Consider the following 106,705-nt stretch of genomic DNA (forward strand, 5'->3'; position numbering starts at 1 on the left):
TCGGTCGTGACCTCGGCGAGCGTCCCCGGCAGATCGTCCAGCCCATTCCATCGGCGCCGACCGGTCGGTATCGCGAATTGGTCGGCCAGACCTGCGAGCCAGAAGGGGCGCGCGCCGCCGGTCAGACGCACGGCCGCATTCTCATAGACCGGAATGCCATTGGCCTCGAGCGCCGCTCGCGCGATCGTCTCGTGGCGGCCGCGATGCTGCGCGGTCTCGTCGTCCCACATGTCGTGATTGCCGAGGATCGCATGGACGCCGAGCGGGGCCGACAGACGGGACAGAGCGCGCGCCCATTGCGGCGCCGGAATCGGCGTCGCGAAACGATGCAATCCGGCGACATAGTCGCCGAGCAGCACGATGACGTCTGGCCGCAGCGCATTCATGCAATCGACGATCGCGTCTATGCGCTCGAGCGACATCCACGGGTCGCAGGCATGTAGATCGGAGAGCGCCGCGATCTCGAGCGCGAAACCCTTCGGCCAGACGCGCGGCGCAATGTGATAGCGGGCGACGCGCGGCTCCATCAGCGGCTCATAGCCGAAGGCGTAGGCCGCTCCCGCGAAAGCGGAAGCCGCCCCCGCTATCGCGCCTCTGAGAAAGGCGCGCCGAGTCAGCATGAGCATGGCGTTTCCCTCACGAGCAGTTGCACGACATTCAAGCCGACGAATGCGTCGGTTTCGAGTCGCGCTGCTCTGGCGCCGATCGGTTCATCGCGTAGGGAAGGGGCCTTCGTCGAGAAAATAGCCATAGACGGGCGCCGAGCGCTGCGGAATAGGATCGACCGCGGTATAGGCGCCGGGCCGATAGGCGCGATCATAGGGATTGCCGGCGTGTGAATAATAGGCCTGCCCAACATAGGGAGCGGCAGCAGTTTCACTGCGATAGCGAATTGGCCGCCGCCATTGCGCCGCCTCTTCCGTGGCCACGCGATAGCGCTGCGGCGCAATTGCCGCGCCTGCGTAACCCTCATGCGGATAATAGGCCGGCTCGGCATAAGGGATGGAAGCTGCTTCGCTGGCGCGATGGCGAATGGGCTGCCGCCCTTGCGTCACATCTTCCGTTGGAACACGATAGCGCGGCGGCGCGACGGCCGCGCGGGCGTAATCCTCGTGCGAATAATCGGCCGGCTCCGCATAGGGGACGGGAGCTGTTTCGCTGGCGCGATAACGGATCGGCTGCCGCCATGACGTCGCTTCTTCCGCCGCGACGCGATAGCGACGGGGCGCGACGGCGGCGCGTGCGTAGCTCGGCTCCTCCTCGCGCCAGTGGCGCGCCGGACGAGCGGCGGGATGGAACGGCTGAAAATTCGCGGTCGCCCGCGGCGCGAAATCATTGGGGCCGAGCCCGCGAATGACGACCGGTCCGCGCGCGCCGGCGTAGGAGGACGCGGGAACGCCCGCGAGCGCGGCCAGCATGGCCGCAGACAGAATCGTCGCACTGATACGCATAATCGACGCCTTTCGTCTCGAAGCGGAGCGCGACAGGATGGAAATATGCGCCGACGTCTCAAATCGGCGCGGCTTCCCGTCGCGCGCCTCATCGGAGCAAGGCGCGTTCCCAATTCATTAACCTTGGCGTGTCAGCCGAGCTTGGCTTTCAGCGCATGGCTCGCGAGCGTCTTGCCGAGCGACCACACCGCCCCCGGAGCGTGATGCGCGTCGGCGATGACCTTGTCGAAGGAGCGCTCGATCCAATCGCAATCGAAATCATCGATGGTGAGCGGCGGCAGCAGCTTGATCGTGTGATTGCCATGGCCGGCGACCTGCGTCAGCACCTTGTGCTGCTCGAACAAAGGTATGCTGATGAGCTGGCAGAACAGGCCGGAGTTGACGGTCTCCAGCAGGTTCCATGCGGCTTTCAGCTTCAGCGAGCGCGGCTCGCCGAACTCGATTCCGATCATCAAGCCTTTGCCGCGCACATCGGCGACGAGCTCGTAGCGCTCGGCCATGACGCGGAAGGCTGCGAGCAGACGCTCGCCCTTGGCGGCGGAATTCTCGACGAGCTTCTCGCTCGCCATGACCTCGAGAGTCGCGAGGCCGGCGGCCATTGCGAGATCGTTCTTGCCGAAGGTGGAGCCATGCACGACCGCGCGATCCATGCGGTCGAACATTTTGTCGAAGATCCATTTGCGCGTCAGCACCGCGCCGACCGGCACATGGCCGCCCGACAGCGCCTTGGCGACGAGCAGGAGATCGGGCTCGACGCCATAATGCTCCACGGCGAAAAATTTTCCCGTGCGGCCGAGGCCGGTCTGAATCTCGTCGGCGACGAGCAAGGTTCCGTATTTGCGGCAGAGCGCCGCAGCCTGCGCGAGATAATCCTGCGCAGGCATGTTCACGCCCTTGCCCTGAATGGGCTCGACGAAGAAGGCCGCGACGTCGCGATGGCGCAGCGCCTCCTCGAGCGCGGCGAGATCGTCGAAGGGAATCTCACGCGTATCGGGGAGCAGCGGGCCGAAGCCCTTCTTGAAAATCTCGTCGCCATTGAGCGACAACGCGCCATAAGTGAGGCCGTGGAAGGAATGCGCGCAATGGAGAACCCCCGCACGGCCCGTCGCCGCGCGCGAAAACTTGATCGCCGCCTCGACCGCCTCCGTGCCGGAATTGGCGAAAAAAACTTTCTCCATATAAGGCGCGAAGCCGAGCAGCCGTTCGGCGAGCAGCGCGGCGGGGACCGACACGTCGAGCTGCACGAGATTGGGAAGCTCGGCGCCGAGCACGCTCATCAACGCCTCACGCAGCGCGGGATGATTGCGGCCGATCGCGAACACGCCCCAGCCGCTCAGCAGGTCGAGATAGCGCGCGCCCTTGCGGTCGTAGAGATATTGGCCGACGCCGCGCACGAATCCGACGTCATAGCCTATGGTCTTCAGCACGCGCACCCACATCTCGTTGAGATGCTGCGAGTGCAATGCGAAACGCTCGTTCTCCCGCTCGGCATAGAGAGAGGCGAGATCGAAATTCGGGGCGCCGTCACGTTGCGCCAATTCACGATCGTCTCGCGGTGTGATGAAGCTCATTCGTTCGAAGTCCGTGCTTTCAAGGGCTGCGTGCGATCTTCTCGCGGGAATTGCGGCTCGTCGGCTGCGCCACCATCGGGCGGCGACGCACTATGTCGCGGCTTCGCGACGGCCGCAACATATGGACGAGCATATTGTTTCGCGCCGCTCTGTCCAGCGCCGCGCGCGCCCTGAGGGGCCGAGCCGCTCGCAAATGCGACCGAAAGCCGCTCTGGCGCCCAATCACGCCGCTTTGATGGCGAAGATCGAAGCCGAAACATGCGCGCGAGGAGCCCCAAAGAGCCGTGATCGCGCATTGGCGACGCTCGTACGGTATTTCGCGTAACCTGCGCCGAGGTCGCGGAACGCCAAGCATTTTCGGGCTTTGTATCCACAGCGAAGGCGCACGAAACAAAAAAGTCGGTTGGAGGAAAGCGTGGCGATGATATCTTAACCACAGTGATTCACGGGCGAGCGTCGCGATTCGAGTCTTCGAAGGCGAGCGGAGCGCATTCGTTCCGAATCGGCAGGGGGAGTTGGTCTGTTGGGCGCAAAAATTTCATTCCAGAATGAGTTGAGCGCGTCGACCATCAATGTCGAAAATGGTGAAGCCGGACTCGATCTCGTCGAAGTGTCCGGAACCATCAAGTGGTTCGACGTTTCGAAGGGATACGGATTTGTCGTTCCCGATGATGGCGGCGCAGATATTCTCTTGCATGTGACCATCCTACGTCGTTCCGGATTCCAGTCCGCCTATGAGGGCGCGCGCGTCGTCTGCGAGGCGCAGAAGCGCGTGAAGGGCATGCAGGTGTTTCGCGTCGTCGGCATGGACGAGTCGACGGCCGTTCATCCTTCGCAGAACGGCGCCGTCCGCACCCATGTCCAAGTGACGCCGTCGAGCGGCTATGAGATCGCCATAGTCAAATGGTTCAACCGGGTGAAAGGCTTCGGCTTCCTGACCCGCGGCGAGGGCACCGACGATATCTTCCTGCACATGGAGACGGTGCGCCGCTATGGACTCGCCGAGCTGAAGCCCGGGGACAGTGTTCTGGTGCGCTATGGCGACGGCCCCAAGGGCCTCATGGCGACCGAAGTGCGGCCGCTCGAATCGGCGCTGCCGGCCTCTCATTAGAGGCCGAGCGACAGGCGCGTTTCCGGGCCGCTTTTTATTTCCCGACCGCAATGGCAGAATGACCGTCGAAGCGCTGGCGTTTCGACGGTGTCTCGATGCGCTGGGCGGCCTGGATGCGGCGAGGGTGAGCATGTCTGGTGTGGTGTCGCGGAGCGTTTTCGGCGTCATAGCCGCGTTTTTCGTCCTTCTCTTTTGCGCGGCCGTTCCCGGCCATGCGAAGGAGCCGGGATCCCCGCCGCCGCCCGCGGTCAAAATGGCCATAGAGCCGATAGAGATCGTCACCGCCTCCGGCGCGCATCGGCTGCGCGTCGAGGTGGCGCGCACGTCCGACCAGCGCGAGAAAGGCCTGATGTTCCGCGCCTCGCTCCCCGCGGACGGCGGCATGCTGTTCGATTTCCACGAGGAGCGGCCGGTCGCAATGTGGATGAAGAACACGCCGCTCTCGCTCGACATGGTCTTCGTCTCGCGCGCCGGAAAGGTCGTCTCCCTGGCGCTCGCCGCGGAGCCCTATTCGGAGCGCGTGATCTCCTCCGGCGGGCCGGCGCTCGCGGTCATCGAGCTGGCCGCCGGCGCGGCGCAGCGCCTGTCGATCGCGGTCGGCGACACGGTCAAACATCCGATTTTCGCGAGGTAGCACGGTCGGCGCGCTCGCTCGCGCTTGTGAGCGACGCGCCCTCGTGCTAGCGAGGCGTTCGGCGGAAATGGGCTCCGCGGCCTATACGCGAGACGGGGTATGGCGCAGCCTGGTAGCGCGGAAGTTTTGGGTACTTCAGGTCGCAGGTTCGAATCCTGCTGCCCCGACCATTGGCGCGGAGCCCCGCCACAGCGCCGATTTTTCGTTTCCGGCCGGCTCGCGAGCCGGCTCTTGCCGAGGCCGATATGACCGCACGCATTCACCGCCCGTCCCCCAGCGCGACGCAATCCGGTCCCGGACCGGCCAAGCCCTGGGTCCTCGAATATGAGAACGAGACCCCGCGCGAGCTCGATCCGCTGATGGGGTGGACCGGCACGTCGGACGCAAAGGCTCAGATCAGGCTGCGCTTCGGCACCAAGGAGGAGGCGATCGCCTATGCCGAGCGCAAGGCGCTCGTCTATCGCGTCGAGGAGCCCAAGCCCGGCGCTCCTTCGCGCCGCATCATATCCTACGCCGATAATTTCAAGACGCAGCGCGTCGGCCAGTGGACGCACTGACGGCCGCAGCCTCCGCCACGGCCCCGTAGCTCAGCCGGATAGAGCAACCGCCTTCTAAGCGGTAGGTCGCTGGTTCGAATCCAGCCGGGGTCGCCAAGGAAGCAGGTATTGTGGTCGACGGCCGCCGGATCATTGGCGGCGGGAAGGGCGCAACGACCACAGCGCCCGAGACGTCGCCGGCCGAACATGCTAATTTGCGAGCGCCGACTCCGTAGCTCAGCTGGATAGAGCAACTGCCTTCGAAGCAGTAGGTCGTAGGTTCGAATCCTACCGGGGTCGCCAGCCGCTTCGCCCACCGTCACTTCAGCGTGAACGGCACGATCACATCCATTGCGAACATGCCGGTCGAGCGTCGATAGCCGCTCGCGCCGAAGAAGGGCGCCGCGCCGGTCAGCGATGCGTCGTAGCGCAGCTCCGGCCGCAGGGACAGGCGGGTGATCGGCAGACCTTTGGGGATTTCCGGCGTGATCGTCAGCCCGGCGGTGATCCCGAAATAGCTGGTTCCGCGCCCCTCGGGCTGGAAGATCGCCGAGGGCGTGTAGAAGCCATGCTCTATGTTCGTGTAATCGAAATAGCCGGGATAGGCGCCGACGAAGAAATTGCTATGGTCGCGCCAAAATTCGACGCGGCCGTTGAGCTGCAGCACGTCGTCGATCTTGTAAGAGACATATTGCGCGACGCCATAGCCGTTGACGCCGCGTGGACGACGCGGAATGAGCGTGGCGTCGAAGCCGTAGATATCGGCGAGCCGGCGCAGCGCGCCTTCGGACAGTCCCGTCACCGAGAGCGCGTTCCATCCATCGTCGCGAATATAGTTTATGTCTGTGCTAAGAGTGAGCCGATCCGTCGCTTTCCAGGTGAGCGTCACATCATTGCTGTAGGACAGCGCCCGATTGGGATCGCAGGCGCATTCATACGGAATGTTCGGCCAACCGACGCCGAGCGGATCGAGCTGCATCGGATCTTCCGGCCCGATGTGAGTCGTCCCCAGAATGGTCAGCCTGTCGTCGAAGGCCTTTATGCGCAGGCCGGCCTGGAATGAGGCGGCGCTGTTGTTGTCGCCGGGCCAGCCGAGGCTGGCGCTATCGCCCGACATCACGCTCGCATGGACAAAAAGCCAGGAGGCGAGATCGGAGGAGATCATCACGCCGGTCTGCTTGAGCGGAATGCCGAAATTGAAAATATAGGAATGGCTGTAGAAAATGCTGTCGACCAGCTCGGCGCCCTCGAGCGTGACGAATTGGCCGATCTTCACATCGAATCCATTGTCCGTGATCCACGGCAGATGCACGGTCGCGAAAGCCTGCAGAATGTCGAGCTGCGTGCGGTCGCGCATCGCATAATCGAGCTCCCCCATAAAATGCGTGTAGCGCGCGTCGGAGCCGACCATCGTCTGAATCTTGAAACCGAGGTCGAAGTCCTTCCTCGCCTTTGGATCCGGCAAGCGCTGCATGGTGAGCACGCCGGCGTTGAATTGCGGCTGATTGGCGCGATCGGTGAACAGATGGCCCCAATTGAGCTTGTTGAACGGATTGTCGAAATTGAAGGTGGAGCCGGCCTCGACGAAGCCCGTCACCGTCAATGCGTCGAGCCAGGACGGCGGCGACTTGGCTTTGCTGTTGGATTTCTTGTCCGAGCCAGATGACGCAGGCGCGCGCGAGGCGGGCGATGCAGGCCATCCGAGCAGCGCGCTGGAATCGTCCTCTTGCGCCGATGCGGGGACGACGGCGAGCATCACCGCGACGCCGCCGGCCGTGAGAGCGGCCGCGAGCGCGCGCCGCAATGTCGCGACCAGGAGCAGGAAAGCCTCTTTTTCGAAAATATCGATTGAAACGAGACGACGAAAAGCACTTTCGACCGCGCCGAAAAAATCTGGCTGCGAATGCGAGGCCTATCCGATTCCGCCAGAACGCGGGAGTCGGTTATTCCACGGCGCCGGCATGCGGCGCGGCGAGATAATCGCGCGAGCGCATCTCGATCAGCCGCGACACTGTGCGCGCGAATTCCTGCGCCTCATGTCCCGTCGGCGCGTGATAGAGATCCAGCGCCTCGCTCTCGGCGGAGAGAATCAGCCGCGTTTTCTTCTCATAGAGAATGTCGATGAACGTGATGAATCGCTTGGCCTCGTTGCGGCGCTCGAAATTCATCTTGGGAACCGCGTCGATGAATATCGTGTCGAAGGCTTCCGCGAGCGCCATGTAATCGGCGGCGCCGGTCGGCCGCGCGCACAGCTCCTCGAAGGGAAAGCGCGCGACGCGCCCCGCCGCCTGCGGAACGGCGATGTCGCGGCGCGCGACGCGCAGCATCCTCGGCGCGCCAATGGCGACGCCGCTCAGCTGCAGAAACAGCGCATCCATCGCCGCGCGGGCGCGTGCGTCGGCGGGCGTGAAGAAGGTCTCGTCGAGCAGCGTCTTCTCGAGACGAAAATCGGCGCGCGCATCGAGGCGCAATTGATCGAGCCTGTCCTCGATCAGCGCGATGAAGGGCAGGAAGAGATCGCGATTGCGGCCGCCTTCGTAGAGGCGGCGCGGCTCGACATTGGAGGTCGCCACCATGATGACGCCGTCCTCGAGCAGCCGTGTGAACAGACGCGCGAGAATGGTCGCGTCGGCGATGTCGGTCACGGCGAATTCATCGAAGCAGAGCACGCGCGTCTCGCGCGCGATCTCCTGCGCCACATGCGCCAGCGGATCGGGCGCGGCGCTGCGGCGCGCGGCGAGCAGACGCGCGTGAACCTGCGCCATGAAATCGTGAAAATGCGCGCGGCGCTTGGCGGCGAGCGGAAGCTCGGCGAAGAAGAGATCCATCAGCGTCGTCTTGCCGCGCCCGACGAGGCCGTGAATGTAGAGTCCGCGCGGAGCGCCGCAGGCTGCGCGCCGTCCGAGCAGCCCGCGTAGCCGCGCGGCGAGGCCGTTGGGCGAAGGGGCGGCGGGGCGGCGCGTCAGCTCGCGCGCCAGCGTTTCCAGCCGCTGGAGCGCCGCGAGCTGCGCGGGATCGCGCTCCAGCGCGCCGCTGGCGACCAGCTTCTCATAACGGGCGAGGAGGGGGCGCGGCGCTGTCATGCGCGGCGCCTCGTCGGAGAGGTCACAGCCGCCGCATCCTGCCATTGGCCGCGTCGAAGGCGCCCTCGCGCAGCTCGCAATAGAGCAGGCGGCGGGCGTCCACCGGTCCCGGCATGACGATCTTGCCATGCGGCACGCGGGCGAAGCCGAGACGGGCGTAATAGTCGAGATCGCCGACCAGCAGCACCAGCCCGTGACCGGCGTCGCGGGCGGCGTCCAGCGATTTCTTGACCAGCGCTTCGCCGAGCCCCTGCGAGCGAAAGGCCGGCTCGACCGTCAGCGGTCCGAGCAGCAGGGCCGGGGCCTCGTCGATGAGGATGGACGTCATGCGATTGGCGCCGACCAGCAGCGTGCCGACATGGGCGACGAAGGAGAGGGAGAGATCGGCTCCGACGCCCTCACGCAGCCGATAGGCCGTGCGCGCATATCGCCCCGGACCGAAAGCCCGCTCCTCGAGCTTTTCGATTTGGGGCGCATCGGCCGGCGTCTGCGGCGAGAAGCGGATGACGAGATCGATCATGGCTGCGCATAACATGGGCCGCCCGGTCGGCAAAGACCGCGACCGGCCCGAGTCTTGCTGAAAACGCGCGCATGGATGCGATCGAGATCAGACCAGCGACGCCGGCGGACGCAGAGACGATCGCCGCCCTCCATGTCGCCTGCTGGGCGGAGACCTATACGCCTCTGGCGCCGGCGGAAATTCTCGCGGAATACACGCTGGAGACGCGCCTCGCGCAATGGGGTGAGACCTTGGGCGGCGGCGGGCCGCAACAGCCGCCGCCGAGCGTGTTTTTGGCGCTGAAGGATGGCGCCGCCATCGGCTTTGCGGCCAGCGGCGCGCAGCAGAGCGCTATTCTCGGCGAGCGCGGCTATGCCGGCGAATTCCAGGCGATCTATCTGCTGAAGGAGGCGCAGCGCCTCGGCGCCGGCCGCTGTCTCATGCGCGTCATGGCGCAGGCGCTGCGCGAGCGCGGGATCGAATGGGGGAGCCTCTGGGTGCTGCGGCATAATTTCACGGCGCGGAAATTCTACGAGAAGCTCGGCGGTCGCAAGATCGGCGTCGAAGGCGCTTGGCGCGGCGTGCCGGAGGTCGCCTATGGCTGGCGCGATCTCGGCCTGCTCATCGATCCGCTGCCGGCCAAGCCTTGGTGAGCAAGTCTTGGTGAGGGAGCCTTGGTGAGCGAATTCTCGTCACGCGCGGCGACGGAAGCGGATGCGCAAACGCTCGCCGCGCTCAATCTCGCCTGCTGGCGCGAGACCTATGTGGGCCTGCTGCCGGCGGAGACCTTCGCCGCCCTCTCGCTAGGGGAGCGCCTCGATCATTGGCGCGGGGTTTTTCAGATGAAGGGAGACCGCGTCACTCTGGCGATGGACGCCGCCGGAGAGACGGTGGGCTTCACCCATTGGCGCGCGCATGAGCTCGCGCTCGGCGGACGGCTCGGCCGCGGCGGCGAGATTTGCGCCATCTATCTGCGCCGCTCCGCGCAGAGACGCGGGCTCGGCGGCTGGCTGATGCGGCTGATGGCGGAGGAGATGCGCGCCAGCGGCCTCAAATGGGCGAGCCTCGTGGTGCTGCGCGAAAATCTCCCCGCCCGCCGCTTCTATGAGGCGATGGGCGCTCGACGCTTCGGCCACGAGCTCTCCTGGCGCAGCGTTCCGCAGGTCGCCTATGGTTGGCGGGATGTGGGGAGGCTGGCTGCTCACCAATAGGGCGAGACTGTCGCGCCGCCGAAGACCTCCGCTATGCGCGCCCGCGTCGCCGGAGTCGCGCCTTCGGGCAGGGCGTCGAGCGGGAAGAAGCCCGCCTCGGCGATCTCATGGTCGGGCGGGCGCGGCGCGGTCTGACGAAAGGCGCGCGCGACGAAAAACGCCACATGGTCGCGCTTGGAGATGCGGCGGTTGAGATAGACGCCGCGCAGTTCCGCCGGCGCCTCCAGCTCTATATTGCCTTCCTCGGCCAGCTCGCGGGCGAGCGCCTGCTCGAGCGTCTCGCCCGGCTCGACGCCGCCGCCGGGCAGATAATAGCCCGAGATATAGGTGTGCCGCACCAGCAGCACGCGCCGGTCCGCATCGACGACGAGGCCGCGGACGCCGAGCGTCATCGGCCGTATCACCGTCGCCGCGAGCACGACGAGCCGCGTCGTCAGCAGCGTCCGCCAGCCGGACTCGCTCATCGGCCCGGCGCCTGTGCGGCGGCCGTCGGTTCAAATTTCTGGCGTTCCATGTTTCGACACTCTAGAACCGCTCCAAATCGTCGCCGGCGCGACGCCGAGAGCTAACTAGCGCCGCCGTTCCGCCCTGCGCAAGGAGCGCCAGATTGAAATCCTTTTGCGACCTCACGGAACGTGAAATTCTCGCCGTCGCCATCGCCTCCGAGGAAGAGGACGGCCGCATCTACCAGAGCTTCGCCGAAGACCTCTCCGAGCGCTATCCCTCTTCGGCCAGTGTCTTCGAGGAAATGGCCGAGCAGGAGGCCGCCCATCGCCACGCGCTGCTCAACCTGTATCAAAAGCGTTTCGGCCCCAATCTGCCGCCCATTCGGCGCGAGGATGTGAAGGGCTTTCTGCGCCGCCGGCCGATCTGGCTGACCCGCAATCTCTCGCTCGAGACGATCCGCAAGGAAGCGGAGGTCATGGAATATGAGAGCGCGCTCTTCTATCAGCGCGCGGCGGAACGGGCGACCGACGTCGGCGTGCGCAAGCTGCTCGGCGATCTCGCCGCGGCGGAGCAGGGGCACGAGACTCTCGCCATGCGTCTCGGCTCGCAAATCCTCACGCCCGGCGCGAAAAAGGAGGAGGATCTCGCCTATCGGCGCTTCTTCATCCTGCAATATGTGCAGCCGGGCCTCGCCGGGCTCATGGACGGCTCGGTCTCGACTCTGGCGCCGCTGTTCGCCGCCGCCTTCGCCACCCATAATAATTGGGAGACCTTTCTCGTCGGCCTCGCCGCCTCCATCGGCGCCGGCATCAGCATGGGCTTCGCCGAGGCGCTCTCGGACGATGGCTCGCTGACCGGCCGTGGCTCGCCGATCCTGCGGGGAAGCGTCTGCGGGCTGATGACGACGCTCGGCGGCCTCGGCCATACGCTGCCTTATCTCGTGCCGGATGCGATCCCCGACAGTTTCGCCATAGCGACGACCATCGCCGGCGCGGTCGTCTTCTTCGAGCTGTGGGCGATCGCCTTCATCCGCGCGCGCTATATGGACACGCCTTTCCTGCAGGCGGTGTTTCAGATCGTGCTCGGCGGCGCGATCGTGCTCGCGGCCGGCATACTCATCGGCGGCGCGTGAGGCTAGCCAATGGCGTTTCTGCTCGCTCATCTCTCCGACGCCCATATCGGGCCGATCCCGCGGCCGAGCCTGCGCGAGCTCGCCGGCAAGCGGCTCACCGGCTACGCCAATTGGATCAATAAGCGGGCGGAGGCGCATGACATGGGCCTGCTCGGCCGGCTCGTCGCGGATATGGAAGCGCAAAAGCCCGACCATGTCGTGATGACCGGCGATATCGTCAATATCGGGCTCGACGCCGAGATAGAGGCGGCGCGGCTCTGGCTCTCGGGCCTCGGCAGCCCGGAGCATGTGAGCTTCACCCCCGGCAATCACGACGCCTATGTTCCCGCCGCCGTGCCCCGTATCGCCGAGACCTTCGCGCCTTGGACGACATCGGAGGAGGGCGCCGGCTTCCCCTATCTGCGGCGGCGCGGCGGGGTGGCGCTCATCGGTCTCGATTCGGCCGTGCCGACGGCGCCTTTCGTGGCCTCCGGTCGGCTCGGCGCCGAGCAGCGCGAGAAATTGGCGGCGCTGCTCGACAAGACCAAGGCCGAAGGGCTGGCGCGGATCGTGCTGCTGCATCATCCGCCGCATCGCGGCGGCGCCAAGCTTTTGCGCGGTCTCGATGACGCCGCCGAGCTGGAGGCGATCATCGCCCGTCACGGCGCCGAGCTGATCCTGCACGGCCATAATCACAAGATCAGCCTGCATCGCCTGCCCGGCGCGCATGGGGAGACGCCGGTCATCGGCGTGGCCTCCGCCTCGGCCAAGGCGGGCGCGCATTATCCTCGCGCCGCTTATAATCTCTATTCCATCGAGCGCGAGGCCGACAAAATCTCCATCGCCGCCCGCTCTCGCGGATTGGGCGCGGACGGCGAGACGATAGAGGAGTTGGACGCGCTCGCTCTTTGAAGCCTCAACGCGGCAAATAGGGGATGGCGTGAACGCCGAGCTGCCACAGCAGAAAGAAGAACGCCGCCGCGCCCGCGCCCTGCGCCAGGAACAAAACCGCACGATAGAGCTTTTCGCCGATTCCGCCCGGGCGGGGCAGGACGGGCAGGCTCGCCTTGGGGGCCGCCAGCTGCTTTTTCTTCGCCGCCTCCTCGGTGAAGGCGCGGGCGCCGCCTTGTCCGGCGAAATCGAAAGCCAGCGCTTTTTCCCGCTCTATCAGCCGATGCGCCATATATTCGGTGATCGCCTCCACCACCGTCGCGATATTTTCGCTTTCGCCTATGGTGACGCGGCCGTTGCGCGTGTCCTGCAGGAAACGATAGGTGCGGCGGTCGCGGCCCATCTCGACGAAGCCGACATGATCGATGAAGAGCCGCGGCCGATCGCCATGCGAGACGCCTATGTCGAAGAGATCGCAATCCTTCGGCGCCTGGGCGAGGACGGGCTCCAAATGGTCCCGCAAAATCTCGAGCCGGGCGATCTCGGCGTCGCGAAGATCGGCGAGAACGCCCGAGCGCTCGGCGTTGGCGAGCCGCGCCCGCCGCATCGCGCCGGTCAGATTGGCGACGCGGGTCTCCTTGGTCTCAACGGCCAGCGCGCGCTGGCCGGAGCCCCGCTCGCCGGGCCGCCTGTCCGTCACCAGCGCCGTCGGGGCGGGCGCATCGCCCGTCGTCGCCGGCTGGCCCTCCCTTTTGGATTCGTCCATCTCACTCATTCGCACGAAAGACCGCATGGCCATCTCATCCATTATACCTTCTCGCGACCGAGTTTCGACCGGAAAGAGCCGCTCACAGCGAAGCTTCGGCCGGGGCTTCGCTCTCATGTAACGAGCCATTATCGGAGGCGAGCGCGTCCTGGTTAGACCGCAAAGGCGGATAAAGCATGGCCGTCGTTACGAACGCGCCAATAGGATATCGGGAATAATACTGATAATTCGACACGAATATTAGACGGCGGCGCCTGTGTTCTGACGATGTTCCTTGCGAGGCGTCTCTCTGGCCGCGACAGTCGCAGCGGCCGCGTCGACGGCCGAGCTTGCGGAAGAGTCGACATTTGCGCCGCCATCCGGCAAATCTCCGGCCGACGAGAGCGGGCGCCCGCAGATTCGCGCGCAGGAGGAGGCCACAGCCCGCTGCTGGCCGCGCGCAAGCTGGAGACCCCTATGGCGCCTCATGAAGCCGGCCTGCCGACGGCAGGCGCGCGATTTGGGCGGGTCGCATTCGGCGCGATCTGCTCGCTCGTTTCGGCCATGGAGGCGGGCGGCGGCCGCGAGCATATGCTCGTCGCCGGCTTTTTCGCCGCGACGGCGCTGCTCCTTTTGCGGCCGGCGCAGGGGCGCATCCGCCAGGGCGTCGATTTCGCCATTGATTTTGCCGCCATAGGCGCGCTGGCCTTGCTCTGCGATCCAGCGGGCGTGCTCTGGCGCGCTCCAGAGACGCTTTCGAGCCTCTTCACGCTGACGCCGATCGGCGCGGGCTCCGCGGTCGGCCTCTATCTCCTCGGCGTCGCCATCCTGCCCGGCTCGCCTTTCGCGCTGCGCGGGGCGCTATTCCTCCTGCCCTTCCTGTTCTGCCTTCTGGTCGCGCTCGGCTCGCGGGTCATCGGCGAATTGGGCGGGCTGCTCTTCCTCGGCCTCGAAGTTCCGCAGACGGCGCGCGTCATCGCGGCGCGGACGATCATCGTTTTTCTCTTGAACGAGGCCGTCATCATCGGCGCGCCGCTGGCGCTCGGCCGCTATCTGCCGCAGCAATGGCGCCCGCATGGCGTGCTGATCCTCGCCGCTCTGATCGCCGCCGTCACGCCGGAGATCGCCAGCCTCGGCGCGCATCCCCATGTCGCCTTGCTGCCGGCGCCGGTCGCGATCGTGATCGCCGCGCTGCTCGCCGCAGCCGCCCAGGCCGGCCTTTGGGGGGAGACCTATCTCGTCACCCAGGCTATGGCGGGAATGCTGCGCGGGACGCCGTCTCTGCCCGTCATCGTGCTCAACGATTGGAAGACGGGCGCCGCCAAGGGCGCCGTCTATGGCTTCGTCTTCATGGCGCTGCTGCTGGTCGCCGGGCTCATCGTGAGCTTCCCGCCGGCGCTCGGACTCGTCGTCGCTGCCGGGCCGGTCGGCGGCGCGCTGATCGGCGCGGGAATTTTTCCGCTGCTGCGCGCCATCGTCGAAAGCACGGATTCGACGCCGCCCTTCTATGCCCGGCTGCGGCACGAATATAAGCGGACCGCCAATTTCCCGCGCGGCCTCGTCGCCGGCGCGGCGGTCGGTCTCGCGCTGCTCTTCGGCCTGCCGGGCGAGGACGGCGGCGCGCGCTTCCTCTTCGGCGCCGGGGCGGGTCTTCTCGCCTATGCGGGCGTCGACATGGGCTTCGACCTCTATGCTCTGCAGCAGAAACGCCGCCAGCATTTGCGCAGCTGGCGCGTCTATGCGCTGGGCGCGTTGCTGGGCGGGCTCGTCGGCGGCGCCGTCGCCTGGTATCTCGACGCCGGCCAGCTCGAGACGATCGCCAAGAAATTCTTCGCCTATATCTCGCTGAGCTACGCCGCCGACGGAAGGCCGGTCGCCGATTATGTGATCCGCCCGCTCTTCTCCAAATGGGGCGCGACAAATCTCGGCTTCGTCGATGGCGGCGTTCGCCTCTTCTTCGACGAGTCGCTGTCGGGCGTCATTCAATGGGTGTTCGCCGCGCCCTTGTTCTCGATCAATCTCTTCTTCCTGACGGCGCTGGTGCGCCGCAGCCTCGCGCCTTTGCGCCAGCTCGCGAGCTGGGAAGGTCTCGACATGCTGGTCGAGAACGCCGTGCGCGTGCTGCGCTGGGGCCTATGGATGGCGCCGGTCATCTATTCCTTCCTGAAGGCCTCGCCCGATCCCGCTTGGTACAATCAGGACGGCCTCATCCGCACCGGCGTCGCCATATGGATGAATCACGCGCTGCCGGACCAGGATTTCCGCGCCTGGAGCCTCGACATCTTCACGGCTCTGCTCGCCTATGACGCCATCCGCGTGCTTATCTGGTTCGACCATATGGGCCTGCGCGTCGCGACATTGGTGAATCTCTCCTTCGTGGGCGGCGATGTCGCCGATGAGAAAGCCGCGCGCTTCATCGGCAAGGCGCAAAAGAGCCGCGCCATACCGGAAGGCCTGCGCCGCTTCGCGACCTGGGCGCCGCTGCTGCTGCCCTTCTACATCCCACGCGGCGCGGAATGGGATCAGGCCTGGGGCGCGGCCGAGCGCATGGCGCATCTGAGGCCGCCGTCCTATTCCTATCTCATGGGCGGCTATATGGCCTATGCGGGCGTGCTCTCCATCGCGCTCGTGATCTTCCTGCTGATCCAACTCGCCAAGGCCGGAAAGCTGCCGCTGGACGGCATCACCGGCGCCGGCGGCGCGCCCGGCTCCAAGCCCTTCGAGCTGACCAATGGCCTCGTCACCAGCCAATGGTTCGAGGACGGGCAGGGCGCAATGCGCGTCGAGGGCGTCGCCCGCGGCGGCCCGCCGATCGATCTCACTCGCCGGCCGGACGACCACGCCCATCCGCGCGGACGCTTTCTGTTCTTCCGCGAGGAGGGTCGCGATCTCTGGTCGCTGGGCTCCGCGCCGACCTGCGCGCGCTGCGAGAAGGTGTCGCTGGAGAGCGAGGGCTGCACTTTCCTCTATTTCCTGATGGAGCAGGGCGGCTTCGCCATAGAGGCGAAGATCGCGCTCGCGCCCGACGAGGCGGTGGAGATCACGCGGCTGCGCCTCGTCGATCTCGAGCAGCGCCCGCGCAAGATCACGCTCGCGACGCTTCGCGAATGGGTGCTCAACGAGACCGGCGTCGAGCAGCGCGACGCCGCCTATAACGCCATTCACATCGGCACATGGTTCGTCGGCGGTCTCAACGCGATCATCGCGCAGAACCGCCTGCTGAAGGGCGGCGCGCGCCGCGACGTCGATCGGCGCCTGTCGCCCGAGGTCGGCTTCCATGCGATCGGCGCCAGCGAAGGAACGCGGCTTCGCCTCATCGGCTATGAGGATGTGAAGGCGCGCTTCTACGGCCTCGGCGCCGCCGGCGCGCCGGACAGTCTCCGAGACGGGGACAAGCCGCGCGATCCGTCCGACGAAGGCCTGCTGTTCGGCTTCGAGCCGATCGCGAGCCTGCGCGCTGAGCTGGATATTGCGGCCGGCGGTGCGGCGGAGATCATCATCGTCGACGGCTGGGCGCGCGATCTTTCGAGCGCGACACGGACGATCGCCAAGCATCTCTCCCGCGACTTCGATTTCGCGAGCGTGGAAACGGCGCTGGCGCGTAAGCGCGCGCTGCTGCACCCACCGGCGCCGGCCGAGCATCGCTACGCCTTCGCCGAGGACGGCCGCAGCCTGACGCTACGCCCCGACACGCCGCGGCTCTACGCTCATGTGATCGCCAATGCAGTGGGGCAGGGCGCCGTGCTCGGCAATCATGGCGATATTTATTCCTTCCACGGCAATTCGCGGCTCAATAGCCTGACGCCCTTCCGCATGGGCGAGGGCCGCATGACGCCGGCGGGCCAGGCCATCTATGTCTACGACCTCGCCCGGCAGGACGCGCATTCGGCGACTTTCGCCCCGCTGCGCCGGCGCGACGCCGAGCATTCCGTCGAATATGGCCTCGGCTATGCGATCTATCGCTCGAGCCGCGACGATCTCGATCTGGAGCTGACCGTCTTCGTCCCGCCGGACCAGCCGGTCGAAATCAAGCTGCTGCGCATCATCAACCGGCGCGATCACGAGCGCCTGCTGCAGATCACGCCAGCGATGGAGATCGTCCTCGCAGAGACGCCGAACGAAAGCCTCGGCCGTGTCGAGGCGGTCGCGGGCGAGAATGACCGCGCGCTCTACTTCCGCAATCCCGATAATAATTTCGTCCAGGGCTGGGCCTTCGTCTCCACCTCGGTTCCGGCGGAATTCGCCGAGACCTCGCGGCGGCGCTTCCTCGGCCATGAGAGCCGCGATCCGGCGCTTCCCTATATGGTCGAGCACGGCCATCCGGACGCCGGCGCGCCGGAGCATCAGCGCAAGGTCGCGAGCTTCTCCGGCGCGATCGACGTTCCCGCCAATGGCGAGTCGCTCGTCGTCGTCGCCATGGGGCAGACGCCGACGCTCGAAAGCTCCAAGATTCTCGCCGCCCTCGCCAGCGATCCGGCCTATGCCGCGCGCGCGCTGGAAGAGACCAAGCGCGAGTGGGAGCAGCGCCTCGGCGTGCTGCGGGTGAAGACCAATCGGCCGGAGTTCGACCGGCTGGTGAACGACTGGCTGCCCTATCAGCTGCTCGTCTCGCGGCTTTGGGGTCGTTCCGGCCCGGCGCAGCGCTCGGGAGCGACCGGCTATCGCGATCAGCTGCAGGATGTGCTGCCGCTCATTCATCTCGCGCCGGAGCTGGCCCGTGCGCAGATATTGAAGCACGCCGCGCATCAGTTCATCGAGGGCGACGCCGTCAAATGGTGGCATGACGCGCCGGACGGCGGCTGCGGCATCGCCGACCGCACCCACGCCTCCGACCCGCATCTGTGGCTGCCCTATCTGACGATCCGCTATGTGAAGGGAACGGGCGACGACGCCATTCTCGATGCGATCGAGCCTTTCCTCGAGGCCGAGCTGACGCCACCCGACCGGGAAGGAAACGCCAGCGTCCCGCTGACCTCGCGCGACAAGGACAGCCTGCTCGGCCATTGCGCGCGGGCGATCGACTATTCGCTGGATCGCTTCGGCGCCCATGGCCTGCCGCTGATGGGCACGGGCGATTGGGACGACGGCCTCAATCTGCTCGGCGCGCAAGGGCGCGGCGAGAGCGTCTGGGTCGGCTTCTTCCTGCACGGAATTCTCGCCGATATCGCGCCTTTGTTCGAGGCGCGCGGCGACGCAGCGCGCGCGGTCCGCTATCGCGAGCGCGCCGAGGCGCTGCGCGTCGCGCTCGATTCCTGCTGGCGGGGCGATCGGTTCCTGCGCGCCTACGCCGATGATGGAAGCGAGGTCGCGCCGATGAGCGCCATGACCGCCTCCTGGCCGATCCTCTCCGGTGCGGTGGATTTTTCGCGCGGCAAGGAAACGCTCGACAATGCGCTGGCGGCGCTCGCGCGGCCGGATCGCATATTGCTGGTGACGCCCTTCTTCGACGAGAATTCGCGTCCCTATCCCGGCCGCAGCGCCGAATATCCGCCGGGCGTGCGCGAGAATGGCGGCCAATATTCGCATGGCGTCTCCTGGCTCGTGGACGCGCTGACTCGCCTCGCGCTGCAGGCCGCCGAGCGCGGCGATCGCGCCGAGGCCGATGCGCTGTTCGCGCGCGCCTTCGAGGCTTGGTTCGCCATCTCGCCCTTGTCGCGTCTCACGACGCCGGAGCAGGCCGATATCTACGGCCTCGCGCCGCATCAGCAGCCGGCCGATGTCTATGAGGGCGATGGCTATGAAGGCCGCGGCGGCTGGAGCTGGTACACGGGCGCCGCCGCGCGCATGCTGTCCGCCGCCTATGGGCTGCTCGGCTTGGAGATGATCGACGGCGAGCTCAGCCTGCGTCCCGACGCCTTCGAGCCCAAGGGCGATTTGAAGCTCGAGAGCGTCACCTGGCGCGGAAAGAGCTTCTCGGCCTGAAGCGTATGTTTTCACCATGAATCGGCGTCCGCGGCGCGGACGCTTGTGGACAAATTGATTTCATTTTAGCGTTCCGCCGCTCGATCAGCAGCTTGCGTTCGGGTCTCGATGCGGCGTTTTCTTCATGAGTTCATGGGCGCGTATCTGCTCCTGTGTCGCGGCGCTGTCGTTTCTGCATTCGACGGCATGCCGCGCCGGCGCGTTTCTACAAAAGCCGGGCGAGGGGATCGTCATCCTCTCGACCAGCTTCGCCGACGCCCATAAGGCCTATGATTCGCGCGGCAAGCTCGTCGCCGCGCCCTCCTATGCAAAATTCGAGACGCAAGCCTATGTCGAATATGGCCTCATCGACGAGATCACCTTCGTCGCAGAGTCGAGCTACATGCGCTTCCGCGGCTCGGGCGAGCAGCGCCAGCTCGAGCAATTGCAATATCTGACGGCCGAAGCGATCGCAGGCGCGCCGCTCTATCTGCCGCCCGGCCTCGGCGGCGGCGCGCGCTACGAGGGGCTCGGCGCAGGTTGGATCGGCGCCCGCCTGCGGCTGCTCGAATGGGGGGCGACGATTCTCTCCGTGCAAGGGAGCCTGCGCGCCGCGACGCCCGCCGCGCAGACCTATCTCGACATGAAGCGGCGATTGCAGGAGGATGTGCGTCTGCAATTGGGCTGGCCAATCGAGATTTTCGGTCTTTCCGGCTTCAGCGACATGCAGCTCGGCTATCGCTCTCTCGGCCAGAGCGGCGATGAGATACGCGGCGAGATGACCTTCGGTCTGCGGCCGTTCGACGGCGTGCTGCTGCTGGCGCAGAGCTTTCTATCCGTTTCCCCTTGGAATGGCTCCGCGCCCTTCATGTCCTCGCAAAAGGCTCAAGTGAGCGCGGTTTACGACCTCACCCGCGAGGTCGCCGTGCAGCTCGGCGTTCGCGCCTCGCTGCGCGGCGTCAATGATTCCGCCGAGCGCGGCCTGCTCGGCGCCCTATGGTATAGGTTCTGAGGCGGGTTGCTGGGCGAGGGGAAGATGACACGCTGTTTCGGACTCATTCTGGCCGGCGGCCAGGCGCGGCGCATGGGCGGCGTCGCCAAACCGCTGATATCCGTCGGCGGCGCGCCCATCCTCGAGCATCTCCTCCGCCGGCTCGCGCCGCAATGCGCGCGACTCGCGCTCAACGCCAATGGCGATCCGGCGCGCTACGCCGCCTTCCATCTGCCGATCGTGCCGGACGAGGTGGAGGGGTTTGCCGGGCCGCTCGCCGGCGTGCTCGCCGGGCTCGATCATGTCGCCGCGCATTTACCGGATATTCCACTCATGCTGAGCGTTCCGGCGGATACGCCTTTCGTTCCGCTCGATCTCGCCCAGCGTCTCGCCAGCGGGCGCGCGGAGGCGAAGGCGGAGATCGCCGTCGCCACATCCGGCGATCGCGTGCATCACGCCGTCGCTCTATGGCCGGTCGCGCTGCGCGAGGAACTGCGCCATGCGCTGGTGAAAGAGGATTTGCGCAAAGTCTCGGGCTTCATCGAGCGTTACGCCAATACGCAGGTCGAGTGGAGCGATGCGCCCTATGATCCGTTCTTCAACGTCAACCGGCCGGAGGACGTCGAGATGGCGGAGCGCATATCGGCGAACCTCGAGGCTCAGCGGTCGTAAGCAGCGAGACCCCTCACACGAACCCCGGATCGATCGTCCCCGTCCGCTCGAGCCAAGCGGGCGTCGGCAGATTCTGCCCGCGCAAGAAGTCGAGATTGTAGAGCTTGGAGGCGTAGCGCGTGCCGAGATCGGCGAGGATGGTCACGATCGTATGGCCCGGCCCGAGTTCCTTGGCGAGGCGGATCGCGCCCGCGACATTGACGCCCGAGGAGCCGCCGAGCAGCAGGCCTTCATTCTCGGCGAGATCGAAGAGAATGGGCAGCGCCTCGGCGTCGGGAATCTGATAGGCGAGATCGATCGGCGCGCCCTCGAGATTGGCGGTGATGCGCCCTTGGCCGATGCCCTCGGTGATGGAGGAGCCCGAGGCCTTCAGCTCGCCGCTCGTGTAATAGGAATAGAGCGCCGCGCCGAGCGGATCGGCGATGGCGATTTTCACGGAAGGCTTGCGCTCCTTCAGCGCAATGCCGATGCCGGCGAGCGTGCCGCCCGTGCCCACCGCGCAGACGAAACCGTCGATCTCGCCCTCCGTCTCGGCGAAAATCTCCGGCCCGGTGCCGCGAATATGGGCGTCGCGATTGGCCACATTGTCGAATTGATTGGCCCAGATCGCCCCCTCTAGCGTCTCTTTGGCTAGCCGCTCGGCGAGGCGGCCGGAGAGCTTCACATAATTATTGGGATTGGCGTAGGGGACGGCCGGCACCTCGACCAGCTGTGCGCCTTGAAGGCGCAGCGTGTCCTTCTTCTCCTGGCTCTGTGTCTGCGGAATCACGATGACGGTGCGAAAGCCCAGCGCATTGGCGACCAGCGCGAGGCCGATGCCGGTATTGCCGGCCGTGCCCTCGACGATGGTTCCGCCCGGCTTCAACGAGCCTTCCGCAATAGCGGCCTGGACGATGGAGAGCGCGGCGCGATCCTTCACCGAGCCGCCCGGATTCATGAATTCCGCCTTGCCGAGAATGCGGCAGCCCGTGGCCTTGGACGCCGCCTTCAATTCGATGAGCGGAGTATTGCCGATCGCTTCGATGACATTGGCGGCGAATTTCATGTCGGACCCGTCCTTTACGCGCGAATAATCCGCGCTAGCCGATAGAGTGTGAGGAAGCAAGGATTATTCCTATTCGCTCGCCCGCCGTCTCTCCAAGCGGAATGTAGCGGCATGGGTCGCCCGCTCGCCCGGCGCGAGGATTCGCATGGACGGCTTCTCATAGAGATCGCCTGAAAAATCTTCGGGGTCGCCGTGGCCGGTCCAGGCCTCTATGCAGAGGAAAGGGGCCGGAGGTCGCGCCCATAGCGCGATATGAGGAAAATTCTCGAGCTCGACGCAAAGCGCGAGCCCGTCGCCATTGTCGTAAAGGAGACGCCGGCTCGCCGCGTGCAGAAAGCACAGCGCCTCCTGCTCCAGAAGCGCGGCGGAAAGCGGAAGCCGCCGCTCCTCCAGTGGGACGGCGCGGCGGCGGGCGGAGAATAGCCCGCCCGGCGCGATGACCGGGACCTCGCCGCTCTCTTCTGTCTCGAAATGGATCGCATGCGGCTCCGCCGAGCCGTCCAATGGCCAGCGGAACCCCGGATGCAACCCGCAGGCGTAGGGTAGGGGTCGGGCGTCCCGATTGGCGGCGGCGAGGGAGACGCGCAGCTCACCCGGCCGCAGCGCGAAATGCGCCTCGAGGCGGAAGGCGAAGGGAAAAAGCGCGCGGCTCTCCTCGTCCTCCTCGAGGCTCAAAGAAACCGCCGCCTCCGACCGCTCCACCAGAGTGAAGCGCTTGTGGCGCGCGAAACCATGCAGGCCGAGCGGAAAACGGGCGCCGTCGACGCGGATTCCGTCCCGCGTCCAGCCCACCACCGGAAACAGCAGCGGCGCCGTCTGCGGCCAGACATCCGGCTGCGGCTCCCAGACGAGATCGACGCCGCCGGCGCGCCAGGAGACCAGCTCGGCGCCGAGCAGAGAGATTTCGGCCGTATCGCCGGAGCCGGCCGTGAGGCGAATCGTTTCGGTCATGCGCCGATCGTAGCGAGCGCGACCCTGGCCGGGGAGGGCGCAGCCGCCTTTGCGCGAGGGGGAGACCGGAACTGCGAGGGAAACAACGTAAAGACGGGGGACGGCTTCTGCGCCGCATTGACCGGCCGGACCGTGGCCGCGATGCTTCTCCGACACGATTCTCGCTTCTTCGCCCGGGCCTTCGATGCTGGACAAAATCGCCGGGAGCGACCGACCGCTGTTTCTAGGGGTCGAGCGCTCGATCGCAGGCCGCGCCTGGCGCGCTCGGCTGCGCCCGCATGACGAGGCGCAGGCGGCGGCCATCGCGCAGATTCACGGCCATGGCGACGCGCTCTCGCGGGTCTTGGCGGGGCGGGGAGTGACGCAGGAGACAGCCGCCGCCTTCCTCGATCCGACGCTGCGCGCGCTCATGCCCGATCCGCTGCTGCTGCAGGATATGGAGGCCGCCGTCGATCGCCTGGCGCGGGCTGTCGAGGCGGGCGAGCAGATCGCGGTCTTCGGCGATTATGACGTGGACGGCGCCACCTCCTCCGCGCTTTTCGTCGAGTTTCTCGAGGCGGCCGGCTGCCCGCGGCCCTTCCTCCATATTCCCGACCGCATCCTCGAGGGCTATGGCCCCAACGCCGAGGCGATCGCCGAGCTGAGGGCGCGGGGCGCGAGCCTGCTGGTGACGCTAGATTGCGGCACGACCAGCCATGCCGCGCTCGCCTCGGCCCGCGCCTCGGGGCTCGACGTCATCGTCATCGACCATCATCAGGCGCCGGAGGTCCTGCCGGACGCCATCGTCGTCAATCCCAATCGGGCCGACGATCTCTCCGGCCTCGGTCATCTCTGCGCGGCCGGGGTCGCCTTTCTCGCCCTGGCGGCCCTGGCACGCGAGCTGCGCCGGCGCGGACATTGGACCGACGCCCGGCCCCAGCCCGATCTCCTCGCCGGGCTCGATCTCGTGGCGCTGGCGACGATCGCCGATGTCGCGCGGCTGCACGGCCTCAATCGCGCCTTTGTGGTGAAGGGCCTCGCCGTCATGCGCGGCCGCGCGCGCATCGGCCTTTCGGCGCTGCTGGACGCCGCCCGGGTGGACGGACCGCCGCGCGCCTATCACCTCGGCTTCGTGCTGGGGCCGCGCATAAACGCCGGCGGCCGCATCGGCGACGCAGCGCTGGGCGCGCGGCTGCTGACCTTGCGCGATCCCGTCGAGGCGGCTCGCATCGCCGCCGAGCTCGACCGGCTGAACGTCGAAAGGCAGGCGCTGGAGAAGGCCACTCTGGAGGAGGCGGAGGCCGAGGCGGACCGGCAGCTCATGCGCTCCAATCGCCTTTCCTGCCTCGTGGTCGCCGGCGAAGGATGGCATCCCGGCATTGTCGGAATCGTCGCCTCGAGGCTAAAGGACAAGTTTAAGATTCCCGCCTTTGTCATTGCGAAGACGGGGGAAATTTGCTCAGGCTCAGGTAGAGGCTCGAGTGGCGTCGATCTCGGCCGCACGGTGCGGCTGGCCGTCGAGGAGGGCCTGCTGCAAAAGGGCGGCGGCCATGCGATGGCGGCCGGCGTCACGGTCGCGAGCGAGCGAATCGACGCCTTCCGCACCTTTATGAACGACGCGCTGGAGGAGGATGTCGAGCGCGCCCGCGACGCCGATGCGCTGCTCGTCGATGGCGCGCTGACGGCGCGCGGCGCGAGCGTCGAATTCATCCGCGCGCTCGAGCGGGCAGGACCTTTCGGCGCCGGCAATCCAGAGCCGCTCTTCGTCCTGCCGGATCAGCGCATCGTCGATGCAGGAGTGGTCGGCTCCGCCCATGTGCGGGCGCGGATCCAATCCGGCGATGGAACGAGGCTCGACGCCATCGCCTTTCGCGCCGTGGGAACGCCGGTCGGCGACGCGCTGCTGGACTGCCGCGGGCGTGTGCTGCATGTCGCCGCGCGGCTGGGCGCCAATGTGTTTCGCGGCTCCGAGCGGGTGGAGACCCGCATCGTCGATCTCGCCCGGCCGGATCGCGAAACATGGTGAATGCGCGAATAATCGTGAAGATATCGGCGCATCTCACGATTCCGGCGCACGGGCGCATTGGGCGAATGTGTGGCGGACGGCGAAGCTCTCGTCGCAATTTGGTCGCAATCGCCCTTTCTCATGGCGAAGCTCGAGGATGCGGGAGAGGGAGCGCGACGCGCGTTAACTCCCGAGTAATTCGGGCGCGAGACATTGAGGCGTGCGGTCGCGCCGAAGCAGCGTGGTTTTCGGGGCTTCCACATGCGTGGTTCCTCCTGGCCATGCGAGCGAAGCGAACCGTCCCCCATTTCGAGCGAATGCGCGCCTGACATGAGATCGAGATCGAGACTGCCGGAACTTCGCTACTCCTTCGCGCTTCTCAGCCTCTGCGCGCTCGCGGGCTGCTCGTCCGCCCCGCCGGCCGTGCACAACAAGATCGCGCGGTCGCAGGTCGACCCGCGCTATGGCGTCGCGCCGAGCCCGCGCGTTGTCGCCGATGGCGAGGAGGTGCCGCGCGGCGGCGGCTATTACATGGTCGGCAAGCCCTATCAGATCGCCGGCAAGACCTATTACCCGAGCGAGAGAGCCTATACGGCCACAGGCCTCGCCTCCTGGTACGGATCGGATTTTCACGGACGCAAGACGGCCAATGGCGAGGTGTTCGACAGCGCCTCGATCAGCGCCGCGCATCCGACCATGCCGCTGCCGAGCTATGCGCGTGTGACCAATCTGCGCAATCACCGCTCGATGATCGTGCGCGTCAATGATCGTGGCCCCTATCATGGCGGCCGCGTGATGGATGTCTCGCAACGCGTCGCCGAGGCGCTGGAATTCTATCGCGTCGGCACGGCGCGGGTGAAGGTCGATTTCGTCGGCCGCGCCGCGCTTCAGGGCTCGGACGACGCCAAGCTGCTGGCGACGCTGCGCGAGGACGGCCGCCCCGCGACTCTGCCGGGCGGGGCGCCGATCATGGTGGCGACCAATCTGCGCGAGACGCCGAGCCGCGTCGCGCGGCTCGAGCGCTCCGAGGAGACGCCGCAGACGGAACGCGCGTCCTCCGCCCGCGCCGAGGCGCGCGAGGAGGAGAGCGCATCACGGGCGGAAGCGCAGAGCGTAGCGCGCGAGGAGAGGGCGATTTCTCGCGCCGAAGCGCGCGAGGTCCAGAGCCCGCGCCGGGCCGAGGCGCGCGCTATCGAGAAGGAGCCGGTCTCCACCATTCCGACGCCGATCTCTGCCAAGGCGCAGGCCATGGCCAAGAGCGCGCCGCTGCCGCCCTCGCGGCCTTTCGATCTCGGAACGGCGTCGCCGCGCAATCTGCGCTTGCGGCAAGCGCTCAATTAACCTCGACGGCGCTCTGGACGGCCGCGCGCCGCGCGAGGCCGTTGCTTTCTGCGGCCCAACGCGCCACATTTCAGCGGAACTCATTGCGTGAGGCCGTCGACGCGCTTCGACGGCGTATCGAACGAAGGCGAAAGACGCGTGCCTGTCTCCCTTCCCAAAACCCTCGCCAAATCCCTCGCCCGCTTCGGCTTCGTCCTGGCGGCCTCCTTCATCGCGCCGACGGCGGCTTTCGCCGAAGGCTTCCAGACCACCGCGCCGCGCGCCATTCTGGTGGACGCCGGCACCCATACGGTGCTGCTGGAGAAAGCCGCCGACGAATATGTGACGCCGGCCTCCACCGTGAAGATCATGACCGCGGAGGTCGTGTTCCACGAGATCGCCGAAGGACGGCTGAAGCTCGACGACGAATTCACCGTTTCCGAGCACGCCTGGCGGGCCGGCGGCGCGCCGGCCGGCGGCTCGGCAATGTTCCTCGCCGTCAACAGCAAGGTGCGGGTCGAGGATCTGATCCGCGGCCTGGTGATCGATTCCGGCAATGACGCCGCGATCACGCTCGCCGAAGGCGTCGCCGGATCGGAGGAGGCTTTCGTCGGCCGCATGAACAAGCGGGCGTCCGAGCTCGGCCTCACCCGGTCGATCTTCGGCAATCCCTGGGGCCAGGCCGGGCCGGACCAGAAGGTGACGCCGCGCGAGATGGTCCAGCTCTCCGCGCATATCATCAAGACCTATCCGGACCTCTATCGCTATTTCGGCGAGAAGGAGTTCACCTGGAACAAGATCAAGCAGCAGAACCGCAATCCGCTGCTCACCATGAGCATTGGCGCGGATGGGCTGAAGACCGGCAATATCGACGATTCCGGCTTCGGCATGGTCGGCTCCGCCGTGCAGGACGATCGCCGCCTCATCGTGGCCGTCTATGGGCTGCGCACGGCCAAGGACCGCGCCGAGGAGGCGCGCAAGATCCTGCAATGGGGCTTCCGCAATTTCGAGGAGAAATCGCTGTTCAAGGCCAATGAGACCGTCGGTTCGGCGCAGGTCTACGGCGGAACCGCCGGCTCGGTGCCGCTGAGCGCGTCGAGCGACATCAAGGTGCTGCTACAGCGCGGCGGCTCGGAGAAGCTCACCGGCAAGATCGTCTATGAGGGACCGCTGATCGCGCCGGTCGAGGCGGGGACCAAGGTCGCCAAGCTCGAGATCCGCCGCGGCTCGACCGTCGTGCTCGAGCAGCCGCTCGAGGCCGCCGAGACGGTCGACAAGGGCTCGCTCCCGAGCCGCGCCTTCGACGCGGCCTATGAATATGCGGCCGGCGCCATTCACAACAAGCTGTCGAAGAAGCAATGAGCGCAGAGCCGCCGCTCGGCCCGGCGCGTGGGCAGGACAAGGGCCGCGCCGGCAAGTTCATAACGCTGGAGGGCGGCGAGGGGGCCGGCAAGTCGACGCAGATGCGCCGCCTGCAGGAGCGCCTCGCGCAGAGGGGCGTGGAGGCGATCGCGACGCGCGAGCCCGGCGGCTCGCCCCATGCCGAGGCTTTGCGAGAGGCGCTACTCGGCGGCAAGGCGGCTTCGCTCGGCCCGCTCGGCGAGGCGATCTTGTTCTCGGCGGCGCGCATCGATCATCTCGACCGGCTGATCAAGCCGGCGCTCGCCCGCGGCGCCTGGGTGATCTGCGACCGTTTCGCCGATTCCACCCGAGCCTATCAGGGCGCGCGCGGCGGCGTCGATCCGCGGCTCATCGCCCTGCTCGAGCGCGTCGCGCTGATGGGCTCGGCTCCCGATCTGACCATCATCCTCGATCTGCCGCCCGAGATCGGCCTGGAGCGCGCGCATCGGCGCCGACCGCCGAACGAGGCGGCCGATCGTTTCGAGCGCGAGGGGCTGGAGTTTCACCTCGGCCTGCGTCAAGCCTATCTCGACATAGCCGCGAGCGAGCCCGGCCGCTGCTGCGTCGTCGATGCGCTGGCGCCGGAGCAGGAGGTGGCCGAGGCCATCTGGCATGTCGTCGAAGCGCGCTTTTTTCGGCCCGAGATCGTCATTCCCTTGAAGAGCGTGGTGGCGTGAAGCGCGACGCCGAGGCCCCGCCGGAAAGCGATCGTTTCGCCGATTTCCCGCATCCCCGCGAGACCCATGCGCTGCTCGGCCATGACGCCGCGCAGAACGAGCTGCTCGACGCCTTTCGCCGCGGCAAGCTGCCCCAGGCCATTCTCATCGGCGGGCCGGAGGGCATAGGCAAGGCGACGCTGGCCTGGCGGCTCGCGCGATTCCTGCTCGCCCATCCGGACGCCAGCGCGCCCGAGGCGGCGAGCGCACAGTCGCTTTTCGTCGCAGAGGAGAGCTTCGTCAGCCGGCGCATAGCGGCGCTGGCGCTGCCCGATCTCTTCCTGCTGCGCCGCGAGTGGAATGAGAAGACCAAGAAGCACTTCACCGAAATCCGCATCGAGGATGTGCGGCGGCTGATCCATCTCTTTCACCAGAGCTCGGGCGAGGGCGGCTGGCGCGTCGCCATCGTCGACAGCGTGGACGATCTCAACCGCTCCAGCGCCAATGCGCTGCTGAAGCTGATCGAGGAGCCGCCGGCGCGCTCGCTGTTTCTGCTCGTCGCGCACCAGCCGGGCCGGGTGCTGCCGACCATCCGCTCGCGCTGCCGCAAGCTCAATCTCACGCCCTTGGCCGAGCCGGACGTCATCGCCGCGATCCGCGCATTGGGCGCGCCCTGGAGCTCAGCGCAGCAGGAGGCTCTGGCCGGCGCCGCGGCGGGGGCGGAAGGCTCTGTGCGCGAGGCGCTGCGTCTGCTGGACGGCGACGGCGTCGCCTTCGATACGGCGCTGCGGGCGATGTTCGCGCGTCTGCCGCAAGTGGATTGGCTCGCCGTGCATTCGCTGGCCGACCGGCTCGCCGGACGCGACAATGAGCCGGCCTATGAGACCTTCATGAGCGGGCTCTATCGCTTCCTCGATTCCACAGTGCGGACCAAGGCCGGCGAAGGCGCGAGCGCGACGAGCCTCGCCCCTTATGCGCGCGCCTGGGAGCGCATCGGCGAAGCGGCGCGCGAGACGGAAGTGTTCAATTTCGACAAGCGCGGGCTCATTCTGCAGGTGTTCGCCGATCTCGAAGAGGCGGCGCGCCGATAGAGGCTTTCCTTGGACGTCATTCCGACCTCGAAAGGCTTCCCGCCGGTCTCCCGCGCCGACGCGCGCGTGCTGATCCTCGGCTCTTTGCCCGGGCAGGTCTCGCTGGCGCGCGTCCAGTATTATGCGCAGCCGCGCAACGCCTTCTGGCCGATCATGGGGCGGCTGTTCGGCGTCGCGCCGGAACTGCCCTATGAGGAGCGGCTCGCGCAGCTGACGGAGAGGGGTGTCGCTTTGTGGGATGTCTGCGCCGAGGGGCGGCGGCCGGGCAGCCTCGACCAGAAGATCGACGTCGCCAGCGTCGTCGTCAACGACATAGCCGGCTTTCTAGCCGCGCATCCGCAGACCGCTCTCGTCTGCCTCAATGGCGGCAAGGCGGGCGATCTCTATCGCCGGATGGTCGCGCCGACATTGGCCGCATCGGCGCCGCCCAGCGTGACCTTGCCTTCGACCAGCCCGGCCCATGCGGCCATGAGCTTCGATCGCAAGCTCGAACATTGGCGCGCGGCGCTCGCGCGAATGATCTAGCCAGGAATTTTGCTGCGCCGCACGCCTTCCGCTTCCCCGCCGCGGCAAAGCGCGCTAGACCCTTGGCCCATGGCTGAACGTCCGACCTTCATGATCACCACCGCCATTCCCTATGCGAATGGCGCCCCGCATATCGGTCATGCGTATGAACGCATCGCGACCGACGCTTTCGCGCGCTTCAAGCGGCTCGACGGCTTCGACGTGCTGTTCGTGACCGGAATGGACGAGCACGGCCAGAAGATGCAACGCACCGCCGAGCGCGAGGGGCTGACCCCGCAGCAGCTCGCCGATCGCACCGCCGGCCAGTTCCAGACCATGGGCGAGACGCTGAACGCGCTCGCCGACGATGTCGTGCGCACGACGCAGCCGCGCCACGCGGAGGCGGCGCTCGAGATTTGGAAGCGCATGGAGGCGGCGGGCGATATCTATCTCGCCAAATATTCCGGCTGGTACTCGGTGCGCGACGAGGCCTATTACGACGAAGGCGAGATCACCGAGATCGAGGGCAGGAAGCTCGCGCCGACGGGCACGCCGGTCGAATGGGTGGAGGAGGAGAGCTGGTTCTTCAAGCTCTCGGCCTATCAGGAGAGACTGCTCGCTCTCTATGAGGCGCATCCGGATTTCATCACGCCGGAGAAATACAGAAACGAGATCGTCTCCTTCGTGAAGCGCGGCCTCACCGATCTCTCGATCAGCCGCACCACTTTCGACTGGGGCATTCCTGTTCCGCCCAAGCCGGAGACCAATTCGCCGCATGTGATGTATGTGTGGGTTGACGCGCTCACCAATTACATCACCGCGACCGGCTTTTTGACCGGGGAGGGGGAGCGCGCCCGCTTCTGGCCGGCGAACGCCCATGTCATCGGCAAGGACATCACACGCTTTCACGCGATCTATTGGCCGGCCTTTCTGATGTCGGCCGGCGTGGCTCTGCCGAAGCAGATCGTCGTGCACGGCTTTTTGTTCAGCCGCGGCGAGAAAATGTCGAAGTCGGTCGGCAATGTCATCGATCCGATCGATCTCGCGCAGCGCTATGGCGTCGATCAGCTGCGCTATTTCTTCCTGCGCGAGGTGCCCTTCGGCCAGGACGGCAATTATTCGCATGAGGCGATCGTCAATCGCATCAACGCCGATCTCGCCAATGACCTCGGCAATCTGGCGCAGCGCTCGCTGTCGATGATCGCCAAGAATTGCGGCGGCGCCGTCCCTACGCCGGGCGAGTTGACCGAGGCTGACCGCGCGCTGCTCGCCGACGCCTTCGCCGCTCTCGGCAAGGCGCGCGAGGCTATGGACGCCTATGCGCCGCATCTGGCGCTGGCGGAGCTGTTCCGCGTCGTCGGGGACGCCAATCGCTATTTCGCCGGCGAGGAGCCCTGGGCCAAAAAGAAGACCGACCCCAAGCGCATGGAGACGATCCTCTATGTGACGGCGGAGGCTCTGCGGCGGCTCGCCATTCCGTTGCAGCCTTTCATTCCGGCCGCGGCCTCGGGCCTGCTCGATCTGCTCGCCGTTCCCGCCGATGCGCGCGATTTCGTCCATGCCGGCGAGGCGCATGCGCTGAGCCCCGGCGCGCCGCTGCCAGCGCCCGCTCCGGTCTTTCCGCGCTATGTGGAGGAGGGCGAGGCGCAAGGCGCCAAGAGCTGACGGGGAGGCGCAAATGGAACGGTCGCGAGCGAGCCTCATTTTGATGACGGCGACCGTCGCGGCCCTGCTCTGCGCCGGCCCTCTGCACGCCGAAGCCTGGCTCGCCTATCGCAACGCCCGCTTCGGCACGACGGCCGATGTCCCCAAGGGCTGGACCATGGGCGAGGCGCCGGAGAATGACGACGGCCGCGTCTTCACCTCGCCGGACAAGCAGGCCGAGATCGCCATCTATGGCGGCTATCGCGCTTTTCAGAAGGACCAGGAATTCGCCGACCGTCTCGCGCCCGGCGAGGGCGAGACCGTGACCTACGCCAAGAAAGGCAAGGATTGGGTCGTCGTCTCGGGTGTGAAAGGCGACCGCATTTTCTATCGTCGCTCGCTGCTCTCCTGCAGAGGCGAGATATGGAACAATGCCTCCATCGAATATCCCGCATCGCAAAAGAAGAAGTTCGATCCGCTGGTGACGCGCGTCTCGCGCTCACTGCGGGCCGGACGCAGCGACGGTCTCGTCACCGGATGCTCGTGAGGCGGCGTCACGCCTCCTTCTTCGGCTTCTCCCAGGCGAGCTTGACCTTGAATTCTGCCTTGCCCTCGCCGGAGACGACCCAGAGATCGCAGTCGCCGGTCAGCGACGCGCCGAACTCGATCTCGACTTTCTGCGGCCTGTCGGGAATCGCCTCGACCGCGCTGCGCAAATGCTCGACCAGCACGGAGAGCGAGCCCATGGCCTTGGCGAATTGATCGGCCGAGGCCTTCGCCGCGCGATCGAGCGCGCCCACGGATTCGAGGCCTTCCGGCCCCTCCGCTCCGCCGAAATATATCTTCCGGCCTTCGCCGGCCTCGATTATGATGTTCGCGCTCATAATATTCCTTTCGCCGATGCCTAAACGTGAAACCGCGCTCATTTATATCTTCACAGCCGACGAGCGAAAAGCATTCGTCGGCTGCGGCGCGTTGATCGAAGGCGATCTCATCGTCACCTGCGCCCATGTCGTCGAGGATGCGCGCGCCCATGCGCCGGGCGAAGAGCGCTTGCGCATAGAGTTTCCTTTCCTGCCCGGGGCAAATCGCGACCCGCGTCACGCGACGCTGGCCAGCACCGCCGGCGGCCGCCGCCAAACGCCCGATTTGGCCTTTCTGCGCGCCGACGCCACGCCCGAGGAAGCGCTGCGTCTGCCCTTGGCGCTCGAGAGCTACGAGGCCGGCAGAGCGGAATTGCTGGCCTATCTCCCGACGCGAAACACCGATGATTTGATTGAAGGCGAGATCGAGGATCGGACGAATTCGAAGAGCTGGCGCAAATTCACTGCCGAGCGAGACAATCCCTATTTCGCAGAGAAAGGCTCCAGCGGCTCGCCGCTGTTCACGCCCAATGCGCCCAATCTCATGGGCGTTCTGACTCAGGTCGATTTCGGCGGCAAAGGGCAGGGCGAGGATCTGCGCGTCGGCTATATCGTCCCCGCCTCGCTCATTCGCGCGAATTTGCCGGGGGCCGAGCGCGCTTCCAGCCGGCTCGCGAAACTATCGCCGCTGCAAATGACGAAGACGCCGGAGCCGCCCGTCCCGCAGCGGCCGGCGATCGACAAATTTGCGCCGGCATCGGGCTATGTCGCGCTCGGCCAGGGGCGCGCCGCCGAGAGCGAGGACGCCAAGGACATCTTCTCCGTCATCTGCCGGGTGACGTTTCGCGGCGAGATGCGGGCGACGAGCGAGAAGGGCCATATTACTTTCGGCTATCGCAGCGCCGAGCTTTTCGTGAATTGCGAGAATGGCCGCATGACGCAGCCGGCCTTTGCGACACCGGCCGCCGATCCGACTCTGCAATTGATCAGCGCCGCCGGACGCGCCGAGGGCGGCGAGAGCTGGCTGATCGCCGCGACCGATGGCGGCTTTCTGAAGGGCGACATTTTCGCCGTGGCCTATGGCGGCGAGGTGGATGGACGCGTCGCTTCCGTCGAGGTCGCGAAAGGCGAGCGGCCGCGAATGCGCGGGCGCGTCGATCTCGGCCTGCAAGTGTCGGATATGGATTTCGGCGCCTGCAGCCTGTTCGCAAAGAGCCAGGAAAAGCAGAAGCAGGCGCTGCTGACGGCGCTGTTGACCAAGCATGGCGACAGGCTGCTGCGAATCGATCTCGACAGCGAATAGGATTTTTCCAAAATGGCTTCCGGCCCATCTGGTTTCTTCGGTCCCCTGCCATTCGGCGCCGTCGTGCTGACCGATCCGCATTCGCTTTCGCATTCGCAATTCACTTTGACCGCCGAGGTCGCGGCGCGCGCCGAAAAGATCATAGCGGCCGGCCCGATGTCCTTCGCCGAAATGGCGCGCCTCGGCGATCTCGACCCACTCGCCGATTTCCGCGGCCTGACGCTGGCGGGGATCGACCTTGCCGGGGAGGATTTGCGCGGCGTCGATTTTTCGGGCGCGGATTTACGCAGTTGCAATATCAGGCGCACGACGATCGACGCGACGACGCGCTTCGACGCGGCGCTGGTGGATGAGGAGGATGCTGCGTTTTTGGCTCAGAATGTCACCGTCGCTCTGTAAACTCGAGCCTGTGTTGGCTGGCGCGCAGAATGACCCTCGGCTGGTCGAAGATTTGCGTCGCCGCCTGCGGGAGGCGAAATCCCCTTCCGAATAGAATCGTTCCAATTCCCGGCCGGGCGCGTTAAGGGTTCGGCGCCGACACGCCGAGAGTTCAGGCCGAGCCCATGCTGATCGACACACATTGCCATCTCGACTTCCCCGATTTCGCTCCCGAGCAGGAGGAGGTCGTGGCGCGCGCGCGTGCGCAGGGGGTGGCGCGTTTCGTCACCATCTCGACCCATGTCGAGAAATTCGCTGCGATCGCCGCCATAGCCGAGCGTTACGAGGATGTGTTCTGCACGGTCGGCACGCATCCCAACCACGCCCATGAGGAGCGCGAGGCGAGCGCCGCCGAGCTCGTCGAGCTGGCGCGCCATGAGAAATGCGTCGGCATAGGCGAGGCGGGGCTGGACTATCACTATGACAAGGCCCCGCGCGAGCTGGCGCATCGCGTCTTCCGCACCCATATCGAAGCCGCGCGCGAGAGCGGGCTGCCGCTCGTCATTCACTCGCGCGACGCCGACGCCGATTGCGCCGAAATTCTGCGCGAGGAAATGGGGAAGGGGGCTTTCAAGGCCCTGCTCCATTGCTTCACCAGCTCGCGCGCGCTGGCCGAGACGGCTGTGGAACTCGGGCTCTACATCTCCTTTTCCGGCGTGGTGACGTTCAAGAATTCCGGGGAGCTGCGCGAGATCGCGCGCGACGTGCCGCTGGAGCGTCTCCTGGTGGAGACCGACGCGCCTTTCCTGGCGCCCGTGCCGCATCGCGGCAAGCGCAATGAGCCGGCCTATGTCGCCGATACGGCGCGCACGCTCGCGGCGGCCAAAGGCGTCTCCTTCGAGGAGATGGCCGCGCAGACGACAGCCAATGCGCTGGCGCTTTTCTCCAAAATGACGCCGATCGAAACACGGCGAGCCGCCGAATGAGCCTCGCCGTCACCATATTGGGCTGCGGCTCCTCCGGCGGCGTTCCGCGCGTCGGCCAGGGCTGGGGCGCCTGCGATCCCGCCAATCCGCGGAATCGCCGCCGGCGCTGCTCGATATTGGCGACGCGGACCGAGGGCGACGCGCGGACCAATGTGCTGATCGACACCTCGCCCGATCTGCGCGAGCAATTGATCGACGCGAAGGTCGACCATCTCGACGCGATACTCTTCACCCATCCGCACGCCGATCACACACATGGCGTCGATGATGTGCGCGGCCTGGTGCTGGAGAGCGGAAGGCGCATTCCGGCCTATCTGGACGAGCCGACGGCCAGAATGCTGACGGATCGCTTCGACTATATCTTCAAGACGCCGCCCGGCAGCTATTATCCGCCGCTGCTCGACGAGCATCGCATTCATCTCGGCCGCGAGGTGACGGTGGAAGGTCCCGGCGGAACCATCGAGGCCATGCCGTTCCGGCTCGACCATGGCGATATGGACGCGCTCGGCTTTCGCATCGGCGGGCTGGCCTATACGCCGGACCTCAATTCCGTGCCCAAAGAGAGCTTCCGCCATCTCGAGGGGCTCGACGTCTGGATTGTCGACGCGCTGCGCCACAAACGCCATGGCACGCATCTCTCGGTCGGCGAGGCGCTGGAATGGGTCGCCCATTTCAAGCCGCGCCGCGCGATTCTGACCGATCTGCATGTCGATCTCGACTATGACGCGCTGGCCGCGACTCTGCCGGAGAATGTGACGCCGGCCTTCGACGGCATGCGGATCGATCTGGCCTGAGCCACGCGTCCGAAACAGCCGCATTATCCATGAACCGAGCGACCCAGCGCGCGCTGATATGCGCGTGCTAATCTGCGCGCCGTCCGATTGCCATCGCCGACCGGAGCCATTTCCTGCCCCAAGGCGAATGGATTTTAGGTTCCATAATATCGATTATGCGATTTTCATTTTTCCGATCTTCCGTGATTTCAGTCCATTGCGCGTCGAGCGTCCGGCCCCTCGCCTTCGAGGCCCCGCGCCGCTGTTGTGCGCCGAGTGCGGATGCGCGGCGTTCTTGCCGCGCTCGCGCCACTTTTCCACGCTTCGATCTGCGTGTTCTCACCCTGTGATTCGTCGCATGGTGAGCGGCGGCCTCGGGTTTTTTCGAAAACGCTGGCGAATTCATCTAGCCAGACTGGGCCGCTTCCTGGTAAAAAGGCGATTGCGCGGGACTATATGGCATTCAACTGGCACACTTACGAACGCACCAAAACCGGCTCTCCGCGAGACGCCGGCGGACGCGTGCGTCGTCGGCGCTTTTGCGCCCGGCGAGAGGCCGTGCATGTGGCTATAGCGGTCTTTTGGCGGTTGGCGGAGACGAGTACCAAGACATGAGCAGCAAAGGTCGAGACTTCCGGGGACCCAGAAAACGTGGGTTCGACGACGACCCCCCATACGGCTATGACAGCCCGCGGCCCAGCCGGCCGCCGAGGTCGCCTTTCGGCGGAGGTGGTGGATTTGGCGATGCGCCGCCCCCGTCCTCGAACGAGCCCGCGATCGACGCGGTCGTCAAATGGTTCAAGCCCGAAAAAGGCTTCGGCTTCGTGGAGCTCGGCAATGGCACGGGCGACGCGTTCCTGCATATCGGCGCCGTTCAGGCTGCGGGCTATGACGCTCTGCCGCCCGGAGCGAAGCTGAAGGTGCAGGTGTCGAGCTCGGTCAAGGGCCAGCAGGTCACTCGCGTGCTCGAGGTCGATCTTTCGACCGCGACCGCAGAGCGTCCGCGAAGCAGCGGCGGCAGCGGCGGCGGCTTCGATCGGCCGCCGCGGCGTCAGGCTCCCGATCCGTCGACGGCCGTGCCGGTCTCCGGCAAGGTCAAATGGTTCGACGAGACCAAGGGCTTCGGCTTCGTGCAGTCGAATGATGGCGGGAAGGACGTCTTCGTCCACATCTCGATCCTCGGTCCCTCCGGCGTGACCCATCTCGCCGAAGGCCAGCCCGTGACGATGCAGGTCGTCGACACGGCGAAGGGTCGCGAAGCTCTGTCGATCACGCTCGACTGAGGCGCTGAAAAACAGTGGGCCGCAAGTCGTTCCCGGCTTGCGGCTGCGCGCCGAAAGGCGACGACGATCTCACCTCGGATGCGCAAGTCGGGTCCGAGGCGCTGTCGTTTGCAAGGCGTACTATGGCCCCGGACCCTCGGATCGACTGCGGAGGGCGGTAGACCAAGGGCGCAGTCGAGATCCGGCACTTATGTTAGAGCAAAGCGTCTCGGATTCCTCACTTTTTTTGCCATGCGCCGCTGCGTCAAAACAACGCGCCGCTCGCGCTTTTCAATGCTCGTTCCGCCTCTTAGAGGCCTGTCGATGACGCAGGACGCGATCGCGCGCCTCCTCGGCATAATGGCGGCCCTGCGCACCCCTGGAACCGGCTGCCCCTGGGACCTCGAGCAGGACTTCGCCAGCATCGCTCCCTATACGCTCGAGGAGGCCTATGAGGTCGTCGACGCCATAGAGCGCGGAGACCTCGGCGATCTTCGCGACGAGCTCGGCGATCTGCTGCTGCAGGTGGTCTTTCACGCCCGTCTGGCCGAGGAGGGCGGCGTTTTCGCCTTCGCCGATGTGGCCGAGGCGATCTCGGACAAGCTCATTCGCCGCCATCCGCATGTGTTCGGCGACAAATCCGCGGCCTCGCCTGAGGATGTCGCCGTCCAATGGGCCGAGATCAAAGCGCAGGAGAAGAAGGCCCGCGCCGAGCGTCGCGGCATAGAAGAGCCCGCCGGCCTGCTCAATGGTGTTCCGCCTGCCCTGCCCGCTCTGACGCGCGCGGTGAAGCTTCAGGAAAAGGCCGGCAGGGTCGGCTTCGACTGGGCCGACGCGCGTCTCGTGCTGGAGAAGATCCGCGAGGAGACGCGGGAGGTGGAAGCGGAGCTGGGCATCGATGGCGCGCCTCACGCGCCCGCCGTCGTGGAGGAGATCGGCGATCTTCTCTTCGCCGTCGCCAATCTCGCTCGCCATGTCGGCGCCGATCCGGAGCAGGCGTTGCGCGGCGCCAACGCAAAATTCGAGCGGCGTTTCGGTTTCATCGAGCGCGCGCTCGCCGAACAGGGCAAGAGCCCGAAACAATCGACGCTCGACGAGATGGAAGCGTTATGGCAGGCCGCCAAAGCTGCGGAGCGCGAGTGATCGCCCGCTCCTGACAGCGGGCGTTCTATCTGCGCTTCCCGCGCGAGATTACTTCTCGAATTTCTCGAGGACCCAGGGCTCGGCGCGGCCGCTCTCCACCCATTCCCGATAGGCCGGCAGCGCCTCGATCGCGCGCATATAATCCTGCGCTTGCGGCGAGACGTCGAGCCTATAGGTCGAGAATCGGCAAACGACCGGCGCGAACATGGCGTCAGCGGCCGAGAATTCGCCGAAGAGAAACGGCCCCTGCCCGCCGAAGCGCGCGCGCGCATCGCGCCAGGCGGCGTCTATGCGGGCGATATCGGCGGCCGCCGCCGCGCTCGGCGCTGCAATGGAGCGCGGCGAGCGACGGAAATTGGTGGGATATTCGCCGCGCAACGCCGTGAAGCCGGAATGCATTTCCGCCGAGAGCGAGCGCGCCAGAGCCCGCGCCGCCGGATCGTGCGGCCATACCGGGAGATCGGGAAAGCGCGCGGCGATGAATTCGACGATGGCGAGTGATTCCCAAACCAGAATATCGTCGGCGCGCAGCGCGGGAACCTTGCCCGCGGGCGAGAAGGCGAGGAGCTTTGCCTTGGATTCTGGCTGATAGAGCGGAACCAATATCTCGTCGAAGTCGATTCCGAGCTGCTTCAGCAGCAGCCAGGCGCGCAGCGACCAGGACGAATAGCCCTTATTGCCGATGAGCAAGGTGAGCGGCATCGAAACATCCTCAATGAGCGGTCTGCGAAAAAAGGCTCAGCACGACGACGCCAGCGATGATGAGGCCCATGCCGGCCATCTCGCCGGCGTTGAGCCTCTGATGGAAAGCGAACCACGCGACGACGGCGATCAGCGCCTGACCGACCCCGGACCATATCGCATAGGCGACGGCGACCGGAATGCTGCGCAGCGCGAGCGACAGCAGAAAAAAGGACACGCCATAGCCGATGACGACGATGACCGACGGCAGCGGCTTGGAAAAAGCCTCGCTCGCCTTGAGCGCGGAGGTGCCGACCACCTCGGAGAGAATAGCGACGATCAGATAAATTCGATCCATGGCTCGATCCGCATGTTCGAGCGCCTCGGGACTCGAGGCGCGCCGAGAGGGAATTAGCGCGCGCGCCGCTTGGATGACGCGCGAGCGCGCACTTCCGCCTGCGGATAGCGGCGCGTCACCCCGTCGAATCGCTCCGGCGCGACGCGCACGATGAGGCGCGCGCGGCCATCGGCCAGCGTCTGGCGATCCAGAACCTCCGTATGGGCGTGCAGCCACGCAATGCCGGCGCCGTCGGCGGGGTCGAGCTCGACCTCGAGCTGAATGCGTCCCTCGGCGAGCCGCGTCTCTATGCGGCCGAGCAGGGCGTCGAGCCCTTCCCCGGTCAGCGCCGAGACGAGAGACGGCCGATCGACGATCTTCTTCCCACGCGCGGCGATCTTCATCGCGGCGACGATGTCGTCATCCAGCGCGTCGATCTTGTTCCAGACTTCGAGAATGCGCGTTCCCGCCTCACCGGAAAGTCCGAGCTCGCCGAGAATGGATTCGACGTCGGACGCCTGCGCCTCCCAATCCGGGTGCGAGACGTCGCGCACATGCAAGATCACATCGGCCAGCGTCACCTCCTCCAGCGTCGCGCGGAAGGCCGAGATCAGCATGGTCGGCAGATCGGAGATGAAGCCGACCGTATCCGAGAGCAGCACCTTCGAGCCATGCGGCAGGCGTATCTGCCGCAAAGTCGGATCGAGCGTCGCGAACAGCATGTCCTCGGCCAGCACGCCGGCCTTGGTCAGACGGTTGAACAGCGTTGATTTGCCGGCGTTGGTGTAGCCGACCAGCGCGACGACCGGATAGGGGACCTCGCGCCGCTTCTTGCGATGCAGGCCGCGCGTGCGCTTGACCTGATCGAGATCGCGCTCGATGCGGGCCATGCGCTCCTCGATCAGGCGGCGGTCCGTCTCGATTTGCGTCTCGCCGGGGCCGCCGAGAAAGCCGAAGCCGCCGCGCTGGCGCTCGAGATGGGTCCAGCTGCGCACGAGCCGCGATTTCTGATAGGCGAGATGGGCGAGCTCGACCTGCAGCGAGCCCTCCTTCGTGCGGGCGCGGCGGCCGAAAATCTCGAGGATCAGCCCGGTGCGGTCGATGACCTTGGCGCCCCAAGCTTTCTCGAGATTGCGCTGCTGAACGGGCGAGAGCTGGCAGTCCATCGTCACCAGCTCCGCCTCTGTCGCTTTCACCGTCTCGGCGATTTCCTCGACCTTGCCCTTGCCGAGATAGGTCGCGGGCCGGACATCGTGCAGGGAAACAGCGATCTCGCCGACGATGTCGAGCTCGATCGCCTCCGCCAAGCCGACAGCCTCCGCGAGCCTCGAGACCGGGTCGCGCTCCGCCCCCTGCCCCGCGCTGCTCTCCGAGGGCCGCGCCCGCGTGGGATAAGGACCCACCACGAGCGCTTTCGTGGACATGTCCGCCGTCCGGTCCTCGGACGCTGATGTTTTTTCGCTCAACCCGACCTCGGCCCGCTGAGCGGAGCGCGTCGGCGGATTGCCGCGCGCCTTGCCAGCGTCTGTTGTATTTGCGGGAACTTCAACGGAAAACCAGGGCCGATCTTCCGAAATCCCGCTCAGCGGTGACGTTGCTCCGGCGCGGGCTCCGCGCCCTCTTCGCCCGGCTCGAACATATGGATCGGATGGCCGGGCATGATCGTCGAGATCGCATGCTTATAGACGAGCTGCGAGTGCCCATCGCGCCGCAGCAAGAGGCAGAAATTGTCGAACCAGGTCACGATGCCCTGCAATTTGACGCCATTGACCAGAAAAATCGTGAGCGGGACTTTGTTCTTCCGCACGTAATTCAAAAACGTATCTTGCAGATTTTGCGCGCGTTCGGAGGACATCGGCTATCCTGTTCTGTTTTTCGTTATCGGGGCGATTTGCGTCGCTCTTATCGGTCCATAGCCATCCGACCGCACATTAGAGCCCGCGTCGGCGCGATGCGCAAGACGCAACTCCCTCATGCGGCCAAAGGCCTCCCCTTACGGTCCTGTAACCCGCTGTTTCGACGAGTTTACGACGAGACGAAACGCATCAACTAGAGCCAAACCGTCGCAGAGCCAATAGGAAAATTTCGCAAGACCTTGTAACGGCGAGATTTGTCGCTCACTCGATGGCGAGCGACTTCAACTTGCGATGGAGCGCCGATCGCTCCATTCCAATGAATTCCGCCGTTCGCGAAATATTGTTGCTGAAGCGATTGAGCTGGGCGATCAGATATTCTCTCTCGAACACTTCGCGCGCCTCGCGCAGCGGCAGGCTCATCAGCTTCTCGCCACGCACGCCGGCCGGAGTCGCGGGGACGAGCTGGCCGATCTCGGACGGCAGCATTTCGGCGGAAATCTCCGCCGTGGCGTCGCCGGCGGTCAGAATCATCAGCCGCTCCACATTGTTGCGCAGCTGGCGGATATTGCCCGGCCAATCGTGCAATTGCATCACGGCGAGCGCATCCTCGCTGATTTTGCGGCGCGGCATGCCGGAGGTCGCCGAGACCTGCTCCATGAAATATTCGATGAGCTCGGGGATATCCTCGCGCCGCTCGGCGAGCGAGGGGATGCGAATCGGCACCACGGAAAGGCGATGGAAGAGATCCTCGCGCAGAGCGCCCTCCTCTATCGCCGAGGTGAGATCGCGCGCCGATGAGGAGATGATCCGCACATCGACCTCGACGCGCGCCGTTCCGCCGACGCGCTGAAAATTCTGCTCCACCAGAACGCGCAGGATTTTCGCCTGCGTGTCCTTGGGCATGTCGGCGATCTCGTCGAGGAAGAGCGTGCCGCCATGGGCCTCCTCCAGCGCGCCGATCTTGCGCGCGCCCTCGCCGCCCTCGCTGCCGAACAGCTCTATTTCCATATTCTCCGGCGTGATCGTCGCCGCATTGATGACGACGAAGGGACCGACGGCGCGTTGCGAGGCCGCATGGATGCAGCGCGCCGCGAGCTCCTTCCCCGAGCCGGGCTGGCCGGTGATGAGCACGCGCGAATTGACCGGCGCGACGCGCGCGATCACCTGCTGCAGCTGATGCGCGGGGAAGGAACTGCCAACGATGCGATCCGAGGCGCCGGCGCGCTGGCGCAGCGCGCTGATCTCGCGGCGCAGATGCGAGGCCTCGAGCGCGCGCTCGGCGACGAGCACGAGACGGTCCGCCTTGAAGGGCTTTTCTATGAAGTCATAGGCTCCGAGCTTTATGGCGCTGACCGCAGTCTCGATATTGCCGTGGCCGGAGATCATCACCACCGGCAGGTCCTTGTGCTGCTTCTGGACGATCTCCAGCACCTGCATGCCGTCGAGGCGCGAGCCCTGCAGCCAAATATCGAGGAAAACGAGATGTGGGCGGCGCTGCTCGATCGCGGCCAGCGCGCCGTCGGCGTCCTTGGCGGTGCGCACGCCATGGCCCTCGTCGCCGAGAATGCCGGCGACCAGCTCCCTTATGTCTTCTTCATCGTCGACGATGAGAATGTCGCTGACCATGTTCCTCACCATTCACGAAATCCGCGCCTGCGCCTGCGTTTCCTCCGCCGCCGTCTCGGCGAGCGGAATGAGCAGGCGCACGCAGGCGCCCGTCCCGGAGGGGGCGTCGAGCAATTCGAGTCGGCCGCCATGGTCCTCGATGATCTTGGCGACAATAGGCAGGCCGAGCCCCGTGCCCTCGGCGCGCGTCGTCATATAAGGCTCGAGCAGCCGCTGCCGGTTGAAGGCGGGGAAACCCTTGCCATTGTCGACGACGTCGATCTCGGCCATGCGGTCGCGCACGCCGAGGCTGATGTCGATGCGCTTGGCGGCGAGCGGGGCGGCGTCCTCGCGCGCTTCTATGCCCTCGGCGGCGTTCTTCACTATGTTGGTGAGCGCCTGCGACAGCAGCCTTCGATCGAAGACCGCGTAGACCGGCGCCTCCGGCAGATTGAGCGTCATCTCGACGTCGTTATGCGCGACGCGCGTCAGAAAAAAGGCCTGACGCATGCAGTCGCAGAGATCGTCGCGCACCGGCCGCGCCTTGGGCATGCGGGCGAAGGAGGCGAATTCGTCGACCATGCGCTTGATGTCGTCGACCTGACGCACGATCGTGTCGGTGCATTGGTCGAAGACGTCGCGCTCGAAGGTGATGTGCTTGCCGTATTTGCGTTTCAGCCGCTCGGCCGAGAGCTGGATCGGCGTCAGCGGATTTTTGATCTCATGGGCGATGCGCCGCGCCACATCGGCCCAGGCGGAGGTGCGCTGGGCGGTGACGAGATCGGTGATGTCGTCCAGCGTGACGACGAAATGCGCGCCGCCCTTTTGCGTGCTCGCCGAGGTGACGCGGACGGCGAGCGTCAGCTCCTTGACGCCGCGCCTTATGTTGATCTGCGTCTGAATGGCGCGCGGAAACGCTTCCACTGCGTCGGCGAGAATGGGCGCGATCTCGGGGAGAGCCTCGGCCGCCCGCGCGCCGATCGCCGCCGCCGCGCCGTCCTTATCGGCCACGCCCTGCCCCGCCCCTCCGACGAGAAGCTCCTCCGCCGAGCGGTTCAGCACATTGATCCGCCCTTCCGCATCGACGCCGATGACGGCCGCCGGCACGCCGGAGAGCACCGCCTCGGTGAAGAGGCGACGTTCCTCATTCTGGTGATTGGCGGCGAGCAGGCGGCTCTGCTGCTGCTCGATCTCGCTGGTCATATTGTTGAAGACGGAGCCGAGCCGCGCGAGATCGCCATGCGAGCGCTCGACATCGACGCGCACGTCGAGATTGCCAGCCGAAACCTGATCGGTGGCGGCGATGAGCGCGCGAATCGGCGCGACGAGCCGATCGACGAAATCGAGCCCGACCCACACCGCCGACAGCAGCATTATGGTGGCGAGCAGCGCATACATGACGGTGAAGGCTTTTTTCACCGCGCCGCGATAGGTCTCGAAAGCGTCATAGGTGGCGATGAGGCTGGCCGCCTGCTCCGGAAACTGCACGCCGAAAGGATCGACCGGACGCGTCACATAGAGGAATGTGTCCGGAAAGCTGGACAGCGGCCGCAGCGCGACGAAGGTGAGCCCATCGTCGATGACGAGGCAGAGCGGCTCGCCCTTGCGCGCATCCTCGAAATCCGAGGCCGGCGGCGCGATGACGATGGCCGAGCCGTCGGCCGTCACATCGACGCGCTCCAATATCTGCCCGTCGGTCTTGACGATCGCCGCCACGGAAAAGCCGAGGAAGCGCGCCCGCGAGACGAAGAATTCATGGAACAGGCCGCGATCGGCGTTGAACATGGCGCGGGCGCGATCGAGATCCGAGGCCGAGAGCTGCGCTTCTTGTAGCAGCGAGCGGCATTGCGTCTCGCGGAACACGCGCGCCGCCTCGGCCGTGCTGTGAACCGACGTCTTCACCATGGCGAGGAATTGCGGGTTCAGCGCGCGCTCGAGCGTCACCGAGCCGACGATGGCGAGAGTGATCGCCGGCGTCAGCGCCAAGGCGGAAAAGAAGGCGAGGATGCGAATATGCAGTCCCGCCGCCGCGGCGCCGCGCCGCCAGGAGCCGATGAGCGTGCCCGCCTTGACGAGCACCAGAGCGACCAGAAGAACCAGCGCGACGGCGTCGGCGAAGAAGAGCGGATAGACGACGTCGCTGGTCGGCGCCACCGGCGCGAGCTCGGCCATGACGAAGAAGGTGGCGAGCGCGCAGGCGACGGCGGCGACCACCGCGATCGGCCCGAACCACAGGCGCCAGGATCGCTTCCTGGGCGCGGCCGGCGGCTCGGGCGCCTGAATGTCTCCCGCCATGGACATGCGCCTGTATAGGTCGTGATAAGGGTCGAAGCAATCTGGCCCGGCGCTCACTCCGCCTTGCCTCGTCGTCGTGAATCGGTCTCGTCCCCGATCGTCGACGAGGGGTAGCGTGACGCAGAGGCGTTGCATGTTGTGGCGGAGTTCTCGTGCCAGCAATTACTGGGTCACCGCATAGCTCTTCCCTTAAGGAAAGGTCCTGGCATCGCTAGGCCGACAACAGATTAAAGGCGCAGTGTAGCATTATTTTTCTTGGACAAGATCGACAGATTCTGCGCAAATAGCGATGCATCCTTCTACAAGATATAAATAAAAAGGAGAATCGCTACTCGCTTGCGCAAAATAATTAATATTTCCAGCCCATGAGTTTTTATTTATGCTGTGCAGATTTAGCAAACCTGTGATCGAACTTACTCCACTAAGTGTTATTCTTGCTGGAATCCTGCTATTATTTATAGCATAATGGTAGTATTCAATATAAATAACAACAGTCGACGACATAATGTCGATTTCGATTTTTTTTAAAAGCGCATCATGTAACTCAATCGCCTCCATGGCCTTCTCCGACCCAGATCATTACTCTCTGTGTAGCAGAACTCTTTCAGCGAACGCAGCGTCGATCTTCTGCGCCGCCCGAGCAATATAGCGGAGCCGCATCACTCATATTTGGCCCAAATGGCGCGGATCGTCTCGTCCAGCGGCGAATTCTCCCCGCTCGACCTCCGCCAGCGCCTCCGCCAAATCGCTTTCCTCGTCCGACGTCAGCGCGACGCATTGCGTCTCGCCGTTGGCCATCTCGAGGAGAAGTCGCGCGAGATCATCCTGCACCGGGGCGGGCAGCTTCCGAATGGTTTCGAAAGCCTGTTCGAGCAGACGAGTCATGGGCGAGGCTCCTGAAGCGCGATCCTACCGCGGCGAGCGCATCAGGCGGATGTCGAGGTCGTTGACCTTCTTGCGCAGCGTGTTGCGGTTGAGGCCCAGAAGCTCCGCCGCCTTGATCTGATTGCCCCGCGTCGCCGCGAGAGCGGCGGAGATCAGCGGCACCTCTATCTCGCGGATCACGCGGTGATAGAGGCCCGGCGGCGGCAGACGGTCGCCATGGTCGCGGAACAGCTTGGCGAGATGCTGCTCGACCGAGGTGGAGAGCGTCAAATCCTTATCGGAGGGCATATCCGCCATAATGGACGTCGCCGGCTGCAGCCGATCGCCGGGCGAGGCCTGACGCATCTCATGCTCGAGCTCGAGCTCTACCACCGCCTCGGTGATGACCTCCTGCGGATGCAGGGCGGCGAGTCGGCGAATGAGATTCTCCAGCTCGCGAATATTGCCCGGCCAGCGATAGCGCTTCATGCGGTCGAGCGCCGCCTGCTCGATATATTTCTGCGGCAGGCCCTCGCTCGCCGCCACTTTGAAGAAGTGATGCACGAGGTCGGCGATATCCTCGGAGCGCTCGCGCAGCGGCGGCAGGCGCAGCGGCACGACGTTGAGGCGGAAATAGAGGTCCTCGCGGAACAGGCCCTGCTGAATCAGCGCGCGCAAATCCTTATTGGTCGCGGCGATGATGCGGACATTGGTCTTGATCGGCGTGCGGCCGCCGACAGTCGTATATTCGCCCTGCTGCAGCACGCGCAAAAGCCGCGTTTGCGCCTCCATCGGCATGTCGCCGATCTCGTCCAGAAACAGCGTGCCGCCCTCGGCCTGCTCGAAACGGCCGATAGAGCGCTGATTGGCGCCGGTGAAGGAGCCCTTCTCATGGCCGAACAGCTCGCTCTCGATGAGATCGCGCGGGATGGCGGCCATGTTGATGGCGACGAAGGGACCCTTCTTGCGCTTGCCATAGTCGTGCAGCGCGCGGGCGACCAGCTCCTTGCCCGTGCCCGACTCGCCGTTGATCATGACGGTGAGATCGGTCTGCATCAGCCGCGCCAGCGAACGATAGATCTCCTGCATCGCCTGCGAGCGGCCGACGAGGGGCATGCCCTCCATATCGTCCGGGCCGTCGATCTCGTTCTTCTTGCGCGGCTCAGCCATGGCGCGGCCGACGATGCCGACCAGCTCCTTCAGATCGAAGGGCTTGGGCAGATAATCATAGGCGCCGCGCTCGGAGGCGCGGATCGCGGTCATGAAAGTGTTCTGCGCGCTCATCACGATGATGGGCAGATCGGGGCGCAGCTTCTTTATGCGCGGCAGCAGCTCGAAAGCGTTTTCGTCCGGCATCACCACATCGGTGACGACGAGATCGCCCTCGCCCGATTGCACCCAGCGCCACAAGGTCGCGGCCGTTCCGGTGGTGCGCACCTCATAGCCGGCGCGTGAGAGCGCCTGCGCCACCACAGTTCTGATCGCGGCGTCGTCGTCGGCGACCAGAATCTCGCCGTGGGTCATCGGATTTTTCTCCAGCAGATCGTTCTCACGAGCGGCGCTCTCTCGGCGCAGGCTCTGTTCCCTCGGCGGCGGAATGTTGTCGTCTGGCTCGTCGCTCGTCCGCTCGCTTCTCCTCGTCCTTGTTGCGATACATCGGCATCAAAATACGGAAAGTAGTACGCCTCGGGTGAGATTCGCATTCGACGATGCCGCCGTGGTCATTGACGATCTTAGCCACCAGTGCAAGTCCGAGGCCAGTTCCAGAAGTCTTCGTGGTGATGAAGGGATCGAACAAATGCGCGGCTATGTCCTCGGGCACGCCGCGGCCATTGTCGCGCACGCAGAACTCCAGCGGCAGCCCCACCGGGCGCTTGTCGCCGGCGGTGCGCAGGCTGACGCCCGGCCGGAAGGCGGTAGAAAGCTCGATCTCGCCATCTATGGAGTCGCCGATCGCCTCCGCCGCATTCTTGACCAGATTGAGAAAGACCTGGACCAGCTGGTCGCGATTGGCGGCGACCGGCGGCAGCGAGGGGTCGTAATTCTCGATGAAGCGAATGTGGCGGGCGAAGCCGCTGCGAGCGACGCGCTTCACATGGTCCAGCACCACATGAATATTGACCTTCTCGCGCTCCGGCGGCCGCGAGTCGGAGAACACCTCCATGCGGTCGACGAGGCGGACGATGCGGTCGGTCTCCTCGCAGATCAGCCGCGTCAGCGCCCGATCGGCGTCTCCCACTGAGCTTTCCAGCAGTTGCGCGGCGCCGCGAATGCCCGACAGCGGGTTTTTGATCTCATGGGCGAGCATCGCCGCGAGCCCGGAAACCGTGCGCGCCGCCCCCCTATGGGTCAGCTGCCTGTCTATTTTATCGGCAATTGTGCGCTCTTGCAGCACCACGAGAACGCCGCCGTCGCTGTCCGGCAGCGGCGCGCAATGCACATCGACGCGTCTTTCCCCCTCCGCTCCGGGCCGGCCGAGGTCGATGCGATATTCATTGATCGCCGAGCCGCGCTCGCGCACCTGCTCGATAAGGGCGATCAAGGGCGAGCCGAAGGGCACGAGACGGCTCAGCTCCTGGCCGATGAGGATCGGCTTGCCGATCTCGAAGAACGACTCCGCCGCGGCGTTGGCGTCGACGATCACCCCATCCGGCCGGATCGCCAGGATCACATTGGGCAAAGCTTCGAGAATGCAGGCGCGATTATTTTCGGCGATCACGCGCAGCCGCGCGCCGACGGGCGTCGTGAGCGCGTTCTTGCGCCGGTGCGGGTTGGATTCGGCGGTCATCTCGACACCTCGGAACTCCTCTGGCGCGGAGCGCGCGCCGATCCTGTACGGGACATACGCGTCAGCAATATGCCGGAGCCGGCTCCCCTCGCGCCGGCTCGAGCGAGAACAAAAGGCGAAGAAGCCCGCGAACCTCCTCGGCCGAGGAAGAGGCGAGCATCGCCCGTCGGAGACCGGCGCGCGCCTCGGCGTCTCCCTCCGCCTGCTCGGCATAGGCGGAGAGATGCTTGCGCGCATGGCGCAGGCCCGCATTCGCGCCCATGGCGATCAGCAGACCGTCCAAATGCTCGAGCGCCGCCTCCAGCCGCACTGTGGCGGAGGGCGCCGCGCGACGGCGGCCGGCGGCGAGAAAATGGGCGATATCGCCGACGAGCCACGGCCGCCCCATCGCCGCCCGTCCGACCATCACCGCATCGGCGCCGGAGGCCGCGAGCATTGCGGCGGCGTCCTGCGGCGAGGCGCAATCGCCATTGGCCACGACCGGAATTTTTATGGCGGACTTGACCGCGGCGATTGCCCGCCAATCCGCCCTGCCCTCATAGAATTGCGCGCGGGTGCGGCCGTGGACCGTCACCATGACGGCTCCCTCGGCTTCCACCAGACGCGCCAGCTCGGCGGCGTTGCGGCTGGCATCGTCCCAGCCGAGCCGCATTTTGACGCTCACCGGAACCGAGACCGCGCCCACAGCGGCGCGGACCAGCTCGGCGGCGAGCGCCGGCTCGCGCATCAGCGCTGCGCCGGCGAGGCCGCCGGTCACGCGCTTGCAGGGACAGCCCATGTTGATGTCGATCAGCCTCGCTCCCGCGGCCTCGGCCTGGCGCGCCGTCTCGGCTATGCCCGCCGGATCGCGCGCCGCGATCTGCACGATATGGGCGTCTATGCCGGAGCCGTCCAGCCGCTGGCGGGCCTCGACGTCGCCGCGCGCCAGCGCGCTCGCGCCGACCATCTCGCCGACCGCGGCGGATGCGCCGAAACGCAATGCGATCCGCCGCATGGCGAGATCGGTCACGCCGGCCATAGGCGCCAGAAAGGCGCGCCCCGTCAGATGAAGCGAACCGATGCGCAAAGGCGTGGCTCCTATGGTCTCGCCTATAAATTCATCAGTTGTCATCGTGCCTACACTATATGCAGATGGCCATACGTACGCAATGCGTACATCCCCGAGAATAGTGAAAATTGACGCGAAGCCGAAAAAGCGGGAGAGGAACCTCCTATGAGCTCATCCTCGACCATTGCGATCCTCACCGTCGCCGGCGGCCGCGGCGTGCGTGCGGGCGACGGCCTTCCAAAACAATATCGTGCGCTTCTCGGCAAGTCTGTGCTGGCGCGCACTCTCGAAGCGATGCACCGGGCTGCGCCTCAGGCTTCGCTTCTCGTCGCCATCCATGCCGACGACGCGGAGCTCTATCGCGGCAGCGTCGCTGAGCTTTCGGACAGCGCGCGCGCGCAGCTGCTCGAGCCGGCGATCGGCGGCGCGACGCGCCAGCAGAGCGTGCGCAATGGGCTCGAGGCGCTGGCAACTCTCTCTCCCGCCCCGGAAATCGTGCTGATCCAGGACGCCGCGCGGCCCTTCGCCGACCCGGCTCTCGTCGCCAGGGCGACAGAGGCGGCGCGCGCCCATGGCGCGGCCGTGCCGGGCCTGCCGCTCGCCGATACGGTGAAGCAGATCGACGCCGAGGGCGTCGTGATCGCCACTCCCGACCGCGCGAGCCTGCGCTTCGTGCAGACGCCGCAGTCTTTCGCCTTTCCGCTGATTCTCGCGGCGCATCGTAAGGTCGCGAGCGGCGGCGCCGAGCTGACCGACGACGGCATGGTCGCCGAGGCCGCCGGCCATAAGGTCCATGTGTTTCCGGGCGACGCCGCTAATTTCAAGCTCACCACGCCGGAGGATTTCTTGCGCGCGCAAAACGCTCTGCTGGGCGACCTCTCCGACATTCGCACCGGCCAGGGCTATGACGTCCACGCTTTCGGCGAGGGCGACAAGGTCTGGCTCGGCGGCGTTCCTGTGCCGCACAGCCACGGCCTCGCCGGCCATTCCGACGCCGATGTGCTCGCCCACGCGATCACCGACGCGCTGCTCGGAGCGCTGGCCGATGGCGACATCGGCAAGCATTTCCCGCCCTCGGACCAGCAATGGAGAGGCGCGCCCTCCTCCATCTTCCTGGCTTTCGCGGCCAAGCGCGTGCGCGAGCGCGGCGGGATCATCTCCCATGTCGACGCGACCATCGTCTGCGAGGCGCCCAGGATTGGACCGCACCGCGACGCCATTCGCGAGAGCCTCGCCAAGATCATGGAGGTCGACATCGGCCGCGTGGCGGTGAAGGCCACGACCTCGGAGCGCCTCGGCTTCACTGGCCGGCAGGAGGGCATGGCGGCGCTGGCGCTGGCGACGGTGCGGCTGCCGGCGATCGAGTCCGAGCGTTGACAGCTGGGAATCGGCTGCGGTTTGCCCCCTGCAGTCGCCGAGCTGTCACGCACCTGTCATAAAAAATAATGACTTAGCGGTATCGGCGTTAGCTGTTTCGCAACGCGAGCTCGGGCATTGTGCCGCGTCTTTCCTCCATGCGGCTGTCGAACCGATGAAATCGAGCATCGCACGCAAGCTCGGCGGCGTCATCACGCTGCTCGGCGCTCTCGCATTATGCCTCTCCCTCTTCGCATTCTGGCAATCGCGTCTCCACGCGCGACAGACGAATGAGATCGAGGCGGATTATGACTATGTCCTCGAGGTGCGTGGGCTCGCGCAATCCGTGCAGCATGTGGCGATTCTCGCCAACGCGGTCTTCTCCTCCGACGACAAGAACGAAGTGCAGAAAAAGCTGACGGGTCTGCGTCGTGCGCTCGACGATCTCGGTCGATCGGCCGACGCGCTCGTCTCCCGCGCCGGAGGCAGGATGTCGGAGCAGCAGAAGACGAAGCTCTCCCTCGCCATACGAGAATTCATCGCCTATCAGAATGATACGATCGAGCTCGGCCTGACGATCTCGCCAAAGGCCGCGCTGGTCCAGGCGAATGACGAGGCGACGATCGCCAATCGCGGCCAGATGATCGCCGAAATGGACGCCTTCGTCCGCGAGACGCTCGGGCGCCTCTCGGCCAATCGCCGAGCGGAAGAAGAGCGCCGGCCCCGGGACGAGGCGTTGACGCTGGCGGTCCCGGCCACCGCCACCGCGCTCGCCATAATCGTCGCATTCTGGATCGTCGCAACACAGATTCGCGCGCCGCTGGAAACGATCGCTCTGGCTCTGAAGCGTGCCGCGGAAGACGATTTCGACGAGAACATCCCTTTCGTCGATCAGCACGACGAGATCGGCGACATGGCGCGGGCGCTCCGCGCTTTCGAGGCGGCCGCGCAAGAGAAGCGGCGTCTCGAGCACGAGGCCGAGTCCCAACGCCGCTTGACGGCCGAGCTGCGCGAGACCGGCGACGGCGAACGCCGTCGAGCGGCCGACGAGCAGGCGGCTGTGGTCGCCGCTCTCGCCCATGGGCTCGAGCGGCTCTCCGGCGGCGACTTCACCTCGAGGCTGGAGACGCCCTTCGCGCCGCAATACGAGCCGCTTCGCGCCGATTTCAACCAGGCCGTCGAGAAGCTGAGGCACGCCATGATCGCCGTGGCGAAGAATTCCCAGGCTGTTCTCGAGCGGACGACGGAAGGGGCGCGCGTCGCCGACAGCCTCGCCGAGCGCAGCGAGCAGCAGGCGCTCGAGCTCGCCAAGGCGGCCGTCGACCTCGGCGCCTCGACCTCCGCGATCGAGCGCACCGCGGACACGACAGCCGAGGTGCGCGAATTCGTCAATCGCGCCAGCAGCGCCGCGCGGCGCGGCGGCGAGGTCCTTCGCGACACGATCGCGGCGATGAGCGCGATCGAGGATTCATCCGGCCAGATCGGACGGATCGTCGATCTCATCGACGAAATCGCCTTTCAGACCAATCTTCTCGCTCTCAACGCCGGCATCGAGGCGGCGCGTAGCGGCGAGGCTGGTCGTGGCTTCGCGGTGGTCGCCTCCGAAGTGCGCGCGCTGGCGCAACGCGCGCTCGAAGCGGCCAAGGAAATCGGGGCGCTCGTCGAAACCGCGCAACGGCAGGTCGGGATCGGCGTCGGTCTCGTGAGCGAGACGAGCCGCACATTGAGCGAGGTCGTCCAGCTCACATCCTCGACCGATGCGCTCGTCGCCAATGTCGCGGCCGCGGCGAAAGAACAATCCGCCAGCCTCGGCGAAATATGCATCACCGTCGGCAAAATCGACAAAGCGACGCGGGAAAACGCGGCGATCGCAGCCCGCTCTTCCGGCGCGAGCGCCAATCTCGCCGAGCGGACGCGCGAATTGATCGATCAGGTCGCGCGGCTGCGCGTCGTCGCGCACGCCGAGGCGCGTGCGGCCTGAGGCGCGCCGCTGTTTCGAATGGAAAACAGGGAATTATGTCAATAGCCGAGCGTCGCACGGGGCTCTCTCCCCGCGCCATGCGCGGGGAGAGATGCGGTACGTCAAGACTTGCGCAAGTCGAAGCGGTCCAGATTCATCACCTTGACCCATGCGGCGACGAAGTCGCGCAAGAACTTCTCCTTCGCATCGTCAGAGGCGTAGACTTCCGCGACGGCGCGCAGCTCTGAATTGGAGCCGAAGATCAGATCGACGGCGCTCGCCGTCCATTTGAGCTCGCCGCTCTTGCGGTCGCGGCCTTCGTAGACGCCTTCCGTCTCGGCCGACTTTTTCCATTGCGTGGACATGTCGAGCAGATTGACGAAAAACTCGTTGCTCAGCACGCCCGGCCGCGAGGTGAAGGCGCCGACCCGCGAATTCCCCTCATTTGCGCCGAGGACCCGCATTCCGCCGACGAGAACGGCGGTCTCGGGGACGGTGAGCTCCAGCAGGCTCGCGCGATCGACCAAGGCCTCGGCCGGCGATTTCTCGCCGCCTTTGGCGAAGTAGTTGCGGAAGCCGTCGGCCTTCGGCTCGAGAACCGAGAAGGATTCGACATCCGTCTGCGCCTGCGTCGCGTCCGCGCGCCCTGTCGAGACCGGAACCTCGATCGTGACGCCGGCCTTTTTGGCGGCGTCCTCGATCGCGGCGCCGCCGCCGAGCACGATGAGATCGGCGATCGACACGCGCTTGCCGTCGGCGCGGCCCTTGTCGAAGCCGGCCTTCACCTCCTCCAGCGTCTTCACGACCTTCGCCAGCTCGGCGGGGTCGTTGACGGCCCAATCCTTTTCCGGCGCGAGGCGAATGCGCGCGCCATTGGCGCCGCCGCGCTTATCCGTGCCGCGGAACGAAGCCGCCGAGGCCCAAGCCGTGCGGATCAGCTCGGCGTCGGTGAGGCCCGAAGCGAGGATTTTCGACTTCAATCCGGCGATATCCGCGGCCTCGATCGGCTTGTAGTCGATCGCGGGAACGGGATCCTGCCAGATCAGCTCGTCCTTCGGAACCAACGCGCCGAGATAGCGCGCGCGCGGCCCCATATCCCTGTGCGTCAGCTTGAACCAAGCCTTGGCGAAAGCCAGCTTGAACGCATTCGGATCGTCATGGAAGCGCTTGGCGATCTTGGCGTATTCGGGGTCGAATTTCAGCGCCAGATCGGTTGTGAACATCATCAGAGGATGCGCCTTGCCGGGCTCGTGCGCATCGGGGACGATGTCGTCGGCATCCTTGGGCTTCCACTGCGTCGCGCCGGCCGGGCTCTTGGTCTTGACCCACTCATGGCCGAAGAGGTTGTCCAAATATTGCGTGGTGAAGGAGACCGGATCGACCGACCAGGCGCCTTCCAGCCCGCTGGTGATCGTATCCGCGCCCTTGCCGGAGCCGCAACGATTGGCCCAGCCGAGGCCTTGCGCCTCGATCTTCTCTCCCGCCGGCGCCGGGCCGACGCATTTGGCCGGCGATTTGGCGCCATGCGCCTTGCCGAAAGTGTGGCCGCCGGCGATCAGCGCGACAGTCTCCTCGTCGTTCATCGCCATGCGGCCGAAGGCTTCTCTTATGTCCTTGGCCGCGGCGAGCGGGTCCGGCACGCCATTCGGCCCCTCGGGATTGACATAGATCAGGCCCATTTGGACGGCGCCCAAGGGCTTTGCGAGCGCGCCGCTCTTGTCGCGATTATTGCCCATGAATTTGGGCGCCCCCCAATAGACGAGATCGGGCTCCCAATCATCGCTGCGGCCGCCGCCGAAGCCGAAGGTCGCAAAGCCCATCTTCTCCATGGCGACATTGCCGGTCAGCACCATGAGATCGCCCCAGGAGAGCTTCTGGCCGTATTTCTTCTTCACCGGCCACAGCAGCCGACGCGCCTTGTCGAGATTGGCGTTGTCCGGCCAGCTGTTGAGCGGCTCGAAGCGCTGCTGCGCCCCGCTCGCGCCGCCGCGGCCGTCGTGGATGCGATAGGTTCCCGCGCCGTGCCAGGCCATGCGGATGAAGAATGGGCCGTAATTGCCATAGTCGGCCGGCCACCAGTCCTGCGACGTCGTCAAGACCGCCTCAATGTCCTTCTTCACCGCGGCGAGATCGAGCGTCTGAAACGACTTCGCATAGTCGAAATCCTTGCCCAGCGGGTTCGATTCCGCGGCGTTGCGGCGCAAGGGCGAGAGATCGAGCTGGTCCGGCCACCAGAATTGATTGGAATGTGGCGCGCCCTCGGCCGAGGCGGCCAGCGTCGCGCCGACGACGATCGCCATCGCCGCGGCGGTCGTCCGCAGAAATCGCCGTAAGTCAGCGTGAGAACGTGACTTTCCAGCGCTCGTCACCATCTTTTCCGTTGCATTCGGCATTGCTTTCCTCCTCGTCGACGCCCCCGCTGAGCTTGCTATAAGACGCGAAATCGATTAGGTAAAATTCGAAATTCTTCGTCATCGATCAGGAAAACTGATGATCACGACCAAGCAGCTCCGCTATTTCGAGGCCCTCGCCCGCACCGAGCATTTCGGCAAAGCGGCCGATCTCTGCGCCGTGACGCAGCCGGCGCTCTCCATGCAGATCAAGGAGCTGGAGGTCGAGCTCGGCACGCAATTGGTCGAGCGGCGCGGCAAGCTGGTCATATTGACCGCTGCGGGCGGGGAGATCGCCAAGGTCGCCCGCCGAATCCTCGCCGATATTTCGGAGCTGGAGACGATGGCGGATCAGAATTTCTGTCCGCTTCGCCTCGGCGTCATCCCGACCGTCGCGCCCTATATTCTGCCGACCTTGTTCGACGCGCTCGGCGGCGGCGCGGCGGATCTGCGACCTCTGCATATTCGCGAGGCGCAGACCGCCACATTGCTGGCCGAGTTGGACGACGGCCTTCTGGACCTCGTCATGCTGGCGACGCCCGTCGATCCAGAACTCGACTCCATGCCGCTCTTCGAGGATCGTTTCTTTCTCGTCGCTCCTTTGAACGGATTGCCGGAGGAAGCCGGCTCCGTCAGCGCGGAAACGCTGAAAGCGCAAAGGCTTTTGCTGCTCGAGGACGGCCATTGCCTGCGCGATCAGGCGCTCAGCTATTGCGAGAGCCGCAATGTGCTGAACATCGACACTTTCGGCATGACCAATCTGACGACGCTGGTTCAGATGGTCTCGGCGGGCATGGGCTGCACGCTGCTCCCGGAGATGAGCCTGCCGATCGAAACGGCGAGAGGAAGCGTCCGCGTGCTGCGGATCGAGCAGCCGGAGCCGCGCCGGATCATCGGGCTCGTCTGGCGCAGATCCTCGCGCCGCGGCGACGAGTTTCGCGCCCTCGGCCGCATGATCGTGGCCTCGCGAAACGCGGCGCTCGAGGGCGCAGCGGCTCTGTCGGAGACCTAGCCTGTCGGCTCGACGGCGGAGTCCGATCCGGCCTATCTATGGGCTGGACGCCTCATCACACCGAGCGAGCCTGCTCATGACCGCCCCCGATCTCTCTCGCCTCGCCGAGCGCCTCCTCGATCTCTGCCGCGCGCAGTCTCTGCGCCTCGCGACCGCCGAATCCTGCACCGGCGGGCTCGTCGCCGGGGCGATCACCGATATCGCCGGCTCCTCGGACGCCTTCGATCGCGGCTTCGTCACCTATTCCAACGCGGCCAAGGAGGAGATGCTCGGCGTCCCGCACGAGATTCTCGAGCGCTATGGCGCCGTCAGCGCCGAGACGGCGCGGGCCATGGCGAGCGGCGCGGTGGAGCGCTCCTTCGCCGATATCGCCGTCTCGATCACCGGCATAGCCGGCCCGGGCGGCGGCAGCGCGGAGAAGCCCGTGGGCCTCGTCCATTTCGCCTGCCTGCGCAAGGGCTTTGGGGTGGAGCATATCGAGCGCCGCTTCGGCCCCGAGACGCGCGAGGCGATAAGGGAAGCCTCGGTCGCCCAAGCGCTGGAGCTGATGATCGCTGCCGCTCAGCGGCGGCCGTAGACCTCGCCGGCGCGCTTGACGAAAGCGTCCGAATATTTGTGGAAGGCGGAGTCGAACATCGCCCCCATCACCAGCCCCAGCGTGCGGCTGCGGAACTCGTAATTAATGTAGAAATCGACGACCGAGCGCGCGCCGCCCTCCGGCCCGCCCGGCTCGTCGGTGAAGGTCCAGCGGTTCTCGAGCTTCTTGAACGGGCCGTCGACATATTCGACGAGGATCTCGCGCTTGTTCGGGTCACAGGTCACGCGACTGGTGAAGCGCTCGCACACCGCCTTGAAGCCCACCTGCATCTCCGCGAGGATGACCTCCACCCCCTCCTCCGTCGTGCTGCGGCGGCGCACGCGCAGCGCCTCGCAGAGCGGCACGAATTTCGGATAGGATTCGACATCCCTGACCAGGGCGAACATGTCGTCGGCGCGGAAATTCACGCGGCGGCGGTTGCGGAAGCTCTTCATGGGCGAAGCTATTACCACTATTGCAGAAGGCGCGAAAACGGCCTTTTCGTCCGCGCGACGCGAGCGCCTCGCGCCCTATGTCGCTCCCCAGGGGGCTTCGACCCTGAGGAAAAGCATGTTCAAGATCAAGCGCGCCTATGAGCCGGCGAGCGCTGCGGACGGCAAGCGCATCCTCGTCGACCGCCTGTGGCCGCGCGGACTCTCGAAAGCGAAGGCCGCGCTCGACGAATGGGATCGACTCGTCGCGCCGAGCGACGCTCTGCGCCGCTGGTACGCCCATGCGCCGCAGCGCTGGCGGGAGTTCAAGACCCGCTACGCCAGCGAGCTGCGCGAGACCTGCCCGCAGGAGCTGAAACGTCTGCGTGCGCTCGGACGGGGCCACGTCGTGACGCTTCTCTTCGCCTCCCGCGCGCCGGAGATGAACAACGCCGCCGCGCTGAAGGAGATCATCGAGACGCGGCGAGCCTCTTCTCTCGCAGCCGCTCGAAATCCGCGCCCGCATGGTGCGAGGAGCGGGTGAGCGGCGAAGCCGAAACCATCGAGAAGCCTTTGGCGTAGGCGATCGTCGTGAAAGCCTCGAATTCCTGCGGCGTCACGAAGCGGACGACCTCGTGATGCTTGCGGGTCGGCTGCAGATATTGACCAATGGTGAGGAAGTCCACATCGGCCACGCGCAGATCGTCCATCACCTGGAGGATCTCGTTGCGTCCCTCGCCGAGCCCGACCATCAGTCCGGATTTGGTGAAGATCGTGGGATCGAGCTCCTTGACCCGCTGCAGCAGCCGAAGCGAATGGAAATAACGAGCGCCCGGCCGCACCGTCACATAGAGCGACGGCACGGTCTCGAGATTGTGGTTGAACACATCCGGCCGCGCGGCGACGACTTTTTCCAGCGCGCCCTCCTTGCGGAGAAAGTCCGGCGTCAGCACCTCGATCGTCGTTGTCGGACAGGCGGCGCGTATCGCGAGGATCGTCTGCGCGATATGCCCCGCCCCGCCGTCCTCGAGATCGTCGCGGTCGACCGACGTGACCACCACATGGGAGAGGCCGAGCTTGGCGGTCGCCTCCGCCACCCGCTCCGGCTCGGTGGGATCGAGCGCGGACGGCAGGCCGGTCGCGACATTGCAGAAGGCGCAGGCGCGCGTGCAGACCGACCCCATGACGAGGAAGGTCGCGTGCTTTTTCTCCCAGCACTCGCCGATATTCGGGCAGGAGGCCTCCTGGCAGACGGTGGAGAGTCCGCCGCCGCGCAGGATCGCCCCGGTCTCGCGCCAGGCCGCCGAGCCCGGCGCCTTGACCCTGATCCACTCCGGCTTGCGCGCGAGCGGCGTATCCGGCCGATGCGCTTTTTCCGGATGGCGGACGGCGGCCGCTTCACGCTTGCGCGGGTCGTCGTTGAGAAGATCGAGAAGGACGGTCATGGCTTGCCTAATGTCTCGGCCTTTGGTCCGGCCGGAGGGGAGCTCCGCCGTCGACTCGCGCCCAGAGCGAGACGCTGATTATGGACCCGAGCAGGCCGGCGAGAAAATGGCCGAGCGAGGCGTCGAGAGCAAGCCCGCAGAACTCGGCGAATTGCGCTCCGAGCCACGCGCCAGCGACGCCGATCGCCATATCGGCGAAGAGCTGATCGGAGCTGCGCAGCAGGGCGCCAATGAGCCAGCCGCCGAGCGCGCCGATGACGACGAGGGGCAGAAAGCCCGCGTCGAGCCTTCCGAGAAAAGCGATCGCAGCGTCCATTTCCGCCATCCCGATCGACCGGGCGCCGCATCACGCGGTCCCTGTTCCAAGATAGGAGCCTCGCGCCCCGACAAGAAGAGGCGCGGCGTCGCAGGCTGCGGCCAGATCGCCCAGGCGAAGCTTCATATCAGATATATTACTTAGTTATCTCAATAAATAAGCACTAATACCTAATGCCTTAGATGAGCTATATCCCACGCCTCACACATGCTCCACGGCGAGCACGCCGGGGATTGTCTTCAGCGCCCCGGCGACATCGGCCGAGACCGAATATCCGCCCGGCAGCTTGATCTCCACCTCGCTCGCCATGCGCTCCAGCGCCACGACGATCGACACCTCGCCCTCGCCGCGCGTCGTCAGCCGCGACTTCAGCGCATCGAGCGGCGCGGCGTCCTGAAGGAAGATGCGCAGCCCTTTTTGCGCCTTGGCGGCTGCCGCCGCGAGCGGCTGCACCTCGGTGATGCGCGCCCGCACATCCTCGCCCTCGAGCGCGGCGGAGAGCGTCACCAGCACGGTCGCGCCCTTCTCCAAAAGGTCACGATACTGGTTGAGCCCTTCCTGAAACAGGATCGCCTCATATTGCCCGCTGTCGTCCGAGAGCTGGACCACGCCCATTTTCGAGCCCGATTTGGTGCGCCGCTCGGCGCGGTCGAGCACCACCGCCGCGAGCCGCCCGGCGCTCGCGCCGCGCTTCACCGCGATGATGAACTCCGCCCAGCGCGTCAGCCGCAGCCGGCCGAGCACGCTCGCATAGGCGTCGAGCGGATGGCCGGAGAGGAAGAAGCCGGCGGCGTCGAATTCGCGCTTCAGCTTTTCCGAGGCCGTCCAGGGCTGGCTCTTGGGCAGGACCAGATCCTCCTCCGCCTCCGCGCCGCCGAACAGCGCATTCTGTCCGGCCTGCCGATCCTCGGCGCAGCGATTGGCGCAGGCGAGCACAGTCTCGATCGCGCCGACGACGCGGGCGCGGTCGGCGTCCAGCTCGTCGAAGGCGCCGCAGCAGGCGAGATTCTCCAGCACCTTCTTATTGACCTCGCGCGGATTGATCCGTCGCGCGAACTCCGAGAGATTGCGGAAAGGCGCGGCGCCGCGCGTGCGCACGATCGACTCGGCCTGCCCCTCGCCGACGCCCTTCACGGCGGAGAGCGCATAGCGAATGGCGAGCTTGCCGTCGGCGCCGGGCGCGACGTCGAAATCGACGCCCGAACGGCGGATGGAAGGCGGCTCCACCGCAATGCCGAGCCGCCGCGCCTCATTGCGGAATTCGGCCAGCTTGTCGGTGTTGCCCTTGTCCAGCGTCATGGAGGCGGCCAAAAACTCCACCGGATAATGCGCCTTGAACCAGGCCGTCTGATAGGCGATCAGCGCATAGGCCGCCGCATGGCTCTTGTTGAAGCCGTAATCGGCGAATTTCGCCAGCAGGTCGAAGATATCGCTGGCCTTTTGCGCCGTGAGCCCGCGCTCCACCGCGCCGGTGACGAAGCGCTCGCGCTGGGCGTCCATCTCGGCCTTGATCTTCTTGCCCATGGCGCGGCGGAGCAGATCGGCCTCGCCCAGCGAATAGCCGGAGAGCACCTGAGCGATCTGCATCACCTGCTCCTGGTAGATGATGACGCCGAACGTCTCCTTTAAGATGTGCTCGATCTTGGGGTGGATGTAATCCGGCTCCTCATCGCCGAGCTTCACCGCGCAATAGGTCGGGATATTGGCCATAGGACCCGGCCGGTAGAGGGCGACGAGAGCGATGATGTCCTCGAAATGATCGGCGTGCATCTCGACCAGCGCCTTGCGCATGCCCGCGCTTTCCAGCTGGAACACGCCCACCGTTTCGCCGCGCCCGAGCATTTCGTAGGTCTCTTTGTCGTCGAGCGGGATGCCGGCGAGATCGAAATCCGGCGCGCGCCGGCGCACCAGATCGACGGCGGTGGCTAGCACGGTCAACGTCTTGAGGCCGAGGAAGTCGAATTTGATGAGGCCTGCCGGCTCCACCCATTTCATATTGAACTGGGTGGCCGGCATATCGGATTTCGGATCACGATAGAGCGGAACCAGCGCGTCGAGCGGCCGGTCGCCGATGACGACGCCCGCGGCATGGGTCGAGGCGTTGGAATAGAGCCCTTCGAGCGCCGCCGCGATTTTGAACAGGCGGGCGACCTTTCCGTCCTCGTCGATCGCCTCGCGCAATTTCTGCTCGCCGGCGACGGCCTCGGCCAAAGTCACCGGCTTGGCGGGGTTCTGCGGCACCAGCTTGGCGAGCTTATCGACCTGCCCCAGCGGCATTTCCAGCACGCGGCCGACGCTGCGCAGCACGCCGCGGGCCAAAAACGAGCCGAAGGTGATGATCTGCGCCACCTTCTCGGCGCCATAGCGCTCGCGGACATAATCGATGACCTCGCCGCGTCGCGTTTGGCAGAAGTCGATGTCGAAATCCGGCATCGACATGCGTTCGGGATTGAGGAAGCGCTCGAAGAAGAGGCCGAAGCGCAGAGGATCGAGATCGGTGATGGTCAGCGCATAGGCAACCAGCGAGCCGGCGCCCGAGCCGCGCCCCGGCCCGACCGGAATCCCTTGCGATTTCGCATATTTGATGAAGTCCGAGACGATCAGGAAGTAGCCGGGAAAGCGCATCTTCTCGATCGTGTCGAGCTCGAATTCGAGGCGCGCGTCATAGGTTTCGCGCGTTTGCCCCGGCGCGGGCGGCTGCACGAGGAGGCGCGCCTCGAGGCCTTCCTTCGCCTGCCGGCGCAATTCGCGCGCCTCAATATCCTCGAGGGATTCCCCGCCCCCTTCCCCGTCCAGCATGAAGCGCGGCATGATGGGCTTACGCGTCAGCGGGCGGAAGGCCGCACGGCGCGCGATCTCGACCGTCGAATCCGTCGCCTCGCGGAGATCGGCGAAGAGCTCGCGCATCTCCTTGCGCGTCTTGAAATAATGCTGCGGCGAGAGCCGCCGGCGCTCGGCGACGCTGGTCACTGTGCCCTCGGCGATGCAGAGCAGCGCGTCATGCGCCTCGAAATCCGCCGCCGTGGCGAAAAAGGGCTCGTTGGTGGCGACCAGAGGCAGGCCGCGCCGATAGGCGAGATCGAGCAATTGCGGCTCGACGCGCCGCTGCTGATCGAGGCCGTGGCGCTGAATCTCGACATAGAGCCGGCCGTCGAAGAGCGGCAGCAGCGCCTCGAGACGGGCCAGCGCCTGCTCCGCCCGGCCCTTGGCGAAGAGCGTGTCGATCCCGCCCTCCGAGCCGCCGGTGAGGGCGATCAGTCCCTCGCTGCTCGCAGCGAGGCTCGCCAGCGAGACATGGGAGGCCTCGCCCTGCTCCGGCTCGAGATAGGCGCGCGAGGCGAGCCGCATCAGATTGGAATAGCCCAGCTCCGACTGCGCGATCAGCACGATATGGCCGCGCCCGTCGGAGCCGCCCGCCACGTTCTGAGTTCCGTCGCCGAAATCGACATTGAGCTGCACGCCGGGGATCGGCTGCACGCCGGCTTTGGCGGCCTTTTCCGAAAACTCCAGCGCGCCGAAGAGATTATCGGTGTCGGTGACGGCCAGCGCCGGCATCTGGTCCTTCTGGGCCAGATCGATGACGCGCGAGAGGGTCAGCGCGCCCTCGCGCAGCGAGAAAGCGGTGTGAAGATGTAGATGAACGAAGCCGACTGCGTCGATCGCGCTCATTTCGACCGCCTCCTGCGACGCCTCTCGCGTCCCCGGCGATCATATCGCGCCGCAGCGCCGGGATTCGCAACTCGCGCGTCGCGCCCCCTGGATTTTACGCACAGGCTTGGTGATTCTACTGCGGCGCCGCAGAGCCGATAAATGAAAAGCCGGGCGGAAGAGGTCCACCCGGCTTTTCCGAGACTCTTGTCGAGGACGCGTCTGGCCGGCGATCACTCGCCCGCGGAATAGACTTTCGTCGCCGCCGCTTCGACCGGCTTGAACGCTTCCTTCGCGAGGCTGGAATAGAGCTCGCCGAGCTTGGTCGCCTCGGCCACGAAATCCTCGTACGCGCCCTTGGCGTAATCCGACTGCAACTGGAGGGCTTCGTCGATCTTCTTGACGCCAATCAGCTTTTCAGCGAGGAGGCGGCTCTTTTCGAAGGACTTCTTCGAATAGTCGGTCGTCTCCGCCGCAATGGTCTGCCAGCCCTTGGTGAGGGCCGCCGTCGCCGCGGACACGGCTTCGAATTGCTCCTTGCCCAGCTGCTGAACGCTTTCGAAAGTGGCAACCATCGGTCTCGTCCTCGTATCGAGCGCCTTTCGGCCTTCGCCCCGTGGCGGACTCCATGCGCTCAGTTGACAGGATAAACTTATATGCATTGCACAATCGAAGTCAACGACAATGTTGCGATGCAAAACCACAATCCCGAACGCCTTTCGCCTTAACCAGGGGGTAACCTCGCATCGGTAAGATTGTAATCATGTGACTTTTCGGCAACGCCCACGCTGACCGGGCCGCCGCGAGCGCATGATGGGGCAAGTGAGCGGGATCAGGATAGATGACGAAGCGTGGCGTCGCCGGCGGGCTCGAGCGTTGGAAGTGGGTAGCGGCTCTGACGGCTCTGGCCGCCCTATCGGCGCTTTTCGCATTTCCGGCGGAGGCCAGACGTCATCATCATTCCGGCCGCGCCTATCACGCGCGTCACTCCTTCATCCATCACGCGGCGCACCATCGCCGCGGCGGCGCGCATCTCGCCCATGCGGCGCGGCGCGGCCATTCTGAGGCCGGCGGCGGTCCCGCCTTCGCCGCGATCGTGGTCGACGCCAATAGCGGTCGCACGCTCTATGCGCGCAATGAGCACGAGCTGCGCCATCCCGCCTCCGTCACCAAAGTGATGACGCTCTATCTTCTGTTCGAGCAGCTCGAGAAGGGAAGGCTGCGGCTCGACTCGCCGCTCGTCATCTCCGCCCATGCGGCGTCGCAGGCGCCGACCAAGCTCGGCCTCGCCCCCGGCCAGACGATCGACGTCGAGAGCGCCATCAAGGCCGTCGTCACCAAATCGGCGAACGACATCGCCGCGGCCATCGCCGAGAACATCGCCGGCGACGAGGAGAGCTTCGCCGAGATGATGACGCGTAAGGCGCATCAGCTCGGCATGGGCCGCACGCATTACGCCAACGCCTCCGGCCTGCCCAATGACGAGCAGATCACCACGGCGCATGATCTCTCCGTGCTCGGCCGCGCGATCCAGGACCGCTTCCCGCGCTATTATCACTATTTCTCCACCCACGCCTTCGTCTGGCGCGGCCAGTCGCACCGCAATCACAATCATCTGCTCGGGCAGATTCGCGGCGTCGACGGCATCAAGACCGGCTACACTCACGCCTCCGGCTTCAATCTGCTGACCTCGGTGCGGCGCGACGGCCATCATATCGTCGCCGTCGTCATGGGCGGACGCACCGCCGCGGCCCGCGACCGCGTGATGGCCGGCCTCATCTCCGAGCATATCGACGACGGCGCCCCCGTCCGCACGGCGCGCGCCATCACCGAGGGCGAGCCCGCTCCGGCTCCGATCGCCCGAGCCGAGGCCGCCGAGGAGGAGAAGGACGAGGCGCCTGTCGTCGCGGCCGCCGTCACCGCTCCTGCTGCGCCCGCCCCGCGCGTCGCGCCGGCGATGGCGCTCGCCTCGGCGCCGCCGCTTCTCGCCGTTCCGACGCCCGTGCGCGGCGATAAGATTCGTCCGGCTTTCGTCGCCGGCGGCCAAAAGGCTGCGGAGCCGGCGCAAGAGCGTGGCGCTCGCCATCAGCCCGAGCCGTCCCGGCGTGACGGCGTTCATGCGACGGCCGATGGATCGACCGCCGCCAAGGCCGGTCATGGAACGAAGGTCGCCTCGGCGACGACGCCGACCGCTCTGCCGGCGCGCATGTCCGACGCCGATCGCACGCTGGTCGCCCGCAGCGATCGCGCGGAATTGTCCAAGGCCGATCAGGCGCGTCCGATTCACTCGGGCTGGATGATTCAGATCGGCGCCACCGACGACGCCGAAAAGGCGCAGCAGCTGCTCTCGCGCGCCCGCGCCAAGGGCGTGCCGGCCACCGCCAAGGCCTTCACCGAGAAGGTGCAGAAAGGAAGAGAGACGCTCTATCGCGCCCGTTTTGCCGGGCTCGAGGAGAAAAGCGCGGAGACCGCCTGTCGCGCTCTGAAGCGCTCGGGCTTCTCCTGTTTCGCGACGAAGAATTGATCGACGGACCTTATTTTTCCAAAAAGCGACGCGCATTGAGCGAACAAGGCCGAGCTTCAATGATGATGACGACGCATGAGGACATCTTTGGCTTCGTTCACCCGAGCCGCGAGATCAGTCGTCCCGCCATGGTCCGGATGAAGCTTCTTCATCAGATCGCGATGCGCCCGCGCGATGTCCTCGCGCGCCGCTCCCTTTTTGAGGCCCAGAATTTCATAGGCCTCATCTTCCGAAATCGTGCCGCCGCGGCGGCCTGGTCCGACGCCGCCCGTATCCGCTCCCCGCGAGTCGCGTCCACCGTCTCGTGTCTGACGCCAGCCGGCAAACCGGCGGTCGAGATACACCTCTAGAAGGCGCGCGCCCTCAGGATCGACGCTGCGGCAGTGGCGGTAGAGCTCCATCACCGCCGTCCGCGTCAGCGCGTCGAGCCTTTTGCCTTCGTCCTTGCCGGCGAGAATGGCGCCGCGAATGGCGCCGCTCGCATGATCGAGCTCCATCTCGATCATGGCCGAGCGCACGCGCGAGACGCCGGCCCCGGCAGTGCCGTGACCAAAACGCTTCACCCCGCGCGAGAAAGCGCCATAGAGCCACATGCCGGCCGAGGCCAGCAGCAGGCCTATGTCGATGCGCCCGCGCAGAATGAAGAACAGGCCGAGCGCGATCGTCGCCGCGCCGCCCCCCTTGCGAATGATGCGGGCCATGGCCGCCGGCGAAGCGCGCGTGAACATGCGCAATCCGTAGAGCGCGAGCACCAATGCGAGAAATCCGATCAGAACCGGCATGAAGCGGGCTCCTCACCCCATTTGTGACAAAAGAAGACGTGCAGCGTCTTCGCCTTTTGTAGCGCGCCGTTCGAGCTCGGCCAGCCCGCCCGCCGCATAAGCCGCCGCAGCGGACAAAAGCTCGGCGAGACGGCGCGGCGCCGAGGCGTCGAAAGCGGCGTAGGCTCCGCCGGTCAGCCGCGCGATCTCGCGAAAGGCGGCGCCGGCCTGCGCATCGGCGCCCTCGTGGAACATGAAGGCCTTCACGCCGAGAAGGCCAAGCCTGCCGGCGAGCTCACAGAGCTCGTCGGCATTTTCCTCCATCGCGTCGCCGACGAAGACGAGAGCGCCGATGCGACGCGCGCTCGTCTCCTCGAGCGCATGGCGAAACACTTTGCCGATCTGCGTGCGGCCGCCGCGGCAAGAGATTTTCGCCATCAGCGCCGCGAGCCCCTGCCCGCCGCCGACGAAGCCCGATGCGCGGCACTCGCCGAAGCCGCGAAAGAACACGAGCTGGACATCGAGCCCGCCGAGCGCCGCCGTCTCCTCGAACATGCGGCCCTGCAGCGATTGCGCGAGATCCCATGTCGGCTGGCGGCTCATGGTGGCGTCGAGCGCGAAGATCAGCCGGCCCCGCTCGGCCGCAGCGCCGACGCGCCGCGCCTCCCGAATGAACGCTTCCACCGCCTGCGCCCGCGCAGAGGGAGAAAGCGGCGCATTGCCTCGTTCATCGCTCACGGCTGTTCACGTCGCGTCCCTGACCGTTTATATCAGATCGGTCGCCGCCCCGGAATGACAAGAGGCGCGAGCCTCGCCGAGCAAGGCCGGCCCGCTCCGCCGATCACGCGAGGATAGGCGAGTCCGCCGCGTCTTTCGACAGAAATCGCGACGTGAGGCCCTTACCGGAAAACCCGAAATGACCCTTTATGCTTCCTTGCCTGCAACGGCGCCGATCGCCGCCCTTCCCGGCGAGCCGAGCGCTCAAGCGCAGGCGCTGATCGCCGATTTCGCGCAGCGTCTCGCTGAGAGCGGAGCGCGCGTCGCCGGCGTCACTCAGGCGCGCATCCTCGACGAAGCGACCGGCCGCAGCCGCATCGTGCTGCGTGACGTCGCCGAAGGCGCGCTCTATGCGATCTCGCAGGATTTGGGGGCAGGCTCGGTCGCCTGCAATCTCGACTCGAGCGAATTGGCGCTCGCTTGCGCCTCGATAGAGCGGCGCGTCGCCGAAGGCGTCGATCTCGTCGTCATCAGCAAGTTCAGCAAGCAGGAGGCCTCGCGCGGCGGCCTCGCCGACGCATTCCGCGCTTCCATGCTGGCCAAGGTTCCCGTGGTGACGGCGGTGTCGCCGCATTACGTCGAGGAGTGGCGCCAATTCGCCGGCCCTCTGGCGGAGTTCCTCGCGCATGATCTCGATGCGCTCTTCGCCTGGTGGGAGCGCGCGCAAAAGGCTCAGCTCACGGGCGCGGAATGATCCTCCGCCAAGCGGCGGCGATGACGCTCGCGTGAAAGCTCCAGCGGCTCGGCGTCCGGCTCGCGCGGCTGCTTGACCGCGATGACCAGCGCATAGCTCACGATCTGCAACAAGAACCATGAGCCGAGCTTGGCCGCGCCGACCGGCGACCAGACCGCGAGCTGGCTCGGATAGAGCCAGGTACGGGTGAAGGTTCCGATATTCTCGGCGAGAAAGATGAAGCTCGCGGCGAGCAGCGCCGCCAGCAGCAGCGGCATCGACCGCCAGCTATGATGCACGCGGTAGAAAATCCAGGTGCGCGCAAACAGCGCCGCTGTCCCCGCGTACAGCGCGATCCGCAAATCCCACAGGTAATGGTGCAGGAAGAAATTGGCGTAGATCGCCACGGCGAGCGTGGCGACCATCCAAATCGGAGGATGGCGGATGAAGCGGAAATCGAACACCATCCAGGCGCGCATCATATAGCTGCCGATCGCCGCATACATAAAGCCGGTGAAGAGCGGAACGCCGCCGATGCGGAAAAAGGCCGGATCGGGGTAGATCCAGGAGCCGACCGCAGTCTTGAACACCTCCATCGCCGTGCCGACGAAATGAAACAGCAGGATCACCTTGGCTTCCTGCAGGCTCTCGAACCGCGTCGCGAGCAGCAGCGCCTGAATAGCGAGCGCGGCGAGGAAGAGAAAATCATAGCGCGCGAGGACAAATTCGCGCGGATAGAAGAAATGCGTCGCGATCAGCAGCCCAACCATCAGAAAACCGAACAGGCACGACCACGCCTGCTTCACGCCGAAGCGTAGAAACTCGTACGTCAGGCGCCGCAATGGCCGCTGCGACGCCCAGCGCGCGAGGCGCGCCTCGGCGATGGCGAAACGCGCCAATGGCGCCCATTGCGCCGCCGCGCTGGCGCGAGGATCGAGAAAGTCCGGCTCCATATTCCCGCTTACCGCACCGGCGGCGCATATATCAGCCCGCCCTTGGTCCACAGCGCGTTGAGCCGGCGCTCCAGGCCGATGGGCGAGCCGGCGCCGAGATTGCGCTCGAAGACCTCGCCGTAATTGCCGACATGCTTGACGATGCGATAGGCCCAATCGGCCTCGAGCCCCAGCCCGTCGACGCGGCCGCCGTCGACGCCGAGCAGGCGCCGCACGCGCGGATCGGCCGATTTCAGCTGCTCATCTGCATTGGCGGAGGTCACGCCCAGCTCTTCCGCATCGACCATGGCGAAATGCGTCCAGCGCACAATGTCGAACCATTGGTCGTCGCCTTGCCGCACGATGGGGCCGAGCGGCTCCTTGTCGATGAGCTCGGGCAGAATCGCATGTTCGGCGGGCGCGGCCAACTCTTGCCGCTTGGCGGCGAGCGTCGAGAGATCGGCGGTCAGCGCCTCGCATTTGGCCTCGGAATAGGCCTTGGCCGCCTCCTCGAATGTCGGGAACAGCTTGGGCTCGATCGGCTTCACGCCCTCGCGATGAAAATCGACGAGATCGAGCTCGAAGGGCGTACCCTGCTGCACGCAGACGGAGAGGCCGCCGAGATCGCGCAGCGCGGCGACGGATTTTTTGCGCGCGAGAAATCCCTGTCCGTCGAAAAAGCTGATCGCCGCATAGGAGAGTCCCTGCCCGGCGTCGCGCGCCAGAGTCCAGGCGGCGCCGCGCGCCAGGAGATCCACGACTCCCGATTGTAGCGCCTTCACGCGATCCTTGGCGGAGAGCGTCACGAAGCGCATTTTTTCTGGATCGTCGAAAATGGCGGCGGCGAGCGCGCGGCAGAAATCGACGTCGAAGCCGCTCCAGCGGCCGGCCTCGTCCTGATGCGCGAAGCCCGGCAGGCCATTGCTCGCGCCGCAGATCAGAAAGCCGCGCTTTTGCGCTTGCTCGAGCGTCGAGGCGTCGGCGCCGGCGGCGAGCAGCAGAGCGCCCGCGATAAGAATGTTGCGGAACAGGCGAGAGATCATGTCCGACTCTGGATTGGGCTCGGGCGACCGGCGATCATTGGACAATTGCTCCTCTTTCGCCCATGTCCTGCGCGAACAGTCTATACTGCGGCGCGGACGAAGCCGCCGCAATTGCGTTCGCAGAAAGGCCGATGAGCGAGACATGAGCGAGACTAGAGGACAATCTGGGCGAAAAAAGAAAAGCCGCACCCGCCTGGTCCACGCCGGGCGCGAGCCCTCCGAGCAATTCGGCTTCGTCAACACGCCGATCTATCGCGGCTCCACCGTGCTGTTTCCCGACACGGCGTCCCTGCTCGCCAATCGCGGCGCCTATACTTACGCCACCAAGGGCACGCCGACGACGCGCGCGCTCGAGGAGGCTTGGATCGACGTCGCCGGCGCGGCGGATGCGGTCGCCGTCCCCTCCGGCCTCGCTGCGATCACCCTCGCTCTGCTGACGGCGCTGAAGGCCGGCGACCATCTGCTCGTCACCGATTCCTGCTATCTGCCGGCGCGCATGTTCTGCGACAGCGTGCTGAAGCGCCTCGGCGTCGAGACGACCTATTACGATCCGCGCATCGGCGCCGACATCGCCGCGCTGATGCGGCCGAACACGACGGCCATATTGACAGAGTCGCCCGGCTCGCAGACGCTCGAGGTGCAAGATATTCCCGCCATCGCCGAGGTCGCCCATGCGCGCGGCGCCTGCGTCGTCCTCGACAACACTTGGGCGACGCCGCTCTTCTTTCCGCCGCATGAGCGCGGGGTCGATCTCGCCATAGAGGCCGGCACCAAATATCTCGCCGGCCATTCCGATCTTCTTCTCGGCCTCGTTTCGGCGAATGAGAAATGGGCCAAGCGTCTGCGCGCCACCTACAACGCCTTCGCCATCTGCCCCGGTCCCGAGGATGTCTTTCTCGCGCTGCGCGGCATGCGCACAATGGAATTGCGTCTGCGCGAGGCGGAGCGCGCCGGCCTCGAGATGGCGCGCTGGCTCGCCGAGCGCGAGGAGGTCGCCGAGGTGATCCATCCCGCTCTCGAGAACCACGCCGACCACGCTTTGTGGAAGCGCGACTTTCTCGGCTCGACCGGATTGTTCTCCTTCATCTTGAAGCCGGTTCCGTCGGAGGCCGTCGCCGCCATGCTGGATGGGCTCGAGCTGTTCGGCCTCGGCTATTCCTGGGGCGGCTTCGAGAGCCTCGCTCTGCCCTTCGATTGCGGCTCCTATCGCACCGCGACTGAATGGGCGCCCGGCGGTCCGGCGATAAGGCTCTCGATCGGGCTCGAGGATCTGGACGATCTGAAGGAGGATCTCGACGCCGGCTTCGCGCGGCTGCGGAGAGCGTAAGCATCGCATTGAATAGGTAGTTCCCCTTGATTTCGCATATGCGCGAAAACGCATACCTAAGCAGCAAGCGCGACGGAGTGTCGCGGGCGGACTCGAGGGGAGCAGTTCGATGCGTGACGGAGCTTTCGATCTGACGCCCACCTCTAATGAGGCCATGTTCGGCGTGCGGCCTTCGGCGCAGCATGAGGCGCTGCTGGCGTCCTATCTTCTCGGGCTCGGCCATGGGCCGGCCGTGGTGCGCGACCTCATTGTCGCCGATCTCGACGGCTTTCTGGATCTCGGGCTGAAGCGCCGCGCGGCGGATCAGCTCGTCGTGCTGCGCGCCTTTCTCGCGCGATTTCCAGAAATGACGCGCTCGAGCTGATCGCCCCTCTTGCGCAGAAAAAATCAGCTCCTATTCTCTTCATAGATCGAGCGCCGCGAGCGCGGCCGCTCGCATGAGACGCCCCGACCTCGGATGAACAGGCGGGGCGTTTTCGCGTCAGCGCCGTCCTTCCCAGCCCCGTCCTTCCCAGCCCCAAGCCAGCACGATCATGCCGAGCAGCGCCGCGAGGCCCCAGAGGCCGATCGCGAGCGGCGCCGTCTCGACGCCCTTGAGCTCGCTCGCGCCAGTGCGCTTCACGCCGATGTAATCGGCGCCGCCGAAGACCGAAGCTTCGCGCATCTCCACCACGCGCGGCAGCGTGACGGCGCCGCTCGCGTCTTTCGACAGACGTCGCACCGTGCCGCCGCTTGCCTCGGCGAGAGGCTTCAGCTTCTCGGTGGTGGAGACCACCTCGCGAAACTCGCGCGGATTCTCCGGGCCGACATTGACCAGCGCCGTCAGCTCGCCGCTCTGAAAGCGATAGAGCCCCATCTCCTTCGCCGCATGATGCGCGCGCGCGAGGCCGGGCTCGGCGGGCGCGAGCGCGATCTGCGACGTCGCGCCGGAGGGCGTCGTCATCGTCACCGTGTCGATCTTCTCCTCGAGGCTCTGGCGCTCGATGGCGATGTCATGGCCGTGGGCGCTGGCGCGCAGAGCCTCCTCCTCGAGATCGGGCTCCTTCATCAGCCAATGAGCGAGGCGGCGCATCAGATCGACATGCGGGCCGCCGCCCTCATAGCCGCGCGCCCACAGCCACATCTGATCCGTGAGCAGAGCGGCGACGCGACCCTTGCCCTCACGTGAGAGCACGAGCAGCGGCTTGTCATTGGCGCCGGTGAGGATGGAATTGCCCTTCACCACTTCCGCATCGACCTGGCGGAACCAATCGCCCCAGGCGGGAGGATTGCTCCGCGCGCCCTCTAGCCCGCGCGTGACCGGGTGCTTCTCGCCATCCTTGCTCACATGGGCGCGAAAGGCGCGCTCATAGAGCGAGCCGTCCGGCCGCGCCGGAATGATGCTCTCCAGCGGCGAATAATAGAGCCCCTGCACCGTCGCGAAATCCGGCCCCGTCGCGACAAGAAAGGCGCCGCCATTGTCGACATAGTGGAGGATGTTGTCGAAATAGACGGAGGGCAGGATCGTCTGGTTCGAATAGCGATCGAAGATGATGAGATCGAACTCGTTGATCTTGCGCCCGAAGAGATCGGCCGTCGGAAAAGCGATCAATGAGAGCTCGTGCGGCGGCGTGCCGTCGAGCTTCTCCGGCGGCCGCAAAATCGTGAAATGCACGAGATCGACATTGGCGTCGGAGCGCAGAAGATTGCGCCAGCTGCGCTCGCCGGGATGCGGCTCGCCGGAGACGAGCAGAACCTTGAGCTTGTCGCGCACGCCCTCTATGGTGACGACGGCCTTATTGTTGACGGCGGTCAGCTCGCCGGGCAGCGCCTCCACCTCGAGCTCGACGACATTGGCGCCGCCATGCTCGACGCGCAGCGGAATGTCGACGATTTCGCCGGCCCGCGCGACGATGGGCTCGAGCGCCTGCCCGTCGCGGCGCGTCGTGATGACGACCGGCTCCGTCCCGCCGAGATTGCTGTCGACGACGCGGGCGCGGATCGTCTGATCCTTGCCGACAATGCCGAAGCGCGGCGCCTCGACCAGCTCGAGCCTGCGGTCGCGCTCGCCCTCATGGCCGGTGACGAGCACATGCAGCGGCGCCTTGAAGCCGAGCGCGGCGGCGTTCGCCGGAATGTCGTGAACGATTCCGTCCGTCACCATGATCGCGGCGCCGATGCGCTCGCGCGGAACGTCCTTCAGCCCCTCTTCCAGAGCCTGGAACAATCTCGTCCCGTCGGCCTCGGCGCCGGGACGTGCGGCGTCGATGAAGCGCGGCTCTATATCGCCGAGCTTTTGCAGCGCCGGCTCGAGCGCCGCCTTCGCCGCCTCGGTCTGCGCCATGCGCTCGCCGAAGCTCTGGCTCTCGCTGCGATCGAGCACGATGGGAACGATTGTCCTCAGAGGCTCGCGCTGCTCGCGCACCAATGAAGGATCGGTGAGCGCCAGCAGCACGAGCGCCAATGTCGCAAGGCGCAGCGGCGCGCCGCGCCCGCCGGCGCGCAGAGACAAAAGCGCGATGATAATCGCAGCCACGCTCAGCGCGGCGAGCGCGGGCCAGGGTAGCAACGGCGTGAAGGAGAGGGACAGCTCGCTCATTGGCCGAGCCGCTCCAATAGGTCGCGGACATGGACCTGATCGGATTTGTAATTGCCGGTCAGCGTGTACATCACCAGATTGACGCCGCCGCGTATGGCGAGCTCGCGCTGACGCGCGCCGCCGGGCGTCAACGTGTAGAGCGGCTGGCCATTGCGATCCGCCGCCCAGGCGCCGGCGAGATCATTGGAGGTTATCACCACAGAGGACACGCTATCGGTCGCGCGCACGGGGCGCGCGGGATCGTCCTTGCTCTCTGGCGGCAGCGCCTCGACCCAGGTCTTGCCGTTGATCGTGCGGCCGAAGAAGCCGTCGAGCAAATAGAAGGTCTTGGTGATGACATGATCGCGCGGCGTGACTTCGAGCGGCGGAATGTCGAGATTGCGCGTGAGATCGCGCAGCCATTGCGTCTCCGGCGTCGGCGGCCCGCCCTCATGCGCGGTGAGCGCGTCGCGCGTGTCGAAGACAATGGTGCCGCCCTGCTTCAGATAGACGCCGATCTTGGCGACGGTCTGCGCCGAAGGCAGCGGCGCGGAAGCGACGATCGGCCAATAGAGCATGGGATAGAAGGCCAATTCGTCGCGCGCGGGATCGACGCCGACGGGCGCTCCAGGCGCGAAGGATGTGCGCTGATTGAGCGCGCGCGATAGAGCCTCGAGGCCGAGCTTGCTGGTCTCGTCGACGCGCGCGTCGCCGGAGACGACATAGGCGAGCCTTGTGGTCAGCGCCGCCTCGCGGTCGCGAGGCGAAGCGGCGGTGGGCGCGTCCTTGGCGCGAGCGCTCTGCGGCGCGGCGCTCAGAACAGCGAGCGCGCAAAAAGCGCCCAGGGCGATCGGCGCGGCGCGGCGCAATGCGCCAGACATTGACAGCAGGATCAGCCAATCGGCGAGCAGCGCGATAAAGACCAGCGCGAGCAGAAAGGGGCGCAGATCGATCGGCGCGCCGGCGCGCAGCGCTGAGACCGAGAGCCCCTGCCCGGCGAAATCGAAGGCGCGCAATTCGTCGCTCGCGCGCAGCGGCTGCACGGCGATGGGCGCATCGGCGGCGCCATAGAAGCCGGGCGGATGCTCGCGGCCGGAGCCGCCGTCATAGTCGCCGGCGATCGGCCGGGCGGTCGGCGGCGGCGCGCCGAGACGGCCGCGTCCGTCCAGAGTGACGAGCGGCGCCAGAGCCGGCGCATCGCTGCGCGGGCCGTCCTCGGCCCGGCGTGCGGCGGCCTCGCCGCTCTCGGCGGCGATCCTGTGCAGCATGTCGATGAAGAGGCCGGAGATCGGCAGATTGGACCAAGCGGCGTCGGCGCTCACATGAAACAGCACGATGAGCCCTTTGCCGCGCCGCTCGGCGGTGACGAGCGGCGTGCCGTCGGTGAGCGCGGCCCAGGTCTTGGCCGGCAGGCCCTGCTCCGGCTCGGCGAGAACCTGCCGCGTCACTGTCACCTCCTCGGGAACCGCGAGCCCGTAGAAAGGACTCGCCGGATCGAAGGGCGCGAGCTTCTTCGGCGTGTCCCAGGACATGGCGCCGCCGAGCACGCGTCCGTTGCGCCGCAGGCGCACGGGGGTGAGATCGTCGCCGGCGTTGGCGAGGCGCGCGCCGGCGAAGCGCAAGAGCACGCCGCCCTCCTCGACGAAACGGACCAGCGCCTCATGCGCGTCCGGCGGCAGAGCGCCGACATCGGCGAGGGCGACGATATTGGGCTGCTCGGCGATGAGGCCGGGCAAAGGATCGGCGGCGCCCGGCCGCGGCTCGCGCACCTCGGCGAAAGGCGCAAAGGCTTTTTGCAGATAATATTGCGGCTCCAGCAAAGGCTGCGCGAGATCGGCGCTCACGCCGCTCAGCACGGCGACGCGGCGAATCTTGGAGCGACCGTCGAGCAGCGCCACGGCGCCGGCCGAAGCCTCGCCGTCGAGGCGCAGCAGCGAGGCCTCATTGCGCAGCTCGATCGGCAGATCGAAACGCGCTTTCGCTTTTTCTCCCGCGCCGAAATCGAAATGCGCCTGCGCCAGCACGCGTCCCTGCTGGTCGAAGGCGGAAACGGAACCCGACGCCGGGGCGGCGGCGGAGGCGCGCGCGACCTCCACCTCGAGGCCGGCGGCGGCGTTCTGCGGCGCGAGAAGCGCGCGCGGAACATGATCGCTGGTCAGCGTCTCGACATTCGCGCCAGCGGCGGCGGCCGAGGTCAGCGCTTTGGCGAATTGGCTCGCCCCGCCCTGCGCCAATCCATCGGCGATCCAGACGATGCGCCCATGCGGATGGGCGGCGGCGAATTCGGCGAGCCGGGCGGCGGCGGCGGCGCGGTCCGGCGCATAGGGCTGCGGCGTGAGCGCGCGCAGGCGCTCGTCGATCTTGCCGCCGTCCTCTGGCGTCGGCGCGGCGTCGGCCTGCGACATGGGCAGCAGAGCGATCGTCGCGCCGGAACGCGCGGCGTCGGCGGCGAGAGCGCGCGCCGCCTCGAGGCGGGCGTCGAAATCCGGCGCCGCCGCCCAACCGTCGTCGATCGCGATCAGCAGCGGCGCGCCGGAGAAGGAGGCGGTCGCCGTCGGCGTGATCGCCGGGCCGGCCATGGCCAGAACGGCGAGGCCCGCGAGCGCGAGGCGCAGCGCCAATAGCCACCAGGGCGTGCGCGCGGGCGTCTCCTCGCGGCGCAGCAGATCGAAGAGCAGGCGGATCGGCGGGAAGACGATCTCGCGCGGGCGCGGCGGCGTCACCCGCAGCAGAAAATAGATGGCGGGCAGAGCGAGCAGCCCGATAAGCGCGAGCGGCGCGGCGAAGGTGAGGCCCATCAGACGCGCTCCAATCCAGAGGCGAGCGCGAAGCTCAAAGAAAGCGCCGCCTCCGCCGCAGGCCGGTCGGTTCGGTGGATATGCAGCGAGAAGCCGACATCGGCGGCGGCTTTGGCGATCTCGTCCCTATGCCGCGCGAGACGCTCGACATAGGCCTCCCGCCAGGATTGGGCGCGGCCGGCGCGCAGCTGCGCGCGACTGTCCGTGTCGAGAAAGATCGTCTCGCCTTCGAAGGGGAATGTCTCCTCCACCGGATCGGCGATCATCAGCAGCGCGCCGGCAGCGCCATTTCCCGCGAGCGTCGTCAGACGTTCGGAAAGCGCCTGCGGATCGCAGAGGAAGTCGGAAATGAGCAGAGCCTTGGCGCCGCCGGGCAGAGCCGCCGCCTCCGGCAATTCGCCGCGCGCCGCGCCGCCTGCTGCGACGAGCGCCTGCGCGAGTCGCTCGATGATGTCGCGCGTCGACATGGGATGCGTGAGACCGAGCAGCCCGATCCTTTCGCCGCCGCGCATGAGCACGTCGGCGAGCGCGAGACCGAGCGTCAATGCGCGATCGAGCTTGGGCTCCATCGCCAGAGAGGAGACGAAGCCCATGGAGGGCGAGCAGTCCATCCACAGAAAATAGGAATGGGCGGCCTCCCATTCCCGCTCGCGCACGAAGAGACGATCGTCGCGCGCCGAGCGGCGCCAGTCGATGCGATGCGCCGCCTCTCCGGCGCCGAAGGGCCGGAATTGCCAGAAATTCTCGCCCGTTCCGGCGCGCCTTCGGCCATGCGCGCCATGGACGACGGTCGCCGCCACTTCCCGCGCGCGGATGACGATATCCGGCAGCCGGCTGGCGAGCTCGGTGGCGTCTATGCCGCGGGCGCTCGGCGCGAGCCGCTCGGCAATGTCGAAAGCCTCGGTGGAAACCGCCGGTCCCGCCGCCACCTCAGCCGATCCTCGAGACGAGCTTCTCGACGAGGCCGGCGATGGTCTTGCCCTGCGCGCGCGCGGCGAAGGTCAGCGCCATGCGATGGCGTAGCGCCGGCGCGGCGAGCGCGGCCACATCGTCCAGCGACGGCGACAGCCGCCCGGCGAGCAGCGCGCGGGCGCGCGTTGCGAGCATGAGGGACTGCGCCGCACGCGGGCCGGGACCCCAGGCGACATGGGGCGCGATCTCTGGATCGCCCTCCCCCGGCCGCGCGGCGCGCACGAGATCGAGTATCGCATCGACGACCTTGTCGCCGACCGGCAATTGCCGCACCAGCCTCTGCGCCGCGATCAGCTCCTGCGCAGAGAGAGTCTTGCGCGCCTCGATCACACGATCGCCCGTCGTCTCCAGCAATATGCGCCGCTCGCTGGCGCGGTCGGGATAATCGACGTCGATCTGGAGAAGAAAACGATCGAGCTGCGCCTCCGGCAGAGGATAAGTTCCCTCCTGCTCCAGCGGATTTTGCGTCGCCAGCACATGGAAGGGCCGCGGCAGATCGTGACGCTCGCCGGCGACGCTCACATGATATTCCTGCATCGCCTGCAGCAGCGCCGATTGCGTGCGCGGCGAGGCGCGGTTGATCTCGTCCGCCATCAGCAATTGCGCGAAGATCGGGCCTTTGACGAAGCGGAAGACGCGCTTTTTATCGGCGGTCTCCTCGAGCACCTCGGAGCCCAGAATATCGGCCGGCAGAAGATCGGGCGTGAATTGCACGCGCCGCTCATCGAGGCCGAGCACGCGGCCCAATGTCTCGACGAGCTTGGTCTTGGCGAGGCCCGGCACGCCGACGAGCAGGCCGTGTCCGCCGGCGAGCAGAGTGACGAGCGCCTGCTCGACCGCCTCCTCCTGACCGAAGATCACGGTGGAGACGGCGGCGCGGGCGCGGCCGATCTCTTCCAGGACACGCTCGGCTGCGGCGGCGGGAGCGCTCGCCAAATCTTGCTCGGTCATTGACTGTCCTTCGATCGGCGACGACGGCGGCGTCGCAGTTTCCCCCTAGGATAAGCCGGAAAGGACGCTTGTCGACGTTAAAGAATGTTTAATTTCGGCCGGAGGCGCGGCGCGCCCGTACAAACGGGTTCGCCGGCAAAAATGGCTTTTTGACGCTCGCAACCGCGCTCAGAGGGAATAGCGCGAGGATAAGGAGACGCTGATCCCGATCAGGAGATTATAGACATAGACGCTCTGCGCGACGATGCGCGTGTCGCCACTCATCATATTGGTGGTGATGCCCGAATTATTGGCGGTCGGCGCCGTCGCCGTCATGTAGAGCACGGTTTCCGAGATCGAGCCGCTGGTCATGGATTTTGCCAAATATCGCACCGACACATTGAGGTTGGCGGGCGCCGTGGCGCCCTGCATCACAAAAATAATGTTTCCGAGAATGGTTTTCGCGCTGGTTGGAAGCGAGGCGTTGGCGGTCGACGTCGCCGGCGTGACGAGCGTCTGCGCCGTCCAGGCGAGGGATTCGGTCATTTGCGCGACATTGCGATAGGCGAGCAAGGCCCGGCAGCTCTCGACGACGCCGAGCATCAGCATGACGAGAACCGGCGCGAGCAATCCGAACTCGACCGCGACGATGCCGCTCCGCGCGCGATGTCCACGAAAACCGAAGCGTGCAAAAGCGCGCTCACGCATTGGGCGTCACCGTGACGACGGAATAATCGATCTTCTTGTTCACTATGCTCGACCAGACATTGTTGGCGAGCAGATTGAACGGCACGAGGCTCGTGCGCTTGGCGACGACGCGAACCAGCACGGCCGAGGACGCCCCCGGCAGCGAGAAGCTGTCCGCCGTCGGTTGCGTCGGCATGGAGGCCATGGCCGTCGTCGAGAGCGGCGAGACGGAGACGATCACATCCTGCGCCTTCTGCGTCGCCATATTGGCGCCGAGCACGATGGTCTTCGCGGAGGCCGCGTCGGTCGGCGGCGAGGAGGAGGAGCTGATCGCGCGGGCGAGCAGGAAGGCGCCGGTCTGAATCGCGCTCGTCTCCATGTAATTGATGCCGAGCTGGATCACCGAGATCACGGTGAAGATCAGCACGGGCGACAAGAAGGCGAATTCGACCACGCTCGCGCCGGAGCAATTGCGCGCGAACGTTCTCGCGCGCGTCTTCCCTAGCTGTTTCCCTCGCTGCTTCACTTGCCCGCCTCCGTCGCGGCGGCGATTTGCGCGTCTCTCGCGGTCGCGAGCCATATGTCCTCGATCATGATCGGCGCGCCATTGCGAATGGCGTGAGACTGCATCTTCATATGGCCGTCGGCGTCGATCGTCTTTTTCCAATTGGCGTCGATCGCGGTGACGCCGAGCGCGGCGAGAGTCTCGATCTCGCCGCGCTGCACGATTCCGTCGCCGTCGTCGATCCACACAGCGAGACCTTCGAGGTCGCGGCCCGTCAGGACGCCGGAGCCGCTATGATCGAGCTTGGCGAGCGTCTCGAACCCATCCGACGTCGTGTCGGTCGGGCCGAAGAGACGCGCAGAGGACATGTCCGTCTCGGCGCGGCCGTCGCGATTGTCGACGAGGAAACCTTGCCCATTGCCGGTGAGCCATTCGATGCGCGTCGGACCGTCCGGCGTGCGCAGCGAGACCGTGCGTCCGACCGCCCGGCGAATGGCGTCGATCGCCGTCGAGACTCCGGTCGTTTCTATGCGTCCGAGGCCGATGAGATCGAGCGCGATCGGCGAGCTGATGTCGTTGCAGGCGCCGTTGATATCCTCCCAGACCGCGTCCGTATGGCTTTTCACATAGACGAGCTTCCATCCGGCGCCGACGACGTCGGTCATCATGGTGCCGAATTTACCGGCTGCGACATTGAAGAGATAGGCCTGCTCGTCGGTGGTCGTGTAGACCGCGCCGCCAGCGCCCGTCACCTGCGTCACCGAGGCCGAAGCGGCGAAGCCCTTAGACACGTTGAATGTCACTGTGTAAGGGCCGGATTTCGCGCCATTCAGCACGGTCGTCGTGAGCGTGAGGGTGGAGAGCCCGGCGGACGGCGACGGCGAGAGGGAGACGGTTCCCGAATAGCTGGAATTGCTCATCGTCTCCGTGCGCGCGGAGCGCACATAGGCGCTGGCGGAGCAATAGGCCGATGACGACCCGCCGGAGCTCGACGAGCCGCCGCTCGAGCTGGACGAGGACGTGTATGGCAGAGCGTCCTCGCAGAATTGTGGCATGCTTCCGTCCTTGTTGACGTCATGGACGAAGACGCTGGTGGCGGCGGCCGTGGCGGCGGGAATGACGTAATCGGCGCTGATCACATTGCGCGAGAGCAGCTGCGTGGCGTTCGACGAATCGAGACTGGCGTAGCTCACGACATATTGCGTGGGGCTCGACGTCTGCGAGAGCGCCGCGAGCTTGCTCATGGCGAGCGTCTGGCCGGCGACATTATTGGCGGCGTAGATATAGGAGCCGCCCGTGCATTGATATTGCGTCGTCGAGGTCTTGGCGCATTGCGCTCGCACGGCGAGATCGGAGCCGCGATAGCCGAGCGCCGCGCCTAAGGTCGAGCGCACCGTCTGCGTCAAGGCCAGCGAATAGGTCGAGCCCGCATCGGTGAGGGAGACGGAAGCGCCGGAGGTCGAAGAATTGGAGCCGAGCTCGCCCGTGGCGTAGCGCCGCGCCATGGCGACGACGTCGCCCGAGGTCGGGTAATTCACCGTCGAGGCGCTGGAGATCTGCCGGCAAGTCGCGTCGGCGACCCGCTTCAGCCCCGCTTGCGTGTTCTGCACGCGATAAGTGTCGATCCCGAGCCCCACCGCGCCCACTAGAGCAAGCGCGGAAATGCCGAAAATGACGGCGACGGAGCCGAAGGAATCGTCGGCGAATGAGCGAGGCGCCGGTCTGCGCATGCGGGACTCCATGGTGCGACGAAACGCGCGCGAACGAGCGCTCCTTCCGAATGGCGGGGAGGACAGGCCGGAGTCCAACCGGCTCGACGGTGATGGCGTCATGCCGCGGATTTGGATCCGCACCGTCGTCTATGAGCGAACGAGAGACATTCGCGGGAGCCCGGGACACAAGGGGCTCGGGAAAAATTGGAAGCGAGAATGACCCCAAATCCTTTTCAAAAAATTGAGACGATTCCCGGCAGAGAGTTTGTGAGCAAGGCTAATTATTTGTAACTGCGCTAAAGTTAGCCGCGCTCGGCGCGCCTTCGCCGCGTGCTATGATCGCGCGAGGTTCAGCGCGGCGATTCCCACCCCGAGAAAATCGCCCTTCGTGCGAGGCGTCCCAATGTGGCGGGTCATCGTTCAACCGGCGTTGCTCTTCGTCACGCCTTTCGTCGCCTATGCGGTCTATCTTCTGGCGCGTCGGCGCTGGCCTTTCGTGGCCGCGCTATGGACGCGCGGCGTCGTCTCGTCGCTGACCATCGCCGGCCTCGCCATCGGCGTCGCCGGCTTTATTTTTCTCGCGCTGTTGTCGCCGCGCAACGAAGGGACCTATGTCCCGGCGCATATAGAGGACGGCCGGCTCGCGCCCGGCCGCTTTCAGTGATTTGCCGAACCGCCTGCTCGACAATCCCAAGATCATCCGCCTGCTCGAGGCCCTGCGCGCCACCGGCGGCGAGACGCGCATCGTCGGCGGCGCCGTGCGCGACTCGCTGCTCGGCCGTCCGCCGCATGAGATCGACCTCGCCACCGCCGCTCTGCCCGAGGCCGTGACCAAGGCGGCCGAGGCGGCGGGGCTCAAGAGCGTGCCGACCGGCATAGATCACGGCACGGTGACGATCGTCGTCGAGGGAACGCCCTTCGAGGTGACGACGCTGCGCGAGGATGTCGAGACCTTCGGCCGCCACGCCAAGGTGCGCTTCGGCGATGATTTCGAGAAGGACGCGCTGCGCCGCGACTTCACCATCAATGCGCTGTCTCTCTCGCCGGACGGGCGGCTGCATGATTACACCGGCGGACGCGAGGATATAGAGGCGCGCCGCGTGCGCTTTATCGGCGATCCTTCGACGCGTATCGCCGAGGATCATTTGCGCGTGCTGCGCTTCTTCCGCTTTCACGCCGCTTTCGGCGAGGGTCCGCTGGACGCCGCCGGGCTGCATGCGGCGATCATCGCCCGCGCGAGCCTCGCCAAGCTCTCCGGCGAGCGCATCCGCGCCGAGACGCTGAAGCTGCTCGCCGCGCCGCGGGCGGTGGAGGTGGCGCGCGAAATCTCGCAGGCGGGCGTGCTCGAGGTCGTCGTCGGCGCGAGCTTTCCGGCGCGGCTCGAGCGTCTGGTCGCGGTCGAGGCGGCGCTCTCCCGCGCCGCCGATCCGCTGCTGCGCCTCGGCGCGCTCTGCGTTCTCATTCCCGAGGACGCCGATCGGCTGCGCGATCGGCTGCGGCTCTCCAACGCCGAGCATCGCCGCCTCGCCCATGCGGCGCGTCTGCTGGAAGGGCTCCATGGCGCGATATCGCCGCCGCGGGAGCTGGAGCTGCTGCGGCTCCTCTTCGAGCAAGGCCGCGGAGCCGCCCGCGATGCGCTGGCGCTGGCCCATGCGGAGAGCCCCGCCGCCGCCGATGCGGAATTCTGGCTGCGGGGCGCGCGTTTCCTTGCCGAGACCCCGGCGCCGGATTTTCCCGTGAAGGCCGCCGATCTCATGGCGCGCGGGCTCACGCCCGGCCGCGCATTGGGCGCCGTGCTGAAGGAATTGCAGGCGAAATGGATCCGCGCCGGCTTCCCGCGCGATCCGGCGACGGTGACGCGGCTCGTCGAGGAGGCGGCGCGCGACGCCCTGCGCCCGCCGAGGCTACAATAGGCTGCGTCCGAACATCAGCACCGCCGCGAACAGGCAGAGCATGGCGACGACGAACAGAAGATCGGCGATCAGCTCGTAATTTACCGGCGTCCGCAGCTGCAGCAGCGAGACGAAGGAGAAGAGGCAGGCTCCGACGAAGCCGACCGCGGAGACCATGGCCACCTCGTCGAGCAGCGTGCTGTCGCTCACCTTGCTGATCTTGAGGCCGGTGATCAGCACGAAGCAGATGCCGAGCAGATTGGAGGCCGTGGTCAATGCCGGGGAAATTCAAGGTGGTCATGCCGGCAACCTCGCAATTCGAGGGCGAGTGACCCCCGCGCTATCGGTATAGGTGACGAGCTGATTTACGCTGGCCGAGTCCGCGCGATAGACGTAGCCGTATCCGCTCGGCGGGGCGGGCACGCCCTGAGAAAGGGCGGCAACAGAGGTGAGAGATAGTCCGAGACTGAGCATGGCATGTCCTTCTGCCGGCCGCCGCATCGCGAAGAGGATATCGGCGGCTTATTTGACCTGCAGTGGCCGATTCTCTAGATTTCGGCCCATAGGAGATTTCAAAAATGCTGCACATTATTTCGGAACGAACTATCGATCTGTTCCGACAAGGAAAAATCTTTTCGACTCTATCTGGCGAGCAGAGATTTCGCGTCGGAGACACGATCGAATTCGATGATCGAGCCAGTCTCGAACCGTATTCCGCAGTCCTCGGCGGCCATACCTTCATCGAGATGGGCGCGTTCTCTTATTCATGGAGTCCCTTCCCCGCAGGGCTTCAGAAAATCGGCCGCTATTGCTCAATTGCCGGCGGTTTGCGCATTCCCGGTGGAAATCATACGGTCGATTTTGTTTCATCCTCTTCGTTTTCCCACGACCGTGAATTTTCGATTTTCGTGGAGTGCATGAAAGACGAGGGTGTAGACTTCCCGCGCCGTTATTCGCCCCGCTATCAATCTTCGGATCGCCTCGCCGGCCCGGTCATCGGACATGATGTGTGGATCGGCGATAACGTCACACTTTCCCGCGCCATCACTCTGGGGACCGGGTGCGTCGTCGCTGCGGGTTCAATGGTCACCAAGAGCGTGCCGCCCTATGCGATCGTCGGCGGCAATCCGGCGCGCATCATCCGCATGCGCTTCGACGAGGGGATCGTGCGCGACCTCCTCGCCCTGGAATGGTGGCGCTTCAAATTTACTGATTTCGCCGCGATGCGCATCGACGCCCCGTCTCTTTTCATCGACGAGCTCGCGGCGCGCATCGCGGCGCATGAGATCGAAGAATATCGCCCCGCGCCTCTATCGCTGGCCAGCCTCGAGGAGCCGCAGTGACTATTCGATCGCGGGCTCCATATGCGGCTGACGATTTTGAGACATATTTTCTGTCTGGCTCCGCCGGGGCGCTCTGCGAAAATCCTAGGGCGCCGCCGCGCCGGGGCGAGAGGCGCCGCGGCCTCCGCGCTCGCGCACAGGGCGGAAAATCGCTCGCGCCTCTTTGCGTACGGCTTTTCTTTTCGCCACTCGGCGCGCTATCATTCTCCGGTCGGCCGCGGGAGTTGCGTATGAGCGTCGAGACCAGACAGCCGAGAGACGTGGCGCGTCGGCTCGCCGATCGCGCCCGCAGCATCAAAAGCGCGCGCAGCGACAGCTGGCGCCGGGAGACCTTCACGCTCGAGCGCGGCGAGGCCCGCGCCAAGGCGCGCGAATGGTTCGACCTCTATCCCAAAGCCGCCTATATGACCGAGATCGAGTTCTGGCGAGAGCTCGAGGACGGCCGCATCGAATTCACCATCCGCCGCCTGCCCAGCGCCGACTGACCCCCTCCTTTCCTCTGGCGCTCGAATTGCTCTATTCGAGGGTCTTGTTTTCAGGAGGGAAGATGCAACACGGCGTCGATCTCGTCACGACCCTCGCCGCCGCGCTCGGCCTCGCGCTTTTCATGGGGCTCATCGCCGCCAAGCTGCGGCTCTCGCCGCTGGTCGGCTATCTCTTCGCCGGAATATTGATCGGCCCGGCGACGCCCGGATTCGTGGCCGATGTCGCCCTCGCCGATCAGCTCGCCGAGATCGGCATTATTCTGCTGATGTTCGGCGTCGGCCTGCATCTTTCGATCGACGATCTCCTTTCCGTCCGTCGCATCGCCGCGCCGGGAGCAGTGGTGCAGATGGCCATCGCCACGGCGCTGGGCGTCGGCGTCGCCACCTATTGGGGCTGGCATTTCGGCGCGGCGCTGATATTCGGCCTCTCGCTCTCCTGCGCCAGCACCGTGGTGCTGCTGCGCGCGTTGGAGGAGCGCGGCGAGATGGACACGATCAACGGCCGCATCGCCATCGGCTGGCTCGTCGTCGAGGATTTGGCGACCGTGCTGCTGCTGGTGCTGCTGCCGCCGGCCGCCGGTCTGCTCGGCGGCGGCGATCCGGACTCCATGGCCGGCGAGACGAATCTATGGCCGATCGTCGGCCTGACGCTCGCCAAAGTGGCGGCCTTCGTCATTTTGATGCTGGTGGTCGGGCGCTGGCTGTTCCCGCGCCTCTTGTTCTGGGTGGCGGGCGTCGGCTCGCGCGAGCTGTTCACCCTCTGCGTCGTCGCCACGGCGATCGGCGTCGCCTATGGCTCGGCCAAGCTCTTCGACGTCTCCTTCGCGCTGGGCGCTTTTTTCGCCGGCATGATGATGCGCGAATCCGAGTTCAGCCATCGCGCCGCCGACGAATCCCTGCCGCTGCGCGACGCTTTCTCCGTCCTGTTCTTCGTCTCGGTCGGCATGGCCTTCGATCCGCGCGCTTTCGTCGAGGAGCCCTGGCGCGTGCTCGCCGTGGTCGGCATTGTGATGGTGGGCAAGACGCTGGCCGCCGTCGGCCTCACCCTCGCGCTGCGCTATCCGCTGGACACGGCGCTGACCGTCGGCGCCAGCCTCGCGCAGATCGGCGAATTCTCCTTCATTCTGGCCGGGCTCGGCGTCTCGCTCGGCCTCATCTCGCCGGACGGCCGCAATCTCATCCTCGCCGGCGCGCTGGTCTCCATTGCGCTCAATTCGCTGGTCTTCGTCGCCATCGAACCGATTCGCGTGCGGCTTGGGCAAAAAGCGCGCTCCTTGGATCCGCTCGCGGAATTGCCGGCGAGCGTCGACGACTCCCGCCTCGCCGGCCAAATCGTGCTGGTCGGCTATGGCCGCGTGGGGAGCCGCATCGGCGAGAAGCTGCTGGAATGGGGCGCGCCCTTTGTCGTGATCGAGCAGAATCGCGAATTGGTGGAGACGCTGCGGGCGAAGGACATCGCAGCCGTCTGCGGCGACGCCTCCGAGCCCGCCACTCTGGCGCAGGCCCATATCGCGCGAGCGAGCGAGCTGATCGTCTCGACGACGCCCGACAGCTGCGACCTGCAGAAGACGATCGCCGCGGCGCGTAGGGTCAATCCCAGCGTGGGCGTCGCGCTGCGCGCCCGCGACGAGGCGGAGGCGAAGCTGCTCGAGCTCGAGAACATCGGCCGCGTCTTCTCGCCAGAAACCGAGCTCTCGCTCGGCATGCTCGGCTATTTGTTCGAGCGGCTCGGCAGGGACGGCTCACGATTGGACGGCTGATTATTCGATCTCTATGTCGAAGCTCGGCGCCGCGCCCGCGCCGGTGAAGGCGAAATGCCACCATTCGGTCGGCAGATTGTGGAAGCCGTGGCTGCGCATCAGCGTCTCGAGGCGGCGGCGATGCTCCTGCGCCTCGCTGCTCACATCCTTGTTGGCCGTCCAGGACCGTTCGTCGAAAAAGTCGAAAGGCGTGCCGAAATCCCAGCCCAGCACGCCGAGATCGACGGCGAGCCCGGTCGAATGCGAGGATTTCTCGGCGATATAGCCGCGCGCGAAGAGGTCGCGCTTGTTCTCATGCGGATAATATTGCGCCTTCATGCTCTCGTCCGGGCCTTTCGCCCAATCGATGAAGGCGGCGACCGCGCGACGCGGGCGATAGCAATCATAGAGGATGAGCTCGAAGCCTTGGCGCTTCGCCTCGCCCTGCACGGCGATGAGCGCCTTCGCCGCATCCTCGCGCAGCCAGCATTGCGCGGCCTTATAGCCGGGCACCGGGCGGCCGGTGAAATTATCGGCGCCGGCGTAGCGCATATCCTGCACGATCTGCGGCGCGAGATCGGCGAGCCGCACGAAGCCCAGCGGAAGCGCTGCGGCAGCGGCGGTGCAAGCGACGCAGGCGCCGGCGGCGGCAACGATATCGCGGGTGGTTTTGGAGGTCATGGAGCGGCTCGGCGTTGACGGTAGCGCGGCATGCCGACAGTATTAGCCTAGGGATTGGCCCGATCAAAGGCGTCGGACATGCTCATTCGAGACGAGAGCGCAGCAGATCGCGTCTCGGTGCGAGACGTGCACAGCGCCGCCTTCCGAGACCATCCGTTCAGCAAGGGGCGGGAGGGAGAGCTCGTCGACGCGCTGCGCGAGGCCGGCGCTCTGACCATCTCGCTCGTCGCCGAAGCCGAATTCATCGTCGGCCATATCGCCATCTCACCTGTCACGATCGACGGAGTTGCGCTCGGCTGGTTCGGCCTCGGACCGATCGCCGTGCTGTCCGAGCATCGGCGCCAGGGCGTCGCCGCCGCGCTGATCGATGCCGGTCTGGCGCGGCTCCGCGCCGCCGGCGCCGCCGGATGCGTCGTCTTCGGCGAGCCCAAATATTACGGCCGTTTCGGATTCCGGTCCCATGCCGGACTTCGCTTCGCTGGAGGTCCGCCGGAGCTTTTCATGGCCCTGCCCTTGGCGTCGACGATGACGCTCGGCGCCGTCGATTATCATCCAGCGTTCGCGCTGGTCGGCTGAGACGCTAAATCCTCCTCAGCGTCACCACGCGGTTCGTGTTCGTGCCTTTGGCGTTATTCCCGACGCCCCAGCAATTGCTGGTCTTGGTGAAGCTCTGGCTGTTGACCAGCACGAACAGCCGCTCGAAAGGCAGCCCCTCGGCGGCGCGCCAGACGAGCCGCTCCAGCAGCACCTTGCCGCCGCGCACCTCGCCGACCTCGAAGGCCACATGCCCGCCGGGCGCGACGATGCGCGCGAATTCCGTGAGACAGGCGCGCACCATTCGCTCCCATTCCGCCTCGCTGCGATGCGCGGAGATGCGCACCGCATTCGTATCGACGCCGGCGAACCAATTGCGCAGCCAGTTGTCGCTCGCATATTGCACGACATCCAGAAAGGGCGGCGAGGTGACGACGAGCCGCACTTCCGCGTCGCCGGCATAGGGCGCGCGCCAGGCTTCGCTCGTGGCGAGCACGGCGGGCGGATGCGGCGGCGGCGCGCCATCGGCGAGAAGCGCGCGCGATTTGCGTAGGATGAGCGCCGCGACATCGCGCAAGGGCGGCGTCTGCTTGCGCTTGGCGTTGATCTTGGCCTGCGCCTCGATGGAGACGGCCTGGTTCGGCGGCAGCGAATAGACCGAGAAAAAGCCGGGCGAGTGGCCGGTCAAGCGATTGATCGCGACCATGCGAATCCAATCGTCGACCTCATCCGTGTCGCGCTCGAGCAAATGACGCCGCAGCGCGCAGAGGCGGCGCAAAGTCTCGGGATGATAGAAGACGTGAAGATCGTCGCGCTCGACCGCGCCTTGCTCCCAAGGGATTTCGGCGAGGCGTTTCTCTATGGCCGCGAGCGACGGCGGCGCCAGGCGCGGGCGCGTCAGCAGAATGGAGAGCGGATTGATATCCGCGCCCATGGGCCGCCGCCCTTGCAGCGCGGCCTCGAGCGGCGTCGTGCCGCGGCCCATGAAGGGATCGAGCACAGCCTCGCCCGGCGAGGTGAGACGCGAGATGAAAAAGCCCGGCAGCTGCGGCTTGAAGCAGGCGCGATAGCTGATCTCGTGCAGCGAATGCGCCTGCCGCTGCGCCGAGGTCCAGAATTCATTGACGAGATAGAGGAGGCCCTCCTCCTCTATCCGCCGCGTCGGCGCGCCGAAAACGTCGAAGGCGAGCAGCTCTGCTTCGAGAGTCGTATCGGCCGAGCAGGCAAGATTGCGAGCGAGCGCATGGGGCATGAATCACCCTTGTTCATGCCGACTATAGCGCCTTGGCTTCTCCGCGCGCCCAGCCTTCCTTCGTCTCTGCGATGAAATCGGCGAGACGCCCCTGCTCTATCGCCTCGCGCAGCCCGGCCATCAGCTCCTGATAATAAGCGACGTTGATTTCCGTCAGCAGCATCATGCCGAGGATTTCTTGCGCCTTCACCAGATGATGCAGATAGGCGCGGGAATAATCGCGCGCAGAGGCGCAGGCGGCGCCTTCATCGAGCGGCGCGGCGTCGTCGGCATGACGCGCATTACGAAGATTTACGCGGCCGAAGCGCGTATAGGCGAGGCCATGGCGCCCGGCGCGCGTCGGCATCACGCAATCGAACATATCGACGCCGCGCAGCACGGATTGCACGATATCGTCCGGCGTGCCGACGCCCATCAGATAACGCGGCTTCTCCTCGGGCAGATGCGGGATGACGATGTCGAGCATCGCCAGCATCACATCCTGCGGCTCGCCGACCGCGAGGCCGCCTATGGCGAGGCCGTGGAAATCCATGCCGGCCAGCGCCTTCGCGCTCTCTATGCGCAGCGGCGGCGAGGCGCCGCCCTGCACTATGCCGAAGAGCGCCTTGCCTTTGGCGTCGCCGAAAGCTTTGCGCGAGCGCTCCGCCCAGCGCAACGACAAGCGCATTGCACGCTCGGCCTCCGCATCGGTGCAAGGCAGGCGCACGCATTCGTCGAATTGCATATGTATGTCGGAATCGAGCAGACGCTGAATCTCCATCGAGCGCTCGGGCGTCAGCATGTGACGCGAACCGTCGATATGGGATTGGAAGGCGACGCCCTCCTCGTTCAGCTTTCGCAGCTTCGATAGCGACATCACTTGAAAGCCGCCGGAATCGGTGAGGATCGGATGCGGCCAATTCATGAATTTATGCAGCCCGCCGAGCGCGGCGACGCGCTCCGCGCCCGGGCGCAGCATCAGATGATAGACATTGCCGAGCACGATATCGGCGCCGGTCGCGCGCACATCCTGCGGAAACATCGCCTTGACCGTCGCCGTCGTGCCCACGGGCATGAAGGCCGGCGTGCGTATCTCGCCGCGCGGCGTCGAGACGAGGCCGCGCCGCGCCGCGCCGTCTTTGGCGAGCAGCCGAAAAGAAAATTGCTCGGTCATGCGTCTCTCATTGTCAGCTCTTGGCGCCGAGAGACGCCACTTTGACGATCTCATAAAGGCCGAAATCGCGCTCGTTCCAATGCACGGTGAAGCGCTCGCCGACCTTGATCGCGACGCTGCGTAGATCAGTACGCCACGCTTCCGCGGCGCCCATGCCGAAATCCAGAGCGCCGTCGCGCCGCAGCACGAAAGGCCGGCATTTGCCGCCGGAAAGATCGCAGGCGCCGAAAGTCTCCCAATGCGAGATCACGCGGCGGCTGTCGGCGTCTATGCGCAGATCGAGCGTCAGCGGACATTCGGTGCGATCGTCGCGCCAGAGCGCCAGCACGCGCACGTCGAGGAAAGCGACTTCGCTCATTTGCGCAGCAGCAGGCAAGCGTCGCCGTAGGAATAGAAGCGATAGCCGGAAGCGATCGCATGCGCATAGGCCGCACGCATGCGTTCGAGCCCGGCAAAGGCGCAGACCAGCATGAAAAGCGTCGAACGCGGCAGATGGAAATTGGTGAGCAGCGCATCGACGGCGCGGAACCGATAGCCGGGCGTGATGAAGATCGCCGTGTCGCTCGCAAATTCCGCGAGCGTTCCGTCCTCGCGCGCCGCGCTCTCCAGCACGCGCAATGCGGTCGTGCCCACGGCGATGATGCGCCCTCCCCGCGCGCGCGTCTCGTTCAGCGCTTGCGCCGTCGGGGCGTCGAGCGCTCCCCATTCGGAATGCATCTTATGCTCTGCAGTGTCCTCGACCTTCACCGGAAGAAACGTCCCCGCGCCGACATGCAACGTCACGCGATGCAGCGAAACGCCTTTCGCCTGCAGCTCTTCGACGAGGCGCGGCGTGAAATGCAGCCCTGCCGTCGGCGCGGCGACGGCGCCGGCGTTGGCGGCGAACAGCGTTTGATAATCGGTCTCGTCGCGCGCGTCGGCGGCGCGTTGGCCGGCGATATAGGGCGGCAGCGGCATGACGCCGGCGGCCTCCACGGCTTCGTCCAGCGCGGCTCCCGCGAGCGAGAAGCCGAGCAATATCTCGCCATTCTCGCCCTTCTCGAGCGCCGTCGCCGCCAGCGCGCCGTCCGCTCCAAAGCACACGGTCTCGCCGATGGCGAGCTTCTTCGCGGGCTTGACGAGCGCGCGCCAGCGATCGGCCGCGACGCGCTCGATCAACGTCGCTTCTATATGGGCGCGCGTTTCGCCGCGCGCGCGAAAGCCGGAGAGGCGCGCGTGAATGACGCGCGTGTCATTGACGACGAGCGCATCGCCGGGCGCGAGAAAATCGGTCAGATCACGAATGGAGCGCTCGAGGAAGGCGCCGTCCGGCGGAACGACGAGCAGACGCGCGCTGTCGCGCGGCTCGGCGGGACGCAGCGCGATCCGGTCTCGCGGAAGCTCGAAATCGAAGAGATCGACGCGCATGGGGAACTATAGACGGTTCGCGGAGTCATCGTGCGCGACTCCTTCTCCCACGAGTGGGAGAAGGTGGCCCTCGCGTCAGCGAGGGTCGGATGAGGGCCGACGCCCGCACGGCAAAATCCTTTGGCTCGCCACGCATATCGATACGTGGACGCGGCCGCGCCCTCATCCGACCCGGCTTCGCCGGGCCACCTTCTCCCGCGAGCGGGAGAAGGGAGCGCGAACTTTCATTGGCGGCGGAAAATCAGACCAGCGAGGCCTTGACGATCCTGTCCGGGTCCTTCACCGGCTCGCCGCGCTTGATCTTGTCGACATTCTCCATGCCGGAGATCACCTGGCCCCACACCGTATATTTCTTGTCGAGGAAGCGGGCGTCGTCGAAGCAGATGAAGAATTGCGAATTGGCGGAGTCGGGGTTTTGCGCGCGCGCCATGGAGCAGGTGCCGCGCACATGCGGCTCGGCGTTGAACTCCTGCTTCAGGTCGGGATATTTCGAGCCGCCGGTGCCGGTGCCGTGCGGACAGCCGGTCTGCGCCATGAATCCGTCGATGACGCGATGGAACACGATTCCATCATAGAAGCCTTCGGAGACGAGCTTCTTGATATGCGCCACATGATTGGGCGCGAGATCGGGGCGGAGCTTGATCAAAACGTCGCCCTGCGTCGTCTCGAGCTTCAGATTTTCGGCTTCGGACATGTCCACTCCTGTCGGTTTTACATTTCGCCCGGCGAAGCAAACCGAGGGCCGCGGCGCTCGGATCGCAGCGCGAAAGACGCGATCAGCTATTGTCGCCGGCGAGGCGCAGCTTGATGATCTTGTCGGGGCTCGACACTTTTCCATTGTCGGCCTTGTCGCCCTTCTTGATCTTGTCGACGACATCCATGCCGGAGACGACCTCGCCGATCACCGTATATTGCTCTTCGAGATAGCGCGCCGGCGCGAGGCAGATGAAGAATTGCGAATTGGCCGAGTCCGGGCTCTGGCTGCGCGCCATGCCCAGAGTGCCGCGCACGAATTTCTCCTTGGAGAATTCGGCCGGAATATTCGGCAGGTCGGATTTGCCCATGCCCGTGCCGGTCGGATCGCCGGTCTGCGCCATGAAGCCGTCGATGACGCGGTGGAACACGATTCCATCATAGAAATGGCGCTTGGCCAATGTCTCGATCTGCGCCGCATGCTTGGGCGCGATATCGGCGCGCAGCTTGATGACGATGCGGCCGTCCTTGGTGTCGAGGTAGAGCGTATGGGGCGGAGCGTCCTCCGCGCTGGCCGGGCCGGTAAGCGCGGCGGCGGCGAGAGCGGCGAGCGTGAAGCTGCGGCGATCGATAGGCAATCGAGCCTCCCTTTGCGTTGTTTTTGTCAGCGTCCGGAGAGCGCGCGGCGCAGAACTTCGGCCGCCTCTGGCGGAACGAAGGCCGAGACATCGCCTCCGAGCGAGGCGATCTGCCGCACGAGCGTCGCGGTGATGTGCCGGACCGCCGGAGACGAAGGGTGAAAAATGGTTCTGATCTCCGGCGCCATGGCGAGATTCATCCCCGCCATCTGCATTTCATAGTCGAAATCGGAGCCGTCGCGCAATCCGCGCAGGATCAGCCCGGCGCCATGGTCGCGCGCCGCCTCCACCGCGAGGCCGGCGAAGGAGACCACCTCGAAGCGACAGGAAGCGGCCTCCGCAAGCCCGGCGCAGACCGTCTCGATGAGCACGACGCGCTGCGCGAGCGGGACCAGAGGCGTCTTGCCCGGATGCGCGCCTATGGCGATGACGAGGCGGTCGCAGAGGCTCGCCCCGGCCCGGATCACGTCCAAATGGCCGAGGGTCAGCGGGTCGAAGGAACCAGTGTAGAGCGCCGTGCGGGTCATAACGCGGATATAGGCGATTTTCGGCGGAGCGGCGAGACCCGATCGCCGACGCCTCCGCCTGACGCAATCACGTCGGGTCGCGAGGGAGAACCCTTCGAAGCGACGGACTAATGATCACATGGTGATGTAATCTTCCACTCTGCACCAGCCTGTGTAATCACAGCCGAGGGCGAGCGCATAGAAACCCACCAATAAGATCACCAAGAACATCGAGAAAACGAGACCTATCGCTCCGATAGAGCCGACGCCTACTCGAATAATCGCGGTCGCAACTCGCGGAATCGACATAGACTCACCCCAGGCTCGCCTTCACCGTCTCGATCAGCTGCTTCAGGCTGAAGGGCTTGGGCAAAAAGCCGAAATCCCCCTCCGGCAGATTCTTGGCGAAAGCCTCCTCGGCATAGCCCGAGACGAACACCACCTTCGCCGTCACGCCGCGCTTGCGCAATTCGGCGAACATGGCCGGCCCATCCATCTCCGGCATCACCACATCGGAAACGATGAGGTCGATGCGCTGGCCCTCGCGCTCCACCACTTCCAGCGCCTCGAGGCCGGAGGCGGCCTCCATCACATTATAGCCGCGCGAGCCCAGCGCCCGCGCCGCGAAGGCGCGAACGGCGTCCTCATCCTCCACCAGCAGGATCGTCCCCTGCCCCGTGTAATCGGTGGCGGGCTTGGCGGCCTCGGGCTTGGCGGCGATCTCGCCGACCTCGGGCACATGGCGCGGCAGGAAGATGCGGAACACGGTTCCGCGCCCGAGCTCGCTCGCCGGAAAGACGAATCCGCCCGACTGCTTGACGATGCCGAACACCATGGAGAGGCCGAGGCCCGTGCCTTTGCCGACCTCTTTTGTGGTGAAGAAGGGCTCGAAAATCTTGGCCATCACATCCGGCGCTATGCCCGCGCCATTGTCCTCGACCTCGATCAGCACATATTCGGCCGGCGTGAGCGAGGCCTCGCCGAAGGCGGCGCATTCGCCCGAAGCGATATTGCGCGTGCGCAGCTGGATGCGTCCGCCCGATTCCGGCATGGCGTCACGGGCGTTCACCACCAGATTGATGACGACCTGCTCGAATTGATTGATGTCGGCCTTCACGAACCACAAATCGCGGCCGTGCTTGAGATCGACCTCGACCTTTTCGCCGACGAGACGGCGCAGCAGCATTTGCAGCTCCGTCAGCACGTCGCCGAGTTGCAGCACTTGCGGGCGAAGAGTCTGCCGGCGCGAGAAGGCGAGCAACTGGCGCGTGAGGCCGGCGGCGCGATTGGCCGTCTGCTTGATCTGGATAATGTCCTGGAAGGACGGATCGGTCGGCCGGTGATTGGCGAGCAGCAGGTCGGAATAGCCGATGATGGCGGTGAGCATATTGTTGAAATCATGCGCCACGCCCCCGGCGAGCTGGCCGACCGCCTGCATCTTCTGCGATTGGGCGAAGCCCTCCTGCAGCTTGCGATGCTCGGTGGTGTCGAGCGCGTAAATGGTCGCGCCCTTCTTGCCGGCGTCCTCCGAGGGGGCGACGAAGAAACGCGCCGAGCGCGTCGGCAGTCCGTCCTCCTCCTGCAGCGTGGCGTCGATGGGCGGCACGTCGCCGCGATTGTCCAGAGCCGCGGCAATGGCGTCCTTCAGCGCGACGCGGTCGCGCTCGACGACGCTGGCCAGCACGGGCCAGGCGGCGGCGCCCTTCAGCGCTTGCGGCAGCAGCTTGGCGAAGGCGGCGTTGGAGCGCGTGACCTTGCCGTCCGGATCGACGGCGGCGATCGCCATGGGCGTCGAATTGAAGAAGCGTGCGAAACGCACCTCGGCGGCGCGCAAATCCTCCTCCGGCTCCTCGCCGGCGGTGCGGTTGAGCACCAAGGTCCGCGAGGCGCCCGGCGCGCCGTCCTGGCCGAAGGCGACGCGATGCAGCAGCCGCACCGGCAGCGAGCGGCCGTTGCGGCGCTTCAGATCGAGGTCGATCTGCGCGGTGCGGACCTCGCCCGAGCCGCCGGTGATGGCGGTCAGCAGAGTCGAGCCATTATTGGCGACGATATCGGCCAGCGAGACCCCGCCCGAGCCGACCTGGGTGAGGTCATAGCCGAGCCAGCCCGCGAGCGTCTTGTTCATATAGGAGATGGCCCCGTCCGGGCCGGCCGAGAAAAAGCCCGCCGGCGCATGGTCGAGGAAGTCGATCGCGTGCTGCAGCTCCTGGAAGACATTCTCCTGGCGCTGGCGATCGGCGGTGGCGTCGACGACTGTCCACAGATTCGTGTGGCGCGCGCCATCGCGCTCGAGCGGGCGCACGCGAATGCGATACCAGCCGACCTCGGCGTCGCCGGTGAGCGGCGGAACGAGGCGCACATCCTCGACATGGGCGCGCTTGGCGCGGGCAGCCTGGGCCAGGCGATAGATCGCCTCCGACACCTCCGCAGGCCCCGAGAACAGCCGCTCGACCGTCAGCAGCCCGGCCGGATCACGCGAGCCGCAGAGCTCCAGATAGGCGTCATTGGCGTAGACGATCTGCGTGTCGCCCTCGGTGACGAGCAGCCCCTCGGAGAAGGAATCGGCGATCTGGCGGGCGATGTCGAGCCGTGCAGAACGGCCCGGAAAGCGCAAAAATCCAACAGCATAGGCGAAGGCGCAGAACACGCCGGCGACAGCGAGCAGCGCCAGCAGGCCGACGGCGAATTTGGGCGCGACCGGCGCCGGCAGCAGCGAGGCCACGACGATCGAGCCCACCAGGACGATGGCGAGCGCGAGGACCAGGCCGACATTGCCGGGGCGTTCGGTGCGGTCATAGGCGGGCGGCGCCGTCCTGTCGGTCACGGGAATCGTCTCATGAATCGTTTCATGGGCCGCCTCATTGGCCGTATCTCGGGCCGTCTCTCGCCGTCGGATGGGCTCCTGCGCCCACAAACGCTGCGGCGCAGGCAGAATCAGGCGGAACAATGGCCCCGGCCGGGGCGCATGGCAATGTCCTTGCGCATTTTCCGCAAGCGCGAATCACGAAGAATGCACTATTAACCATTGCTTAACCTTTGAGGCGCGCTTGCGTCCAACGCTGATAGACTGCATTCTCGCGCCGCGTCACGACGAAAGAAAAATCGATTCATGCCGTCCAGCATCACACAGTCGCAGCTCCTGCCGATACTCGCCGCAATTGTCGCGTTCCTGTTCGCGGCGCTGCTGCTCGTCTATATCTACCGGCTCTTGTTCGGACGACGCATCAAGGCTCCAGGGCCGCGCAACCGGCCGCGCCGGCTCGATATCGTCGATACTTTCGATGTCGATGGCGATCGGCAGCTGGTCATCGTGCGCCGGGACAATGTCGAGCATCTTCTACTCATCGGCGGACCGAATGATCTCTTGGTCGAGGCGTCGATCAGCCGCGTCGAGGTCCGCGAGCAGCGTCCGCGCGAGAAGGAGGCGCCCTCCGCCGGCCCCGGCTGGCCGCTCGGCCCTTCCGCCGCGCCTCAGGCGCCGGCTCCCGCCCCTGCGCCGGCCCCGTCTTTTCCGCCGTCGCTCGGCCTGGCCTCTTCGCCCGTGGAGAGCGAGGCTCCCAAGCCGCCGGTCGAGCCTGCGCCGCCTCCGTCGGCCGGTCTCGCGCCGCTGCCGCCGGATCTGTTCGGCCCGCCGCCCTCCAAGCCCGCTCCGCCGCCCGCGCCCGAGGCGCCTGCCCGCGCCGGAACGCCGCGCTTCACGCCGCAGCGCCCGCCCTTCACCCCGACGCCGCGTCCGCCGCGGCCCGCGCCGCCGCCTTTCCTGTCGCGCGCCGCCAAGCCGCCCGTCCCGCCGCCGGCCGCCGAGGTCCCCCCTCCGCCCCCGCCTGCTCCCGAGGAGCCGCCGCATCTGCCCGCTCCTGAGCCGCCGCCGCCGGAGCCCGTGGCTGTCGAACCGCCGCCGCCTGCGCCGGAGGAGCCCGCGCCGCCGCCCGCCGAGCCTGTCGATCCGCTCGACTCGCTGGAGGCCGAAATGGCCCGCTTGCTGGGCCGGCCGGAATCCAAGCCCTGAAAATAAATCAGCGCCCGCGGAGATTTTCCGCGGGCGCTGATTTGTTTCAAGGGTCCGAAAAAGTAAGGAAGCGCTTTCAGTCGTCCCGATAGACGCGCTCGCGGCGCTCATGCCGCTCCTGCGCCTCGATCGACAGAGTGGCGATCGGCCGCGCATCCAGCCGCTTCAAGGAAATGGGCTCGCCCGTCTCCTCGCAATAGCCATAGGTGCCGTCCTCGAGCCGCGCCAGAGCGGCGTCGATCTTGGAGATCAGCTTCCTCTGCCGGTCACGCGCGCGAAGCTCGATCGCACGATCGGTCTCCGACGAAGCGCGATCCGCGAGGTCCGGATGGTTTTCGTTCTCGCTCTGCAGAGTGGCGAGCGTGTCGCGGCTCTCCTGCAGGATCTCGTCTTTCCACGCGAGCAGCTTGCGCCGAAAATACTCGCGCTGCCGGTCATTCATAAAATCTTCTTGCTCGGACGGTCTGTAGCTCGCGTCTAGATCCACCGCCATGGCCGCGAATCCTCCCTAAGCCTGAACGCGGCGTCTATATAGCCGCGCCGCTCGGGTAGCACAATCACTTCGTCCGCGTCTCATTTGCCTGCCTGAAGCGCGGCTGCGAGGTTGGAATCGATCTTGTCCAGGAAGCCGGTGGTCGACAGCCATTTCTGATTATGGCCGACGAGCAGCGCCAGATCCTTGGTCATGAAGCCCTGCTCCACCGTGGAGACGCAGACCTGCTCCAACGTCAGAGCGAAGCGCGCCAGTGCCTCATTGCCGTCGAGCTTGGCGCGATGCGCGAGCGCGCGCGTCCAGGCGAAGATGGAGGCGATGGAATTGGTCGAGGTCGCATGGCCCTTCTGATGCTCGCGATAATGGCGCGTCACCGTGCCATGCGCAGCCTCCGCCTCGACGGTCTTGCCGTCCGGCGTCATCAGCACGCTGGTCATCAGGCCGAGCGAGCCGAAGCCCTGCGCCACCGTGTCCGACTGCACGTCGCCATCGTAATTCTTGCAGGCCCACACATAGCCGCCGGACCATTTGAGCGCCGAGGCGACCATATCGTCGATCAGCCGATGCTCATAGGTGAGCCCATTGGCCTGGAATTGCGTCTTGAACTCGGCGTCGAACACTTCCTGGAACAGATCCTTGAAGCGCCCGTCATAGGCTTTCAAAATCGTGTTCTTGGTCGAGAGATAGAGCGGGAATTTGCGGTTCAGCGCAAAATTCATCGAGGCGCGGGCGAACTCGCGGATCGAATCGTCGAGATTGTACATCGCCATCGCGACGCCGGCGCCGGGGAAGCGGAACACTTCCTTCTCGATCACAGTCCCATCGTCGCCTTCGAATTTCATCGTCAGCCGGCCCTTGCCGGGCGTGCGGAAATCGACGGCGCGGTATTGATCGCCGAAGGCGTGGCGGCCGATGACGATCGGCTGCGTCCAGCCGGGCACGAGGCGCGGAACATTCTTGGCGATGATCGGCTCGCGGAAAATGACGCCGCCCAGAATATTGCGGATCGTGCCGTTGGGCGACTTCCACATTTCCTTCAGGCCGAATTCCTGCACGCGGGCTTCGTCCGGCGTGATGGTGGCGCATTTGACGCCGACGCCATGCGTCTTGATCGCCTCGGCGGCGTCGATCGTCACCTGATCATTGGTGGCGTCGCGGTTCTGGATGGAGAGATCGTAATAGAGCAGCTCGAGATCGAGATAAGGGTGAATGAGCTTGTCTTTGATATAGGCCCAGATGATCCGGGTCATCTCGTCGCCGTCGAGCTCGACGACCGGATTCTCGACCTTGATCTTGCTCATAAAATGCCTCTCCCCGCGTGAGCCGCCGGCCTTATAGCGCGCGTAACGCGCGAGGCAAAGCAGGCGCCATGAGCAAATCTGCGAGGCGAAGCGGTTTGCGCGTCTCGTGACGGCGATTTTGATCGACTACTGCCGAATGTTCAGGCGCCGACGCCTACGGCGCGCTCGGCCGAGAGAAAATTCGACCGACGCCAAAAATAGCACGTTATGCGCATAATGTGTTATCCTCCGCCGAGGAGGCGCGCCATGAACGTATCCGTCGGCAAGCATTGGGAAGAGTTCATCGACTCCCTGGTCAAGCAGGGCCGCTACGCCTCGGCGACCGAGGTGATGCGCGAAGGCCTGCGTCTCGTGGAGGAGCGCGAGGCCAAGCTGAAGGCGCTGCGCGAGACGATAGAGGCGTCGCTGGCCGAAGGGGGCGAATTGACCGACGAGCAGGTCGCCGCCGAGCTGCGCGCTCATGTCGAGGCGCGAAGGGCGCGAAGCGCCTGAATGCGCAAGCTGGTCTATCGCCTCGCCGCGAATCGGGATTTGAAAGACATCGCCGATTTCATCGGCGAGACCTCCGGCGATCTCGACGCGGGATTAGCCGCCGCCGATCGATTTCGCGCGCAATGCGCGAAGCTGGCCGCTTCGCCCGTCCTTCTTGGCCGCCCGCGCGAGGAGCTCTCGCCAGGACTGCGCGGCTATTTGTTTCGCGGCTACATCATCTTCTTCCGCTGCACCGATGAGCGTCTGGAAATCGTGAACATTCTGCATTCGCGTCGCGATCTAGCGGCGACACTCGACTCGAGCGACGACCTCCCGTGACCGGCGCTGGAACCGACCACACCAAGCCAAAGCTCGAAGGTGGGCCGACCATCGTGCTCGTGCGGCCGCAGCTCGCGGTCAATATCGGCATGTGCGCGCGCGCCATGGCCAATTTCGGCCTCTCCGACCTGCGGCTGGTCGCGCCGCGCGAGGGCTGGCCGACGCGCGATCCCGTCTATCGCGAGGCCTCCTACGCCGCCGCCGCCGGCGCCGCGCATCTGCTCGATTCGGCCAAGCTCTATGAGACTGTGCGCGAGGCGATCGCCGATCTTTCCTTCGTCTATGCGGCGACGGCGCGCGGGCGCGGACAGGTGAAGCCCGTGGTGACGCCCGCGACCGCAATGTCCTCTACAGTCGTGCGCATCAAAGCCGGCGAGCGTCATGGCGTGATGTTCGGCCCAGAGCGCACCGGCCTCGACAATGACGACGTCGCGCTCGCCGATTCGATTCTGACCTTTCCGGTCAATCCCGCCTATGCCTCGCTCAATCTGGCGCAGGCGGTGCTGCTCACCGGCTATGAATGGTTCCGCTACGCCCATGGCGAGACGCTGCCCTTCGACGTCACCGAGCGCTCGCCGCCCGCCACCCGCGAGATGACGCTCGCCTTCTTCGACTATCTGGAGAAGCATCTCGACGAGCGGCAATTCTTCCGCCCCGAGACAAAGAAGCCGGTGATGTCGCGCAATCTGCGCAATATGTTTCACCGCATGAACATGACCGAGCAGGATGTGCGCACGCTGTGGGGCGTGGTGGTGAGGCTGGTCGAAGGCCCGCGGCGCGAGCCGAAGAAGGCGAGGCGACGCAAGTCCGAGGAGCAGAGCTGAACCAGCGCGCGCCCCTTCTCCCACCCTGCGGGAGAAGGAGCGGCGCACATTGGTTGCTGATATGATCCCCTTATGTCCCGCTTCGCCGAACTCGCGACTGCGACCAATTTTTCCTTCCTGCGCGGCGCCTCGCATCCCGAGGAGATGGTCGCGCAGGCGATGGCGCTCGGCCATATCGGCATAGGCGTCGCCGATCGCAATTCGCTCGCCGGCGTGGTGCGCGCCCATTCCTATCTGCGCGAGCATGCGGCCGAAGCGTCCGGCTTTCGCCTCGCCATTGGCGCGCGCCTCGTCTTTGCCGATGAGACTCCGGATGTTCTCTGCTATCCGAAGGACCGCGCCGCCTATGGGCGTCTCTGCCGGCTGCTGACGCGCGGCAATATGCGCGCGCAGAAAGGCGAATGCCGCCTCTTCCTCGACGATCTCCTCGAATTTTCCGAAGGCCAGCAGCTCATCGTCATGGAGGGCGCGGCCCCTCCCCTTGCCCTGCTCGAGGCGGCGCGCGGCCGGCTGTGGCTCGCCGCGACCGCGCTCTATGGCGTCGATATGCGCTCCGCCCTCGCCCGCCGCATCGCGCTCTCGCGCGAGATGGGCCTGCCGCTCATCGCGGTGAACGAGGCGAACATGCATGTTCCCGAGCGACGCCCGCTCGCTGACGTTCTCGCCTGCGTGCGCGAGAAGACGACGCTCGACAATGCCGGCTATCTGCTCTCCGCCAACGCCGAGCGCTCACTAAAGAGCGGCGCAGAAATGGCGCGGCTCTTCGTGCAGGCGCCGCAGGCGGTGGAGGAGACCGCGCGCTTTCTGGAAGGTCTTTCCTTCCGTCTCGACGCGCTCGCGCATAATTATCCGAGCGAGTTGCGCGAAGGATTCGCCAGCGAGCAGGAGGCGCTCGAATATTACGCGCGCGAAGGCGCGAGGATGCGCTATCCAAACGGCGTTCCCGATAAGGTCGAGACGCTGCTACGCCATGAGCTGAAGCTGATCGCCGAGCTCGGCTACGCCGCCTATTTTCTCACTGTCCACGACATTGTGCGTTTCGCGCGCGCAAAGGACATTCTCGCGCAGGGGCGCGGCTCCGCCGCCAATTCCGTCATCTGCTTCTGCCTCGGCGTTACCGAGGTCGATCCGACCAAGCATGATCTCCTCTTCGAGCGCTTCGTCTCCGCCGCGCGCAACGAGCCGCCCGACATAGACGTCGATTTCGAGCATGAGCGGCGCGAGGAGGTGATGCAATATATCTACGCGCGCTATGGCCGCGAGCGCGCCGGCCTCACGGCGACGGTGGTCTCCTATCGCTCGCGCTCGGCCATTCGCGAGGTCGGCAAGGCTTTCGGTCTTTCCGCCGATGTCGTCTCGCGGCTCTCGAACAATGTGTGGGGAGGAATGGCGCAAGGAGAGGCGTCCCCACCTCCCCCTCGAGGGGGGAGGTCGAGCGCCGAAGGCGATCGGGAGGGGGTGAAACCCCGAGTCTTTGCCGTTGAACCCCACCCCGTCCGGCTATCGCCGGCCGACCCTCCCCTTAAAGGGGAGGGTGAGCGCGAGCCGCGTCTCGCCAAGGCGCTGGAGCTGACGCGCGAACTGACCGGCTTTCCGCGCCATCTCTCGCAGCATACGGGCGGCTTCGTCATCACGCGCGATCGGCTGGACGAGATTGTCCCGCTCGCGCCCGCCGCCATGGAAGGCCGCACGACGATCGAATGGGACAAGGACGATCTCGACGCGCTGCGCATATTGAAGATCGACGTGCTGGCGCTCGGCATGCTCACCTGCCTGCGCAAGGGCCTCGCCCTGCTGGCCGAGCGCTATGACGTCGTGCATCGCCTTTCGTCGATCCCGGCGGAGGAGGAGAGCGTCTATGACATGATCTCGCGCGCCGATACGATCGGCGTGTTCCAGATCGAGAGCCGCGCGCAAATGTCCATGCTGCCGCGGCTGCGGCCGCGGGAGTTCTACGATCTCGTCATAGAGGTGGCGATCGTGCGGCCCGGCCCCATTCAGGGCGATATGGTTCACCCATATCTCCGCCGTCGTATCGGCAAGGAGCAAGTGTCCTTTCCTTCGGCAGAGCTCGAGCAAGTGCTGCGCAAGACGCTCGGCGTGCCTTTGTTCCAGGAGCAGGCGATGCGCATCGCCATCGTCGCCGGCGGCTTCACGCCCGATGAGGCGGATCGGCTGCGCCGCGCCATGGCGACGTTCAAGCGCGTCGGCACGATCGGAACCTTCCGCGCCAAAATGCTCGCCGGCATGGAGGCGCGCGGCTATAGCCGCGAATTCGCCGAGCGCTGCTGGGGGCAGATCGAAGGCTTCGGCTCCTATGGTTTCCCCGAGAGTCACGCGGCGTCTTTCGCTCTGCTCGTCTATGCCTCCGCCTGGCTCAAATGCCGTTATCCGGACGTGTTCTGCTGCGCCTTGCTGAACGCGCAGCCCATGGGCTTCTATGCCCCGGCGCAGATCGTGCGCGATGCGCAGGAACATGGCGTCGGCGTGCATGAGGTCGATGTGAACGCCTCCGATTGGGATTGCACGCTGGAGACGCGCGCGCAGGCGACGCCGCTGCATTCGCGCCACGCCTCCATGGCCGGCGACATTCGCGCGACGCATGATGTGCGGCTCGGCTTCCGCCAGATCGTCGGCCTGCGCGAAGCGGACATGAAGCGCCTCGTGGCGAAGCGCGGCGCGGGCTATGATTCCGTGCGCGATCTATGGCTGCGCGGCGGGCTCGAGCCATCGACGCTTGAGCGCTTGGCGGAGGCCGGCGCCTTCGCCTCGCTCGGCCTGCCGCGACGCGACGCGCTCTGGGCCGTGCAGGCGCTCAATCGCGCCGGCGACAAGGACGATCTCCCGCTGTTGCGCGCGCTCTCCTTCGCGCCGCAGGAGGAGGACGCGAACCTCCCGCCCATGCCGCTCGGGGCGGAGGTAGTGGAGGATTATCGCTTTCTGTCGCTGTCGCTGAAGGCGCATCCAATGGCGTTTCTGCGCGCGCGGCTCGAGGCCAAGGGGATCATGCCCTGTGGGGCGCTCGGCGGCGGCCCCCTCCCACACCCTCCGCCGAAAGGCCCCCTCCCCAACCCTCCCCCGCAAGCGGGAGAGGGAGCAGGCTCCACACTTCATCGAGATTTCGCGCAACGCCGGCCGCTCCCCTCTCCCGCGCAGCGGGGGAGGGTGAGGGAGGGGGCAACGGGCCAAGGCGCGCGCGAGGGCGCCCGCGTGACAGTCGCCGGCCTCGTGCTGGTGCGGCAGCGGCCGGGCTCGGCGAGCGGCGTGATCTTCATGACGATCGAGGACGAGACGGGAATCGCCAATATCGTCGTCTGGCCGAAACTGTTCGAGCGCCAGCGTCCCGAGGTCATCGGCGCGCGGCTGGTGGCGGTCACGGGGCGCGTGCAGAATGAATCCGGCGTCGTCCATGTGATCGCGCAGAAGATCGAGGATCTGACGGCCGATCTGCGCCTGCTCGAGCAATCGCGCGGCGCAAACGCAAGCGAGGCCAAGGCGCGCGAGGCAATCCCGAAGGGACGCAATTTTCAATGACCCGAGACGACTTCCTCACCACCTTCGACTCTCCGCCGGGCGCGCTGCAACGCTTGTCGCCGGCGACGCGCCGCATCGTCGCGCCCAATCCCGGCGCCTTCACCTATACGGGCACATGCAGCTACATCATCGGGGAAGGCGAGGTCGCGATCATCGACCCCGGCCCGGCGGACGCCTCCCATATAGAGGCGCTGCTCGCCGCCATTGCTGGCGCAACGCTGCGCTATCTGCTCGTCACCCATACGCATCGCGACCACTCCCCGGCGGCGCGCGTTCTGGCGGAGAAGACCGGCGCGACCATCGCCGGCTGCGCGCCTTATGCGCCGCCGCCCGATCTTTCGGTCACTGGCCCCGGCCTCGACGCCTCGCATGACAAAAGCTACGCGCCTGACATTTCCTTCGCCGATGGCGATAGGCTGAGCTTCGGCGGCCTCACCATCGAGGCCGTAGCGACGCCCGGCCATACGACCAACCATCTCTGCTTCGCGCTGGCCGAGGAAGCGACGCTCTTCACCGGCGATCATGTGATGGCCTGGGCGACCACCGTCATCGCGCCGCCGGACGGCTCCATGGGAGAATATTTCGCTTCGCTGGAAAAGCTGCGCGCGCGCGACGATCGCCTCTATTGGCCCGCCCATGGCGGGCCAGTGAAGGAGCCGCAACGCTATCTACGCGCCCTGCTCCACCATCGCCGGCAGCGTGAGGCGGCCATCCTCGAGCGGCTCGAGGCCGGCGACGAGACGATCGCCGCCATGGTCGCGCGCATTTACGAGGGCTTCGACGCGAGCTTGCAGAGGGCGGCGGCGCTCTCCGTCTTCGCCCATCTCGAAGATTTGATCGAGCGCGGGCTCGCCCGTTCCGACGGGCCGGCGACATTGGAGACGCGGTATTTCAGAGTGAGCGAATAGGGAGTAGCGAATAGCGAATAGCGGCGTCCCAGTTCTACTCGCTATTCGCTACAAACTCCCTACTCCCTCACTTCTCGTTCAACCCCGCCTGCAGCTCCTCGGCGAATTGGCGGATGCGCTTTGCGTTGGCGCCGAAATCATGGCGCCCGTAACGGGAGGCGGAGCGCACGTCTATGCGCGTCTGGCCGGCGAGCGGGCGCAGCCGCACGGCGATATCGTCGGCAAAGCCCATCACCAATGTGCGGTCGAGAAAATCGAGATGGCCGATGCCGGAACGGCCGCCCGGCGGACGCTGGTCGATGACGCGCCAGCCGCGGCTCTGCGCCGTCTCCAGCACCAGCTGATAGGCCTCGTCCGGCTCGAGATCGACGACGATCGGCTCTATGTCCGGATAGCCGTCCCTCTGCCGCTCCGCAGTGTCGGCGTCGAAGCCCGCGGGCGTGAAGCCGGCGCGCGCCGCGACGGCCGCCCGCGAGGTGGAAAAGCGCGGCGGATCGGCCGTATCCGTCGAGACGTCGGATAGCACCGGCAGACGCACGGCCTGGACGGCGAGATAGGCCGGATAGCCGAGCGTCACGGCGGCGAGAAAGGCGCCGCCGAGCGCCTCGCCCAGCCCGCGCCGGCCCTCCTGCCAGATGACGACGCAGGCGGCGAGAAACAGCAGCAGCGCGACGAGCGCCACCACGATCGCGCCGCCGAGCACGGCGAGCGAGGCCTGCGGCTCCACCGCATTGGCGCGCGCGAGGATCACGGCGATCGCCGCCACCGGCAGAGAGAAAACGGCGAGCCGCCGGCACCAGACCGCGGCGTTGGAGACGGGCTCTTCTGGGATATGGCGCAGCATGAGGCGATCATAGCATCGATCGCAGCGCAGCTCATCCACAGGGGCATGTGGAAGACGCGCGGCAGGCTCCGCGATTTTACGAATAGTTTACCGGGGTAAGGGAGACTTTAAATCAATTGCACGCATTCCTCGAGCGCCCCGCAACCGTTCAGTAGAGAGTAGCCGCCATGTCGAAGCTCGTCGCCACCGATTTCAGCGAAGCGCAATCCGCCGACCGTCCGCATGATCTGCTCACCCGCCTCTATCGCGAGATCGGCATTTCGGCCGTCGCCGCGGCGCTCGAGGTGATGGCGCATCCGAGCCATGACGAGACTGAGGCCTCCGAGGACGCGCGCCTGCCGGCAATCCTCCTCGAGGAGCAGCTCGCGGCCTGACGGTCCACAACTCTCTTCTCCCCGACTTGGGACCGCGAGCCATTCGGCTCGCAGTCCCTTTTTTCGAAGCGAGCCCGAAAGGCTCGCTTTCTTATTCGATGATCGAGGCGACGACGCCGGCGCCGAGCACGAGCGCTTCGCGCTCGTGCAAACCTAATGCGGTTGTCGCGACGGCGTGCTCGCTCCGATCACTCGATGATCGAAGCGACCACGCCTGCTCCAACCGTGCGGCCGCCTTCGCGGATGGCGAAGCGCAGCTTCTCCTCCATGGCGATCGGAACGATGAGGTTCACCTCCATCGCCACATTATCGCCCGGCAT

Annotated in this window: 98 protein-coding genes, 3 tRNA genes and 1 pseudogene (1 of these 102 running past the window's edge); 49 read left to right on the forward strand and 53 right to left on the reverse strand. The window is 65.9% G+C overall.

Annotated elements, in window-relative coordinates; translation table 11 throughout:
• From EDE12_RS09385 to EDE12_RS09395, 3 genes are all read right to left on the reverse strand, one after another.
• On the reverse strand, positions 1 to 620 hold the 5' portion of the coding sequence (locus EDE12_RS09385) for a metallophosphoesterase (RefSeq protein ID WP_026598636.1). 283 nt of this gene lie to the left of the window's left edge; the window shows 620 of its 903 coding nt (coding positions 1-620); it begins with the start codon at positions 618 to 620; its stop codon lies off the left edge, out of view.
• Positions 621 to 710: 90 nt separating this feature from the next.
• On the reverse strand, positions 711 to 1,451 hold the full coding sequence (locus EDE12_RS09390) for a hypothetical protein (RefSeq protein WP_134188064.1): 741 nt from the start codon (positions 1,449 to 1,451) through the stop codon (positions 711 to 713).
• Positions 1,452 to 1,582: 131 nt separating this feature from the next.
• Positions 1,583 to 3,022: an aspartate aminotransferase family protein gene (locus EDE12_RS09395; protein ID WP_024879926.1), complete on the reverse strand. Its 1,440-nt coding sequence runs from the start codon at positions 3,020 to 3,022 to the stop codon at positions 1,583 to 1,585.
• Between the two features lie 553 nt (positions 3,023 to 3,575).
• Here EDE12_RS09395 and EDE12_RS09400 point away from each other — a divergent pair.
• The 6 genes from EDE12_RS09400 (at position 3,576) to EDE12_RS09425 (ending at position 5,606) form a co-directional block, all read left to right on the forward strand.
• Positions 3,576 to 4,133, forward strand: coding sequence for a cold-shock protein (locus tag EDE12_RS09400; RefSeq protein ID WP_036287755.1), 558 nt, complete (start codon positions 3,576 to 3,578; stop codon positions 4,131 to 4,133).
• Between the two features lie 58 nt (positions 4,134 to 4,191).
• On the forward strand, positions 4,192 to 4,767 hold the full coding sequence (locus EDE12_RS09405) for a DUF192 domain-containing protein (protein ID WP_245275759.1): 576 nt from the start codon (positions 4,192 to 4,194) through the stop codon (positions 4,765 to 4,767).
• Between the two features lie 93 nt (positions 4,768 to 4,860).
• Positions 4,861 to 4,937: transfer RNA gene (locus tag EDE12_RS09410), tRNA-Pro, on the forward strand.
• A gap of 75 nt (positions 4,938 to 5,012) precedes the next feature.
• Entirely contained in the window at positions 5,013 to 5,324 is a 312-nt protein-coding gene (locus EDE12_RS09415; RefSeq protein WP_024879930.1) for an ETC complex I subunit, read from the forward strand.
• 19 nt (positions 5,325 to 5,343) lie between these two features.
• Positions 5,344 to 5,420 (forward strand) — tRNA-Arg (locus EDE12_RS09420).
• Positions 5,421 to 5,529: 109 nt separating this feature from the next.
• Positions 5,530 to 5,606: transfer RNA gene (locus EDE12_RS09425), tRNA-Arg, on the forward strand.
• Positions 5,607 to 5,622: 16 nt separating this feature from the next.
• Here EDE12_RS09425 and EDE12_RS09430 read toward each other — a convergent pair.
• From EDE12_RS09430 to EDE12_RS09440, 3 genes are all read right to left on the reverse strand, one after another.
• Positions 5,623 to 7,107, reverse strand: coding sequence for an outer membrane beta-barrel protein (locus tag EDE12_RS09430; protein ID WP_245275760.1), 1,485 nt, complete (start codon positions 7,105 to 7,107; stop codon positions 5,623 to 5,625).
• Between the two features lie 139 nt (positions 7,108 to 7,246).
• Complete coding sequence (zapE, locus tag EDE12_RS09435; protein ID WP_026598641.1) at positions 7,247 to 8,386, reverse strand: cell division protein ZapE; 1,140 nt, start codon at positions 8,384 to 8,386, stop codon at positions 7,247 to 7,249.
• A 22-nt stretch (positions 8,387 to 8,408) separates the two neighbouring features.
• A complete protein-coding gene (locus tag EDE12_RS09440) occupies positions 8,409 to 8,906 on the reverse strand; it encodes an N-acetyltransferase (RefSeq protein ID WP_026598642.1) in 498 nt (165 codons plus the stop codon).
• Between the two features lie 71 nt (positions 8,907 to 8,977).
• Here EDE12_RS09440 and EDE12_RS09445 point away from each other — a divergent pair, with 71 nt between their 5' ends.
• Positions 8,978 to 9,538 carry a GNAT family N-acetyltransferase gene (locus EDE12_RS09445; RefSeq protein WP_026598643.1) on the forward strand — a complete coding sequence of 187 codons (561 nt, stop codon included), beginning with the start codon at positions 8,978 to 8,980 and terminating at the stop codon, positions 9,536 to 9,538.
• Positions 9,539 to 9,562: 24 nt separating this feature from the next.
• Positions 9,563 to 10,096 carry a GNAT family N-acetyltransferase gene (locus EDE12_RS09450; protein WP_036291526.1) on the forward strand — a complete coding sequence of 178 codons (534 nt, stop codon included), beginning with the start codon at positions 9,563 to 9,565 and terminating at the stop codon, positions 10,094 to 10,096.
• Here EDE12_RS09450 and EDE12_RS09455 read toward each other — a convergent pair.
• Positions 10,087 to 10,560, reverse strand: a complete 474-nt coding sequence (locus EDE12_RS09455; RefSeq protein WP_024879936.1) for an NUDIX domain-containing protein — start codon at positions 10,558 to 10,560, stop codon at positions 10,087 to 10,089. The genes EDE12_RS09450 and EDE12_RS09455 overlap by 10 nt on opposite strands.
• 143 nt (positions 10,561 to 10,703) lie before the next feature.
• Here EDE12_RS09455 and mbfA point away from each other — a divergent pair, with 143 nt between their 5' ends.
• Positions 10,704 to 11,675: an iron exporter MbfA gene (gene mbfA, locus EDE12_RS09460; RefSeq protein ID WP_024879937.1), complete on the forward strand. Its 972-nt coding sequence runs from the start codon at positions 10,704 to 10,706 to the stop codon at positions 11,673 to 11,675.
• 9 nt (positions 11,676 to 11,684) lie between these two features.
• A complete protein-coding gene (locus EDE12_RS09465; RefSeq protein ID WP_024879938.1) occupies positions 11,685 to 12,566 on the forward strand; it encodes a metallophosphoesterase in 882 nt (293 codons plus the stop codon).
• A 4-nt stretch (positions 12,567 to 12,570) separates the two neighbouring features.
• Here the strand turns inward: EDE12_RS09465 and EDE12_RS09470 are convergent, their stop codons facing one another.
• Positions 12,571 to 13,311 (reverse strand): hypothetical protein, encoded by a 741-nt coding sequence (locus tag EDE12_RS09470; RefSeq protein WP_245267309.1) that lies wholly within the window; start codon positions 13,309 to 13,311, stop codon positions 12,571 to 12,573.
• Positions 13,312 to 13,767: 456 nt separating this feature from the next.
• Between EDE12_RS09470 and EDE12_RS09475 the strand changes: the two genes are divergently transcribed.
• The 3 genes from EDE12_RS09475 to mobA all read left to right on the forward strand — a co-directional run bounded on the left by EDE12_RS09475 (position 13,768) and on the right by mobA (position 20,854).
• Positions 13,768 to 19,212, forward strand: coding sequence for a glycosyl transferase family 36 (locus EDE12_RS09475; protein WP_026598645.1), 5,445 nt, complete (start codon positions 13,768 to 13,770; stop codon positions 19,210 to 19,212).
• A 124-nt stretch (positions 19,213 to 19,336) separates the two neighbouring features.
• A complete protein-coding gene (locus EDE12_RS09480; protein ID WP_026598646.1) occupies positions 19,337 to 20,203 on the forward strand; it encodes a hypothetical protein in 867 nt (288 codons plus the stop codon).
• 24 nt (positions 20,204 to 20,227) lie between these two features.
• Positions 20,228 to 20,854 (forward strand): molybdenum cofactor guanylyltransferase MobA, encoded by a 627-nt coding sequence (gene mobA / locus EDE12_RS09485; RefSeq protein ID WP_026598647.1) that lies wholly within the window; start codon positions 20,228 to 20,230, stop codon positions 20,852 to 20,854.
• A 13-nt stretch (positions 20,855 to 20,867) separates the two neighbouring features.
• On the opposite strand, the gene EDE12_RS09490 is transcribed toward mobA, so the two are convergent.
• On the reverse strand, positions 20,868 to 21,899 hold the full coding sequence (locus tag EDE12_RS09490) for a cysteine synthase A (RefSeq protein ID WP_026598648.1): 1,032 nt from the start codon (positions 21,897 to 21,899) through the stop codon (positions 20,868 to 20,870).
• 69 nt (positions 21,900 to 21,968) lie between these two features.
• The gene (locus tag EDE12_RS09495; RefSeq protein ID WP_026598649.1) at positions 21,969 to 22,850 is read right to left on the reverse strand and encodes an aldose epimerase; all 882 of its coding nucleotides are present in this window, start codon (positions 22,848 to 22,850) and stop codon (positions 21,969 to 21,971) included.
• A 184-nt stretch (positions 22,851 to 23,034) separates the two neighbouring features.
• Between EDE12_RS09495 and recJ the strand changes: the two genes are divergently transcribed.
• From recJ to EDE12_RS09535, 8 genes are all read left to right on the forward strand, one after another.
• On the forward strand, positions 23,035 to 24,855 hold the full coding sequence (gene recJ / locus EDE12_RS09500) for a single-stranded-DNA-specific exonuclease RecJ (protein ID WP_198029884.1): 1,821 nt from the start codon (positions 23,035 to 23,037) through the stop codon (positions 24,853 to 24,855).
• Between the two features lie 309 nt (positions 24,856 to 25,164).
• On the forward strand, positions 25,165 to 26,175 hold the full coding sequence (locus EDE12_RS09505) for a septal ring lytic transglycosylase RlpA family protein (protein WP_026598651.1): 1,011 nt from the start codon (positions 25,165 to 25,167) through the stop codon (positions 26,173 to 26,175).
• A 138-nt stretch (positions 26,176 to 26,313) separates the two neighbouring features.
• Complete coding sequence (locus EDE12_RS09510) at positions 26,314 to 27,516, forward strand: D-alanyl-D-alanine carboxypeptidase family protein (protein ID WP_024879948.1); 1,203 nt, start codon at positions 26,314 to 26,316, stop codon at positions 27,514 to 27,516.
• The gene (tmk, locus tag EDE12_RS09515) at positions 27,513 to 28,232 is read left to right on the forward strand and encodes a dTMP kinase (protein ID WP_026598653.1); all 720 of its coding nucleotides are present in this window, start codon (positions 27,513 to 27,515) and stop codon (positions 28,230 to 28,232) included. Before EDE12_RS09510 ends, tmk begins: the two co-directional genes overlap by 4 nt.
• Entirely contained in the window at positions 28,229 to 29,302 is a 1,074-nt protein-coding gene (locus tag EDE12_RS09520; protein WP_026598654.1) for a DNA polymerase III subunit delta', read from the forward strand. Before tmk ends, EDE12_RS09520 begins: the two co-directional genes overlap by 4 nt.
• A gap of 9 nt (positions 29,303 to 29,311) precedes the next feature.
• Complete coding sequence (locus EDE12_RS09525) at positions 29,312 to 29,827, forward strand: DNA-deoxyinosine glycosylase (protein WP_024879951.1); 516 nt, start codon at positions 29,312 to 29,314, stop codon at positions 29,825 to 29,827.
• Between the two features lie 69 nt (positions 29,828 to 29,896).
• Entirely contained in the window at positions 29,897 to 31,471 is a 1,575-nt protein-coding gene (metG, locus tag EDE12_RS09530) for a methionine--tRNA ligase (RefSeq protein WP_256388638.1), read from the forward strand.
• Between the two features lie 13 nt (positions 31,472 to 31,484).
• On the forward strand, positions 31,485 to 31,997 hold the full coding sequence (locus EDE12_RS09535; RefSeq protein WP_024879953.1) for a hypothetical protein: 513 nt from the start codon (positions 31,485 to 31,487) through the stop codon (positions 31,995 to 31,997).
• Between the two features lie 7 nt (positions 31,998 to 32,004).
• On the opposite strand, the gene EDE12_RS09540 is transcribed toward EDE12_RS09535, so the two are convergent.
• Positions 32,005 to 32,334, reverse strand: coding sequence for a CU044_2847 family protein (locus tag EDE12_RS09540; RefSeq protein WP_024879954.1), 330 nt, complete (start codon positions 32,332 to 32,334; stop codon positions 32,005 to 32,007).
• A 16-nt stretch (positions 32,335 to 32,350) separates the two neighbouring features.
• Here EDE12_RS09540 and EDE12_RS09545 point away from each other — a divergent pair, with 16 nt between their 5' ends.
• The 6 genes from EDE12_RS09545 to mazG all read left to right on the forward strand — a co-directional run bounded on the left by EDE12_RS09545 (position 32,351) and on the right by mazG (position 38,158).
• Complete coding sequence (locus tag EDE12_RS09545; RefSeq protein WP_026598656.1) at positions 32,351 to 33,616, forward strand: serine protease; 1,266 nt, start codon at positions 32,351 to 32,353, stop codon at positions 33,614 to 33,616.
• A gap of 12 nt (positions 33,617 to 33,628) precedes the next feature.
• Complete coding sequence (locus EDE12_RS22105) at positions 33,629 to 34,015, forward strand: pentapeptide repeat-containing protein (RefSeq protein WP_026598657.1); 387 nt, start codon at positions 33,629 to 33,631, stop codon at positions 34,013 to 34,015.
• A 164-nt stretch (positions 34,016 to 34,179) separates the two neighbouring features.
• Entirely contained in the window at positions 34,180 to 34,980 is an 801-nt protein-coding gene (locus tag EDE12_RS09555; RefSeq protein ID WP_026598658.1) for a TatD family hydrolase, read from the forward strand.
• Entirely contained in the window at positions 34,977 to 35,774 is a 798-nt protein-coding gene (locus EDE12_RS09560; RefSeq protein ID WP_026598659.1) for an MBL fold metallo-hydrolase, read from the forward strand. The genes EDE12_RS09555 and EDE12_RS09560 overlap by 4 nt, the downstream gene beginning before the upstream one ends.
• Before the next feature lie 590 nt (positions 35,775 to 36,364).
• On the forward strand, positions 36,365 to 37,036 hold the full coding sequence (locus EDE12_RS09565; RefSeq protein WP_026598660.1) for a cold shock domain-containing protein: 672 nt from the start codon (positions 36,365 to 36,367) through the stop codon (positions 37,034 to 37,036).
• Positions 37,037 to 37,339: 303 nt separating this feature from the next.
• Positions 37,340 to 38,158, forward strand: coding sequence for a nucleoside triphosphate pyrophosphohydrolase (mazG, locus tag EDE12_RS09570; protein ID WP_036290859.1), 819 nt, complete (start codon positions 37,340 to 37,342; stop codon positions 38,156 to 38,158).
• 48 nt (positions 38,159 to 38,206) lie between these two features.
• On the opposite strand, the gene EDE12_RS09575 is transcribed toward mazG, so the two are convergent.
• The 11 genes from EDE12_RS09575 to dusB form a co-directional block, all read right to left on the reverse strand.
• Positions 38,207 to 38,860, reverse strand: a complete 654-nt coding sequence (locus EDE12_RS09575) for a glutathione S-transferase family protein (protein WP_024879961.1) — start codon at positions 38,858 to 38,860, stop codon at positions 38,207 to 38,209.
• Positions 38,861 to 38,870: 10 nt separating this feature from the next.
• Positions 38,871 to 39,197 (reverse strand): multidrug efflux SMR transporter, encoded by a 327-nt coding sequence (locus EDE12_RS09580; protein ID WP_018265373.1) that lies wholly within the window; start codon positions 39,195 to 39,197, stop codon positions 38,871 to 38,873.
• A 53-nt stretch (positions 39,198 to 39,250) separates the two neighbouring features.
• Positions 39,251 to 40,600, reverse strand: coding sequence for a GTPase HflX (gene hflX, locus EDE12_RS09585; protein ID WP_051592465.1), 1,350 nt, complete (start codon positions 40,598 to 40,600; stop codon positions 39,251 to 39,253).
• A gap of 158 nt (positions 40,601 to 40,758) precedes the next feature.
• A complete protein-coding gene (gene hfq / locus EDE12_RS09590; protein ID WP_024879963.1) occupies positions 40,759 to 41,031 on the reverse strand; it encodes an RNA chaperone Hfq in 273 nt (90 codons plus the stop codon).
• Positions 41,032 to 41,293: 262 nt separating this feature from the next.
• Positions 41,294 to 42,658: a sigma-54 dependent transcriptional regulator gene (locus EDE12_RS09595; RefSeq protein WP_026598663.1), complete on the reverse strand. Its 1,365-nt coding sequence runs from the start codon at positions 42,656 to 42,658 to the stop codon at positions 41,294 to 41,296.
• 12 nt (positions 42,659 to 42,670) lie between these two features.
• The gene (locus EDE12_RS09600) at positions 42,671 to 44,932 is read right to left on the reverse strand and encodes a PAS domain-containing sensor histidine kinase (protein WP_024879965.1); all 2,262 of its coding nucleotides are present in this window, start codon (positions 44,930 to 44,932) and stop codon (positions 42,671 to 42,673) included.
• Between the two features lie 246 nt (positions 44,933 to 45,178).
• A complete protein-coding gene (locus tag EDE12_RS09605; RefSeq protein WP_134188065.1) occupies positions 45,179 to 45,490 on the reverse strand; it encodes a hypothetical protein in 312 nt (103 codons plus the stop codon).
• Between the two features lie 105 nt (positions 45,491 to 45,595).
• Entirely contained in the window at positions 45,596 to 45,817 is a 222-nt protein-coding gene (locus EDE12_RS09610) for a hypothetical protein (RefSeq protein ID WP_051592466.1), read from the reverse strand.
• A 24-nt stretch (positions 45,818 to 45,841) separates the two neighbouring features.
• Positions 45,842 to 47,320 carry a nitrogen regulation protein NR(I) gene (gene ntrC / locus EDE12_RS09615; RefSeq protein WP_024879968.1) on the reverse strand — a complete coding sequence of 493 codons (1,479 nt, stop codon included), beginning with the start codon at positions 47,318 to 47,320 and terminating at the stop codon, positions 45,842 to 45,844.
• A gap of 25 nt (positions 47,321 to 47,345) precedes the next feature.
• Positions 47,346 to 48,584: an ATP-binding protein gene (locus EDE12_RS09620; protein WP_024879969.1), complete on the reverse strand. Its 1,239-nt coding sequence runs from the start codon at positions 48,582 to 48,584 to the stop codon at positions 47,346 to 47,348.
• Positions 48,585 to 48,645: 61 nt separating this feature from the next.
• On the reverse strand, positions 48,646 to 49,650 hold the full coding sequence (gene dusB / locus EDE12_RS09625; RefSeq protein WP_026598665.1) for a tRNA dihydrouridine synthase DusB: 1,005 nt from the start codon (positions 49,648 to 49,650) through the stop codon (positions 48,646 to 48,648).
• 147 nt (positions 49,651 to 49,797) lie between these two features.
• Here dusB and EDE12_RS09630 point away from each other — a divergent pair, with 147 nt between their 5' ends.
• Entirely contained in the window at positions 49,798 to 51,009 is a 1,212-nt protein-coding gene (locus tag EDE12_RS09630) for a bifunctional 2-C-methyl-D-erythritol 4-phosphate cytidylyltransferase/2-C-methyl-D-erythritol 2,4-cyclodiphosphate synthase (RefSeq protein WP_026598666.1), read from the forward strand.
• 154 nt (positions 51,010 to 51,163) lie between these two features.
• Complete coding sequence (locus EDE12_RS09635) at positions 51,164 to 52,969, forward strand: methyl-accepting chemotaxis protein (protein WP_036290866.1); 1,806 nt, start codon at positions 51,164 to 51,166, stop codon at positions 52,967 to 52,969.
• Between the two features lie 101 nt (positions 52,970 to 53,070).
• Here the strand turns inward: EDE12_RS09635 and katG are convergent, their stop codons facing one another.
• Positions 53,071 to 55,248 (reverse strand): catalase/peroxidase HPI, encoded by a 2,178-nt coding sequence (gene katG / locus EDE12_RS09640; RefSeq protein WP_036290869.1) that lies wholly within the window; start codon positions 55,246 to 55,248, stop codon positions 53,071 to 53,073.
• A 190-nt stretch (positions 55,249 to 55,438) separates the two neighbouring features.
• Between katG and EDE12_RS09645 the strand changes: the two genes are divergently transcribed.
• Both EDE12_RS09645 and EDE12_RS09650 read left to right on the forward strand, forming a co-directional pair.
• Positions 55,439 to 56,350 (forward strand): hydrogen peroxide-inducible genes activator, encoded by a 912-nt coding sequence (locus EDE12_RS09645; RefSeq protein WP_024879974.1) that lies wholly within the window; start codon positions 55,439 to 55,441, stop codon positions 56,348 to 56,350.
• Positions 56,351 to 56,426: 76 nt separating this feature from the next.
• Positions 56,427 to 56,927: a CinA family protein gene (locus EDE12_RS09650; protein ID WP_036290872.1), complete on the forward strand. Its 501-nt coding sequence runs from the start codon at positions 56,427 to 56,429 to the stop codon at positions 56,925 to 56,927.
• Here EDE12_RS09650 and EDE12_RS09655 read toward each other — a convergent pair.
• Complete coding sequence (locus tag EDE12_RS09655) at positions 56,912 to 57,382, reverse strand: SRPBCC family protein (protein WP_024879976.1); 471 nt, start codon at positions 57,380 to 57,382, stop codon at positions 56,912 to 56,914. The two genes, EDE12_RS09650 and EDE12_RS09655, sit on opposite strands and share 16 nt — an antisense overlap.
• 115 nt (positions 57,383 to 57,497) lie before the next feature.
• Here EDE12_RS09655 and EDE12_RS09660 point away from each other — a divergent pair, with 115 nt between their 5' ends.
• Positions 57,498 to 57,902, forward strand: a complete 405-nt coding sequence (locus tag EDE12_RS09660) for a DUF488 family protein (RefSeq protein WP_024879977.1) — start codon at positions 57,498 to 57,500, stop codon at positions 57,900 to 57,902.
• Here EDE12_RS09660 and lipA read toward each other — a convergent pair.
• The 4 genes from lipA to EDE12_RS09680 all read right to left on the reverse strand — a co-directional run bounded on the left by lipA (position 57,829) and on the right by EDE12_RS09680 (position 63,342).
• A complete protein-coding gene (gene lipA / locus EDE12_RS09665) occupies positions 57,829 to 58,803 on the reverse strand; it encodes a lipoyl synthase (RefSeq protein WP_026598668.1) in 975 nt (324 codons plus the stop codon). The genes EDE12_RS09660 and lipA overlap by 74 nt on opposite strands.
• Before the next feature lie 7 nt (positions 58,804 to 58,810).
• A complete protein-coding gene (locus EDE12_RS09670) occupies positions 58,811 to 59,119 on the reverse strand; it encodes a hypothetical protein (RefSeq protein ID WP_134188066.1) in 309 nt (102 codons plus the stop codon).
• A gap of 201 nt (positions 59,120 to 59,320) precedes the next feature.
• Positions 59,321 to 62,788: a DNA polymerase III subunit alpha gene (gene dnaE / locus EDE12_RS09675; RefSeq protein ID WP_026598670.1), complete on the reverse strand. Its 3,468-nt coding sequence runs from the start codon at positions 62,786 to 62,788 to the stop codon at positions 59,321 to 59,323.
• 212 nt (positions 62,789 to 63,000) lie between these two features.
• Complete coding sequence (locus tag EDE12_RS09680; protein ID WP_024879981.1) at positions 63,001 to 63,342, reverse strand: phasin family protein; 342 nt, start codon at positions 63,340 to 63,342, stop codon at positions 63,001 to 63,003.
• A gap of 266 nt (positions 63,343 to 63,608) precedes the next feature.
• Here EDE12_RS09680 and EDE12_RS09685 point away from each other — a divergent pair, with 266 nt between their 5' ends.
• Positions 63,609 to 65,291 (forward strand): SPOR domain-containing protein, encoded by a 1,683-nt coding sequence (locus tag EDE12_RS09685; protein ID WP_026598671.1) that lies wholly within the window; start codon positions 63,609 to 63,611, stop codon positions 65,289 to 65,291.
• Positions 65,292 to 65,347: 56 nt separating this feature from the next.
• Here EDE12_RS09685 and EDE12_RS09690 read toward each other — a convergent pair whose 3' ends face one another.
• Positions 65,348 to 66,073 (reverse strand): DnaJ domain-containing protein, encoded by a 726-nt coding sequence (locus EDE12_RS09690; protein WP_024879983.1) that lies wholly within the window; start codon positions 66,071 to 66,073, stop codon positions 65,348 to 65,350.
• Between the two features lie 12 nt (positions 66,074 to 66,085).
• A complete protein-coding gene (locus EDE12_RS09695; RefSeq protein WP_036290878.1) occupies positions 66,086 to 66,790 on the reverse strand; it encodes a hypothetical protein in 705 nt (234 codons plus the stop codon).
• A gap of 178 nt (positions 66,791 to 66,968) precedes the next feature.
• Between EDE12_RS09695 and EDE12_RS09700 the strand changes: the two genes are divergently transcribed.
• Complete coding sequence (locus EDE12_RS09700; RefSeq protein ID WP_026598672.1) at positions 66,969 to 67,523, forward strand: DUF2478 domain-containing protein; 555 nt, start codon at positions 66,969 to 66,971, stop codon at positions 67,521 to 67,523.
• Here EDE12_RS09700 and EDE12_RS09705 read toward each other — a convergent pair.
• Together EDE12_RS09705 and EDE12_RS09710 are read right to left on the reverse strand one after the other, a co-directional pair.
• Positions 67,502 to 68,455: a DUF817 domain-containing protein gene (locus EDE12_RS09705; RefSeq protein WP_026598673.1), complete on the reverse strand. Its 954-nt coding sequence runs from the start codon at positions 68,453 to 68,455 to the stop codon at positions 67,502 to 67,504. The genes EDE12_RS09700 and EDE12_RS09705 overlap by 22 nt on opposite strands.
• A gap of 8 nt (positions 68,456 to 68,463) precedes the next feature.
• Complete coding sequence (locus EDE12_RS09710) at positions 68,464 to 69,522, reverse strand: amino acid ABC transporter substrate-binding protein (RefSeq protein ID WP_245267311.1); 1,059 nt, start codon at positions 69,520 to 69,522, stop codon at positions 68,464 to 68,466.
• A 97-nt stretch (positions 69,523 to 69,619) separates the two neighbouring features.
• Between EDE12_RS09710 and metC the strand changes: the two genes are divergently transcribed.
• Positions 69,620 to 70,804 (forward strand): cystathionine beta-lyase, encoded by a 1,185-nt coding sequence (gene metC / locus EDE12_RS09715; protein WP_026598674.1) that lies wholly within the window; start codon positions 69,620 to 69,622, stop codon positions 70,802 to 70,804.
• A 109-nt stretch (positions 70,805 to 70,913) separates the two neighbouring features.
• Positions 70,914 to 71,168: a hypothetical protein gene (locus tag EDE12_RS09720; RefSeq protein WP_024879989.1), complete on the forward strand. Its 255-nt coding sequence runs from the start codon at positions 70,914 to 70,916 to the stop codon at positions 71,166 to 71,168.
• 117 nt (positions 71,169 to 71,285) lie between these two features.
• On the opposite strand, the gene EDE12_RS09725 is transcribed toward EDE12_RS09720, so the two are convergent.
• The 7 genes from EDE12_RS09725 to EDE12_RS09755 all read right to left on the reverse strand — a co-directional run bounded on the left by EDE12_RS09725 (position 71,286) and on the right by EDE12_RS09755 (position 80,983).
• Complete coding sequence (locus EDE12_RS09725; protein ID WP_024879990.1) at positions 71,286 to 73,382, reverse strand: membrane protein; 2,097 nt, start codon at positions 73,380 to 73,382, stop codon at positions 71,286 to 71,288.
• The gene (locus EDE12_RS09730; protein WP_083967030.1) at positions 73,379 to 76,159 is read right to left on the reverse strand and encodes a DUF4159 domain-containing protein; all 2,781 of its coding nucleotides are present in this window, start codon (positions 76,157 to 76,159) and stop codon (positions 73,379 to 73,381) included. The genes EDE12_RS09725 and EDE12_RS09730 overlap by 4 nt, the downstream gene beginning before the upstream one ends.
• Positions 76,159 to 77,088: a DUF58 domain-containing protein gene (locus EDE12_RS09735; protein WP_084768506.1), complete on the reverse strand. Its 930-nt coding sequence runs from the start codon at positions 77,086 to 77,088 to the stop codon at positions 76,159 to 76,161. Before EDE12_RS09735 ends, EDE12_RS09730 begins: the two co-directional genes overlap by 1 nt.
• Before the next feature lies 1 nt (position 77,089).
• Entirely contained in the window at positions 77,090 to 78,082 is a 993-nt protein-coding gene (locus tag EDE12_RS09740) for a MoxR family ATPase (protein ID WP_024879993.1), read from the reverse strand.
• Between the two features lie 168 nt (positions 78,083 to 78,250).
• The gene (locus tag EDE12_RS09745; RefSeq protein WP_024879994.1) at positions 78,251 to 78,769 is read right to left on the reverse strand and encodes a TadE/TadG family type IV pilus assembly protein; all 519 of its coding nucleotides are present in this window, start codon (positions 78,767 to 78,769) and stop codon (positions 78,251 to 78,253) included.
• A complete protein-coding gene (locus tag EDE12_RS09750) occupies positions 78,762 to 79,202 on the reverse strand; it encodes a hypothetical protein (protein ID WP_134188067.1) in 441 nt (146 codons plus the stop codon). Before EDE12_RS09750 ends, EDE12_RS09745 begins: the two co-directional genes overlap by 8 nt.
• Positions 79,203 to 79,270: 68 nt before the next feature.
• On the reverse strand, positions 79,271 to 80,983 hold the full coding sequence (locus EDE12_RS09755) for a pilus assembly protein TadG-related protein (RefSeq protein WP_026598676.1): 1,713 nt from the start codon (positions 80,981 to 80,983) through the stop codon (positions 79,271 to 79,273).
• Between the two features lie 385 nt (positions 80,984 to 81,368).
• Between EDE12_RS09755 and EDE12_RS09760 the strand changes: the two genes are divergently transcribed.
• Together EDE12_RS09760 and EDE12_RS09765 are read left to right on the forward strand one after the other, a co-directional pair.
• Positions 81,369 to 81,629 carry a DUF6111 family protein gene (locus EDE12_RS09760; RefSeq protein WP_024879997.1) on the forward strand — a complete coding sequence of 87 codons (261 nt, stop codon included), beginning with the start codon at positions 81,369 to 81,371 and terminating at the stop codon, positions 81,627 to 81,629.
• A gap of 1 nt (position 81,630) precedes the next feature.
• Positions 81,631 to 82,878: a CCA tRNA nucleotidyltransferase gene (locus EDE12_RS09765; protein WP_036290883.1), complete on the forward strand. Its 1,248-nt coding sequence runs from the start codon at positions 81,631 to 81,633 to the stop codon at positions 82,876 to 82,878.
• On the opposite strand, the gene EDE12_RS09770 is transcribed toward EDE12_RS09765, so the two are convergent.
• Positions 82,870 to 83,133: a hypothetical protein gene (locus EDE12_RS09770; protein WP_051592468.1), complete on the reverse strand. Its 264-nt coding sequence runs from the start codon at positions 83,131 to 83,133 to the stop codon at positions 82,870 to 82,872. The genes EDE12_RS09765 and EDE12_RS09770 overlap by 9 nt on opposite strands.
• Before the next feature lie 641 nt (positions 83,134 to 83,774).
• Between EDE12_RS09770 and EDE12_RS09775 the strand changes: the two genes are divergently transcribed.
• The 3 genes from EDE12_RS09775 (at position 83,775) to EDE12_RS09785 (ending at position 86,445) form a co-directional block, all read left to right on the forward strand.
• Positions 83,775 to 84,200 carry a CatB-related O-acetyltransferase gene (locus tag EDE12_RS09775; protein WP_051592469.1) on the forward strand — a complete coding sequence of 142 codons (426 nt, stop codon included), beginning with the start codon at positions 83,775 to 83,777 and terminating at the stop codon, positions 84,198 to 84,200.
• Between the two features lie 230 nt (positions 84,201 to 84,430).
• A complete protein-coding gene (locus EDE12_RS09780) occupies positions 84,431 to 84,685 on the forward strand; it encodes a hypothetical protein (RefSeq protein WP_024880000.1) in 255 nt (84 codons plus the stop codon).
• Positions 84,686 to 84,747: 62 nt separating this feature from the next.
• Entirely contained in the window at positions 84,748 to 86,445 is a 1,698-nt protein-coding gene (locus tag EDE12_RS09785; protein ID WP_026598678.1) for a cation:proton antiporter, read from the forward strand.
• Here EDE12_RS09785 and EDE12_RS09790 read toward each other — a convergent pair whose 3' ends face one another.
• Entirely contained in the window at positions 86,446 to 87,105 is a 660-nt protein-coding gene (locus EDE12_RS09790) for a M15 family metallopeptidase (protein ID WP_026598679.1), read from the reverse strand.
• Between the two features lie 78 nt (positions 87,106 to 87,183).
• Between EDE12_RS09790 and EDE12_RS09795 the strand changes: the two genes are divergently transcribed.
• Positions 87,184 to 87,681, forward strand: a complete 498-nt coding sequence (locus tag EDE12_RS09795; protein ID WP_026598680.1) for an N-acetyltransferase — start codon at positions 87,184 to 87,186, stop codon at positions 87,679 to 87,681.
• 4 nt (positions 87,682 to 87,685) lie between these two features.
• On the opposite strand, the gene EDE12_RS09800 is transcribed toward EDE12_RS09795, so the two are convergent.
• From EDE12_RS09800 to EDE12_RS09835, 8 genes are all read right to left on the reverse strand, one after another.
• Positions 87,686 to 88,891, reverse strand: coding sequence for a DNA methyltransferase (locus tag EDE12_RS09800; RefSeq protein WP_026598681.1), 1,206 nt, complete (start codon positions 88,889 to 88,891; stop codon positions 87,686 to 87,688).
• 22 nt (positions 88,892 to 88,913) lie between these two features.
• On the reverse strand, positions 88,914 to 90,044 hold the full coding sequence (gene tgt / locus EDE12_RS09805; protein ID WP_026598682.1) for a tRNA guanosine(34) transglycosylase Tgt: 1,131 nt from the start codon (positions 90,042 to 90,044) through the stop codon (positions 88,914 to 88,916).
• A gap of 13 nt (positions 90,045 to 90,057) precedes the next feature.
• Positions 90,058 to 90,402, reverse strand: a complete 345-nt coding sequence (locus EDE12_RS09810; protein ID WP_024880006.1) for a hypothetical protein — start codon at positions 90,400 to 90,402, stop codon at positions 90,058 to 90,060.
• The gene (gene queA, locus EDE12_RS09815; RefSeq protein ID WP_026598683.1) at positions 90,399 to 91,451 is read right to left on the reverse strand and encodes a tRNA preQ1(34) S-adenosylmethionine ribosyltransferase-isomerase QueA; all 1,053 of its coding nucleotides are present in this window, start codon (positions 91,449 to 91,451) and stop codon (positions 90,399 to 90,401) included. The genes EDE12_RS09810 and queA overlap by 4 nt, the downstream gene beginning before the upstream one ends.
• Before the next feature lie 241 nt (positions 91,452 to 91,692).
• Positions 91,693 to 92,145, reverse strand: coding sequence for a peptidylprolyl isomerase (locus EDE12_RS09820; RefSeq protein ID WP_026598684.1), 453 nt, complete (start codon positions 92,143 to 92,145; stop codon positions 91,693 to 91,695).
• 82 nt (positions 92,146 to 92,227) lie between these two features.
• Positions 92,228 to 92,782 (reverse strand): peptidylprolyl isomerase, encoded by a 555-nt coding sequence (locus EDE12_RS09825; RefSeq protein WP_024880009.1) that lies wholly within the window; start codon positions 92,780 to 92,782, stop codon positions 92,228 to 92,230.
• A 26-nt stretch (positions 92,783 to 92,808) separates the two neighbouring features.
• Positions 92,809 to 93,309, reverse strand: a complete 501-nt coding sequence (coaD, locus tag EDE12_RS09830) for a pantetheine-phosphate adenylyltransferase (protein WP_024880010.1) — start codon at positions 93,307 to 93,309, stop codon at positions 92,809 to 92,811.
• Between the two features lie 292 nt (positions 93,310 to 93,601).
• Complete coding sequence (locus EDE12_RS09835; RefSeq protein WP_026598685.1) at positions 93,602 to 96,112, reverse strand: PAS domain-containing sensor histidine kinase; 2,511 nt, start codon at positions 96,110 to 96,112, stop codon at positions 93,602 to 93,604.
• Positions 96,113 to 96,397: 285 nt separating this feature from the next.
• Between EDE12_RS09835 and EDE12_RS22455 the strand changes: the two genes are divergently transcribed.
• Positions 96,398 to 97,297 (forward strand): flagellar biosynthetic protein FliO, encoded by a 900-nt coding sequence (locus EDE12_RS22455; RefSeq protein WP_026598686.1) that lies wholly within the window; start codon positions 96,398 to 96,400, stop codon positions 97,295 to 97,297.
• A gap of 76 nt (positions 97,298 to 97,373) precedes the next feature.
• Here the strand turns inward: EDE12_RS22455 and dksA are convergent, their stop codons facing one another.
• Entirely contained in the window at positions 97,374 to 97,790 is a 417-nt protein-coding gene (gene dksA / locus EDE12_RS09845; RefSeq protein ID WP_024880015.1) for an RNA polymerase-binding protein DksA, read from the reverse strand.
• An 80-nt stretch (positions 97,791 to 97,870) separates the two neighbouring features.
• Positions 97,871 to 99,091, reverse strand: a complete 1,221-nt coding sequence (locus EDE12_RS09850; RefSeq protein ID WP_026598687.1) for an NADP-dependent isocitrate dehydrogenase — start codon at positions 99,089 to 99,091, stop codon at positions 97,871 to 97,873.
• A gap of 246 nt (positions 99,092 to 99,337) precedes the next feature.
• Between EDE12_RS09850 and EDE12_RS09855 the strand changes: the two genes are divergently transcribed.
• The 5 genes from EDE12_RS09855 to EDE12_RS09875 all read left to right on the forward strand — a co-directional run bounded on the left by EDE12_RS09855 (position 99,338) and on the right by EDE12_RS09875 (position 105,167).
• Complete coding sequence (locus tag EDE12_RS09855) at positions 99,338 to 99,583, forward strand: type II toxin-antitoxin system ParD family antitoxin (RefSeq protein ID WP_026598688.1); 246 nt, start codon at positions 99,338 to 99,340, stop codon at positions 99,581 to 99,583.
• Positions 99,584 to 99,901, forward strand: coding sequence for a type II toxin-antitoxin system RelE/ParE family toxin (locus EDE12_RS09860; protein ID WP_026598689.1), 318 nt, complete (start codon positions 99,584 to 99,586; stop codon positions 99,899 to 99,901).
• Positions 99,898 to 100,725, forward strand: coding sequence for an RNA methyltransferase (locus tag EDE12_RS09865; protein ID WP_026598690.1), 828 nt, complete (start codon positions 99,898 to 99,900; stop codon positions 100,723 to 100,725). Before EDE12_RS09860 ends, EDE12_RS09865 begins: the two co-directional genes overlap by 4 nt.
• A gap of 72 nt (positions 100,726 to 100,797) precedes the next feature.
• Positions 100,798 to 104,259: a DNA polymerase III subunit alpha gene (gene dnaE / locus EDE12_RS09870; RefSeq protein ID WP_134188069.1), complete on the forward strand. Its 3,462-nt coding sequence runs from the start codon at positions 100,798 to 100,800 to the stop codon at positions 104,257 to 104,259.
• On the forward strand, positions 104,256 to 105,167 hold the full coding sequence (locus EDE12_RS09875; RefSeq protein ID WP_026598691.1) for an MBL fold metallo-hydrolase: 912 nt from the start codon (positions 104,256 to 104,258) through the stop codon (positions 105,165 to 105,167). Before dnaE (EDE12_RS09870) ends, EDE12_RS09875 begins: the two co-directional genes overlap by 4 nt.
• A 67-nt stretch (positions 105,168 to 105,234) precedes the next feature.
• Here the strand turns inward: EDE12_RS09875 and EDE12_RS09880 are convergent, their stop codons facing one another.
• On the reverse strand, positions 105,235 to 106,011 hold the full coding sequence (locus EDE12_RS09880; RefSeq protein ID WP_024880021.1) for a DUF1499 domain-containing protein: 777 nt from the start codon (positions 106,009 to 106,011) through the stop codon (positions 105,235 to 105,237).
• Positions 106,012 to 106,178: 167 nt separating this feature from the next.
• Between EDE12_RS09880 and EDE12_RS09885 the strand changes: the two genes are divergently transcribed.
• A complete protein-coding gene (locus EDE12_RS09885) occupies positions 106,179 to 106,385 on the forward strand; it encodes a hypothetical protein (RefSeq protein WP_024880022.1) in 207 nt (68 codons plus the stop codon).
• Between the two features lie 188 nt (positions 106,386 to 106,573).
• On the opposite strand, the pseudogene tuf reads toward EDE12_RS09885, so the two are convergent.
• A pseudogene (tuf, locus tag EDE12_RS09890) lies at positions 106,574 to 106,705 on the reverse strand (elongation factor Tu); the annotation flags it as partial.

It is taken from the genome of Methylosinus sp. sav-2 (assembly GCF_004366495.1).
Lineage (GTDB): Bacteria > Pseudomonadota > Alphaproteobacteria > Rhizobiales > Beijerinckiaceae > Methylosinus.

Excerpts from the sequence above, each read along its gene's own strand:
- EDE12_RS09745 (WP_024879994.1), bottom strand. The coding sequence starts at position 78,769 with ATGCGTGAGCGCGCTTTTGCACGCTTCGGTTTTCGTGGACATCGCGCG.
- EDE12_RS09600 (WP_024879965.1), bottom strand. The coding sequence starts at position 44,932 with ATGGCGGGAGACATTCAGGCGCCCGAGCCGCCGGCCGCGCCCAGGAAG.
- EDE12_RS22455 (WP_026598686.1), top strand. The coding sequence starts at position 96,398 with ATGCCGTCCAGCATCACACAGTCGCAGCTCCTGCCGATACTCGCCGCA.
- EDE12_RS09875 (WP_026598691.1), top strand. The coding sequence starts at position 104,256 with ATGACCCGAGACGACTTCCTCACCACCTTCGACTCTCCGCCGGGCGCG.
- EDE12_RS09480 (WP_026598646.1), top strand. The coding sequence starts at position 19,337 with ATGAGTTCATGGGCGCGTATCTGCTCCTGTGTCGCGGCGCTGTCGTTT.
- EDE12_RS09575 (WP_024879961.1), bottom strand. The coding sequence starts at position 38,860 with ATGCCGCTCACCTTGCTCATCGGCAATAAGGGCTATTCGTCCTGGTCG.
- coaD (WP_024880010.1), bottom strand. The coding sequence starts at position 93,309 with ATGACCCGCACGGCGCTCTACACTGGTTCCTTCGACCCGCTGACCCTC.
- EDE12_RS09685 (WP_026598671.1), top strand. The coding sequence starts at position 63,609 with ATGACGAAGCGTGGCGTCGCCGGCGGGCTCGAGCGTTGGAAGTGGGTA.
- hfq (WP_024879963.1), bottom strand. The coding sequence starts at position 41,031 with ATGTCCTCCGAACGCGCGCAAAATCTGCAAGATACGTTTTTGAATTAC.
- EDE12_RS09775 (WP_051592469.1), top strand. The coding sequence starts at position 83,775 with ATGAAAGACGAGGGTGTAGACTTCCCGCGCCGTTATTCGCCCCGCTAT.
- EDE12_RS09630 (WP_026598666.1), top strand. The coding sequence starts at position 49,798 with ATGAGCTCATCCTCGACCATTGCGATCCTCACCGTCGCCGGCGGCCGC.
- EDE12_RS09810 (WP_024880006.1), bottom strand. The coding sequence starts at position 90,402 with ATGAGCGAAGTCGCTTTCCTCGACGTGCGCGTGCTGGCGCTCTGGCGC.
- EDE12_RS09440 (WP_026598642.1), bottom strand. The coding sequence starts at position 8,906 with ATGATCGATCTCGTCATCCGCTTCTCGCCGCAGACGCCGGCCGATGCG.
- EDE12_RS09505 (WP_026598651.1), top strand. The coding sequence starts at position 25,165 with ATGAGATCGAGATCGAGACTGCCGGAACTTCGCTACTCCTTCGCGCTT.
- ntrC (WP_024879968.1), bottom strand. The coding sequence starts at position 47,320 with ATGACCCACGGCGAGATTCTGGTCGCCGACGACGACGCCGCGATCAGA.
- EDE12_RS09605 (WP_134188065.1), bottom strand. The coding sequence starts at position 45,490 with ATGGAGGCGATTGAGTTACATGATGCGCTTTTAAAAAAAATCGAAATC.
- lipA (WP_026598668.1), bottom strand. The coding sequence starts at position 58,803 with ATGACCGTCCTTCTCGATCTTCTCAACGACGACCCGCGCAAGCGTGAA.
- recJ (WP_198029884.1), top strand. The coding sequence starts at position 23,035 with ATGCTGGACAAAATCGCCGGGAGCGACCGACCGCTGTTTCTAGGGGTC.
- EDE12_RS09540 (WP_024879954.1), bottom strand. The coding sequence starts at position 32,334 with ATGAGCGCGAACATCATAATCGAGGCCGGCGAAGGCCGGAAGATATAT.
- EDE12_RS09690 (WP_024879983.1), bottom strand. The coding sequence starts at position 66,073 with ATGCCGGTTCTGATCGGATTTCTCGCATTGGTGCTCGCGCTCTACGGA.
- EDE12_RS09880 (WP_024880021.1), bottom strand. The coding sequence starts at position 106,011 with ATGCTGCGCCATATCCCAGAAGAGCCCGTCTCCAACGCCGCGGTCTGG.
- katG (WP_036290869.1), bottom strand. The coding sequence starts at position 55,248 with ATGGCGATCGTCGTCGGCGCGACGCTGGCCGCCTCGGCCGAGGGCGCG.
- EDE12_RS09415 (WP_024879930.1), top strand. The coding sequence starts at position 5,013 with ATGACCGCACGCATTCACCGCCCGTCCCCCAGCGCGACGCAATCCGGT.
- EDE12_RS09670 (WP_134188066.1), bottom strand. The coding sequence starts at position 59,119 with ATGGACGCTGCGATCGCTTTTCTCGGAAGGCTCGACGCGGGCTTTCTG.
- EDE12_RS09785 (WP_026598678.1), top strand. The coding sequence starts at position 84,748 with ATGCAACACGGCGTCGATCTCGTCACGACCCTCGCCGCCGCGCTCGGC.
- EDE12_RS09445 (WP_026598643.1), top strand. The coding sequence starts at position 8,978 with ATGGATGCGATCGAGATCAGACCAGCGACGCCGGCGGACGCAGAGACG.
- EDE12_RS09620 (WP_024879969.1), bottom strand. The coding sequence starts at position 48,584 with ATGACCGCCGAATCCAACCCGCACCGGCGCAAGAACGCGCTCACGACG.
- queA (WP_026598683.1), bottom strand. The coding sequence starts at position 91,451 with ATGCGCGTCGATCTCTTCGATTTCGAGCTTCCGCGAGACCGGATCGCG.
- EDE12_RS09610 (WP_051592466.1), bottom strand. The coding sequence starts at position 45,817 with ATGACTCGTCTGCTCGAACAGGCTTTCGAAACCATTCGGAAGCTGCCC.
- EDE12_RS09855 (WP_026598688.1), top strand. The coding sequence starts at position 99,338 with ATGAACGTATCCGTCGGCAAGCATTGGGAAGAGTTCATCGACTCCCTG.
- EDE12_RS09730 (WP_083967030.1), bottom strand. The coding sequence starts at position 76,159 with ATGGGCCTCACCTTCGCCGCGCCGCTCGCGCTTATCGGGCTGCTCGCT.
- hflX (WP_051592465.1), bottom strand. The coding sequence starts at position 40,600 with ATGTCCACGAAAGCGCTCGTGGTGGGTCCTTATCCCACGCGGGCGCGG.
- EDE12_RS09535 (WP_024879953.1), top strand. The coding sequence starts at position 31,485 with ATGGAACGGTCGCGAGCGAGCCTCATTTTGATGACGGCGACCGTCGCG.
- EDE12_RS09795 (WP_026598680.1), top strand. The coding sequence starts at position 87,184 with ATGCTCATTCGAGACGAGAGCGCAGCAGATCGCGTCTCGGTGCGAGAC.
- EDE12_RS09645 (WP_024879974.1), top strand. The coding sequence starts at position 55,439 with ATGATCACGACCAAGCAGCTCCGCTATTTCGAGGCCCTCGCCCGCACC.
- EDE12_RS09395 (WP_024879926.1), bottom strand. The coding sequence starts at position 3,022 with ATGAGCTTCATCACACCGCGAGACGATCGTGAATTGGCGCAACGTGAC.
- EDE12_RS09390 (WP_134188064.1), bottom strand. The coding sequence starts at position 1,451 with ATGCGTATCAGTGCGACGATTCTGTCTGCGGCCATGCTGGCCGCGCTC.
- EDE12_RS09555 (WP_026598658.1), top strand. The coding sequence starts at position 34,180 with ATGCTGATCGACACACATTGCCATCTCGACTTCCCCGATTTCGCTCCC.
- EDE12_RS09760 (WP_024879997.1), top strand. The coding sequence starts at position 81,369 with ATGTGGCGGGTCATCGTTCAACCGGCGTTGCTCTTCGTCACGCCTTTC.
- EDE12_RS09705 (WP_026598673.1), bottom strand. The coding sequence starts at position 68,455 with ATGGAGCCGGACTTTCTCGATCCTCGCGCCAGCGCGGCGGCGCAATGG.
- EDE12_RS09490 (WP_026598648.1), bottom strand. The coding sequence starts at position 21,899 with ATGAAATTCGCCGCCAATGTCATCGAAGCGATCGGCAATACTCCGCTC.
- EDE12_RS09470 (WP_245267309.1), bottom strand. The coding sequence starts at position 13,311 with ATGGACGAATCCAAAAGGGAGGGCCAGCCGGCGACGACGGGCGATGCG.
- zapE (WP_026598641.1), bottom strand. The coding sequence starts at position 8,386 with ATGACAGCGCCGCGCCCCCTCCTCGCCCGTTATGAGAAGCTGGTCGCC.
- dnaE (WP_134188069.1), top strand. The coding sequence starts at position 100,798 with ATGTCCCGCTTCGCCGAACTCGCGACTGCGACCAATTTTTCCTTCCTG.
- EDE12_RS09660 (WP_024879977.1), top strand. The coding sequence starts at position 57,498 with ATGTTCAAGATCAAGCGCGCCTATGAGCCGGCGAGCGCTGCGGACGGC.
- EDE12_RS09680 (WP_024879981.1), bottom strand. The coding sequence starts at position 63,342 with ATGGTTGCCACTTTCGAAAGCGTTCAGCAGCTGGGCAAGGAGCAATTC.
- EDE12_RS09495 (WP_026598649.1), bottom strand. The coding sequence starts at position 22,850 with ATGACCGAAACGATTCGCCTCACGGCCGGCTCCGGCGATACGGCCGAA.
- EDE12_RS09655 (WP_024879976.1), bottom strand. The coding sequence starts at position 57,382 with ATGAAGAGCTTCCGCAACCGCCGCCGCGTGAATTTCCGCGCCGACGAC.
- EDE12_RS09740 (WP_024879993.1), bottom strand. The coding sequence starts at position 78,082 with ATGACCGAGCAAGATTTGGCGAGCGCTCCCGCCGCCGCAGCCGAGCGT.
- EDE12_RS09700 (WP_026598672.1), top strand. The coding sequence starts at position 66,969 with ATGACCCTTTATGCTTCCTTGCCTGCAACGGCGCCGATCGCCGCCCTT.
- EDE12_RS09565 (WP_026598660.1), top strand. The coding sequence starts at position 36,365 with ATGAGCAGCAAAGGTCGAGACTTCCGGGGACCCAGAAAACGTGGGTTC.
- metC (WP_026598674.1), top strand. The coding sequence starts at position 69,620 with ATGAGCGAGACTAGAGGACAATCTGGGCGAAAAAAGAAAAGCCGCACC.
- EDE12_RS09455 (WP_024879936.1), bottom strand. The coding sequence starts at position 10,560 with ATGAGCGAGTCCGGCTGGCGGACGCTGCTGACGACGCGGCTCGTCGTG.
- EDE12_RS09885 (WP_024880022.1), top strand. The coding sequence starts at position 106,179 with ATGTCGAAGCTCGTCGCCACCGATTTCAGCGAAGCGCAATCCGCCGAC.
- metG (WP_256388638.1), top strand. The coding sequence starts at position 29,897 with ATGGCTGAACGTCCGACCTTCATGATCACCACCGCCATTCCCTATGCG.
- EDE12_RS09720 (WP_024879989.1), top strand. The coding sequence starts at position 70,914 with ATGCGTGACGGAGCTTTCGATCTGACGCCCACCTCTAATGAGGCCATG.
- EDE12_RS09465 (WP_024879938.1), top strand. The coding sequence starts at position 11,685 with ATGGCGTTTCTGCTCGCTCATCTCTCCGACGCCCATATCGGGCCGATC.
- EDE12_RS09545 (WP_026598656.1), top strand. The coding sequence starts at position 32,351 with ATGCCTAAACGTGAAACCGCGCTCATTTATATCTTCACAGCCGACGAG.
- tgt (WP_026598682.1), bottom strand. The coding sequence starts at position 90,044 with ATGACCGAGCAATTTTCTTTTCGGCTGCTCGCCAAAGACGGCGCGGCG.
- EDE12_RS09790 (WP_026598679.1), bottom strand. The coding sequence starts at position 87,105 with ATGACCTCCAAAACCACCCGCGATATCGTTGCCGCCGCCGGCGCCTGC.
- EDE12_RS09780 (WP_024880000.1), top strand. The coding sequence starts at position 84,431 with ATGAGCGTCGAGACCAGACAGCCGAGAGACGTGGCGCGTCGGCTCGCC.
- EDE12_RS09850 (WP_026598687.1), bottom strand. The coding sequence starts at position 99,091 with ATGAGCAAGATCAAGGTCGAGAATCCGGTCGTCGAGCTCGACGGCGAC.
- EDE12_RS09725 (WP_024879990.1), bottom strand. The coding sequence starts at position 73,382 with ATGAGCGAGCTGTCCCTCTCCTTCACGCCGTTGCTACCCTGGCCCGCG.
- EDE12_RS09820 (WP_026598684.1), bottom strand. The coding sequence starts at position 92,145 with ATGTCCGAAGCCGAAAATCTGAAGCTCGAGACGACGCAGGGCGACGTT.
- EDE12_RS09800 (WP_026598681.1), bottom strand. The coding sequence starts at position 88,891 with ATGCCCCATGCGCTCGCTCGCAATCTTGCCTGCTCGGCCGATACGACT.
- mazG (WP_036290859.1), top strand. The coding sequence starts at position 37,340 with ATGACGCAGGACGCGATCGCGCGCCTCCTCGGCATAATGGCGGCCCTG.
- EDE12_RS09405 (WP_245275759.1), top strand. The coding sequence starts at position 4,192 with ATGACCGTCGAAGCGCTGGCGTTTCGACGGTGTCTCGATGCGCTGGGC.
- EDE12_RS09595 (WP_026598663.1), bottom strand. The coding sequence starts at position 42,658 with ATGGTCAGCGACATTCTCATCGTCGACGATGAAGAAGACATAAGGGAG.
- dnaE (WP_026598670.1), bottom strand. The coding sequence starts at position 62,788 with ATGAGCGCGATCGACGCAGTCGGCTTCGTTCATCTACATCTTCACACC.
- mobA (WP_026598647.1), top strand. The coding sequence starts at position 20,228 with ATGACACGCTGTTTCGGACTCATTCTGGCCGGCGGCCAGGCGCGGCGC.
- dksA (WP_024880015.1), bottom strand. The coding sequence starts at position 97,790 with ATGGCGGTGGATCTAGACGCGAGCTACAGACCGTCCGAGCAAGAAGAT.
- EDE12_RS09580 (WP_018265373.1), bottom strand. The coding sequence starts at position 39,197 with ATGGATCGAATTTATCTGATCGTCGCTATTCTCTCCGAGGTGGTCGGC.
- EDE12_RS09635 (WP_036290866.1), top strand. The coding sequence starts at position 51,164 with ATGAAATCGAGCATCGCACGCAAGCTCGGCGGCGTCATCACGCTGCTC.
- EDE12_RS22105 (WP_026598657.1), top strand. The coding sequence starts at position 33,629 with ATGGCTTCCGGCCCATCTGGTTTCTTCGGTCCCCTGCCATTCGGCGCC.
- EDE12_RS09860 (WP_026598689.1), top strand. The coding sequence starts at position 99,584 with ATGCGCAAGCTGGTCTATCGCCTCGCCGCGAATCGGGATTTGAAAGAC.
- EDE12_RS09650 (WP_036290872.1), top strand. The coding sequence starts at position 56,427 with ATGACCGCCCCCGATCTCTCTCGCCTCGCCGAGCGCCTCCTCGATCTC.
- tmk (WP_026598653.1), top strand. The coding sequence starts at position 27,513 with ATGAGCGCAGAGCCGCCGCTCGGCCCGGCGCGTGGGCAGGACAAGGGC.
- EDE12_RS09475 (WP_026598645.1), top strand. The coding sequence starts at position 13,768 with ATGGCGCCTCATGAAGCCGGCCTGCCGACGGCAGGCGCGCGATTTGGG.
- EDE12_RS09755 (WP_026598676.1), bottom strand. The coding sequence starts at position 80,983 with ATGCGCAGACCGGCGCCTCGCTCATTCGCCGACGATTCCTTCGGCTCC.
- EDE12_RS09560 (WP_026598659.1), top strand. The coding sequence starts at position 34,977 with ATGAGCCTCGCCGTCACCATATTGGGCTGCGGCTCCTCCGGCGGCGTT.